Origin of the sequence: Polynucleobacter sp. MWH-Jannik1A5 (assembly GCF_018881795.1) — a bacterium.
GTDB lineage: Bacteria > Pseudomonadota > Gammaproteobacteria > Burkholderiales > Burkholderiaceae > Polynucleobacter.
The window spans coordinates 1,407,305-1,519,242 of the sequence record NZ_JACVPQ010000001.1; the positions used below are offsets into that span (position 1 = coordinate 1,407,305).

Annotated in this window: 122 protein-coding genes, 1 other RNA gene and 1 pseudogene (1 of these 124 cut by a window edge); 77 read left to right on the forward strand and 47 right to left on the reverse strand. The window is 45.7% G+C overall.

What is annotated here, in order from left to right:
* The 7 genes from ICN23_RS07165 to ICN23_RS07195 all read left to right on the forward strand — a co-directional run.
* Positions 1-1,084: radical SAM protein (locus tag ICN23_RS07165; protein ID WP_216231506.1), on the forward strand; the 1,084-nt coding region annotated here is incomplete at its 5' end.
* Positions 1,085-1,093: 9 nt separating this feature from the next.
* The gene (locus tag ICN23_RS07170; protein WP_216231507.1) at positions 1,094-1,801 is read left to right on the forward strand and encodes a hypothetical protein; all 708 of its coding nucleotides are present in this window, start codon (positions 1,094-1,096) and stop codon (positions 1,799-1,801) included.
* Positions 1,802-1,829: 28 nt separating this feature from the next.
* Positions 1,830-2,483 carry a 7-carboxy-7-deazaguanine synthase gene (queE, locus tag ICN23_RS07175; RefSeq protein WP_216231508.1) on the forward strand — a complete coding sequence of 218 codons (654 nt, stop codon included), beginning with the start codon at positions 1,830-1,832 and terminating at the stop codon, positions 2,481-2,483.
* Between the two features lie 35 nt (positions 2,484-2,518).
* Positions 2,519-2,983, forward strand: coding sequence for a 6-carboxytetrahydropterin synthase QueD (gene queD / locus ICN23_RS07180; RefSeq protein ID WP_216231509.1), 465 nt, complete (start codon positions 2,519-2,521; stop codon positions 2,981-2,983).
* Positions 2,984-3,442, forward strand: coding sequence for a tRNA adenosine(34) deaminase TadA (gene tadA / locus ICN23_RS07185; RefSeq protein WP_216231510.1), 459 nt, complete (start codon positions 2,984-2,986; stop codon positions 3,440-3,442). It abuts the gene before it with no gap.
* A complete protein-coding gene (locus ICN23_RS07190) occupies positions 3,439-4,383 on the forward strand; it encodes an LD-carboxypeptidase (RefSeq protein ID WP_216231511.1) in 945 nt (314 codons plus the stop codon). The genes tadA and ICN23_RS07190 overlap by 4 nt, the downstream gene beginning before the upstream one ends.
* A gap of 77 nt (positions 4,384-4,460) precedes the next feature.
* Positions 4,461-5,027 (forward strand): heme-binding protein, encoded by a 567-nt coding sequence (locus ICN23_RS07195; RefSeq protein WP_216231512.1) that lies wholly within the window; start codon positions 4,461-4,463, stop codon positions 5,025-5,027.
* Here the strand turns inward: ICN23_RS07195 and ICN23_RS07200 are convergent.
* The 5 genes from ICN23_RS07200 to ICN23_RS07220 are packed head-to-tail and all read right to left on the reverse strand — an operon-like array spanning position 5,024 to position 10,582.
* Positions 5,024-5,911, reverse strand: coding sequence for a 23S rRNA (adenine(2030)-N(6))-methyltransferase RlmJ (locus tag ICN23_RS07200; protein WP_216231513.1), 888 nt, complete (start codon positions 5,909-5,911; stop codon positions 5,024-5,026). The genes ICN23_RS07195 and ICN23_RS07200 overlap by 4 nt on opposite strands.
* Before the next feature lie 12 nt (positions 5,912-5,923).
* Positions 5,924-6,709 (reverse strand): phosphatase PAP2 family protein, encoded by a 786-nt coding sequence (locus tag ICN23_RS07205; protein ID WP_216231514.1) that lies wholly within the window; start codon positions 6,707-6,709, stop codon positions 5,924-5,926.
* Between the two features lie 5 nt (positions 6,710-6,714).
* Complete coding sequence (locus ICN23_RS07210; protein WP_216231515.1) at positions 6,715-7,974, reverse strand: glycosyltransferase family 9 protein; 1,260 nt, start codon at positions 7,972-7,974, stop codon at positions 6,715-6,717.
* 18 nt (positions 7,975-7,992) lie between these two features.
* Positions 7,993-9,036: a lysylphosphatidylglycerol synthase transmembrane domain-containing protein gene (locus tag ICN23_RS07215; protein WP_216231516.1), complete on the reverse strand. Its 1,044-nt coding sequence runs from the start codon at positions 9,034-9,036 to the stop codon at positions 7,993-7,995.
* A gap of 49 nt (positions 9,037-9,085) precedes the next feature.
* Positions 9,086-10,582: a glycosyltransferase family 39 protein gene (locus tag ICN23_RS07220; protein ID WP_216231517.1), complete on the reverse strand. Its 1,497-nt coding sequence runs from the start codon at positions 10,580-10,582 to the stop codon at positions 9,086-9,088.
* A gap of 47 nt (positions 10,583-10,629) precedes the next feature.
* Between ICN23_RS07220 and ICN23_RS07225 the strand changes: the two genes are divergently transcribed.
* Positions 10,630-11,427 (forward strand): DUF3047 domain-containing protein, encoded by a 798-nt coding sequence (locus tag ICN23_RS07225; RefSeq protein WP_216231518.1) that lies wholly within the window; start codon positions 10,630-10,632, stop codon positions 11,425-11,427.
* 29 nt (positions 11,428-11,456) lie between these two features.
* On the opposite strand, the gene ICN23_RS07230 is transcribed toward ICN23_RS07225, so the two are convergent.
* Entirely contained in the window at positions 11,457-13,727 is a 2,271-nt protein-coding gene (locus ICN23_RS07230; RefSeq protein ID WP_216231519.1) for a cation-translocating P-type ATPase, read from the reverse strand.
* 51 nt (positions 13,728-13,778) lie between these two features.
* On the opposite strand from ICN23_RS07230, the gene ICN23_RS07235 reads away from it, so the two are divergent.
* The 14 genes from ICN23_RS07235 (at position 13,779) to ICN23_RS07300 (ending at position 26,486) form a co-directional block, all read left to right on the forward strand.
* The gene (locus tag ICN23_RS07235) at positions 13,779-13,973 is read left to right on the forward strand and encodes a heavy-metal-associated domain-containing protein (protein ID WP_216231520.1); all 195 of its coding nucleotides are present in this window, start codon (positions 13,779-13,781) and stop codon (positions 13,971-13,973) included.
* 66 nt (positions 13,974-14,039) lie between these two features.
* Positions 14,040-14,687 carry a DUF47 domain-containing protein gene (locus ICN23_RS07240; protein WP_216231521.1) on the forward strand — a complete coding sequence of 216 codons (648 nt, stop codon included), beginning with the start codon at positions 14,040-14,042 and terminating at the stop codon, positions 14,685-14,687.
* Positions 14,688-14,767: 80 nt separating this feature from the next.
* Complete coding sequence (locus ICN23_RS07245; RefSeq protein WP_370624779.1) at positions 14,768-15,709, forward strand: anion permease; 942 nt, start codon at positions 14,768-14,770, stop codon at positions 15,707-15,709.
* 129 nt (positions 15,710-15,838) lie between these two features.
* The gene (apbC, locus tag ICN23_RS07250; protein ID WP_216231523.1) at positions 15,839-16,927 is read left to right on the forward strand and encodes an iron-sulfur cluster carrier protein ApbC; all 1,089 of its coding nucleotides are present in this window, start codon (positions 15,839-15,841) and stop codon (positions 16,925-16,927) included.
* 14 nt (positions 16,928-16,941) lie between these two features.
* Positions 16,942-17,475, forward strand: coding sequence for a DUF3305 domain-containing protein (locus tag ICN23_RS07255; RefSeq protein WP_216231524.1), 534 nt, complete (start codon positions 16,942-16,944; stop codon positions 17,473-17,475).
* Positions 17,475-18,053 (forward strand): DUF3306 domain-containing protein, encoded by a 579-nt coding sequence (locus ICN23_RS07260; RefSeq protein WP_216231525.1) that lies wholly within the window; start codon positions 17,475-17,477, stop codon positions 18,051-18,053. Before ICN23_RS07255 ends, ICN23_RS07260 begins: the two co-directional genes overlap by 1 nt.
* A gap of 11 nt (positions 18,054-18,064) precedes the next feature.
* Positions 18,065-20,158 (forward strand): 4Fe-4S binding protein, encoded by a 2,094-nt coding sequence (locus tag ICN23_RS07265; RefSeq protein ID WP_216231526.1) that lies wholly within the window; start codon positions 18,065-18,067, stop codon positions 20,156-20,158.
* Complete coding sequence (locus tag ICN23_RS07270; protein WP_216231527.1) at positions 20,151-20,801, forward strand: molecular chaperone; 651 nt, start codon at positions 20,151-20,153, stop codon at positions 20,799-20,801. The genes ICN23_RS07265 and ICN23_RS07270 overlap by 8 nt, the downstream gene beginning before the upstream one ends.
* Before the next feature lie 115 nt (positions 20,802-20,916).
* On the forward strand, positions 20,917-21,138 hold the full coding sequence (locus ICN23_RS07275; RefSeq protein WP_216231528.1) for a hypothetical protein: 222 nt from the start codon (positions 20,917-20,919) through the stop codon (positions 21,136-21,138).
* Positions 21,139-21,193: 55 nt separating this feature from the next.
* On the forward strand, positions 21,194-24,172 hold the full coding sequence (locus ICN23_RS07280) for a formate dehydrogenase subunit alpha (protein WP_216231529.1): 2,979 nt from the start codon (positions 21,194-21,196) through the stop codon (positions 24,170-24,172).
* A 27-nt stretch (positions 24,173-24,199) separates the two neighbouring features.
* Entirely contained in the window at positions 24,200-24,856 is a 657-nt protein-coding gene (fdh3B, locus tag ICN23_RS07285) for a formate dehydrogenase FDH3 subunit beta (RefSeq protein WP_216231530.1), read from the forward strand.
* Positions 24,856-25,092, forward strand: coding sequence for a hypothetical protein (locus ICN23_RS07290; RefSeq protein WP_216231531.1), 237 nt, complete (start codon positions 24,856-24,858; stop codon positions 25,090-25,092). Before fdh3B ends, ICN23_RS07290 begins: the two co-directional genes overlap by 1 nt.
* 47 nt (positions 25,093-25,139) lie before the next feature.
* Entirely contained in the window at positions 25,140-26,201 is a 1,062-nt protein-coding gene (locus ICN23_RS07295; RefSeq protein ID WP_216231532.1) for a formate dehydrogenase subunit gamma, read from the forward strand.
* A 3-nt stretch (positions 26,202-26,204) separates the two neighbouring features.
* Positions 26,205-26,486: a hypothetical protein gene (locus ICN23_RS07300; protein ID WP_216231533.1), complete on the forward strand. Its 282-nt coding sequence runs from the start codon at positions 26,205-26,207 to the stop codon at positions 26,484-26,486.
* On the opposite strand, the gene ICN23_RS07305 is transcribed toward ICN23_RS07300, so the two are convergent.
* Entirely contained in the window at positions 26,487-27,194 is a 708-nt protein-coding gene (locus ICN23_RS07305; RefSeq protein ID WP_216231534.1) for an ATP-binding cassette domain-containing protein, read from the reverse strand. It lies immediately after the preceding gene.
* Positions 27,187-27,882, reverse strand: a complete 696-nt coding sequence (locus tag ICN23_RS07310) for an ABC transporter permease (RefSeq protein ID WP_216231535.1) — start codon at positions 27,880-27,882, stop codon at positions 27,187-27,189. Before ICN23_RS07310 ends, ICN23_RS07305 begins: the two co-directional genes overlap by 8 nt.
* Before the next feature lie 66 nt (positions 27,883-27,948).
* On the opposite strand from ICN23_RS07310, the gene ICN23_RS07315 reads away from it, so the two are divergent.
* From ICN23_RS07315 to cls, 3 genes are read left to right on the forward strand one after another with little or no spacing between them, the layout of a single operon-like run.
* Entirely contained in the window at positions 27,949-28,149 is a 201-nt protein-coding gene (locus ICN23_RS07315) for a hypothetical protein (RefSeq protein ID WP_216231536.1), read from the forward strand.
* Positions 28,149-28,901: an endonuclease/exonuclease/phosphatase family protein gene (locus tag ICN23_RS07320; protein WP_216231537.1), complete on the forward strand. Its 753-nt coding sequence runs from the start codon at positions 28,149-28,151 to the stop codon at positions 28,899-28,901. Before ICN23_RS07315 ends, ICN23_RS07320 begins: the two co-directional genes overlap by 1 nt.
* Complete coding sequence (cls, locus tag ICN23_RS07325; protein WP_216231538.1) at positions 28,898-30,373, forward strand: cardiolipin synthase; 1,476 nt, start codon at positions 28,898-28,900, stop codon at positions 30,371-30,373. Before ICN23_RS07320 ends, cls begins: the two co-directional genes overlap by 4 nt.
* On the opposite strand, the gene ICN23_RS07330 is transcribed toward cls, so the two are convergent.
* A complete protein-coding gene (locus ICN23_RS07330) occupies positions 30,370-31,554 on the reverse strand; it encodes a CaiB/BaiF CoA-transferase family protein (protein WP_216231539.1) in 1,185 nt (394 codons plus the stop codon). The genes cls and ICN23_RS07330 overlap by 4 nt on opposite strands.
* Positions 31,555-31,566: 12 nt before the next feature.
* The gene (locus ICN23_RS07335) at positions 31,567-32,736 is read right to left on the reverse strand and encodes an acyl-CoA dehydrogenase family protein (protein ID WP_216231540.1); all 1,170 of its coding nucleotides are present in this window, start codon (positions 32,734-32,736) and stop codon (positions 31,567-31,569) included.
* 202 nt (positions 32,737-32,938) lie between these two features.
* On the opposite strand from ICN23_RS07335, the gene ICN23_RS07340 reads away from it, so the two are divergent.
* From ICN23_RS07340 to ICN23_RS07355, 4 genes are all read left to right on the forward strand, one after another.
* A complete protein-coding gene (locus tag ICN23_RS07340; protein WP_216231961.1) occupies positions 32,939-33,442 on the forward strand; it encodes a YqaA family protein in 504 nt (167 codons plus the stop codon).
* 68 nt (positions 33,443-33,510) lie between these two features.
* Positions 33,511-34,287 carry a 3-hydroxybutyrate dehydrogenase gene (locus tag ICN23_RS07345; protein WP_216231541.1) on the forward strand — a complete coding sequence of 259 codons (777 nt, stop codon included), beginning with the start codon at positions 33,511-33,513 and terminating at the stop codon, positions 34,285-34,287.
* A gap of 182 nt (positions 34,288-34,469) precedes the next feature.
* Positions 34,470-35,051, forward strand: a complete 582-nt coding sequence (gene sodB / locus ICN23_RS07350) for a superoxide dismutase (protein ID WP_216231542.1) — start codon at positions 34,470-34,472, stop codon at positions 35,049-35,051.
* 26 nt (positions 35,052-35,077) lie between these two features.
* Positions 35,078-35,671: a urate hydroxylase PuuD gene (locus tag ICN23_RS07355; RefSeq protein ID WP_216231543.1), complete on the forward strand. Its 594-nt coding sequence runs from the start codon at positions 35,078-35,080 to the stop codon at positions 35,669-35,671.
* A 65-nt stretch (positions 35,672-35,736) separates the two neighbouring features.
* Here the strand turns inward: ICN23_RS07355 and ICN23_RS07360 are convergent, their stop codons facing one another.
* The 3 genes from ICN23_RS07360 to ICN23_RS07370 all read right to left on the reverse strand — a co-directional run bounded on the left by ICN23_RS07360 (position 35,737) and on the right by ICN23_RS07370 (position 37,678).
* Positions 35,737-36,906 (reverse strand): NAD(P)/FAD-dependent oxidoreductase, encoded by a 1,170-nt coding sequence (locus ICN23_RS07360; protein WP_216231544.1) that lies wholly within the window; start codon positions 36,904-36,906, stop codon positions 35,737-35,739.
* Between the two features lie 57 nt (positions 36,907-36,963).
* Positions 36,964-37,131: a rubredoxin gene (locus tag ICN23_RS07365; RefSeq protein WP_216231545.1), complete on the reverse strand. Its 168-nt coding sequence runs from the start codon at positions 37,129-37,131 to the stop codon at positions 36,964-36,966.
* 61 nt (positions 37,132-37,192) lie between these two features.
* Entirely contained in the window at positions 37,193-37,678 is a 486-nt protein-coding gene (locus tag ICN23_RS07370) for a rubrerythrin family protein (protein ID WP_216231546.1), read from the reverse strand.
* Between the two features lie 145 nt (positions 37,679-37,823).
* On the opposite strand from ICN23_RS07370, the gene ICN23_RS07375 reads away from it, so the two are divergent.
* Entirely contained in the window at positions 37,824-38,729 is a 906-nt protein-coding gene (locus tag ICN23_RS07375; protein ID WP_216231547.1) for a hydrogen peroxide-inducible genes activator, read from the forward strand.
* A 95-nt stretch (positions 38,730-38,824) separates the two neighbouring features.
* Positions 38,825-39,910 carry an alkene reductase gene (locus ICN23_RS07380; protein ID WP_255532731.1) on the forward strand — a complete coding sequence of 362 codons (1,086 nt, stop codon included), beginning with the start codon at positions 38,825-38,827 and terminating at the stop codon, positions 39,908-39,910.
* Between the two features lie 49 nt (positions 39,911-39,959).
* Here the strand turns inward: ICN23_RS07380 and ICN23_RS07385 are convergent, their stop codons facing one another.
* The 5 genes from ICN23_RS07385 to ICN23_RS07405 form a co-directional block, all read right to left on the reverse strand.
* Positions 39,960-40,136 carry a hypothetical protein gene (locus ICN23_RS07385; RefSeq protein WP_161484699.1) on the reverse strand — a complete coding sequence of 59 codons (177 nt, stop codon included), beginning with the start codon at positions 40,134-40,136 and terminating at the stop codon, positions 39,960-39,962.
* 23 nt (positions 40,137-40,159) lie between these two features.
* The gene (locus ICN23_RS07390) at positions 40,160-40,696 is read right to left on the reverse strand and encodes a cytochrome b (RefSeq protein ID WP_216231549.1); all 537 of its coding nucleotides are present in this window, start codon (positions 40,694-40,696) and stop codon (positions 40,160-40,162) included.
* Positions 40,697-40,792: 96 nt separating this feature from the next.
* Positions 40,793-40,984 carry a hypothetical protein gene (locus ICN23_RS07395; protein ID WP_216231550.1) on the reverse strand — a complete coding sequence of 64 codons (192 nt, stop codon included), beginning with the start codon at positions 40,982-40,984 and terminating at the stop codon, positions 40,793-40,795.
* A gap of 23 nt (positions 40,985-41,007) precedes the next feature.
* Positions 41,008-41,721 (reverse strand): hypothetical protein, encoded by a 714-nt coding sequence (locus ICN23_RS07400; RefSeq protein WP_216860547.1) that lies wholly within the window; start codon positions 41,719-41,721, stop codon positions 41,008-41,010.
* Positions 41,722-41,808: 87 nt separating this feature from the next.
* The gene (locus tag ICN23_RS07405; RefSeq protein WP_216231551.1) at positions 41,809-42,954 is read right to left on the reverse strand and encodes an alpha-hydroxy acid oxidase; all 1,146 of its coding nucleotides are present in this window, start codon (positions 42,952-42,954) and stop codon (positions 41,809-41,811) included.
* A 147-nt stretch (positions 42,955-43,101) separates the two neighbouring features.
* On the opposite strand from ICN23_RS07405, the gene ICN23_RS07410 reads away from it, so the two are divergent.
* Both ICN23_RS07410 and ICN23_RS07415 read left to right on the forward strand, forming a co-directional pair.
* Complete coding sequence (locus ICN23_RS07410; RefSeq protein ID WP_216231552.1) at positions 43,102-44,004, forward strand: DMT family transporter; 903 nt, start codon at positions 43,102-43,104, stop codon at positions 44,002-44,004.
* 115 nt (positions 44,005-44,119) lie between these two features.
* Positions 44,120-45,268 (forward strand): aminotransferase class V-fold PLP-dependent enzyme, encoded by a 1,149-nt coding sequence (locus ICN23_RS07415; protein WP_216231553.1) that lies wholly within the window; start codon positions 44,120-44,122, stop codon positions 45,266-45,268.
* Between the two features lie 91 nt (positions 45,269-45,359).
* Here ICN23_RS07415 and ICN23_RS07420 read toward each other — a convergent pair whose 3' ends face one another.
* Complete coding sequence (locus tag ICN23_RS07420) at positions 45,360-45,989, reverse strand: FABP family protein (RefSeq protein ID WP_216231554.1); 630 nt, start codon at positions 45,987-45,989, stop codon at positions 45,360-45,362.
* Positions 45,990-46,070: 81 nt separating this feature from the next.
* Here ICN23_RS07420 and ICN23_RS07425 point away from each other — a divergent pair, with 81 nt between their 5' ends.
* On the forward strand, positions 46,071-46,349 hold the full coding sequence (locus ICN23_RS07425; protein WP_216231555.1) for a protein tyrosine phosphatase: 279 nt from the start codon (positions 46,071-46,073) through the stop codon (positions 46,347-46,349).
* Positions 46,350-46,360: 11 nt separating this feature from the next.
* Here the strand turns inward: ICN23_RS07425 and ICN23_RS07430 are convergent, their stop codons facing one another.
* Together ICN23_RS07430 and ICN23_RS07435 are read right to left on the reverse strand one after the other, a co-directional pair.
* Positions 46,361-47,338, reverse strand: coding sequence for a DMT family transporter (locus ICN23_RS07430; protein WP_216231556.1), 978 nt, complete (start codon positions 47,336-47,338; stop codon positions 46,361-46,363).
* A 6-nt stretch (positions 47,339-47,344) separates the two neighbouring features.
* Positions 47,345-48,229, reverse strand: a complete 885-nt coding sequence (locus tag ICN23_RS07435) for an NAD(P)H-hydrate dehydratase (protein ID WP_216231557.1) — start codon at positions 48,227-48,229, stop codon at positions 47,345-47,347.
* Between the two features lie 64 nt (positions 48,230-48,293).
* Here ICN23_RS07435 and ICN23_RS07440 point away from each other — a divergent pair, with 64 nt between their 5' ends.
* Positions 48,294-49,709, forward strand: coding sequence for an MBL fold metallo-hydrolase RNA specificity domain-containing protein (locus tag ICN23_RS07440; protein WP_216231558.1), 1,416 nt, complete (start codon positions 48,294-48,296; stop codon positions 49,707-49,709).
* A gap of 12 nt (positions 49,710-49,721) precedes the next feature.
* On the opposite strand, the gene ICN23_RS07445 is transcribed toward ICN23_RS07440, so the two are convergent.
* Positions 49,722-50,459, reverse strand: coding sequence for an ABC transporter substrate-binding protein (locus ICN23_RS07445; protein ID WP_216231559.1), 738 nt, complete (start codon positions 50,457-50,459; stop codon positions 49,722-49,724).
* A 62-nt stretch (positions 50,460-50,521) separates the two neighbouring features.
* Positions 50,522-50,722 (reverse strand): hypothetical protein, encoded by a 201-nt coding sequence (locus ICN23_RS07450; RefSeq protein WP_068320974.1) that lies wholly within the window; start codon positions 50,720-50,722, stop codon positions 50,522-50,524.
* A gap of 163 nt (positions 50,723-50,885) precedes the next feature.
* Between ICN23_RS07450 and ICN23_RS07455 the strand changes: the two genes are divergently transcribed.
* From ICN23_RS07455 to ICN23_RS07465, 3 genes are read left to right on the forward strand one after another with little or no spacing between them, the layout of a single operon-like run.
* The gene (locus ICN23_RS07455) at positions 50,886-51,743 is read left to right on the forward strand and encodes an LOG family protein (protein WP_216231560.1); all 858 of its coding nucleotides are present in this window, start codon (positions 50,886-50,888) and stop codon (positions 51,741-51,743) included.
* Positions 51,744-51,767: 24 nt separating this feature from the next.
* Positions 51,768-52,280 (forward strand): hypothetical protein, encoded by a 513-nt coding sequence (locus tag ICN23_RS07460; RefSeq protein ID WP_216231561.1) that lies wholly within the window; start codon positions 51,768-51,770, stop codon positions 52,278-52,280.
* Positions 52,281-52,283: 3 nt separating this feature from the next.
* On the forward strand, positions 52,284-53,501 hold the full coding sequence (locus ICN23_RS07465; RefSeq protein WP_216231562.1) for an NAD(P)/FAD-dependent oxidoreductase: 1,218 nt from the start codon (positions 52,284-52,286) through the stop codon (positions 53,499-53,501).
* 15 nt (positions 53,502-53,516) lie between these two features.
* Here the strand turns inward: ICN23_RS07465 and ICN23_RS07470 are convergent, their stop codons facing one another.
* On the reverse strand, positions 53,517-53,906 hold the full coding sequence (locus tag ICN23_RS07470; protein WP_216231563.1) for a group II truncated hemoglobin: 390 nt from the start codon (positions 53,904-53,906) through the stop codon (positions 53,517-53,519).
* Positions 53,907-54,010: 104 nt separating this feature from the next.
* On the opposite strand from ICN23_RS07470, the gene ICN23_RS07475 reads away from it, so the two are divergent.
* Positions 54,011-54,526: a hypothetical protein gene (locus ICN23_RS07475; protein WP_216231564.1), complete on the forward strand. Its 516-nt coding sequence runs from the start codon at positions 54,011-54,013 to the stop codon at positions 54,524-54,526.
* Positions 54,527-54,588: 62 nt separating this feature from the next.
* On the opposite strand, the gene ICN23_RS07480 is transcribed toward ICN23_RS07475, so the two are convergent.
* From ICN23_RS07480 to ICN23_RS07495, 4 genes are all read right to left on the reverse strand, one after another.
* Positions 54,589-54,810: a TIGR02450 family Trp-rich protein gene (locus tag ICN23_RS07480; RefSeq protein WP_216231565.1), complete on the reverse strand. Its 222-nt coding sequence runs from the start codon at positions 54,808-54,810 to the stop codon at positions 54,589-54,591.
* A gap of 23 nt (positions 54,811-54,833) precedes the next feature.
* Positions 54,834-55,019: a hypothetical protein gene (locus ICN23_RS07485; protein WP_216231566.1), complete on the reverse strand. Its 186-nt coding sequence runs from the start codon at positions 55,017-55,019 to the stop codon at positions 54,834-54,836.
* 138 nt (positions 55,020-55,157) lie between these two features.
* Complete coding sequence (locus tag ICN23_RS07490) at positions 55,158-56,747, reverse strand: rhodanese homology domain-containing protein (protein ID WP_216231567.1); 1,590 nt, start codon at positions 56,745-56,747, stop codon at positions 55,158-55,160.
* A 30-nt stretch (positions 56,748-56,777) separates the two neighbouring features.
* A complete protein-coding gene (locus ICN23_RS07495) occupies positions 56,778-57,752 on the reverse strand; it encodes a tripartite tricarboxylate transporter substrate binding protein (protein ID WP_216231568.1) in 975 nt (324 codons plus the stop codon).
* A gap of 161 nt (positions 57,753-57,913) precedes the next feature.
* Here ICN23_RS07495 and ICN23_RS07500 point away from each other — a divergent pair, with 161 nt between their 5' ends.
* Positions 57,914-58,102 (forward strand): hypothetical protein, encoded by a 189-nt coding sequence (locus tag ICN23_RS07500; protein ID WP_028819023.1) that lies wholly within the window; start codon positions 57,914-57,916, stop codon positions 58,100-58,102.
* Between the two features lie 88 nt (positions 58,103-58,190).
* Here the strand turns inward: ICN23_RS07500 and ICN23_RS07505 are convergent, their stop codons facing one another.
* Complete coding sequence (locus ICN23_RS07505; RefSeq protein WP_255532732.1) at positions 58,191-58,484, reverse strand: DUF1330 domain-containing protein; 294 nt, start codon at positions 58,482-58,484, stop codon at positions 58,191-58,193.
* 57 nt (positions 58,485-58,541) lie between these two features.
* Between ICN23_RS07505 and ICN23_RS07510 the strand changes: the two genes are divergently transcribed.
* Both ICN23_RS07510 and mmsB read left to right on the forward strand, forming a co-directional pair.
* Positions 58,542-58,811, forward strand: a complete 270-nt coding sequence (locus tag ICN23_RS07510) for a cupin (protein WP_216231569.1) — start codon at positions 58,542-58,544, stop codon at positions 58,809-58,811.
* A gap of 10 nt (positions 58,812-58,821) precedes the next feature.
* Positions 58,822-59,703 carry a 3-hydroxyisobutyrate dehydrogenase gene (gene mmsB, locus ICN23_RS07515; protein ID WP_216231964.1) on the forward strand — a complete coding sequence of 294 codons (882 nt, stop codon included), beginning with the start codon at positions 58,822-58,824 and terminating at the stop codon, positions 59,701-59,703.
* Here the strand turns inward: mmsB and selD are convergent.
* From selD to ICN23_RS07540, 5 genes are all read right to left on the reverse strand, one after another.
* A complete protein-coding gene (gene selD, locus ICN23_RS07520; RefSeq protein ID WP_216231570.1) occupies positions 59,693-60,760 on the reverse strand; it encodes a selenide, water dikinase SelD in 1,068 nt (355 codons plus the stop codon). The genes mmsB and selD overlap by 11 nt on opposite strands.
* 26 nt (positions 60,761-60,786) lie before the next feature.
* Positions 60,787-62,067 carry a DEAD/DEAH box helicase gene (locus ICN23_RS07525; protein WP_216231571.1) on the reverse strand — a complete coding sequence of 427 codons (1,281 nt, stop codon included), beginning with the start codon at positions 62,065-62,067 and terminating at the stop codon, positions 60,787-60,789.
* Between the two features lie 143 nt (positions 62,068-62,210).
* Positions 62,211-62,789: a hypothetical protein gene (locus ICN23_RS07530; protein WP_216231572.1), complete on the reverse strand. Its 579-nt coding sequence runs from the start codon at positions 62,787-62,789 to the stop codon at positions 62,211-62,213.
* A 20-nt stretch (positions 62,790-62,809) separates the two neighbouring features.
* Entirely contained in the window at positions 62,810-63,244 is a 435-nt protein-coding gene (locus ICN23_RS07535) for a YbgC/FadM family acyl-CoA thioesterase (protein WP_216231573.1), read from the reverse strand.
* Between the two features lie 3 nt (positions 63,245-63,247).
* Positions 63,248-63,688, reverse strand: coding sequence for a GNAT family N-acetyltransferase (locus ICN23_RS07540; RefSeq protein WP_216860549.1), 441 nt, complete (start codon positions 63,686-63,688; stop codon positions 63,248-63,250).
* A gap of 162 nt (positions 63,689-63,850) precedes the next feature.
* Between ICN23_RS07540 and ICN23_RS07545 the strand changes: the two genes are divergently transcribed.
* A complete protein-coding gene (locus ICN23_RS07545; protein WP_255532733.1) occupies positions 63,851-64,432 on the forward strand; it encodes a hypothetical protein in 582 nt (193 codons plus the stop codon).
* Between the two features lie 91 nt (positions 64,433-64,523).
* Here ICN23_RS07545 and ICN23_RS07550 read toward each other — a convergent pair whose 3' ends face one another.
* Positions 64,524-64,748 (reverse strand): molybdopterin-binding protein, encoded by a 225-nt coding sequence (locus ICN23_RS07550; protein WP_215348965.1) that lies wholly within the window; start codon positions 64,746-64,748, stop codon positions 64,524-64,526.
* A gap of 29 nt (positions 64,749-64,777) precedes the next feature.
* Positions 64,778-65,599, reverse strand: a complete 822-nt coding sequence (locus tag ICN23_RS07555) for an extracellular solute-binding protein (RefSeq protein ID WP_216231574.1) — start codon at positions 65,597-65,599, stop codon at positions 64,778-64,780.
* Between the two features lie 76 nt (positions 65,600-65,675).
* On the opposite strand from ICN23_RS07555, the gene ICN23_RS07560 reads away from it, so the two are divergent.
* From ICN23_RS07560 to ICN23_RS07590, 7 genes are all read left to right on the forward strand, one after another.
* A complete protein-coding gene (locus tag ICN23_RS07560) occupies positions 65,676-66,698 on the forward strand; it encodes a substrate-binding domain-containing protein (protein WP_216231575.1) in 1,023 nt (340 codons plus the stop codon).
* Positions 66,699-66,737: 39 nt separating this feature from the next.
* On the forward strand, positions 66,738-67,493 hold the full coding sequence (modA, locus tag ICN23_RS07565; RefSeq protein WP_216231576.1) for a molybdate ABC transporter substrate-binding protein: 756 nt from the start codon (positions 66,738-66,740) through the stop codon (positions 67,491-67,493).
* Between the two features lie 158 nt (positions 67,494-67,651).
* The gene (locus ICN23_RS07570; RefSeq protein WP_216231577.1) at positions 67,652-67,897 is read left to right on the forward strand and encodes a FeoA family protein; all 246 of its coding nucleotides are present in this window, start codon (positions 67,652-67,654) and stop codon (positions 67,895-67,897) included.
* A complete protein-coding gene (locus ICN23_RS07575) occupies positions 67,890-69,803 on the forward strand; it encodes a ferrous iron transporter B (RefSeq protein ID WP_216231578.1) in 1,914 nt (637 codons plus the stop codon). The genes ICN23_RS07570 and ICN23_RS07575 overlap by 8 nt, the downstream gene beginning before the upstream one ends.
* A gap of 70 nt (positions 69,804-69,873) precedes the next feature.
* Positions 69,874-70,269 carry a cytochrome c5 family protein gene (locus tag ICN23_RS07580; RefSeq protein WP_216231579.1) on the forward strand — a complete coding sequence of 132 codons (396 nt, stop codon included), beginning with the start codon at positions 69,874-69,876 and terminating at the stop codon, positions 70,267-70,269.
* Positions 70,270-70,330: 61 nt separating this feature from the next.
* Positions 70,331-70,612, forward strand: coding sequence for a SemiSWEET transporter (locus ICN23_RS07585; protein ID WP_216231580.1), 282 nt, complete (start codon positions 70,331-70,333; stop codon positions 70,610-70,612).
* Between the two features lie 35 nt (positions 70,613-70,647).
* Positions 70,648-71,340, forward strand: coding sequence for a fumarylacetoacetate hydrolase family protein (locus ICN23_RS07590; protein ID WP_216231581.1), 693 nt, complete (start codon positions 70,648-70,650; stop codon positions 71,338-71,340).
* A 16-nt stretch (positions 71,341-71,356) separates the two neighbouring features.
* Here the strand turns inward: ICN23_RS07590 and ICN23_RS07595 are convergent, their stop codons facing one another.
* A complete protein-coding gene (locus ICN23_RS07595) occupies positions 71,357-72,136 on the reverse strand; it encodes an enoyl-CoA hydratase/isomerase family protein (RefSeq protein ID WP_216231582.1) in 780 nt (259 codons plus the stop codon).
* 110 nt (positions 72,137-72,246) lie between these two features.
* Between ICN23_RS07595 and ICN23_RS07600 the strand changes: the two genes are divergently transcribed.
* The 7 genes from ICN23_RS07600 (at position 72,247) to ICN23_RS07630 (ending at position 78,030) form a co-directional block, all read left to right on the forward strand.
* On the forward strand, positions 72,247-72,405 hold the full coding sequence (locus ICN23_RS07600; protein WP_216231583.1) for a DUF5993 family protein: 159 nt from the start codon (positions 72,247-72,249) through the stop codon (positions 72,403-72,405).
* A gap of 6 nt (positions 72,406-72,411) precedes the next feature.
* Entirely contained in the window at positions 72,412-72,975 is a 564-nt protein-coding gene (locus ICN23_RS07605) for a disulfide bond formation protein B (RefSeq protein WP_216231584.1), read from the forward strand.
* 36 nt (positions 72,976-73,011) lie between these two features.
* On the forward strand, positions 73,012-74,010 hold the full coding sequence (locus ICN23_RS07610) for a tripartite tricarboxylate transporter substrate binding protein (RefSeq protein WP_216231585.1): 999 nt from the start codon (positions 73,012-73,014) through the stop codon (positions 74,008-74,010).
* A 109-nt stretch (positions 74,011-74,119) separates the two neighbouring features.
* Entirely contained in the window at positions 74,120-75,952 is a 1,833-nt protein-coding gene (locus tag ICN23_RS07615) for a hypothetical protein (RefSeq protein WP_255532734.1), read from the forward strand.
* Between the two features lie 11 nt (positions 75,953-75,963).
* Positions 75,964-76,320, forward strand: coding sequence for a YcfL family protein (locus tag ICN23_RS07620; RefSeq protein ID WP_216231586.1), 357 nt, complete (start codon positions 75,964-75,966; stop codon positions 76,318-76,320).
* Between the two features lie 35 nt (positions 76,321-76,355).
* Complete coding sequence (gene lpoB, locus ICN23_RS07625; protein WP_216231587.1) at positions 76,356-76,946, forward strand: penicillin-binding protein activator LpoB; 591 nt, start codon at positions 76,356-76,358, stop codon at positions 76,944-76,946.
* A 28-nt stretch (positions 76,947-76,974) separates the two neighbouring features.
* Positions 76,975-78,030 carry a hypothetical protein gene (locus ICN23_RS07630; protein ID WP_216231588.1) on the forward strand — a complete coding sequence of 352 codons (1,056 nt, stop codon included), beginning with the start codon at positions 76,975-76,977 and terminating at the stop codon, positions 78,028-78,030.
* A gap of 32 nt (positions 78,031-78,062) precedes the next feature.
* Here ICN23_RS07630 and ICN23_RS07635 read toward each other — a convergent pair whose 3' ends face one another.
* From ICN23_RS07635 to trxA, 5 genes are all read right to left on the reverse strand, one after another.
* On the reverse strand, positions 78,063-79,454 hold the full coding sequence (locus tag ICN23_RS07635; protein ID WP_216231589.1) for an MATE family efflux transporter: 1,392 nt from the start codon (positions 79,452-79,454) through the stop codon (positions 78,063-78,065).
* A gap of 3 nt (positions 79,455-79,457) precedes the next feature.
* A complete protein-coding gene (locus ICN23_RS07640; RefSeq protein WP_216231590.1) occupies positions 79,458-81,176 on the reverse strand; it encodes a glycosyltransferase family 39 protein in 1,719 nt (572 codons plus the stop codon).
* Positions 81,177-81,265: 89 nt separating this feature from the next.
* Positions 81,266-81,613, reverse strand: a complete 348-nt coding sequence (locus tag ICN23_RS07645; protein ID WP_068321059.1) for a type B 50S ribosomal protein L31 — start codon at positions 81,611-81,613, stop codon at positions 81,266-81,268.
* Between the two features lie 156 nt (positions 81,614-81,769).
* Positions 81,770-83,032 carry a transcription termination factor Rho gene (gene rho / locus ICN23_RS07650; protein ID WP_215385062.1) on the reverse strand — a complete coding sequence of 421 codons (1,263 nt, stop codon included), beginning with the start codon at positions 83,030-83,032 and terminating at the stop codon, positions 81,770-81,772.
* Between the two features lie 258 nt (positions 83,033-83,290).
* Entirely contained in the window at positions 83,291-83,617 is a 327-nt protein-coding gene (trxA, locus tag ICN23_RS07655; RefSeq protein WP_068321063.1) for a thioredoxin TrxA, read from the reverse strand.
* 109 nt (positions 83,618-83,726) lie between these two features.
* Between trxA and ICN23_RS07660 the strand changes: the two genes are divergently transcribed.
* Both ICN23_RS07660 and ICN23_RS07665 read left to right on the forward strand, forming a co-directional pair.
* Complete coding sequence (locus tag ICN23_RS07660; protein WP_216231591.1) at positions 83,727-86,702, forward strand: PD-(D/E)XK nuclease family protein; 2,976 nt, start codon at positions 83,727-83,729, stop codon at positions 86,700-86,702.
* Positions 86,699-90,235: a UvrD-helicase domain-containing protein gene (locus ICN23_RS07665; RefSeq protein ID WP_370624766.1), complete on the forward strand. Its 3,537-nt coding sequence runs from the start codon at positions 86,699-86,701 to the stop codon at positions 90,233-90,235. Before ICN23_RS07660 ends, ICN23_RS07665 begins: the two co-directional genes overlap by 4 nt.
* A 4-nt stretch (positions 90,236-90,239) precedes the next feature.
* Here the strand turns inward: ICN23_RS07665 and ICN23_RS07670 are convergent, their stop codons facing one another.
* Together ICN23_RS07670 and ICN23_RS07675 are read right to left on the reverse strand one after the other, a co-directional pair.
* Positions 90,240-90,587 (reverse strand): BrnA antitoxin family protein, encoded by a 348-nt coding sequence (locus ICN23_RS07670; protein ID WP_215361431.1) that lies wholly within the window; start codon positions 90,585-90,587, stop codon positions 90,240-90,242.
* Positions 90,568-90,840, reverse strand: a complete 273-nt coding sequence (locus tag ICN23_RS07675; RefSeq protein ID WP_215362134.1) for a BrnT family toxin — start codon at positions 90,838-90,840, stop codon at positions 90,568-90,570. Before ICN23_RS07675 ends, ICN23_RS07670 begins: the two co-directional genes overlap by 20 nt.
* Before the next feature lie 376 nt (positions 90,841-91,216).
* Between ICN23_RS07675 and ICN23_RS07680 the strand changes: the two genes are divergently transcribed.
* The 5 genes from ICN23_RS07680 (at position 91,217) to ICN23_RS07700 (ending at position 94,334) form a co-directional block, all read left to right on the forward strand.
* Positions 91,217-91,717: a LexA family transcriptional regulator gene (locus ICN23_RS07680; protein ID WP_216231592.1), complete on the forward strand. Its 501-nt coding sequence runs from the start codon at positions 91,217-91,219 to the stop codon at positions 91,715-91,717.
* 1 nt (position 91,718) lies between these two features.
* Positions 91,719-93,044, forward strand: coding sequence for a Y-family DNA polymerase (locus ICN23_RS07685; protein WP_216231593.1), 1,326 nt, complete (start codon positions 91,719-91,721; stop codon positions 93,042-93,044).
* 62 nt (positions 93,045-93,106) lie between these two features.
* Positions 93,107-93,250 carry a hypothetical protein gene (locus ICN23_RS07690; protein WP_167345988.1) on the forward strand — a complete coding sequence of 48 codons (144 nt, stop codon included), beginning with the start codon at positions 93,107-93,109 and terminating at the stop codon, positions 93,248-93,250.
* 161 nt (positions 93,251-93,411) lie between these two features.
* Positions 93,412-93,954 (forward strand): TIGR00645 family protein, encoded by a 543-nt coding sequence (locus ICN23_RS07695; protein WP_068321073.1) that lies wholly within the window; start codon positions 93,412-93,414, stop codon positions 93,952-93,954.
* A gap of 29 nt (positions 93,955-93,983) precedes the next feature.
* The gene (locus tag ICN23_RS07700) at positions 93,984-94,334 is read left to right on the forward strand and encodes a YkgJ family cysteine cluster protein (RefSeq protein ID WP_216231594.1); all 351 of its coding nucleotides are present in this window, start codon (positions 93,984-93,986) and stop codon (positions 94,332-94,334) included.
* On the opposite strand, the gene ICN23_RS07705 is transcribed toward ICN23_RS07700, so the two are convergent.
* Entirely contained in the window at positions 94,327-94,986 is a 660-nt protein-coding gene (locus tag ICN23_RS07705) for a putative quorum-sensing-regulated virulence factor (RefSeq protein WP_216231595.1), read from the reverse strand. The genes ICN23_RS07700 and ICN23_RS07705 overlap by 8 nt on opposite strands.
* 336 nt (positions 94,987-95,322) lie before the next feature.
* Between ICN23_RS07705 and ICN23_RS07710 the strand changes: the two genes are divergently transcribed.
* A complete protein-coding gene (locus tag ICN23_RS07710; RefSeq protein WP_216231596.1) occupies positions 95,323-96,432 on the forward strand; it encodes a linear amide C-N hydrolase in 1,110 nt (369 codons plus the stop codon).
* 6 nt (positions 96,433-96,438) lie between these two features.
* Here the strand turns inward: ICN23_RS07710 and ffs are convergent.
* An RNA gene (gene ffs / locus ICN23_RS07715) (signal recognition particle sRNA small type) lies at positions 96,439-96,537 on the reverse strand.
* Positions 96,538-96,569: 32 nt separating this feature from the next.
* On the opposite strand from ffs, the gene dnaX reads away from it, so the two are divergent.
* The 12 genes and pseudogenes from dnaX to rlmD all read left to right on the forward strand — a co-directional run bounded on the left by dnaX (position 96,570) and on the right by rlmD (position 111,525).
* The gene (dnaX, locus tag ICN23_RS07720) at positions 96,570-98,210 is read left to right on the forward strand and encodes a DNA polymerase III subunit gamma/tau (protein ID WP_216231597.1); all 1,641 of its coding nucleotides are present in this window, start codon (positions 96,570-96,572) and stop codon (positions 98,208-98,210) included.
* Between the two features lie 39 nt (positions 98,211-98,249).
* A complete protein-coding gene (locus tag ICN23_RS07725; RefSeq protein WP_216231598.1) occupies positions 98,250-98,573 on the forward strand; it encodes a YbaB/EbfC family nucleoid-associated protein in 324 nt (107 codons plus the stop codon).
* A gap of 24 nt (positions 98,574-98,597) precedes the next feature.
* Entirely contained in the window at positions 98,598-99,212 is a 615-nt protein-coding gene (gene recR, locus ICN23_RS07730) for a recombination mediator RecR (RefSeq protein ID WP_216231599.1), read from the forward strand.
* Positions 99,213-99,455: 243 nt separating this feature from the next.
* The gene (locus ICN23_RS07735) at positions 99,456-100,871 is read left to right on the forward strand and encodes a carbohydrate porin (RefSeq protein WP_216231600.1); all 1,416 of its coding nucleotides are present in this window, start codon (positions 99,456-99,458) and stop codon (positions 100,869-100,871) included.
* Positions 100,872-101,067: 196 nt separating this feature from the next.
* Positions 101,068-102,618 carry a TolC family protein gene (locus ICN23_RS07740; protein ID WP_255532735.1) on the forward strand — a complete coding sequence of 517 codons (1,551 nt, stop codon included), beginning with the start codon at positions 101,068-101,070 and terminating at the stop codon, positions 102,616-102,618.
* 9 nt (positions 102,619-102,627) lie between these two features.
* The gene (locus ICN23_RS07745; RefSeq protein ID WP_216231601.1) at positions 102,628-103,899 is read left to right on the forward strand and encodes an efflux RND transporter periplasmic adaptor subunit; all 1,272 of its coding nucleotides are present in this window, start codon (positions 102,628-102,630) and stop codon (positions 103,897-103,899) included.
* Complete coding sequence (locus ICN23_RS07750) at positions 103,900-106,977, forward strand: CusA/CzcA family heavy metal efflux RND transporter (RefSeq protein ID WP_216231602.1); 3,078 nt, start codon at positions 103,900-103,902, stop codon at positions 106,975-106,977. It abuts the gene before it with no gap.
* Positions 106,978-107,016: 39 nt separating this feature from the next.
* The gene (surE, locus tag ICN23_RS07755; RefSeq protein ID WP_216214433.1) at positions 107,017-107,811 is read left to right on the forward strand and encodes a 5'/3'-nucleotidase SurE; all 795 of its coding nucleotides are present in this window, start codon (positions 107,017-107,019) and stop codon (positions 107,809-107,811) included.
* A 29-nt stretch (positions 107,812-107,840) separates the two neighbouring features.
* A pseudogene (locus tag ICN23_RS07760) lies at positions 107,841-108,464 on the forward strand (protein-L-isoaspartate(D-aspartate) O-methyltransferase); the annotation flags it as partial.
* A gap of 37 nt (positions 108,465-108,501) precedes the next feature.
* The gene (locus ICN23_RS07765) at positions 108,502-109,266 is read left to right on the forward strand and encodes a peptidoglycan DD-metalloendopeptidase family protein (RefSeq protein ID WP_216231604.1); all 765 of its coding nucleotides are present in this window, start codon (positions 108,502-108,504) and stop codon (positions 109,264-109,266) included.
* Between the two features lie 17 nt (positions 109,267-109,283).
* The gene (locus tag ICN23_RS07770; RefSeq protein WP_216214439.1) at positions 109,284-110,105 is read left to right on the forward strand and encodes a 3'-5' exonuclease; all 822 of its coding nucleotides are present in this window, start codon (positions 109,284-109,286) and stop codon (positions 110,103-110,105) included.
* Positions 110,098-111,525 (forward strand): 23S rRNA (uracil(1939)-C(5))-methyltransferase RlmD, encoded by a 1,428-nt coding sequence (gene rlmD / locus ICN23_RS07775; RefSeq protein WP_216231969.1) that lies wholly within the window; start codon positions 110,098-110,100, stop codon positions 111,523-111,525. The genes ICN23_RS07770 and rlmD overlap by 8 nt, the downstream gene beginning before the upstream one ends.
* A 362-nt stretch (positions 111,526-111,887) precedes the next feature.
* Here rlmD and ICN23_RS07780 read toward each other — a convergent pair whose 3' ends face one another.
* Positions 111,888-111,938, reverse strand: the 3' end of a protein-coding gene (locus tag ICN23_RS07780) for a Bax inhibitor-1 family protein (protein WP_216231605.1). The gene runs 651 nt beyond the window's last position; the window shows 51 of its 702 coding nt (coding positions 652-702); its start codon lies off the right edge, out of view; the stop codon is at positions 111,888-111,890.

Below are 111,938 nucleotides of genomic sequence, written 5' to 3' on the forward strand. Positions count from 1 at the left end.
TACGCTCGATTCTGGGGAAAGGCCCTTGCTTGCTTTGCTAGAACATTTGCAGGGTAAGCGCTCCACAGAGAGATTGGTACGCACTTTTATTCGCAATGCAGAGAATCAAGTCCAATATCTTAATTGGCAGGAGCCTGACATTCCATTTGAAGAGGTTGGCACAGCTACTTGGGATGGGTTACCTCTAGATTCGTATTTATCACTTTTGGACATGCTTAATCCAATGCATCGCTTATGGAGTGATGGTCGTTGGAATAAGCTTACTGTTGCTCACGGCTGCTATTGGAAAAAATGTAGCTTTTGCGATGTTTCGCTCGATTACATTTCTCGTTATGAAACTGCTTCAGCCAGCTTATTGGTGGATCGTATTGAGCAGATCGTTGCTGAGACCGGTCAAACGGGATTTCATTTTGTGGATGAGGCAGCTCCACCTAAGGCATTAAAAGCCCTAGCTGAGGAGTTGATTCGTCGTAAGGTGGTCATTTCTTGGTGGGGCAATATTCGCTTTGAAAAAACTTTTACTCCGCAATTAGCTGAACTTCTAGCCCAAAGTGGTTGTATAGCGATGTCAGGCGGCTTAGAGGTTGCCTCTGACAGATTGTTAAACCTGATGAAAAAGGGTGTATCCGTTGAGCAAGTGGCCCAGGTTACCAAAGGTTTTTCAGATGCGGGCATCTTGGTGCATGCTTATCTAATGTATGGCTTTCCAACTCAAACCGTACAAGAAACGGTAGATGCTTTGGAATATGTAAGGCAGTTATTTGAGAGTGGCTGTATTCAAAGTGGATTTTTTCACCGCTTTATCTGCACCGTTCATTCTCCTGTGGGTTTAAATCCACAAGAGTATGGAATTGAATTAGTGCCGTTGCCAGAAATTACTTTTGCCAAGAATGATGTTGCCTTTATTGATCCAACTGGCGTTGACCATGATGCCTTGGGTCAAGGATTGAAAAAGGCTATTTATAACTATATGCATGGAGTGGGTTTTGAGCTTAAAGCACACTCTTGGTTTGATGGTTTAGGAATGGCCATCCCAAAGACGACGGTTGCCCATAATTTTATAGAGAATGCTTTATATCGATAAGCTGACGACATGATGACTGCCCGCCATATTGTTTACTTAATCATGTCCGTCCTATTGACGGGATGTATCTCCTCTCAGCCATTTCCAAATGGAGTCGTTGAGGCTCAGCCCACTCCCACTCCTTCCATTCGCGCTCCAAAAGTAGGGCAAGAATGGGTATATCGAGTGCGTAATGTTTTTAACCAGGAGATAGTGGATACGGTTACTGAAAAAGTAGTTTCAGTTGGAGAGCAAATTCGAATTTCTAGAGTCGGCATCAAAGCAGGCCCCTTACCAGATGAAATCCAATCTCCTTGGGGATTTGTGATTCAGGATCCACACTGGAGTCCGCCACAAAAATTTACTTCTGCAATTCCTATATGGCCCGAACAATTAAAAGCCAATTGGAATGGCTTTTACAGAACCCGGTATCAGGTCCTGGGTCATCCAGACGGCAGCTTCTATTGGGGGGTAAATGTCAATTCCTATCAATGGGAACGTATTTCAGTTACGGCGGGTGAATTTTTGACCCTGAAATATCAAAATGAGATGCCTTACTTTGAAAGTCAGGATGTTTTTAGAGTAGCAAATTACCGTGAGGATTTGCTTTGGCTCTCGCCAGAAGTTGGTCGCTGGGTGATACGTAGGAGCTATGGGCGTTACATTACGCCAGGCGTTTATTGGGCGAATGCTTACTGGGAAGATTACTTGGAGTGGGAGTTAATCTCCTGGAAATAAGCAAAGCGCTTAAAATAGTCTAATTGCTATGTATACCGTAAAAGAACTATTTCCCACCCTTCAGGGTGAAGGCGCCCACGCTGGTAGGGCGGCAGTATTTTGCCGATTTGCTGGGTGCAATCTTTGGAGTGGGCGTGAAGAAGATCGTGCCACAGCTATTTGCCAGTTTTGCGATACCGATTTTGTGGGTAGTGATGGTATTGGTGGCGGTAAGTTTGAAACGGCCAATGCACTTGCAGATGCTATTGAGTCTTCATGGCGCAGTACCTCTGCTGGACCTCAGCAGCGTTATGTTGTTTTTACTGGCGGTGAGCCTCTGCTGCAATTGGATGATGAGCTAATCGCAGCCCTTCATCGCAAAGGTTTTGAAGTTGCAATAGAAACAAATGGGACTATTAAAATTCCTAAAGGGGTTGATTGGGTTTGCGTCAGTCCTAAGGCTGGATCCGAATTAATTGTTTTGCAAGCAGATGAGTTAAAGCTGGTAATTCCTCAGCAAGATAATCTAGAGTTAGAAAAACTCATGGCTCGCTTTGAGAAGATGGATTATCGAAATCGTTTCTTACAGCCTATGGATGGCCAAAACCTTAAAAGCAATACAGAATTAGCAGTAAGCTTGTGTCAAAAGCGTCCCTTATGGCGATTGAGTCTGCAGTCTCATAAGCTGATCGGGATTCGGTAATTTGGCCAAGCTCAAACAGGATAATTAAGTACCTAATGACAAATAAACAGCCTCCCATCTCCATTACCCGTCGCCTCGAGTTTGACTCAGGACATCGCATTCCAAACCATGATGGTCAATGCCGCCATCTGCATGGTCATCGTTATGCGATTGAAGTCACTCTGGCGGGTGAAGTGGCAGATCATCCAGGTAAAGCTGATGATGGGATGGTGCTTGATTTTGGTGATATCAAGCGCTTAACTAATCAGTATGTTGTTGATCTTTGGGACCATGCTTTTCTGGTCGCCAAGGAGGATGAAGGTTTGGTGGCGTTTTTGGCTACTTTGCCCAATCACAAGACAGTCATCATGGATCACGTTCCGACTGTAGAAAATTTGGCAAATGCTGCTTTCGCAATACTGCAACCAGTCTTTAATAAAGCCTTTGGTGGTCGCCTGGAACTCTCTTCTGTTCGACTTTATGAGACGCCTAATTGCTGGGCTGATGTCCACTCTGTGTAAATGATGCAAGCTGAGCTTGACCAGCAATATATGCGTATGGCAATTGAGCAAGCTCAGTTGGCTGCGCAATCAGGCGAGGTTCCTGTCGGGGCTGTCTTGGTTAAAGATGGCCAAGTCATTTCCAAAGCCTTTAATAAACCTATTGCAAATCATGATCCCAGTGCACATGCAGAAATGTTGGCCTTGAGAGAGGCTGCGCTTTCTGAAGGGAATTATCGTATTCCTGGCAGCACTTTATATGTCACTCTAGAACCATGTGCGATGTGCTCTGGAGCGATGCTTCATGCTAGGATTGATCGTGTAGTATTTGGCGCCCCAGACCCTAAGACAGGTGCCGCAGGCAGCGTCTTGGATTTATTTGCTTCTAAGCAGATTAATCACCAGACTAGCGTCGAAGGTGGCATCATGGGTGAAGAGTGTGGTCAGTTGTTACGTGATTTTTTTAAGGGACGACGTTGAAATCCATTCACCTGATTGCTCCATCTGGAGCAAGTTTAGATAGCAAAAGTCCTTTGGCTGGCATTGACTGGTTAGAGGGGCAAAGTATTGATGTCCAAAATGCAGATTGCGTACATCGAGTCTACGAGCGCTTTGCTGGCAGCGATGAAGCGCGTCTTGCTGAGATTAATCAGATTGCTCAATTAGATTCAAAAACCCTAGTGATGGCTATGCGCGGGGGATACGGTTTGCACCGCTTGCTTCCAGATATAGAGTGGAGTGCTATTGCTAAGGCAATTCAAAATGGTTTACAAGTTTGTGGCCATAGTGATTTCACGGTATTTCAGTTGGCTTTGCTGGCAAAAACAGGTGCCATTACTTTGGCTGGCCCAATGCTCAACTATGATTTTGGACGTCTTGGCGATGATGGCGCTCCAGTGGTGCCAGATGCATTTATGTGGGAGCATTTTCAGAGCGCTATTCAAAATCGCAAACTCGACTGCCAGGTTTTAATCCCGCAATCCTTTTTGGGTAAAGCCAATACTGGCTCCCTCACAGGATTATTGTGGGGAGGTAATTTGACTGTGATCGCTGGTTTGGTCGGCACTTCATATCTCCCTGATGCCAAGCAAACGCAGGGCGGTATCTTGTTTCTAGAGGATGTGAATGAGCATCCTTATCGGCTTGAGAGAATGATGATGCAACTTCTAGATGCAGGTGTTCTTTCAAATCAAAGCGCCATCTTATTGGGCGGTTTTTCCGCTTATCGTCTATACGATAACGACAGGGGTTATTCACTTGAGCGCGCTATCGAAGTAGTTCGCAAACGCTTGCCAAAAGAGATTCCTATATTGACCGGGCTGCCATTTGGGCACCAAGCAAATAAATTGACTCTGCCTATTGGCGCTACAGCTAGCTTAAATTTCAATTCAAATGGATTTGAGCTTAAGGCGCAGTGGTAACGATTAGTCACCTCTTGAAGCGCCCCTGTATCAGAGGCATCTTCCTTCTCATTGCATTTACCTTTACAGGAGCAGTTATGGCAACTGAAGAGCCAAAATATACTGTTCTCGAGAAAGAATCCCCTTTTGAAATTCGATCTTATGCGCCAATGATTGTGGCCGAGGTTCAGGTTGAGGGTGATTTGGATGGCGCATCTAGTCAAGGCTTTCGCTTGATTGCGGCCTATATATTTGGCCAAAATCAAGTGAGTGAAAAGATCGCTATGACTGCGCCGGTAACAGTGCAAGATCAATCGGCAAAGAATGCAAAGATTGCTATGACTGCCCCAGTGGGGATTGAGTCAAATGCTGGCAAGTGGGTAGTGTCTTTTGTGATGCCGGCTGAATACACTATGGAAACTATACCTAAGCCAATCAATCCGCTGGTGCAATTACGTCAAGTTCCTGCAATTAAAAAAGCAGTCATCAGCTTTACTGGGTTCTATAACGATCAAAAAGTCGCTGAGAAAACTCTGGAATTGGAGCAGTGGATGAAGTCTAAAAATTTACAGGGTACTGGCACGCCAAATTTTGCTCGTTACAACCCACCTTGGACTTTGCCATTTATGCGCCGCAACGAGGTCATGATTAGTCTACGTGACTAGTTCTTTGCCTCAAAACTCTTAAGTACAAACTGACCGCCACCATTAATGCCTAAAGCTTTTGTTAAGGTGGGCAAGGCAGCTGCTAAGTGTTTTTCAAGGGTCCACGGCGGATTAATAATAAACATACCGCTCGACTGAAGACGTCGCTCACCGGGAGCATTTTCAACGCGTAATTCAGTATGGAGCCAAGAGCGCTTATGGCTTGCAGCAATTTTTTTCAGGCGATCAGGCAGAGCAATGGATTCTCTTCTGGAGATAACGGGATACCAGATTGCATAGCAGCCTGTGGCAAAGCGTTGCAATGCTTCTTCCATGGCGGTCTCAAGATATCGATAATCTTGTTTATCTTCATAGGATGGATCGATTAATACTAGACCTCGTCTACTTGGTGGCGGTAGCAAACCCTTGAGTCTGGCAAAGCTATCCTCGGCATAAATATCAATCTGCTTTGATTGCTTTAGCTCACCTATGTTGTGACGCAGAATATCAATCTCTTTTGGGTGCAATTCAAATAGCTTAAGACGGTCTTGTGGGCGTAACAAGCCAGCTAATATAAAAGGGGATCCTGGGTAGGACCTTAATTGACCGTCAGTATTTTCAGCCTCGATATGCTTTAAATACTCGAGGATGCTTTCGGGTATCGGGCTATTCGCATGTTTACATGTTTCGACATATTGAGCGAGGCGAAAGATTCCGCCATCCGCTTCTTTGCTTACCGTTGAGAAGCCATCCTGCAGGCTGTAAATACCTGCGCCGGCGTGCGTATCGACAATTGTGAGTGCACCCGGCTTTTCTTGCAAATAATCAACTAAATGAATTAGCGTCAGATGCTTAAGAATGTCTGCATGACTTCCAGCATGGAATGCATGTCTATAGCTAAACATATCTGGATAGACTCACAGTGGGCGCGCTTGAGTAAATTGTGCTTTGCCATACATCACAAGCGTAATCACGATGATAGCGACAGAAGCATATTGCAGCGGTTGGTTTAATTCGTGATCCATTATTTGAGTGAGGTGAGAATAGATTGCGATAACACCACCAAGCGCAATCAGATGAGCCCATATCTTTTTGGGACCCAGTTGACTCTCCGGGAATTGATTGGCTAGTAAGGCTCCAATCATGCCGCACCAAATACCAAATCCCGCTCCACCCAAAACGTCGGTGAGCCAGTGGGCACCAACTGCATTGCGCGATAGCCCAACCAATGCAGCAAGAGCAAATAAAAGTAGAAGCGGTGTTCTCTTCTCTTTACTTGCTGAAAAATAGAAAGCGCTTGCAATCGCAAATGCGGTTAGCGTATGACCAGAAGGGAAGGCTCTATGAAGTAGTGCTTCACCGATACGATAAAAACTTCCCTCGTTCAGAATGCTTGCAGGCCTTGGTAGATTAAATAGGCCTTTTAATGCAGCGCTTGATAGCGCCGCTATGGTACCAGCAAAAATACCTGCAGTTAAGATTCTTGGTGCCAAAAGTAAGAGTGGAAATGCGATTGCAAATACGCCCCAACCATTACCTAAAAAAGTAAGCCAAGTCCAAAGTGTGTCTGGCAACTGCTGGGTAAATTGATTGATGAATAAAAAACTACTGCTTTGTAGATCGCCAAAGTAGAGAATGAATGCAAGCGCGAGCGGAGCTAGCGGGATAAACCAAGCAAATCCAGGTATAGCCTTTTTACTCATCCAGCTTAACGGGCCTTCGCTTGATCGGCATCCTGCAATTGCTTGATGACTTTGTCTAAAACTTGTGGGACTGTAATGGCTTGCATGCAGACATTGTCGTGACAAGGTGTTTTACGGTGATTGGCAGCGCTCACACAAGGAGAGCATGCAAGGTTTGCAGTGATAGCAATAGAATTGCCAACCGATCCGTAGAGTGCTGGAGTTTCAGGTCCAAAGAGAACAACCGTTCTTAATGGCGTTACTGCTGAGAAATGACCAGGACCAGAATCGTTAGTCACCATTACATCGGACAGGGTATAAAGGGGTGGTAATTCTGCGAAGCTGACTTGCCCAGCAAAGTTCAGCGCATTCTTAATATTTGCAACAACACGAACTTTCTCTACATAGGCAAACTCAGCGGGTGAGCCTGTGATCAGAATCAGATCATTTGGATATTCTTGGTGGATCGCTTGAATTAACTCAGAAAAACGTTGCTGAGCCCAGCGGCGTTGCGGCAAAAGATCGCTTGCATTAGGGTTGATCAAAATCAGACGATTTTTTCCGGGGGTGTAGCTGATATTTTCTTCTTTAGCTAATTTCTCAATTCGCTCACGCACTTTTTCTAGAGCGCTTGGGTTGATGATGGCTTGCTCTAAGCGAACTTCAGAATCTGGAATTTCAATCTTGCTAAAAGGAACTTCAATCTTCTGGGCAAAAGCAGCATGAATCAAAGAAAGAAAATTCTTAGTAATGTGAATGTGCGGGTTGTAATGCACTTTGCGGGTGAGCATGAAGCCACGCCATAACCCCTCGCCGTGAAAGATGTGATAACCCACACGACGCCGTGCACCACACATGCCAGTTAAAAGGGCTGTAAAGCGCGAAAACAGCTCTAGGTCAATGACGGTATCGATGCGGTGTTTGCGAGCAAGCATCAGAAAGAGTAGGGTGTCTTTAATTAAGCCACCCAAGCTGGATGAGTCAATAGTAAAGATATTTTCTGGCTTTACGGTATTAAGTAATGTGAGGCTGGCGCGATTACTTTTGAAAATCAAGAAAAAGATTTCTGCTCCACGCGCCTGCGCATTACGCATTGCTGGGTCGACCAAAATCGCACTACCCATTTCTGATAACTCAATAAAGAGTAATTTTTTTGGAGTCTCTGGTCCGCGATTAAATATATTTTTTACGCCATCAAGCAAAGCAATAACTGGACTCACAATTGCACATAGGGGTACGCCGACCCAATGATCAATGGCGCGCATAGTGTTGACGCTAATAGTCATAGTTTTGCTCTAAAAAAATTATTTTCGTTTTAGTAAAAAATAGGCGCCAGGCAGAACTGACAAAACAGTAATTGCCCCATAACTTATGGAAGCTAGAACTGTTAAGGAGGGGTTGACACCCCAGAGGGCCAAGACTGAGGAGAGGGTGGCTTCACGCAATCCCCATCCAGAAATGCTGATCGGCAACATGAGTAGCAAGCTAAGTGCAGGCAAGCCAATCATGAGCCCTTCAATAGGAGCGTTAACGCCGTAAGCCTTGAGGCAAAAGAGCAGCGTTAAGATTGTAAGAAAGTGAATGCCAATAGCTAAACCTGCTTGGGCAATATTGTTAGGCCAAGCAAAGGCTAACTGAATTCCAGGCATTGCATTATTCATATTGAAGCGATCTAAGAATTTTTGTAATAGCTGCTTGCTTGGTCCCCAAGCCAAGATAAGTGCAATAGCTACGCCTGCCAACAGCATCACCGCCATAACTGCATAGCCTAAGTCCTGACCCCAAGCCGCCAATGTGGCACCGCCTAGAATTAACCCAATGGCACCGAGTAAGTTATTACCTGCCAAACCCAAAAGACGATCAACCAAAACCATTGCAAAACTTAAGCGCAACTTTGGTGTCGCATGCTCAAGATCTACTGAATGATGAAGCTCCTCATCCAACTCTTTGGTTTCAGATAGGTTGCCAGTATTGGTTAAGTGAGTTGCAGTAATAGCGCGATAGCTATCGCCGCCTAATGTGCTTGGTAATCCTTGGTTAATGAGGCCACCGGCAAAGTAGAGGCCGATATAGGAGCGGATGCGGCGTGGAAATCCAACGGCCTGCATAAATAATCCCCAACGATAGCCGCCGCAGATGAAGGCACTCATCATGCTCACTAGTGCTGCTATAAACCAAAGGGGCTGCATCTGAATCTGGGTATCAAATAGTGAGTGCCAGTCAATTCCGCTGGTTGCCTTCCAAAGTAGTGCAATAGATAGAAGGACCCGAATAGTGGGCCAAGCGCGCTTGAGGATGGTTTTCCAGCCCGATTGGGTTTTAGGAGTGGGCTGGGTCTGTGAACTCATAAGCGTAAGGATAATGCCTTGGAGGCCTAAGGTCTTGAATTTGGGGGAATTACTCTGAGCGACCGGGTCCCTGCCAATTCCTACAAAGGCTAAAGTCGAATTTGGATAAAACTCGTCCAAAACGCTCAATTTCTAGGCTATCCAATGGTTCGCATGTCTCAAAAGCCGACTTATTGCCGACTGGTATGGAGTGGGGCATACCTGACCAGTTAATGAGCAGGGCGCTCCCTCCTGGCGGGATTTCTCCAAACCAGAGATCAAATTGATCCCGTCTCTGATCTAAAACAAATACCGGGGTCGGAGATGCATACCAAGCAGCGCGACTACCTAGAGTCCAATTTTGAACGGCAATACCCTCCGCTTTAGTCGCTTTGGCTAGTTCGGCTGCTTTTTGCCCGGCTACTTTCCAACCATATAAATCTGCAATGGGATTGGATTTAATCGATGCATTGCTAATGCCCCCGGATAAGACATAGGCAAAGCCGATGCAACATAGTGCGATCTGTATCAAAAATAAAATACGAATCCAGTTGCGATGTTGCATTGCCCATGCTTTTGCTAAACCAATGCCAGCGAATGGCGCAAGACAAAACCATGCGGGCGAAGTCCAGTGAGGTAGACCGCCACCCCCGGATAGGCTAGTAAAGATTGCAAAAGGAATAAAAAAGAATCCTATAAGTGCAAACAGAGAAATCTTTGCCCCATGGATGCAGTCTTTTAAGAAAATAATGAAACCCAGAATCAATAGAGGGCCAAAGACCAGAATTTGAACGCCAAAATAGGCTGCTAGCCTGCGCAACAGCCACTCACCACCACCACCATGCGCTAGTTGATATTTGAATGAAATCCAATCGTTAACCCAATTCCAATATAGGACTGGAGTAATGAGTAGCAAAGCGGTTAATGCAGCTAGCCAGAAGCCCGGTTTTGTTAGCCAAGATTTTTTGGGTGAGCTAAGAAATACAAAGAGTAATGCGAACGCAGTAAAAGCGGCGGTATATTTACTTAGCCCTGCTAAGCCCAATAGGATTCCAGTCAGAATCCAATCACCTGTACTAAATTGATCTTTTCTTAACCAACGAAGAGCCATCAACATTAAGCCGAGACTTAAAGGGGTAAGAAGAGTGTCTGGCAATAAGCCAATCGCCAGAATATGCAACATGGGTGCAGCGACAATAGTTAATACGGCCATCAGTCCGCATAAATTTGCCGATGGCAGTGCGTTCGTCAGATAACCAGCGTTACGTCCTTGAATCAGGTGATGCAGTTCAATGGTGACTCGATACACCAAGAAACAAGAGATAGCCCACAGTAATTCTGGAATTAATCGAATAATCCCTTCTGAAGATGTCACGGCCACCAAAGGCCATTGGATCCAACCTACCAATGGTGGATGATCGAAATAGCTCCAAGCCAAGTGTTGGGCATACAAAGCGTAGTGAGCTTCATCTACTGAGAACTCAATAGAAAAACCCAGGGCTAAATGCACCAACGCGGCAATAAAGACGCAGATGAAGGCCCAGCTTGAGGGTGATTGATGACGCATCAGATGATTTTAGACTCACAAGTCTCATTCTTTGGGACAATTGAAGTATGTCAAAGTCAGCCCCTTTATTTTTGATCCTCTGTACGATCCTTTTTTTGGGCGGTTGTGCTGGTTTGAGCGGCGATTCGGTGCAAAACGAAGCCGGCCAACCATTTAATGCAGATTTGCTGCCGGCTCAAGAGGAGTTGCCTAAATTTTCTGCCGAGACAGCTCGCGATGGCATGCCAAGCGGGTGGAATTTTTATCGTATAGCGCCATTTAAAAAGAACACGGTATATCGCCTTGAAAACTATCAAGGTAAAACAGTGCTAAGCGCGAATTCAAAAACCTCTGCATCTGGATTGGCGGTGAAGTTACGCCCCCGTCAGGCAGGTAATTTACTTTTGCAGTGGGAGTGGAAGGCGCTAAAGCCTATCGTCAATGCAGATAATGTCGATGGTCATACCGACGATGCGCCGTTACGTATTTTGGTTGCATTTGATGGCAATAAATCCAAATTACCCTTAAAAGAAAAAATGACTTTTGAAATGGCCAACCTCATTAGTGGTCAAGAGATGCCTTATGCCACACTGATGTACATCTGGTCTGGCAAGTCACCCGTTGATACCATCATTACGAATGCCCATACATCTCGTATCAAAATGATTGTGGTGGATTCTGGCTGGGATAACTTAGGTCAGTGGCATAAACACCAACGTGATTTGGCGGCAGACTATAAGCGGGCTTACGGCGAAGCGCCTGGTGAAGTCATTGGCATCGCTTTGCTAACGGATACAGATAATACCAAGTCAGAGACGCGAGCGTTTTATGGTGATATCGAATTAATTCGCAAGAGTCCAAAATAAACCAAGTAAAGCAGTAAAAATGCTTTTACTTAGCAATGGGTAGGGCGCCAGCGTTTTAGTAAAAGTGCGTTGCTCAGAACGCAAAAGCTAGACAGTGCCATAGCACTGCCAGCCAGCATCGGCGAGAGATAGCCCAGAGCAGCCAAGGGGATGCCAGTGACATTAAAGATAAAAGCCCAGAATAAATTTTGCTGAATTTTTTTCCAAGTTCGCTTGGATATATCGATCGCATTGGCTACCAATATAGGATCCCCTCGCATTAAGGTAATGCCAGCCGCTTGCATTGCTACATCAGTGCCAGTAGACATTGCCATACCTACATCAGCGCTAGCTAAGGCAGGTGCATCATTTACGCCATCTCCTACCATGGCAACAAATTGTCGCTGACCATTCTTGGTTTGAAGTTGACGAATAATGTTTGCTTTATCACTAGGCATAATTTGTGCAAACACTTCTGCAATGCCAATATTTTTTGCAGCACGATTGGCCGCAGCAATATTGTCACCAGAAAGCATCACAGTAAGTATATCCAGCTTGCTTAGTGATTTAATTGCCTCCCGAGAATTTTCCTTGAGCTCATCCCCAAAGGAGAAGATTGCAATTGGCAATGAGTTCGCCTCATTATTCATTAAGACTGAAACGGTTTGACCGGCCTCAAAACAAGACTGGGCCTTTTCTAGTATTTCGGCATGATGGGGGTTGCTCTCTAGGGACGCAATGCTTTGTAGGGCGAGGCTTTGCCCAGCAAGAGCGCCAGCACTAGGTTTGCCGCTAATACCAATACCCGGCAATGCTTTGCTATCGGTCGGCGTTATCAGTGTCAAACCATTTTGTTTGGCGGCGTCTAGGAGGGCTTTTGCAAGAGGGTGCTCACTACCAAGTTGAAGGCCTGCAGCTGTTGCCAGAATGTCATTCTCAGAAAATGATCTGCTAAAAGAAATGACTTTCAGTAGTCTAGGCTTACCAACGGTGAGTGTCCCGGTTTTATCAAACGCCACAACATTCAAGCGATGTGCCAATTCCAAAACTTGAGGATCTTTAATTAAAATTCCAAAACGCGCTGCTACCCCAGTCCCTGCCATGATGGCCGCTGGCGTTGCAAGTCCGAGTGCGCATGGACAGGCAATCACGAGTACAGAGACTGCTCTCAATATAGCAATAGATGCTGAGTCTAAATAAAGCCAGTTTGCCAAACCCGTGATGATTGCAATCACGATCACGCTAGGAACAAAAATAGCGCTCACTTGATCCATTAATTTTTGTATTGGCGCCTTTTGGGTTTGCGCATCTTCGACCAGGGAGATAATTTTCGAAAGCACGCTCTCAACGCCCACCGCTTGAGCCTCAATGACTAAGACACCTTCGCCATTGAGTGAGCCGCCAATAACATTTTCTCCTATGCGTTTTTTGACTGAATCACTTTCTCCAGTGAGCAGCGATTCATCAATGTGACTATTGCCCAGTAGGATGATGCCGTCCACTGGTATGCGCTCGCCGGGCAGAACCAAGATACGGTCCTTCGGAAATACCTGATCTAAGGGTAGATCATGAAATTGGTCTAAGGCGGAGTTCTCGGTGATGACAATATCTCGTTCAATGACTTTGGCGTGCTCTGGCCACAACTTTTGTAATGCACGAATTGCTTCACTAGTTTGTTGCTTAGCTCTGGCCTCTAACCATTTGCCTAGTAAGACCATGCAGATGATGACTGCCGATCCTTCAAAGTAAAGCTCGTGACTCGCATGAGGTGAAGCGATCATTTGATAAATACTGAGGCCGTATGCTGCGCTTGTGCCGAGCGCTACCAACAAATCCATATTGCCAACACCTGACATGAGGGATTTGAAACCTGCTTTATAAAAACGCCATCCTAGAAAAAATTGCACAGGGGTGGCAAGCAGAAGTTGCCACTTTGGTGAGGGTGCCCAATGAATGCCAAAAGGCATCAGGAACATTGGGAGAAAAAGTGGGGCGGAGAGGGCGAAACCCAGCAATACGCGCCCTAAACCATTCGCTCCCCAAAACAGCTTAGAGGGTGCCGTTTCTGAAATTTGATGAGGACTACTGATTTTTGCTTCATAGCCTGTTTTTTGGACTGTGGCGATAAGGTCGTCCGCATTAAGCCCAGAATCTGCTTTTAAGCGTACCTTGGCCTGTTCCGTTGCCAAATTCACACTGGCAGCCTCTACGCCGGGTATTTTGTCCAAAGCTTTCTCAACTCTGCCTACACAGGAGGCGCAGGTCATCCCGCCGATATCCAGAGTAAATAGCTCTGATTTAGTGTCTATTTGGAGGCTCATATAGAAGATAATCTACTGCATGCAAGCCACATTTACATCAAAAGGGCCTATATGTTGACTTTAAAAGTATCCGGGATGACTTGTGGGGGATGTATTAACGCAGTAACGAGAGCCGTCCTGGCTCGGGACCCTCAAGCCAAAGTTCAGGCCGACTTGGCAAGTCAGACGGTCAACCTAGAAACGACATTATCTGAAGCGCAGGCCAGTCAGCTTATAACAGACGCCGGCTTTCCAGTGGCCAAATAGCAATTGTTTAGAATGTCAGTAAACCTAACAAAACCCGTAGTTTTTGTTCCTAAAGGATCGTGATTTATGTTCTTCAGTAAGTTAATGCCTCACGATGGTAATTTCTTCGAGCTTTTCAACGAGCACGCTAGCAATATCGTTTCCGCCTCCGAATCTTTCTTAAAATTCGTCGAGCATTACGGCGATGAAGCATTGCGCGCGAAATATACACAAGACGTTGATAAAGCCGAGCATGCTTGCGACGACGTTGTTAAAGAAGTACATCGTCGATTGCACAAAACGTTTATCACTCCAATCGATCGCGATCAAATTTTCTCACTCATCAATACGATGGATGACGTTGCGGACTTGTTGCAAAACGGTACAGAAGCAATGCATTTGTATAACGTAAAGCAAATGACGCCAGAAATGATTCAAATGGCGGAGCTTTGCAATCAGTGCTGCATCAGCATGAAGAATGCTGTTGCTACATTAAAAGATATCTCTGATCCAGAGGTGGCGAAAGCTGCTTTGAAGACCTGCGATGAAATTGATCATCTAGAGTCTGGGGCTGATCGCCTTTTATCTACTGCGATTACCAGATTATTCCGTGAAGACATCGAAGTGCGCGAGCTTATTAAGTGCCAGCGCATTTATGAGCTGCTTGAGGAAGTTACCGACAAATGTGAAGACGTTGCCAACTTGGTTGAAGGCATCGTTCTTGAAAACTCTTAAGGCGAATTAAGTTGCCAGCGATAGAAGTAGCCTTTTGGGTTGTAGCGCTTTTAGTGGCGTTAGCACTTGCATTTGATTTCATGAATGGTTTTCATGATGCTGCTAACTCCATTGCGACGGTGGTCTCGACGGGCGTTTTAAAGCCACAGCAAGCAGTAGTCTTTGCAGCCTTCTTTAATTTTCTGGCGATCTTCATTTTTCATTTGAGCGTTGCTGCCACAGTGGGAAAGGGAATTGTTCATCCTGCGGCAGTTGACTTACATGTCATCTTTGGCGCGTTAGTGGGTGCAATTGTCTGGAACGTGATTACTTGGTATTACGGCATTCCATCAAGTTCCTCTCATGCCTTAATCGGTGGCTTAGTTGGTGCTGCATTGCCAAAAGCAGGTACGGATGGCTTGGTTTGGTCGGGAATCATTAAAACTGTTTCTTTCATCTTCATTTCACCATTTGTTGGCTTCTTGCTCGGCTCTCTAATGATGTTGATAGTTGCGTGGGTTTGCCGAAATGCAAATCTAGCCAAAACAGATCGTTGGTTCCGTCGCCTGCAATTGGTTTCTGCAAGTGCTTATAGTTTGGGTCATGGCGGTAATGACGCCCAAAAAACCATTGGTATTATTTGGCTTTTGCTCATCATCACTGGTTACGCTGAAGCTAGTGCAAAGATGCCACCGACATGGACAATTATTTCTTGTTACATCGCTATTGCTGCGGGCACGATGTTTGGTGGCTGGAGAATTGTCAAAACCATGGGACAGAAGCTCACCAAGCTTAAGCCGGTTGGCGGTTTCTGTGCTGAAACTGGTGGCGCAATTACTTTATTTGCAGCAACGGCTATCGGTATCCCAGTTTCCACTACCCATACGATTACTGGGGCTATTGTGGGTGTTGGCTCAACCCAAAGGGCTAGTGCAGTTCGCTGGGGAGTTGCCGGAAACATCGTCTGGGCGTGGATCTTCACCATTCCAGCAACTGCGCTCATGTCCATGGCGGTCTATTATCTGAGTCTGCTCATTTTCTAGAGTACTTGCTTAATGATGGCTGACGCCCATTTAAGCAAATATTTGCAGCTACGAGTAAGCTAGCGCTAAATAAGAAAAATACCAAAACCTAGAATCCCATTCTAGGTTTATTTATATTAGGAGAAGGTTGTGTCGGTTACACCAGAGTTAGTACAAGCAGCACTCAAAAGCTTAGTTGATCCCAATACTAAGGTTGATTTCGTTACCGCTAAAAACGTTAAAAATCTCCGCGTAGAAGATGGTGATATTTCTTTGGATATCGTACTAGGCTATCCTGCGAAGAGTCAGCTTGATTCGATTCGTAAATCAGTTATTAATGCCCTGCGCGAATTGTCTGGCGTTAAAAATGTCAGCGTTAATATTTCTAGTCAAATTGTTGCGCATGCAGTGCAACGTGGCGTCAAGCTATTGCCTGGTGTAAAAAATATTATTGCGGTTGCCAGTGGTAAGGGTGGTGTTGGTAAATCGACAACAGCGGTGAACTTGGCTTTGGCGCTAGCTGCCGAGGGTGCGCAGGTTGGCATTTTGGATGCAGATATTTACGGCCCAAGTCAGCCAATGATGTTGGGTATTACTGGTAGACCAGACTCTCTTGAAGAGAATACGATTGAGCCAATGGAGGCTTATGGCTTGCAGGCAAGTTCAATTGGCTTTTTGATTGATGATGATGCCCCAATGGTCTGGCGTGGCCCAATGGTGACTTCTGCTCTCGAGCAACTGCTTCGTCAAACCCGCTGGCGTGATTTGGACTATTTAATTGTGGATATGCCACCGGGTACTGGTGATATTCAATTGACTCTGGCGCAAAAAGTGCCTGTTACTGGCTCAGTGATTGTTACTACACCCCAAGACATTGCGTTGTTAGATGCCCGCAAAGGTCTGAAGATGTTTGAAAAGGTAGGCGTGCCTATCATCGGCATCATCGAAAACATGAGTACTTATGTTTGTACAAAATGCGGACACGAAGAGCATGTATTCGGTACTGGCGGTGGCCAAAAGATGTGCAAAGAGTATGGAGTGGACTTCTTGGGTGATTTACCTTTGAATCTATCCATACGAGAGCAGGCAGATGCAGGGCGTCCTACAGTGGTTGCGGATCCTGACGGCGCAATTAGTGCGATTTATAAAGGCATTGCTAGACAGGTTGCCATTCGTGTTGCTACTCTATCCAAAGATATGAGTAGTAAATTTCCGAACATTGTTGTTCAAAATACCTAAGGCACTGAACATTTATGCGCTTTGCTGTATTGATGCGTAAACAAAATATGGATAACCCATGGGTTTCTTACCGTTGGGTACCTCAAGAGGTGGTGCCTGATTTGGGGCAATTTAATAGCAATCAAAGTAATGCCATTTCAGGACAGTTTCTCGGGCGCGATGCCGAGGGAGAGTCTTGGTTATTTACGGGCTACGAACTTGACCTTTTCCCTGATGAGTCAGAGGGTTACTATCTCAATGTTTCTGCCACAACCCCAAGTTGGTTTGTGATGTGGCGTCTTGAGGAAGATATTGAGCGATATGTTGACGAGCAATCTCTCGAGTTAGCAAAGGCGGAATCATCATTCGCTGTGCCACATCGAATTTGCGTTAGCTATAACGAAGCCGCTCGCTTGCTTGACGGTGGAGAATCAGTTGATACCGTTCCCATGAGTGAGCAGCATGCGTCTTGGTTACAAGAGTATGTAAATGATAAGTATCATCCAGAGCCTAAAAAGCGTCATAAGCCTGCATCATTTAAGGGTGCACAACGCCCAGCGGAGGAATAATGGCTGACGGGTTTCTCGGTCGTTGGTCTAAGCGTAAGGCGGGTTTAGAGGCGGATCCTGCAGAGAAGAAAGTCGAAGCGCCTAAGGAGTCATCTCCAGTTCCGTCAACTGAGAAGATTGAAGATGAGGCACCACCGTTGCCCACATTGGATGATGTTGCGAAGATTGATCGGTTTGATCCCGATTTTTCTGCCTTCATGAAGCCAGATGTTGACCCCTCTGTTCAGCAGGCTGCCTTAAAGAAAATGTTCACAGACCCCCATTTCAACATCATGGATGGGTTAGATATCTACATTGATGATTACAGCAAACCAGATCCACTACCGCCAGGAATGCTTGAAAGAATGGTGCAGAGCGATATGTTGAATCTTTTCAGCAAGTCTCCCGAAGATCCTGCTAAAGAGGTAACCGCAGATTCTCGACAAACCGAGATTCAAGCCTCTAATCCTGAGTTGGAGGCTAGCGCCTTGGATGCACAAAAGCAAAGTGATTTAACATCCAAACAACCAAATCTCTCCACCCAGTTGGACGAGGTCCCTAAAGATGCCTCGACTGAGCCTGAACAGAAAAAAACTTAAGAAGATAGCGCATGAGTCAAAAATTAGTCTGTAACTGTAATAGCACCATGCCCTTGGATGCAAAAGCACTTGGTGTGCCGATGCACACTGCTTTATGTAGACAAGAGGTCGGATCATTTTTGAAAGCCCTAGAGGGCTCAGATTCTGTAGTGGTGGCATGCACACAAGAGGCTGCACTTTTTGGTGAGTTGGCTGATCAAGCTGAGAAGCCTCTAGTTGCCCCACTGCGTTTTGTAAATATCCGTGAAGTTGCCGGGTGGACGCAAGAAGCAAAAGCATCGGGACCCAAGATTGCTGCACTACTGGCTTTAGCTGATATGCCTGAAGCTGATCCAGTTCCGGTGGTGAATTATGAGAGCCAGGGCAGGTTGTTGATTGTTGGCGCAGGATCTCAAGCAATTCCATGGGCAGAAAAATTAAGCTCCGCTTTAGATGTTTCCGTTCTGTGTACTGAGCCTGGTGATTTGCCGCTCAACAGAAGTTATCCAATCTACACCGGTGCTGTTACGAAGTTAGACGGATACCTCGGCAACTTTTCAGTGGACTGGGATTTGCAAAATCCAATTGATCCCGAGATGTGTACTCGCTGCGGTGCTTGTGTCGAAGTTTGCCCTGAAGGCGCTATTGATCTCTCCTTCCAGATTGATTTGAATAAATGTAAGTCTCACCGTGCTTGCGTTACTGCCTGCGCTGGTATTGGCGCTATCTCATTTGATCGAAAAGAGCGAAAGCGTAATTCTGAATTTGATTTGATTTTGGATTTACGTACTGATCCAAAAATGCGCATGAGTCAAACCCCGCAAGGCTACTTTGCCCCTGGCAATGATCCTCTCGATCAAGCGCTCGCAGTTAATCAATTAACTGAGATGGTGGGCGAGTTTGAGAAGCCAAAATACTTTACTTACAACGAAAAGATTTGCGCGCATGGTCGCAATGGCAAAGTAGGTTGTAGTGCTTGTATTGATGTTTGCTCAACCGGCGCTATTGGTTCCATCTTCAAAAATGGCCAGGGCTCGGTCGAGGTTAATCCAAATCTGTGTATGGGCTGCGGAGCCTGTGCCACCTCTTGCCCATCGGGCGCAATGAGTTACAACTACCCTAGTGTTTCTCATCAGGGGAAAGAGTTAAAAACAATAGCGAATGTATTTACAGCTGAAGCCAAAAAGATCAACCAAGCTATGGCACCTAGTTTGCTGTTGCACACTTTAAAAGCTGGCACTCAAATGATTGATGGCTTGGGCAGATCCTCGCACATCATGCCCAAACAGTACGAAGGTCTGCCAGCATTTGTTATTCCTTATGGCATTGAACATATTGCCTCAACTGGTTTGGACTTGTGGCTTGGCGCCTTGTCCTATGGTTTTGCTGAAGTCATTTTGTTGCTAAGTGGGGATGAAGATCCTGCATACCGTGCCGCTCTTGAAGGGCAGGCAGAATTGGCGAATAGTATTCTGAAAGCGTATGGGTTTGATGAGCGCATTCAGTTGGTATTGGCAAGTTCTACTGATGATTTATCGACCGTATCGAAAGCAATGGGAGCATTACGTCAACGCGGCTCTCTAAATCCAATTTGTACTCCCGCCACCATGGGCTTGTCGAATCAGAAGCGAGAAACACTTGAGGCGGTTTTAGAGCATCTGCAAAAGCAAGCTAAGACACCTTTACCTGAAGCAGGCGTGGCGCTTCCTAAGTCCTCATTATTAGGTGGACTAACAATTAACAAGGATGCTTGCACCTTGTGTATGTCTTGTGTAAGCAGCTGCCCTGAAGGTGCGCTTTTAGATAATCCTGATGAGCCCATACTTTCCTTTATTGAGAAGCAGTGCGTTCAATGCGGAATTTGTGCGCAAACCTGTCCAGAGCATGCATTAACTCTTGCTCCTCGTTTGCAGACTGTAGAGCAACGTAAACAAAGAGTAACGCTCAATGAAACCCAGCCTTTTCATTGCATTAGTTGTGGCAAAGTTTTCGGAACACTCAAGATGGTTGACTTGATGCTCACCAAGTTGGGCGCGCATGGCGCTTTTGCTGGAGCAGCAATGGATCGATTGAAGATGTGTAGTGATTGTCGAGTGGTAGATATGGTGAAAAAAGAACATGAGTGAAACAGCTAAAGAAGTTGCAAAAGAAAATTTGACGGCTGAAGTGGGGGACGTTGGCCTGCCTGAGGATTTGGCAAGAGCGGATTTATATGGCCTGATTGCTCGCTTGTTTCAGTTGCCGCCAGATCAAGAGTTGCTAGATCAAATTGCAGCCACAGCAGAGCAGCATGACGCTGCTGATGAGGCGCCTTTGGCAAAAGTCTGGATGGATGTTGTTGAGGTTGCTAAAAATAATCCTGCCAAGGCCTGGCACGACGAGTTTGACTTGAATTTCATTAGCGTTGGCAAGCCTAATGTGGTGTTGAACGGCTCTTTTTATATGGCTGGCCACTTAAATGAGAAGCCTTTGGTCAATATCCGCAGAGCTCTGCAGGAGTTTGGGCTTGAGGCTGCGGAAGAGATCACTGAAACAGAAGACCACATTTCAGCGCTTTGCGAAGTGATGCGATACCTCATAGCTGGGGATGATGTTGAAATCTCCAACCTTACAAACCAAAGGGTTTTTTTTAATGAGCATATTCGCCCTTGGTATGACGAATTGTGCGATGCAATAGAAGGCATTCCAGAGATGCATTTGTATCACCCGGTTGCCGCGCTAACCAGGGAATTCCTAGCTATTGAGGGACAAGGCTTTGACATGATTTAATGTTGCAGCGCAATAGAGGGTAAGCCTTATATGTAATTCGATATGACAATATGCGAAAAATGCAATTACCAATTACACTTGATCGAAATCAATAAAAACCAATTAGGAGCAAGCCATGAGCACTAAATCAAATGTTGCTTTAAGCGAAGAAAACAAACCATCACGCCGTAAGTTTTTTATTGGCGCAGGTGCCACTGTTGGCGCTGTTGCAGTGGCTTCTCAAACTTCAGTTGGTAAAGCGGTGATGCAAGAAATTGGCAGCACAGTAAAGCCCAATCATGATGGTCAGCAAATCACTGCACACATGCGCAAGTATTACGAAACTACAAAGCTTTAAGTATTAGATCTAGTTGGTTATTCAATAAATAAAAAAACTTTCTCAGGGACACCATATGAGTCTGACTCGTAAATCAAATACCCCACAAAGCAGCCGCTCTTCATCTCATTTGATAGGTAGCCTATCTCGTGGTTTGAAGGCAGCAGTTCCAACAATGGACCGTCGAACTTTCTTAAAGCGTTCAGGCGTTGGAGTTGGAGCCGGTATCGCTGCTAGCCAATTGACCATGGTGCAAAAAGCAGTTGCTGAACCTAGCAAAGCAATGCTGGATGGCAAGGGCAAGATTGAAGTTAAGCGCACCATCTGTACTCACTGTTCAGTAGGTTGCGCTACAGACGCTACTGTTGAGAATGGTGTGTGGGTTCGTCAGGACTCCGTATTTGATTCACCAATCAATATGGGTGCGTATTGTGCAAAAGGCGCCTCATTGCGTGAGCACGGTCACGGTGACTATCGTTTGCGTTACCCAATGAAGTTGGTTGACGGAAAGTATCAACGTATCTCTTGGGATCAAGCGCTTACAGAAATTACTGCGCAGATGAAGAGCATCCGTGAGAAATATTCTCCTGATGCAATGTTCTTTATCGGATCATCCAAGCACAACAACGAACAGGCCTACTTACTCCGTAAGTGGGTCTCTTTCTTTGGCACTAACAATACAGACCATCAGGCTCGTATCTGTCACTCCACAACAGTTGCCGGTGTTGCAAACACTTGGGGCTATGGTGCGATGACCAATAGCTATAACGACATGATGAACTCGAAGGCTGCTTTGTACATTGGTTCAAATGCAGCAGAAGCTCACCCTGTTTCCATGTTGAGCTTGTTGCACGCTAAAGAGAATGGTTGCAAAGTGATCGTGGTTGACCCACGTTACACACGTACAGCAGCGAAGTCAGATCAATACATTCGCATTCGCTCTGGCACAGACATTCCTTTCTTGTTCGGACTTCTGTATCACATCTTTAAAAATGGTTGGGAAGACAAGAAGTACATCAATGACCGCGTTTACGGCATGGAAGAGATTCGTAAAGAGGTTATGGAGAAGTGGACTCCTGCTGCAGTTGAAGAGGCTTGTGGCGTACCAGAAGCTCAAATGTACAAAGCTGCAGAAACTATGGCTAAGAACCGTCCAAGCACTGTTGTTTGGTGTATGGGCCAAACACAGCACACCATTGGTAACTCCATGGTTCGTGCATCATGCATCTTGCAATTGGCATTAGGTAACGTTGGTAAATCAGGCGGCGGTACAAATATTTTCCGCGGTCACGATAACGTTCAGGGTGCAACTGACGTAGGTCCTAACCCAGATTCATTGCCTGGCTACTATGGCTTGGCTGCTGGTTCATGGAAGCACTACGCAACAGTTTGGGGTGTTGATTACGAGTGGATCAAGGGTCGCTACGCACCTGACATGATGGAGAAATCCGGTACTACCGTTTCTCGTTGGGTTGATGCCGTTCTTGAAAACAACGACATGATCGATCAGCAGACTAACGTTAAAGGGTTGTTCTTCTGGGGTCACGCGCCTAACTCACAAACACGCGGCTTAGATATGAAGCGTGCGATGAATAAGTTAGATTTATTGGTTGTAGTTGATCCTTACCCAAGTGCTACTGCAGCAATGGCAGCAATGCCGGCTGCTGAAGGTGATGCTGTTAATAAAAACCGTAATGTGTATTTATTGCCAGCTACAACTCAGTTTGAAACTTGTGGAAGTGCGACGGCATCTAATCGTTCCTTACAGTGGCGCGAGAAGGTTATCGACCCATTGTTTGAGTCAGTTCCTGACCACGTGATCATGCAAGCATTTGCTGATCGCCTTGGCTTTGGTCAAGAGTTGTCCAAGAACTACAAAATGCTCAACTCCAAATTTGCTGGTAAGCAATGGAAAGAGCCGCAAATTGAAGACATCTTGCGTGAGATCAATCGCTCCGTTTGGACGATTGGTTACACAGGCCAAACTCCTGAGCGTCTTAAAGCGCACATGAGAATGGTTGCAACGTTTGATCCGAAGACTCTGAAGTCTCGTGGTGGTGTAGACCCGGTTACTGGTTACGACACTACAGGCGATTACTACGGCTTGCCTTGGCCTTGCTACGGCACTGCCGCAATCAAACACCCAGGTTCACCTAATCTCTATGACACCAGTAAGAGTGTGATGGAAGGCGGCGGTAACTTCCGCGCCAACTTTGGTGTTGAGCGTGAAGGCGTGAGCTTACTGGCTGGAGATGGTTCTTGCTCTAAGGGCTCTGCAATCACTACTGGTTACCCAGAGTTCGACCACGTATTTGTGAAGAAGCTTGGTTGGTGGGATCAGTTAACTGAAGATGAGAAGAAGCTTGCTGAAGGCAAGAACTGGAAGACTGACTTGTCTGGCGGCATCCAGCGCGTGGTAATGAAAAACGGTTGCCATCCATTTGGTAACGCAAAAGCACGCGCAGTAGTTTGGAACTTCCCAGATGCAGTTCCAATTCACCGTGAAGCCCTCTACAGTACTAACGAGAAGATGATGCGTAAGTATCCAACTTCTGCGGATAAGAAGAACTTCTGGCGCTTGCCAACTCTCTATAAGACTGTTCAAGATCAAAACTTGAATCAGAAGCTATATGAGAAGTTCCCAATCATTCTGACTTCTGGTCGTTTGGTTGAGTACGAGGGTGGTGGTGATGAGACTCGTTCAAACCCATGGTTAGCTGAACTTCAACAAGAAAACTTTGTGGAGATCAATCCAAAGGCTGCAGCAGATCGCGGTATTAAGAACTGGGATTACGTTTGGGTTAAGTCTCCAACAGGTGCCAAGATTAAGGTTCGTGCATTGGTGACTGAGCGTGTAGATCAAGGAACTGCGTTTGTGCCATTCCACTTTGCTGGTTGGTGGCAAGGCAATGACTTGCGCAAGTACTACCCAGAAGGCGCAGCTCCAGTGGTTCTTGGTGAGGCGGTCAATACTGCAACAACCTACGGTTACGACCAGGTGACGATGATGCAAGAGACCAAAACCACTATGTGCCAAATCGAAAAATTTGCCTAAGTTAAAAAATAAAGTCAGGAGAACACAATGGCAAGAATGAAATTTATCTGCGACACAGAGCGATGCATCGAATGCAACGGTTGTGTCACGGCCTGTAAAAACGATAACGAAGTTCCTTGGGGCGTTAACCGTCGTCGCGTAGTAACAGTGAACGATGGCATCATTGGTCAAGAAAAATCAGTCTCAGTTGCATGTATGCACTGTAGTGATGCTCCTTGTATGGCGGTATGTCCAGTGGACTGCTTCTACCGCACTGACGAGGGTGTTGTGTTGCACGATAAAGATATCTGCATCGGTTGCGGCTACTGTTCCTTTGCTTGCCCATTTGGCGCACCACAATTCTTAAGCAAGGGTGCCTTTGGTACTCGCAGCAAGATGGATAAGTGCACATTCTGTAGCGGTGGTCCAGAAGAGAACGGTAGTGTTGCTGAGTTCGAGAAGTATGGACGTAATCGTTTGGCGGAAGGTAAGTTGCCACTATGCGCTGAGATGTGCTCTACCAAGGCATTGATTGGTGGCGATAGCGACATTATTTCTAGCATCTACAACAATCGCGTTGCTATTCGTGAGAAAAATGGTAAGTATCCAGGGTCTAAAGCATTTGGCTGGACTACTGCCTACGGCGGCCCAGATACACCTGCGCCAACACCAACACCTGCTGCAAAAATTCCAGGAGCTAAATAATGAAAGTTAATTTCAAAACTCTCGGTTTATGTTTTGCAGCAGCCACGTTGTTGGCTGCTTGCTCTGAGCCTCCAGAAATTGCTGCTAAGGCTGCTAAACGTCCAGACGTGGCCCCTTACATGGGCGCTAATAATGGTTTTATGACTAAGAATTGGACGCCAGGTAATCAGGCTAGTTGGACTGAGTCTGTTGATAAGCGCACCCAGGGTCAAAACGAATACAGCCGCATGAAGTGATCCACTAAATAACTATAAATAAAACGAAAACGTTTAAGGACATCTGTATGAAACGATCATTTTCAAAAGTTCTACGTGCTTTAGTGGTGACCGCAGGTTTGTCGCTGACTTTGGCAAGCGGAATAAGTCTAGCTGAGCGCGCACCGATGGCGCCATTGCCTTCTCCTAGCGGAGTGGACATCCCGCCATTGTCTGTGCCGGCCAATCCAAATGCTTTAGCTAACGGCACGCAAGCACAGGCTCAGCCAGCAAATCCATCCATATTTACTTCGGCTAATAGCGACCCTTACAACTATGTCAGCATTCCAGACAAAGAGGCTAGCGTATTGATTCAGCGTTCCGGGCAACAGTGGCGCGTAATTCGCAACGGTGTCATTACTGTATACGGTGGGTGGTTGCTTGCACTTGCATTCTTTGGTGTAGTTGCAATGTACACAATCAAAGGCTCAATCAAACTGCATGAGCCAATGTCAGGCGTAAAAATCAAACGCTTCAGCGCTTTTGATCGCTTGGTTCACTGGTTGATGGCTTTTAGTTTCTTGGCTTTAGCGTTTACTGGCCTATTGATTCTGTACGGCAAATATTTTGCGATGCCTTTGATGGGTGGAGTAGCTTACGGATCATTCTTGGATGTTTGCAAGAATATTCATAACTTCACTGGTCCATTGTTTACGATCTGTATCGTGATCTTCTTCTTGCTCTTCGTAAGTAAGAATATCCCAGGCAAGGGTGATATGAATTGGATCATGAACTTCGGTGGAATTTTGAATGGCAAACACATCCCGGCTGGTTTCTTCAACTTCGGTGAGAAATTCTGGTTCTGGTTTGGTATGACCTTCTTGGGTCTCCTCATTTCAGCCTCTGGGTTTGTGCTCGATATGATCGTGCCGTTCATGACTATTGAATACACACGTGGCACGATGCAGATTGCTAACATCATTCACAGTAGTGCTGCGATCTTAATGAGCGCGCTAGCGATGGGGCATATCTATATCGGTACTATCGGTATGCAAGGTTCAATCGACGGTATGAAGACTGGTTACGTTGATGCGACTTGGGCTAAAGAGCACCATGAGCTTTGGTACGACGATCTTAATAAAAAGGGTTAAGCCATGAAAAAAATCATTGCTTTCACATTCTGCGCTTTTGCCGGTACTGTAGCGTTTGCTGCACTACCTCCATTAACCCCTGAGCAAGCGGAAGCAGCAGCCTTAACTAAAGCTAAGGCTGCTTACGGAGATAGAGTAGGTGCTTACAAATTATGTCTGTCACAAAACAAGGTGGCGGATCAATTTAGAGCGCCAGGTACACCGGCTCCTGGAGCTTGTACTGCACCTCCACCATTTACTCCCCCGGTAGCTGCAGCAGCGCCAGCAGCACCTGCTGCGAAGTAATTAATCGGATAACAACTCTTGATGTAAGTAGCGTTTAGCTGCTTTTGTCTGGGGATTTTCAAAGAAGGGGCCTACGGGTCCCTTTTCTTTTATCTCACCTTGGTCAATGAAGATGATATGTTGAGCGAGTCTTTGCACTTGCGCTAGTTGATGAGATGAAAAAATCACATCCACGCCATGCTGATCAAATTTTCGAATGAGGTCTTCAACCTGTTCAGTGGTGTTGGGATCAAGATTGGCAGTAGGCTCATCTAATAAAACTAAATTGGGCTTCAGAAGAATGGCCCTTGCAAGGCAAAGTTTTTGTCTTTCGCCAGCAGATAATTTATGTGCTGGACTATTGGCTAAGTTGCTTAGACCAACTTCCTCCATGATCTGTTGGATATCCATTTTGGTGATGCTTGAATCGACATCTTGAACGATCCCAATGTTAGCGGCTGCAGAAGCTTTAATCATCGGGGTGTGATGCAGAACTAATGAAGTCTTAGTTTGGAAGGAGTAGGTGACGGAGCCGCTATCCGGTTTGATAAGGCCATCAAGCACCTTGAGAAAAGTAGTTTTCCCAGCACCATTCGGTCCAATGCAGGCGGTAATTCTGTCTGCGGGAATAATGGCATGTGGAATATTAAGAATGGTTCTGGCATTACTCTTGACAATGATGTCTTTGAGTTCAATGAACCTCTCAAAATTTTCGATAGTATTAACCATAGCGATGCTCCGCAATTTGGCGTACTGCAAAGGTAAATAAATTAGCTAGCAGGACAATCAATAGCAGGACTATGCCCAGTGCGAGGGCCAATGGAAGATCGCCCTTGCTTGTTTCAAGAGCAATAGCAGTAGTCATAGTTCTAGTGGAGCGATCAATATTGCCGCCCACAATCATGACGGCGCCAACCTCAGAAATGGCTCTAGCTAGGCCCGCAAGGACAGCAATCGTCAGGGAAAAGCGACAATCCCACAAAAGCCACTTAAAGCGTGATAGCGGAGGTAATTTCAGGCTTAGAAAAGAGTCCCTATGAACTCTCCAGGAATCTTCAAGGATTTGTCGGCTCAGAGCGGCGATTAAGGGGGTAGTAAGTAGTGTTTGGGCTACAACCATACCTTTGATGGTAAATAACCATCCCCATGCCCCTAAGGGTCCTGTGCGCGATAGCATGAGGTATACCAAGACCCCAACGATCACTGTCGGCACTCCCATGAGGGTATTCAGGGTCACAATAATCGTCTTTTTGCCGGTAAATTGTTCCGTCGCCAGAAGGGCGCCAATAGGTAGGCCTAACAGCGTGCCAATCAATAGGGCGCTGAGGCTGACCTGCAGGGAAACCATAACAATGCCCAAAACACCACCGTCTAGCTGGGCGAGTAAAGAAAGGGCGTCTTGGAAAGCTTTCAACATGCGCTTGATTCTATCAAGGCAATGGCAAAATGGCTGTAATGAGATTGATTTCCCTATTTTCGACTTATGGCTGAAGTGGTTTGCCTCTGCAACGAGGTCCTCGACGTGGATTTGCGTGAGTATTTGGATACCCATCCAATCGACTCTATTGATGAGTTGCGCGAGCAGGCCTCTATTTGCAATAAATGTATGCAGTGCCAGGATTTAATTGAGGGCGAAATCTATTTAGCGCGCGTACGGCGTCAACGTGCCGCGGGACAGTTTTAATGAGCCAAAGTAATTCTTCCCGTTTTACTGTTTTGAGTATGAATGTTCACAAGGGTGTATCACCCTTGCATCGACATGCAACGATTTATCAGTTGCGCCAAAAAATGCGCACTCAATATCCAGACCTCCTTTTTTTGCAAGAATTGCAACAAGAGCATCGAGGAAGATTAAGGCGTTTTGGGCAATGGCCGCTGACAGAGTTAACTCACTTCCTCTCCGAGGATTTTTGGCAGCACTGGCATTATGGAAAAAATGTGGAGTATCGCAATGGGCATCATGGCAATGCCATTCTCTCGAGGCATCCTCAGCAAAAAGGAAATAACTACGATATCTCAGCCTATCGTTTTGAGAGTCGGGGACTACTTCATAGTATTACCAGTCTGGATGGCGTTGATACGCCCATTCATTGTTTTTGCGTGCATCTGGCGCTCTTTGAGCGTGGCAGAGAGCGGCAGCTCGAGGCTATCATTAGGCACATTCGAGATTTGACGCAAGATGGGCCTACGATTGTTGCAGGAGACTTTAATGATTGGCGTAATCGTGTGAGTGCGCCAATGAAGGCTGCTGGATTTAATGAGGTCTTTGAGACACTCACTGGATCACCAGCCAAAACATTTCCGAGTGTGAGGCCGTTACTTCCAATGGATAGGATTTATGTACGCGGACTCAAAATTCATTCTGCGGAAATTTTGCATGAGTGGCTTAATTTGTCTGATCATCTAGGTATTACTGCTGAATTGGAACTTGTATGAATATTATGGCGTTTATTTTTGGATCCCTTTTCGGGTTCTCTCTCATATGGGTTCCGATAGTGCATGTCATTATTGTGCTTCTATTTGGCCTTCATTTAATTTCGGTTAGAAGGCCGGTTGGCGTAGCATTTGCATGGTTTCTGATCGTCATATTGATACCCCTTTTGGGAATTTCATTATATGTTCTGATAGGCGAGAGACCTGTAGGTCGAAAGCTGACGCGCAAGATTGTGCGCATGAATCATGAGTATGAAAAACTCACTGAGACGATACGTCAGGAGTTTGCGGCTGATAGACAGCAGTTGCCAGCTGAGGGTAGGGCCCTCAGTCTTTTGGCTGAGTCTAAAAATGGTTCACCAGTAGTAGCAGGCAACAAAATTGAACTGCATACAAACTCACTCAAAATCTTGCAAAATTTTATTGATGAGATTAATAACGCTAAGAAGAGCTTGCATCTGGAGTTTTATATTTGGGCTCTCGGCGGAGATGCGGATAGAGTTTGTGAGGCTTTAATTGCAGCATCTCAGCGCGGTGTAGCTTGCCGAGTATTGCTGGATTCTCTGGGCAGTAAATCTTGGTTTAAATCTCAATGGCCGGCACGTTTTCGTAAAGCGGGGATTGAGGTAACCGAGGCATTGCCGATTCAGGTTGGTCGCTTCCAGTTCCGTCGTGCTGATTTGCGTCTACATCGCAAGATATTCGTTATTGATGGTGCTGTAGTGTGGACAGGCAGCATGAATCTAGTTGACCCGCGGACGTTTAAGCAAGACTCAGGTGTAGGTGAATGGGTTGATGCCATGGTTCGCATTGAAGGCCCAGTTGCATCACAGTTTGAATTGACCTTTGCATTCGATTGGAGTGTTGACAACCCTAATATCACTAACTTTAGGGATCGTGAGCCACCTTCCTCTCCTCATGCTGGTGGCGCTTTGGCTCAGGAGTTCTCTTCAGGGCCGGTTTATCGTGATGATATCTTGTATCAAGTTCTACTCTCGGCCATTATGGATGCCCGTGAAGAGTTGACCATTACTACACCTTATTTTGGTCCAGATGATGGTTTAATCCAAGCGCTGATGGCTGCGGCAGCCAGAGGAGTTAAGGTCACCTTGATTGTTCCTAAGTTGAATGATTCCACGCTAGTTGCTTGGAGCAGTAAAAGCTTCTATGAGGATTTGATGAACTCTGGAGTAATTATTGCGGAGTTCCATGGCGGCTTACTGCACACTAAGAGCTTATTAATTGATAAGCGCATTGCCGTCTTTGGCTCTGTTAATTTTGATCAACGAAGCCTACGTCTGAATTTTGAAATCAGTCTGATTGTTTACAACGTTGATTTTTGCGCTAAGTTAGAAAAATTAATTGCGTCTTATTTGGCACAAGCTGATTATGTGGATCCAAAAGCTTGGGCAAAACGACCAACTTGGCGTCGTTATCTAGAGAATGCGGCGCATCTTACTTCGCCACTGCTTTAAATCGCGCCACTAGCTCGCATAGACGCTATCTCAGACTCGGACAGTCCGAGCTCTTTGAGAATGGAGTCAGTGTGCTCTCCTACCGCAGGAATGGGATCCATGCGGTATTCATAGCTGTCATTGAGGCCTGGAGGCAGAAGGGCGGCAATAGCGCCGTTTGGGGTGCCAACCTCAGTCCAGCGATTGCGTGCTTTGAGTTGCTGATGCTTCCAAAGGCCTGCCATATCATTGAGATGCGCATTTGCAATTTGCGCCTTGTCTAATCTGGCAATCAGCTGTTCTGAAGTGAGCTTACTAAAGCAAGCATCAATAATTTCTAAGAGCTCAGCACGTTTTTCATTGCGCTTAAAGTTGCGATCAAATCGCTCATCCAATGCAAGTGCTGGATTTTCTAATACCGTTTCGCAAAACTGTACCCATTCACGCTCATTTTGAAGACCCAACATAACCGTTTTGCCATCACCCGCTTTAAATGGCCCATATGGATAAATAGTTGCATGTGATGCGCCATTTCTAGGTGGTGGTTCTGCACCTTTGTAGGCGTAATACATTGGGAAACTCATCCACTCGCTTAATGCCTCCAGCATGGAGATATCAATTACCGTGCCTTTCCCAGTTTTCCCTCTTTGCAGTAATGCTGCCAAGATATTCGTATAGGCATACATCCCTGCGGCAATATCAGCAATCGAGTTACCAGCTTTACTAGGTGTTTCCGGCGTTCCGGTAATTGAAAGAAAGCCTGCTTCGCTTTGGATTAGGAGGTCGTAAGCCTTTTTGTCTCGATAAGGCCCATCATTCCCGTAGCCTGAGATGGCGCAGGTAATTAAGCCAGGATTTTCTTTTTGCAAAACCTCTGGGCTCAGACCCATACGAGAGGCCGCACCTGGCGCAAGATTCTGAATAAAGACATCAGCTGTTTTTAATAAATTCTTCAGTATTGCTATTGCAGAGTCTTGCTTGAGGTCAAGGGTCAAGCTCTCCTTAGACCGATTGACCCAAACAAAGTGAGAGGAGAGGCCCTCAACTTGGGTGTCATAGCCTCTCGCAAAATCTCCGCCGCCAGGACGCTCAATTTTAATAATGCGCGCGCCTAAATCAGCCAGTTGCCGAGTACAGAATGGCGCTGCAATAACGTGCTCGAGTGCAACAACCGTAATTCCATCTAAAGGACGAACGTTCATAAGAATCGCTTTTTAGAAAGATCTTGGTAAGCCAAGAACATGTTCGGCAATGTAGGAGTAAATCAAATTAGTTGAAATTGGCGCCACTTGATACAGGCGAGTCTCCCTAAACTTGCGCTCTACATCGTATTCATTAGCAAAGCCAAAACCGCCATGCGTCTGAAGGCAGACATTAGCAGCTTCCCAGGATGCTTTAGCAGCCAGGTATTTGGCCATATTGGCTTCTGGCCCACAGGGTTGGTGGTTATCAAATAATTCACATGCTTTAAAGCGCATGAGATTAGCTGCTTCAGTTTCAATATAGCTATCTGCAATCGGGAATTGGATGCCTTGGTTTTTGCCAATTGGGCGATCAAATACAACGCGGTCATTGGCATAGCGACGTGCGCGATCAATAAACCAATAGGCATCGCCAATACATTCTGCGGCGATTAAGACGCGTTCTGCATTTAGGCCATCAAGGATGTATTTAAAACCTTGGCCTTCTGTGCCAATCAAGTTTTCCGCTGGAATTTCTAGATTATCAAAGAACACTTCATTGGTTTCATGGTTGACCATATTAGCAATCGGTCGAACTTCCATGCCTTTGCCGATTGCATCGGCAAGGTTCACGATAAAGATCGACATACCTTCGGATTTGCGTTGCACTTCACTGATTGGCGTAGTGCGCGCAAGCAAGATCATGAGATCTGAGTGTTGAATACGAGAGATCCACACCTTTTGACCATTCACTACATATTTATCACCCTTTTTAACTGCAGTGGTTTTTAATTTGGTCGTATCGGTTCCAGTAGTGGGTTCTGTAACAGCCATACTTTGAAGGCGCAGCTCACCTGATGCAATTTTGGGTAAGTACATTTTTTTCTGAGCTTCAGAGCCGTGACGTAACAGGGTGCCCATGTTGTACATCTGTCCATGACATGAACCTGAATTGCCGCCAGAAAAATTAATTTCTTCCATGATGACGGAGGCTTCAGCAAGGCCCAAGCCAGAGCCGCCATATTCTTCTGGAATTAATGCGGCCAACCATCCAGCCTTAGTCATGGCATCTACAAAAGCTTCAGGATAACCTCTCTCATGATCAATCTTTTGCCAATAAGTGGAATCAAAGGAGCCGCAGAGGTCACGCAAGGCTTCGCGCATTTCTTGGTATTGGTCAGGTTTAGGGATAGGGTGATTCATGAATGTCTCGATTTATAGGTTTTATGGTTTATTTGCCAATTAAGGCATTAGTTTAAGCAAGATTTGAAATTCTTGGATATTGGCCAAAACAAGGCAAAATAGACTAAATGAGACCTAGAGAGAAGATGGAAATAAATACAGACGGATGCCATCCGGCGCCATCTATTCGCCTAATCAAACATATGCAAGCGACGGTTGCTTAATGGAGCATATGTTTGAGCATTTTTTTTCGTGGTTTGGAATGCCCTCTGTCGGGTTGCCGGCAGTATTTATTAGCGCATTTATTTCTGCCACATTAATTCCGGCTGGATCTGAACCTATTTTATTTGGGTACATCACTCTGAATCCGCACTTATTTTGGGTTGCCATTATGGTTGCCACAGTCGGCAATACTATGGGTGGAATGGTGGATTGGTGGCTTGGGGTTATCGCCCGCAATAGTTTTAAATCCATGGATGAACCTAGTAATAGTCGCCTGAAGCGGTGGCTAGAAAATTGGGGCCCTAAATTACTATTGCTTTCCTGGCTTCCGGGTCTTGGTGACCCCCTGTGTTTAGCGGCCGGCTGGTTAAAACTCCCTTGGCAGCCATGTCTTGTTTATATGTTCATAGGCAAGCTATTGCGCTTCATTATGTTCACCTGGCTCCTCACCCTGGTTCCAGACAGCTTTTGGCACCAGTTAGGCCGCTGGCTGCATCTGATCTAAGTCCCGGATCCTGTAACATCAAGTTTTGGGCAAAAAAGCCCTTTGGTCAACTTGATACGGTAAATGAAATGTCCACATTAAAAGGTAAAACTGCGCTAGTCACAGGCTCAACTAGTGGTATTGGCTTAGGTATGGCAATTGCGTTAGCAAAGCAAGGCGCCAATATTATGGTTAACGGTTTTGGTGAAAAAGATGAAGCCATTGCCAAAATTAAAGCTTGTGGAGTGGAGGTTGAATATCACGGTGCCGATATGAGCAAGCCTGCTGAAATTGAAGATCTCATCAAGCAAACTGAAAAGCGCTTCGGCTCATTAGATATTTTGGTTAATAACGCTGGCATTCAATACACTGCAAATATTGAAGAGTTTCCAACGGACAAATGGGATGCGATCATCGCCATTAATTTGAGCTCTGCTTTTCATACTACGCATCATGCTTTGCCTGGTATGAAGAAGCGTAATTGGGGTCGCATTATTAATATTGCTTCTGTTCATGGCTTAGTGGCCTCTACTCAGAAAGCAGCTTATGTTGCTGCCAAACATGGCATTGTTGGTCTCACTAAAGTGACTGCTCTAGAGAACGCGCGCACTGGCATTACTTGTAATGCGATTTGCCCGGGCTGGGTTTTAACCCCTTTGGTTCAAAAACAGGTGGATGCTCGCGCTGAGCGTGAAGGCATTTCTAATGAGGCTGCGAAGACTGCCTTGGTCTCTGAAAAACAGCCGTCTGGTGAGTTTGTGAGTCCCGAGCAATTAGCAGCCCTGGCAGTGTTTCTATGCGGACCAGATGCTTCTGAGGTGCGGGGAGTGGCCTGGAATATGGATGGTGGCTGGACGGCTCAATAAGCTGCAGAACCCTTGGTCTTATCGGATGCCGGCGAGCCTATTGCCGGCATTTCTTTTTATAGTTGGGTCTTGAGATATGGGGTTACAGCATTTACTTGCCCCTCAAACAAAAAAGTCAGAATAGTCTATAGTTATCCCAAAATAACCTATATTTTTGCTTAATGAAATTTAAAGGAATACAAATGGAACATACCTTACCTCAGTTACCTTACGCGCTAGATGCTTTGACCCCTTATATTTCTAAGGAAACCCTGGAGTATCACTATGGCAAGCATCACCAGACATACGTCACTAATTTGAATAATTTAATTAAGGGCACTGAGTTTGAGAATTCCTCCCTTGAAGAGATTGTTAAAAAATCTTCCGGCGGTATTTTTAATAATGCAGCCCAAGTTTGGAATCACACTTTTTATTGGTTTGGCATGAAGCCAAATGGCGGTGGAGCTCCTACTGGTGCATTGGCCGATGCCATTAATGCTAAGTGGGGATCATTTGATAAATTCAAAGAAGAATTCACCAAATGCGCAGTTGGAACTTTCGGATCAGGTTGGGCATGGTTGGTTAAGAAGGCAGATGGCAGTCTTGATCTAGTTTCTACCAGCAATGCAGCAACTCCTCTTACTACCGATGCTAAAGCTCTTTTGACATGCGACGTTTGGGAGCATGCCTACTATATCGATACTCGCAATGCGCGACCAAAGTATCTGGAAAACTTTTGGAATCTGGTGAATTGGGATTTTGCTAGTCAGAATTTTGCTAAGTAATTATTTTTAATAATCTGGAAAATCTTATGGCTTCTATCTTGACCTCGCTGGGCCGCACAGTTTTAGCTGGCTTTGTACTTCTCGTTTTAATCATCTTTGCATTGGGCGGAAACTTTAGTTCTGCTGAACTCCCATTTATTTTCCGTTGGTTACACGTGATGTTTGGTGTGATGTGGATCGGTTTGCTCTGGTACTTTAACTTTGTGCAAATCCCTTCTATGCCAAAGATTCCTGATGAGCAAAAACCAGCGATTGGTAAAGTGATTGCCCCAACTGCATTATTTTGGTTCCGTTACGCAGCTTTGTTTACTGTTGTTACTGGTTTGATCGTTGCGGGTTTAAGTGGTTACTTGCATCAAGCATTCACATTGCAAGCTCCATTCCGTGCAATTGGTTTGGGCATGTGGATCGCGTTGATCATGGCCTTTAACGTTTGGTTCATTATTTGGCCAAATCAAAAGCGTGCACTTGGCATTGTTGCTGTTGAAGCAGACGTAAAAGCAAAATCAGCTCGCGTTGCAATGTTGACATCCCGTTTAAACACAATCCTATCTATCCCGATGTTGTTTTTGATGGTTGCTCAATCACACAACACAACTTGGTTCGTGATTGTTTCTTAATCACCGCTAGCTGCATAAAGAAAAGGCCCGCAATGCGGGCCTTTTTGTTTCTGTATCGATGTTGCTTAGGTCAGTATGGCTGGCAGTTCTTTGGTGAGGGCGCCACGTTGTGCAGTAGCCGTTCCCATTAATGCAAAGCCCAACAGCTTGCCGTCGGCAGATTCAAAGCGGGCTTCAAGGCCGCCTTCTACTGGGGTGGTAGTCCACCTACCTTCAGCACCCTTTGCTGGTGGGGAAACTATGGTGGGTAAAGCAGGGGTCTTCACCATCACCGGCATTGCAGGATAGGTGAGTGCTGTGGCTTGACCCAATAAGGTTGGCGCCAATGCTCTTGCTGCTTGCATGATCGGCATCACGTAAGGCAACACTAAACCTTCAATTTCTGCACAATCTCCAATAGCAAAGATGTTTTTAAGATTAGTTTCTAGTTGGCGATTCACCTGAATGCCAGTACCAACGTTGATACCGGTTACTTTAGCTAATTCAATTCTCGGTTTTAAGCCTACTGCGGATAAAAATACATCGCAAGTAATCGTCTTGCCATTGGCTAGTGTCACTTGTAGTGATTCTGCTTGGTGGTCAATTGCCTGAACGGTGGTCGATAGATGCCAGCGTACGCCAGCGTCACTTAATTTTTGCTGCAGCTCAAGCGCTGCCGCTTCTGGTAATAGGCGACCTAAGGCCTGAGGGGCTAAGTCAATGACATCCACTTCATAGTCGCCGAGCACAAGATCATTGGCAAATTCGCAGCCAATTAAACCGGCGCCCAAAATGGCAACCTTCTTTTTGCCAACAATTGCTTTACGAAAGAGTGCGTAGTCCTCTAAATCATTAACAGTCATCACCGTATTGGCGGCATTACCTTGAAGTGGTAAACGAATTTGATCGGACCCTAGGGCCATCACCAGTTTTCCGTAGGTCACTTCGCCTTTGTTAGTTTGAATGGTTTGCTTATCAGGGTTAATGGAGATCACATCACATTCACTCATGATGGTCATCTCTTGTTGGGTTGCCATGCCATCGGCAGGGGTAGAGATGAGTTGCGCAGCTTCTTTATTGCTAGCTAGAGCGGTAGAGAGCATCGGCTTTGAATAAAAGTAACCAGGCTCTCGAGTCACTAAAGTGATTGGCACTGTTTTATCTAGTTTACGGATTTCACGTACGACGGTATAGCCAGCTAATCCGCTGCCAATGATGACAATCGCGGATGGGGATTGAGGGGTGGTTTGATCCAAAGCTGAGCTCTCCAAAGTGACAAAATAATAAACAGGACTAGGGGTGAAGTGTAGGTATTAGCTTATCTGAACCATCTCAAAGTCAGCTTTTGCTACGCCGCAGTCAGGGCATTCCCAGTCTTCTGGCACATCAGCCCAAAGGGTTCCAGCAGGAATGCCATCCTCCGGAATTCCTTTTGCTTCATCGTAGATATAGCCGCACACGATACATTGGTAAGATTTCATACTGGTTCCTTAAATAATTCATTCATTTTAAATTTAATTGCAATTTATTTCTGAGCCGCTCTTATTGAGCAGTAAAAACCTTTGCTTTCTCTAAAGCCTGCTTGTAATGGTTGGCATGGCGCTCTTCCACGTTAGCTAGTGCAGCGAAGCGTTTTGCCGCTTTAGCTAATAGCGCCTGAAATTGCTCAGCATGTTCTTTTGATTCTGCGATTTGCTCATCAATTTCTTGAATTGCAGCAGCGTTACCTTCTTCGACTGCAGTTTTACGAAAGGATGGATACATTTCAGTGTATTCATAAGTTTCACCTTCAATGGCGATCTCTAAGGCACGCGCTGGTGTCATTGTATTGGCGGGGTAGAGTAAGTCTAAGTGACCAAACGCATGCATTACTTCTTGCTCAGCAGTTGCTTCAAATATTTTGGCGGTCTCTTCATCGCCAGCTGCGCGAGCCAACTTTGCAAAGTAACGATATTTGATGTGTGCCATAGATTCACCTGCAAAGGCGGACTCTAAGTTGTGGATGGTTTTGATTTCTGGACGGGCCATTTTGATTCCTTTTCATTAACTTCGGTTTGTTGAGTCATATTTGTTACTTTCTCAACCATGGATTCAGTGTGCGCTTAATTTATTTATCAGTCCAGTAAATCATTATGATAGTATTTATCAAATAAATCGATAACAGGGGGTATTTATGGCGTATTTACCATCTCTAAGGCAGTTAGGTTATTTCGTTGCGTTGGCTAAAGAGCTGAATTTCACAAGAGCAGCTCAAGCCTGCTTTGTGGGGCAGTCAACATTGAGTGCAGGATTAAAAGAGCTGGAAGATGCGCTAGGCATTCATTTGGTAGAGCGTGATCGTCAGAATGTTTCGATCACCCCAATTGGGCTAGAGGTGCTTGAGCGTGCAAAACTAATTTTGGCTGCTTCTGAAGATTTGGTGGAGTATGCGGGCGCAACAGGCAAGCCAATGACCGCCACAATTCGTTTGGGGGTGATTCCAACGATCGCACCATTTTTATTGCCAACGGTTTTGCCAGAAGTTCGCACGCGATTTCCGGATCTCAAAATTACCCTCAGAGAGGATCTAACGGCAAATTTACTTTCAAGATTGGCTGAGCATAAATTAGATTTTGCTTTGATTGCCTTGCCATATGATGTCAGCGGCCTTTTGGTACAAGAATTATTTGATGATCACTTTTGGTTGGTTGCTAAGGAAGGTGATCCAGCGCTAAAAGGTAAAGAGGTAACCTTACCGGCCAAAATGGCTGAAAGGCTCTTATTGTTGGAGGAGGGGCATTGCTTGCGTGAACATAGCTTGCAAGCCTGTAGGCGGACGGATATTCGCAAAGCAGAAGGCCTAGAAGCAACCAGCTTGTTAACGCTATTGCAAATGGTGGAGTCTGGTCTTGGGATTGCTTTGCTACCTGGTATGGCGGTCAAAAGTAGCTTATTGAATAACTCTCAGCTAGTGGCGAAAGAGTTGGCCGCACCAACCCCTAAGAGAGTGATTGCTTTAGTTGCGCGATCATCTACAGCGCATACTCAAGAGTTTAATGCGCTCGCCAATTGCATTCGCGAGCAATTTGGCGCGACCTAAAAGCGCTGACTTATTGTTCAGCAAACATTATCAATCCTTGTTACAGTCCACCATCTTATTACTTATATAAAAGGCAGCAAATGTTAGGCAAAGAAATGATGTTCACCCCAGTAAGTCTTGGATCGATTCAGTTAAAAAATCGTTTAGTCATGGCGCCACTCACTAGAATGCGCGCGGGTACTGGGGATGTACCAAGCCCATTGGCAAAAACATATTACGCACAACGCGCTAGCGCTGGACTCATCATCACTGAGGCTACGCAAATTTCTCCTTTGGGCAAAGGCTATCCCGCCACACCTGGAATTTATTCAACAGAACAGACTGCTGCCTGGAAAGAAATCGTGGCAGCAGTGCACGCTAAGGGTGGTTCTATTGTTGCTCAGCTCTGGCACGTCGGTCGAATTTCACATTCCTCTTTGCATCTGGAGCAGGGAGCACCTGAAGCGCCTTCAGCAATTCCTGCATCCGGCCAAACTTATGGCGCAGATTGGAAGCTGCACAACTATGAGACTCCTAAGGCAATGACTAAGGAAGATATCGCTCGCTTGCTCAAAGAGTTCGAGGTAGCAGCGCAAAATGCAAAAGCCGCAGGCTTTGATGGTATTGAAATTCATTCTGCCAATGGCTACTTATTGGATCAGTTTTTGCAAGACAAAACGAATCAACGTACTGATGAATATGGCGGCTCTATCGAGAATCGCCTTCGCTTATTGGGTCAAGTCATAGAGACAGTTAGCAAAGTATTCCTAAGTGATAAGGTAGGCGTACGTCTTTCACCTTATGGTACTTTTAATGATATGGGTGATAGCGATCCAGTAGCCTTATTCACAGCAGCAATGACAAAGCTCAATACTTATAAGCTGTCTTATGTGCACATGATCGAGCCTCGTGCAACTAGCGCAGGTGGTGGCGACCAGACGAATGAAGAGGCGCCAATAACATCCGAAATGTTCCGCGCTGCCTATGAGGGAAAATTTATTACTGCTGGCGGCTATGACCAGGCAATGGGTGAGAAGGTGCTTGAAGCCGGTTTGGCTGACGCGGTTGCTTATGGTCGCTTATATATCGCCAATCCAGATTTAGCGGAAAGATTCCAACAGGGCGCTGTTTTAAATCCTTATAACCGCGCCACTTTTTATGGCGGCAATGAAGTTGGTTATACCGACTACCCAATGCTTTAATGCCCCTCGGGCTTGAGATGTACAGAAATAATCCCACCAAAAGGTGGGATTATTTTTTATCTTCAGGATCTTTTAATAGGTCGTAGTGATTGGCTACGAGGAGCAGGGCAATGGATGCGCAGCCCATTGCGAAGAATTGCCACTGATGCAACATAGCAGTGCCAATAACGGTCATTAGGATTGTCCAACCGACAGCCATCTTGGCTTTTTTAGAGAGTGGCTTCATTTAATCATTACTCCTGCTTTGGTTTAAGCATTCACTTTATTCAACATACGACGAAGTGTATCGTCCTTGATAACGTAATGTTGCCATAAACCAGCAATTGCATGGATGCCAATCAAAATATAGAGTGTGTTTCCTAAAAACTCATGAATTCCTTCAACCACTTTTTTCATTTCGGGATTAGGGGTTACTAGTTGAGGCCATACTAAGCCAAAGAAATTGATTTCCTTGCCGCCATACTGAAAATACAAGATGCCAAAAATAGGGGAAATTAAGAGTAGGGCATACAGCAGCCAATGCATTGCCTTCGCCAATGTAACAATTGCAGGTTTTGGGTTTGTAGGCTGCGGCACGCCATAAATAAATCGGATCATCAGCCGAGCGGCCATGGCTAAAAAAATGAGCTGTCCGATAACGCCATGGACTGATTTACATAGATCGCGATACTCACTCCCCTTCGGGAACTGACCTTTGAGTTCAATCACGATAAAAGCAGCTATAACCAGTAGGAAAACAAACCAATGAAAAAAGATGGAAGCTGGGTGGTATTTGGATCGGGTCATGATGCGTCATTATTAAGTTGATTCATCATAAATGATAATGAATCTCATTAACATTTGCAACAATAGGGCTAATTAGGCCCAAAAAACCACAAAATCCTAGTTATTCAGGCGTACTTTGGCGCTAAGTTCATTGGCTGCGCCGCGTTTATCTAGTTGGGAGAGTCTGAGGGCCTCCACTTCAAAGTCCAGCTGCCCTGGATGAAATTCTTCATCGTTTTGCAGGTGAATAACATAGGTCCAGACTAGCTCGCGGCCACGGTTTTTAAAAACATCCACTACACGTTTCATTTGAGCTGCCTTTATGGTGAAGCTTAGTTGTTACCGCTAGATGGCTTGGCTTTTTCCATCTGTTGAATGAGATTATTTTTCAGTGCAACTAAATTTCTGGCTTCAATGCGAATGACACCGCCTCTTGGGCTATCAATATCAGCTATCAAAAAGAGTGAGACTGAAACAACGAAAGGGAAGATCATGAATAGCCCCATGTTCTTCTCGAAATTACGCGCACCAAATCCTACCAATAGGTTGGCGCAAACTGCAATCGCTGCCATCAGCGCCCAAGCAGTAAGAGGGATGCGATTCCACCAAGCGGCTTGAACATAGCCCTGAGAATTGATGACATCGTTCATTCCAGAGGCGACCAGTGCAATGGTAGGTGTATCTTGTTTGCGAACAACGGGAAGAATCTCATTCCATAAGTCCGCTTGGAGCTGCTCAGTCTTGTTGCGAATCTCTTGAATTTTCTCTGGACTTTGCTTGGAGTAAAACAGGATACGTTGGTCTACGTATTGAAGTAGTAGGTCTTTAGTGGCTGCGGAGACCTTTGGGGGCAAGAGATCTGCGCGTAAGAACTCAGTTCCAATGGCGTTTGCCTCGCCTTCTTCAAAAATTTCTCGCTGATCATGACGGTCAATTGCCATGGAGAAGGTAAACCCGATAATGAGGGCAAGCAAAGTCAATGTGGCCGTCTGAATGATTCCTAGATCTTCAGAGGTCTCAGTATCTTTAGTTCGATAGCGACTCAATGCAGTATGACCAAACCATACAGCGAAAGCGAATGCTATAAACGATAAGCCAAAGACTGCGAGGGGGTAGTTTAGAAGGTGAAAAATTTAAAAGGTTCCTGGATACAAAATATCTTTAGTCACATTTTGAATATCACGATGGCCCGTAAATGCCATGGTGATGTCAAGCTCATTGTGAATTAGCTCTAAACACTTGGTAACACCTGCTTCACCCATTGCTCCCAGGCCATACAGAAACGGGCGACCAATCATCGTGCCACGCGCACCTAAGGCCCATGCTTTTAGAACGTCTTGACCAGAGCGGATACCGCCATCCATCCAAACTTCAATATCTTTGCCGACTGCGTCCACAATTCCAGGCAAGGCTTTGATACTAGAAATTGCACCATCTAATTGACGGCCGCCATGATTGGAAACAATTAACGCATCAGCGCCAGAGTTTGCAGCTAAGCGCGCATCATCTTCATCAAGGATGCCCTTGATGATCAGTTTGCCGCCCCATAGTTTTTTGATCCACTCCACGTCGCCCCAATTCAGTCCTGGATCAAATTGTTCTGCGGTCCAAGAGGATAGTGATGACATGTTGCCAACACCGGTAGCATGCCCGACAATGTTGCGGAATGTTCTGCGTGGCGTCATTGCCATCCCAAGGCACCAGCGTGGCTTAGTTGCCATGTTGATCATATTGGCGATCGTGAGCTTAGGGGGTGCCGAGAGGCCGTTCTTTAAATCTTTATGGCGCTGACCAAGAATTTGTAAGTCCAAAGTCAGAACGAGTGCTGAGCATTTTGCGGCCTTAGCACGCTCAATCAGGCGCTCAATAAAGCCACGATCTTTCATGACATAAAGCTGAAACCAGAATGGCTTTGTAGTGCGCTCGGCCACATCCTCAATAGAGCAAATGCTCATGGTCGATAAGCAAAAAGGCACGCCAAACTTTTCAGCTGCCTTAGCTGCCAAAATTTCACCATCAGCATGTTGCATGCCGGTTAGACCAGTTGGTGCAAGCGCAACCGGCATGGCAACCTCTTGACCAATCATAGTTGTCTTGGTTGTGCGGTTAGTCATATTGACTGCTACTCGCTGGCGTAATTTAATTTTCTGAAAATCAGATTCATTGGCGCGATACGTAGACTCGGTCCAGGATCCTGAGTCCGCGTAGTCGTAGAACATCTTGGGGGTGCGTTTTTGGTGGAGGACCCGCAAGTCTTCTATATTGGTGATGATTGCCACAGTAAATCCTTCTATTTGATGCTCTTTTGTTAAAGCAAATGCTTAATTTAAGCTCTATCTTAGCAATACCGGGAGATTTGTTTCTACAATGCTAGGGTATCCCTTGTTTCGGGACGCTAAATAACCGTTCCCCCTCTTAAATCTCCCATGCCCCAGCTTAATTTCGCAACGATTACCTACTTATTATTGGCTACCGCTTTATGGGCGGGTAATGCCATTGCGGGCCGTGTGTTGGTAGGAAGCATTTCTCCAATCACCCTGAGTGCAGTTCGCTGGGGGTTAGCTGCTTTGCTTCTGTTGCCTTTGGGTTGGCGAGTGTTTATGCCTGGAAGTGCTTTGTGGCAAAACAAAAAGCGCTTTTTGCTCTTAGGCTTATTTGGAGTGGGGAGTTATAACGTTCTTTTGTATCTTGCTCTGCAAACTTCTACAGCCATTAATGTCACCTTGATCGGTGCGAGTATGCCAATCTGGATGCTATTTATTGGCGCAGTGTTTTATCAAGTGAAGCCAAGCGCACTGCAAATGATTGGTGCAATCGTCAGTTTGCTTGGTGTTGGTATTGTGTTGACGCGCGGTGATTTGGTTGCACTGCTATCCATGCAAATGGTGATCGGCGATATCCTCATCATGCTGGCAACGATCTTGTGGGCTTTTTATAGCTGGATGCTAAGTCGCCCTGGATCTAGCTCTGAGCGACAGTGGCCATGGGCTGAATTTTTAATGGCTCAGGTTACGGTCGGTCTTTTATGGACAGGATTTTTTGATGGCTTTGAGATTGCTGCTGGCCATGCTTTTATCGACTTAAATTGGTGGACATCATCATTGATTTTGTTTGTTGCAATTGGCCCATCTCTCATTGCTTATCGTTGCTGGGGTTTGGGAGTCAATGGGGCAGGGCCGACGGTCGCCGCTTTTTTTGCTAATTTCATACCGCTCTTTACTGCGCTATTGTCGGCCGCCATGTTGGGTGAACCCCCGCAGTTTTTTCATGGCCTGGCTTTTGCCTTAATCGTTGCTGGCATTGCTATTTCTTCAAAAAGAGGGAAGTAGTCCGCTGAAAATGGGTAAAAAAGCCCTTTTAAATGGGGTTTTGCTGCCATCTGCCCAAAAAACACTTAAATCAGTATCATTTAGGGCTAATCACTGAAATCCCTAGGAAATTACTATGCCAGGCTTGCTTCCCAATGTTGATCCAGACGGTTTATTAGAGTTCTCGGTTGTTTATACCGACCGCTCTTTAAATCATATGTCTGAAGAATTTAAGCGTGTGATGGTGGATATTTCAAGTGTCCTGAAGGATGCTTACAACGCTAGTTCGGCAGTGATCGTTCCTGGTAGCGGTACGTTTGGTATGGAGGCGGTTGCTCGCCAGTTTGCCAATAATGAAAAATGTTTAGTTTTGCGTAACGGTTGGTTTAGCTACCGCTGGACGCAAATCTTTGATTTGGCGAATATCACCAAGGATGTCACCGTGATTAAAGGTCGCCAGTTAGAAGATTCAACACAAGGTGTTTTTGCTCCTGCTCCTATTGAGGAAGTGGTGGCCTATATCAAGAAAGAAAAACCAGCGGTAGTTTTTGCGCCGCATGTAGAAACTTCTGCCGGCATCATTCTTCCTGACGATTACCTCAAAGCGGTGGGTGAGGCAGTTCGCTCTGTAAATGGCTTATTTGTATTGGATTGCATTGCCTCTGGTGCAATGTGGGTTGATATGAAGGCTTGTAATGTGGATGTCCTTATTACTGCGCCTCAAAAAGGTTGGAGTAGCTCCCCATGTTGCGCATTGATTGCCTTGGGCGATCGTGCACGTGATCGTATTGACGCTACACAAAGCAGCAGCTTCTCAATGGATTTGAAGAAGTGGCTTCAGATCATGGAAGCCTATGAAAAAGGTGGCCACGTTTATCACACCACCATGGCTACGGATGCCTTAAAGGTGTTACGTAACGTGATGAAAGAAACTCAAGCGCTTGGCTTTGCGGCTCTGAAAGAAAAGCAAATCGAGTTGGGTACAAAGGTGCGTAACTTGCTAGTTTCTAAAGGCTATGACTCTGTAGCTGCTAAAGGCTTTCAAGCCCCTGGCGTAGTGGTTAGTTACACCAAAGACCCAGATATTCAGTCCGGCAAGAAATTTATTGCACTCGGTTTACAGACTGCAGCAGGCGTTCCTTTGCAGTGTGATGAGCGTCCAGACTTCCGTACATTCCGCATCGGTTTATTTGGCTTGGAAAAACTGGCACATGTTGATCGCACTGTTGGTCATCTTGAAGCAGCGCTAGAAAAAATTACCGAGACTGAAGCGCAACCTGCGTAAATACTTTAGTAGTTAAGCAACATCAATAAGGGTCATCACATGATGGCCCTTATTACATCTACCAAAATTAAATTCAGATTCATCTATCGAATCATCTGGCTAAGGGGTTAGGGGTTGCCTCTCCAATTTTATGCAGGGTGTTGTTGTCCACGTGGTGGAATAACTCTGCCTGATCTTTGATTTTCATGATCGTGTCTTGCTCATAAGACCAAGTGCCATCATCATGAACCGAAACCTGAATTCGAAACTCGACCGTTCTAAATGCGTAATCCAGAAAAGGGTTAGAGGAGATGCCTGCACATCGATCATCTTCTTTGGCGAGCAACTCAAATTGCTTGGCATCGGCTGTGGCTTTGCCGGTTGCCATTGTGATCATGCCTCGCGGTATCGAGAGGGTATGAATAATGTTGCCAGTAGCTGGCTCCCATAGCCAATAACCCACCTGATCATGATAGGTTTTTACTTGGTCGGGTTTGGTGATGTGCGTGTGATATCTCAAGCCGTAGAACAATTGTGGCCCATTAGTTTGGGGGTCAATAGGTTGGAGTTCGATGTGCTCTACATATGCCTGCTTCTTAGGGCCCTCAGCCTTAGGCTTAACATCCAAACCTCGAATACCTTCCCAGATGCCGGCCATACCAGTCAAGGGCCCTAGTTGTTCTAGGGTGTTTACTGAATAACCTTGGGGTTCGGTAAAGATGTCGCTCGGAAAATCACTCATGACTAGCCTTCTAAAAATGAAGCATTAATCTCAATTTTTTGAGTATTATTAAATTATCCACAAACTTACTCGGAGAACTACATGATTTCTCGTTTCGCACGCTTGAGCTTGGCTACCCTTATCTCTGCTGCTATTGGCATTACGCCACTCTCCGTAATGGCTGCTGATCCAGCACCAGCTTCTGCGCCAGCCGCTACTCCTGCTGCCGCTCCAACACCTACATCGGCTGCTGCCCCTAGCGAGAAATCTGCTGAGAAGAAGGCTAAGAAAAAAGCCAAGAAAGAAAAGAAAGCTGAGAAAAAGACTAAAAAGAAATCTCAGAAGAAATCCAAAGCTGCTGCCGACGCACCAGCTCAGTAATTGAATACCCCTTAATTAAGGGGCTCCGTATTATCAAAGTCATCAGATTTTTTTGGATCTGGTGACTTTTTTGTTGGGGCATCGTTGCGCACCAGTAACCACATCGCCGCAATAACTAAAGTCATGCCGCTAATTTGCGTCCAGGTAATAGGCTCTGCCAAAATGAGATATCCCATAAAGATGGTGGATACGGGGCCTAGTATTCCTGCTTGCGCTACCAATGGTGAGCCAATGCGATTGATAGCAATCATGATGAGAAGCATTGGAATCACAGTGCATAGGCTCGCATTGAGCAGGCTATACCAATAAATTTGTGGAACTTGCTCGAATATGGCTGATGGATTGTGAATGGTTGATTGCAATATGCTTAAGACCGCTGAGGCTGAGCTAGCGTAGACAACTAGTCGGACACTGCCAATGCGCTTAACCATTTCTCCCGCGCCAATCATGTAGGCTGCGTAGGAACAGGCACTACCGAAGACTAAAAACATTCCAAGCCAGGCGCCAAGACCAGAAGAGCTAGCGTCTTGTATGAATACGACAAAAACTCCAATGTAACCAACGATTAATGAATACCATTGAAGTTTAGAGATTGGTTTTTTTAAAACAAAATAAGAGATGAGTAGAACAATGGTTGGTGTGAGATAGAGGACGATACGCTCTAAACCAACAGAGATATATTGCAGGCCCAAGAAATCAATATAGCTAGATAAGAAGTAGCCCAAAAACCCTAAGAAAAATAATTTGCCACGATCAAGCCAAGTGATTGGACTCATCGTCATGCGGCGTGATTCCCACCAGAAGATGCCCCAAAACAAGGGGAGGGCCATGAGCATGCGTAGGGCCAAAAGTGTTTCGGCGTTTGCGCCATAACCAAAGGCGAGTTTTACCAAAATTGCCTTGCCCGAGAAAAGCATCGAGCCAACTCCGGCCATCAGGATGCCATAGAGGTAACGTCGGTGATGATGTGCTGCGCTTACTGAATGCATATAGATTTATAACAGCTTATTCAGCATGGCCCGCATTTCTAAGACGGTCTCGGAGGGCGTTAAGCCAATAGGACCAACCCCTTGGCTTACTAAGTTATCTGCTGCACTTGCATGGAGCTCAACTGCGATTCCAGTCGCTTGCCATAAATCGAGTTGATGACGAACGCCTTGACCAGCAATGGCGGCAATACTCCCCGTGAGAACATCACCCATTCCTCCGGTGCCCATGCCGGGATTGCCCGCAAGACATTGCACCGGAGAGTTCTGTGGAGATGCTATCAAGGTATGTTGTCCCTTCAGCACTACGATGGATTGCGTTAAGTCAACAAGCTGCCTAATGGCAGTAACACGATCAGACTGTACTTTTTCTGTTGTCGAATTTAAAAGTTTAGCTGCCTCACCGGGATGGGGGGTGACAACGGTAGAATTCGGAAATTGTTTATTGCGAGTCTGAAGTTGCTCAAGTAACTCAGAAGACTCACTGATTAAATTAAGCGCATCAGCATCAATCACCAATCGAATGTTTGGATGTGCCAGTGCTGAGCGCAAACAGCAAGATGCCAACTCCGATTTCCCGAGACCTGGACCAATTGCAATCACATCGGGCCGTGTTGTGACAAGCGCCTCTTGAATATTCAATGTCGCTAGACGAATCATGAGTTCGGGCTGGCTAACGTCGGCACGCGCTGATGCTGGGTCCAGTATTTCTAGGATGGTCCAGCCAGCTCCCAAATGTAAGCAGGCATTTCCTGCCAAAATCAGCGCTCCAGCCATACCAGGTGCACCACCAATTAAAACAACCTTACCAGCATTGCCTTTATGTTCGGCGGGCCCCCGCTTGAGAAGCGGTATGAGCTTCAGAGTATCGAGGGCAACAGGTTGAGAGTTCATTTGGATAGTATCGCTCTGATTATGGGGTGCTTGAGCTAATTATAGGAAAGAGTATGCTGGTTGCATGAAGATTCAATTTCTTGGCGCAGCAGGTGAGGTGACTGGCTCACAACATTCCGTTGAAGCGATGCTGTCTGGAAGATTGCGGCATTTCATGGTTGACTATGGCATGTTCCAGGGTGGTCGCGAGGCAACCAATAAGAACCTCGAGCCTTTACCATTTGCACCCAAAGACCTCGACTTTGTAGTACTGACACATGCGCATATTGATCATAGTGGTTTGTTACCCCGTTTATGTGCGCAAGGTTTTTCCGGACCGATCTACTGCACTAACGCTACCTTTGAGTTATTAAAAATTATTTTGCTTGATAGCGCCCATTTACAACGTGCCGATGTCGAGCGAGCGGAGAGAAGGAAGAAGGCGGGCAAGTGGCGTGGGGAAATGCCAGTTGCACTGTATTCAAGGGAAGAGGTTGAAATGACTCTCGCCCAGTTTGAGCCTTTGGATTACAGGCAGTCTGTGGAGCTTGTGCCAGGCGTTCAGTTAGAGTTTCGTAATGCTGGACATATTTTGGGGTCAGCTATCGCTGTCATTGATATTGCCGAGGATGGGTTAGAGAAAAAGCGGTGTGTTTTTTCAGGTGATATTGGCATGAAAGGAAAAGTCTTAATGCCTGATCCTGATCTGATTCAGGAAGCTGATGTTGTTGTAGTTGAATCCACCTATGGTGATCGACTTCATCGAACTCTACAAGATACTGAAGACGAGTTAGTTGAGGTAATTACTTCAACTATGACTGCGCATGGAAATGTGGTGATGCCAGCTTTTGCGGTCGGACGGACTCAAGAAATACTATTTTTATTAATTGACTTGGTGAAGAGGGGGCGCTTACCCCACCTAAGTATCTGGGTGGACTCACCGATGGCTACGGCAGCAACTCACCTCACTCAGCATTTTTTCTCGCAATTAGATGGCGAGTCTCAAGCTACCTTTAAGTGGTATCAAAATAATCCAAATACAGTAGACCTGCGCTTCATTGCTGACGTAGAAGAATCAAAAGCGCTAAATAAAGTAAAAGGTGGGGCGATCATTATTTCGGCTAGCGGTATGTGTGACGCTGGCCGTATTGTTCACCACTTAGTAAGCAATTTGCCGCGCTCACAAAATGCCATTGTGATTACAGGCTTTCAGGCTTATGGCAGTCTTGGCAGACGCCTAGTAGATAAGGTACAGAAAGTGCGCTTATTTGGTGAGGAGGTTCCTGTTAAAGCCTCAATCCATACTATTGGCGGTTTGTCTGCTCACGCCGATCAGGCGGGATTGCTAGACTGGCTGCGAGGATTTAAAAAATCACCAAGTACTGTTTTTGTAGTGCATGGCGAGCCAGAGTCCTCGTCAGTATTAGCTGAATGCATCAGGGATGAGCTGAATTGGACTAATGTCATCATTCCTGAGCGTTCACATATTTATGAGTGCTAGATAACAATCAATTTAGTCAGCTACTTTGGCGCCTTGAATATTGTGGCGCTTCATGGCGTCTGCAATAAATCCAGATTGTTTTAGTTCGGCAATCACATCACTTAAAAAGGCGGTTGTATTTTCATAGTCAGTACGTGCTTTAGGAATACCGATCGCTTGATTAATCACCATAAACCTTCCTGGCAGCATACGTAAACCCTTGTAGCGTTTCGCATCACTCTCTAGCTGCTGTTTTACACCCGCTGCCACATTCCCTTGCCCAGACATAAAGTCGTCCACAACGGCTTGTGAGCTAGCGGCACGAAGCAAGGTGGCATTCTTAATCTCGCGGGACAGGTAGAGGTCATAGGCACTACCTTTGCCAACTACGATTTCATTCCCGGTAACATCCACTTCCTCATTGTTCTGAATAGTTGACTCAGCTTTAACCATGTAAGCACCCTCTATTTGAATATAGGCTGGTGTGTAGCTAATATCTGCGCCACGCACTGGATCAATCGCTACAAATACCAAATCGATTTCTCCGGTCTTGACTGCATCTACTGTGGCGCCTGCTGTTTTAAAGGGCGTGAGTTGCACTGGTAAAGAGATTCTCTTGCCAATCTCATTTGCAATATCAATTGTTACGCCATAAAGACGTTTTGTATTAGGCTCCTCATTTGCAAGAATGGGGTTACCCAAATTGATGCCAACACGCAAAGTTGCGGTTGGAGCAAAGGAAGAAAGGGTGGAAGAGTCGATGGTTTTCATGGTTATAAAAGTAGATATAAAAAAACCGCGGCGGACCGCGGTTTTATGTGCAGAATAAGAAATTACTTCTTGGCGTCAGCAGCAGGAGCTGCAGGAGCCGCTGCTGGAGCAGCAGGAGCATCTTTCTTAGCATCTTCCATGTGCGCAGCTTCAGCACCATGCTTTTCACCACCCATATCAATATCGCCGTCGCCTTTGATTAGTAAATAGGCGGTGGCACCAATTAAGACTAGTACCATAATGATAATTGCACGGTTGCTCATTGCTTTTCCTTCAGTTGGATTGAAATTAGATCAATTTTAACTCGGGATAGGCTCTGGGTAAATCCCAATAATCCCTAGAAGCCCGTATCCATGCTTGAACTAGGTATTAACACTTATTTGGGCGCGAGTTAAGATGGTCCTAATTACCCCAAAAGGTTGCAACATGAGCCCAAAGCTGCCCACACATAACTCTCAAACAATCACCGAGTTTTTAAATCTACATCAGAGTCAGATCTCAGAAGAAGACTCCGAGGACTCCTATAAGTTTGCCTTTGATGATGAGGCCTTTCTGGCCCGTAGAGAAACCATGGGCATCCGTTTTGAATTAGAGTTGCTCAAGCCCGAAGTGCTGCTCAAAGAACATGGCATCGAGCATACGATTACGGTTTTTGGATCAACCCGTTTCATTAGCCATCAAGCAGCAGCAGAGCTCAAAGAAAAAGCAAAGACTCTAGATGAGATCGCTGCTGCTAATAAAGCCTTATTACACAGTGAATATTATGAGTCTGCCCGTGAGTTTGGTGCTCTCGTTGCTTCCTACAATGCAACACAAAAAAAGGACTCCAATAAGCTTCATATTTGTACGGGCGGTGGCCCTGGAATTATGGAGGCTGCAAATCGGGGCGCTTTTGAGTCCGGTGATAAGACTATTGGTTTTAATATCAGCCTTCCTAGAGAGCAGCATCCAAATCAGTACATCAGTCCTGGTTTAAGTTTTCGCTTTCATTACTTTGCGTTACGTAAGATGCACTTCATGCTCAGAGCAAGAGCAATCGTGGCCTATCCTGGAGGCTTTGGCTCTTTTGATGAATTATTTGAAGTATTAACTCTCATACAGACTAAAAAAGTCGTCCGCATACCGGTGATATTGGTGGGTAAAAGCTATTGGAATGAAATGCTGAACTTTAAGAGCATGGTTGAGTTTGGTGTAATTGACCAAGAAGATATGCAGAGTATCCATTTCTCCGAGACTGCCGAGGAGGCTTGGCAGGTGATTCGGGATTGGTATCAGTTGGGCTAACGAGGCACCTGTAAAATCATCACCATGAATCCTTCACAAGCCAATCTCGCTATATCTCTTGATCTTCCAGGCTATCTCTTGGGTGGAGCTATGCTTTTGTTGGTCATGGTATTTCATGGCGTACTGCTACTCCAAATTGCCAAGCGCTATGAGGTGAAAACATTTTTGTATTTGGCAGAGAAAAAATACTCTGCTGTAGCACTCTGTTTTTATATTAGCGTATTCCTTTTATTTTTAACGCATATTGCTGAAATACTCATCTGGGGCATTGCGTTGTATGTATTCAAATTGCTACCTGCATTAGGGCAGAGTATTTTATTTAGTGGCAGCACCTATACAGCGATGGGATTCATGGAGGATATTCTTCCAGACGGCTGGAAGATGCTCGCAGTCATCATCGCTTTTTCTGGAATGTTCTCGTTTGCATGGACAGCATCAGTCATGATTTCGATGACTAAAAACTTTCGTCAAGCCTATACCAAGCTTCACATGAGAAAACTCAATATCTCATCTGACATCATCGATCGTTTTGAGTAAGACATGAGTAAAGCTTGGGATGCCATTGTTATTGGTGGCGGTGCTGCGGGCTTATTTTGCGCGGGCGTTGCTGGTCAGCTGGGCAAGGGAGTGTTGGTGCTGGATCATGCAGAAGTATTGGGCGAGAAAATACGTATTAGTGGAGGCGGCCGTTGCAACTTCACTAATTTACATAGCAGCCCAGCAAATTTCCTATCTTTGAATCAACATTTTGTTAAAAGTGCGCTAGCTAGATATCCTTCATCAGAATTCATCAAGCTAATAACGGCTTATAAGATTGGATATCACGAGAAACATCAGGGCCAACTGTTCTGCGATGATTCTGCTAAGCAAATTATTGAGATGCTGTTTTCTGAGTGCGCTAAAGGTAAGGTAACCATTCGTCATCCTGTGACGGTTGAGTCTATTGCACAAGATGGCGATCAGTGGACTGTTCATACTAATATGGGTATAGAAAAGTCAAAGTCAGTAGTGATGGCTACCGGAGGCTTACCCGTTCCTGCTATTGGAGCTACTGCCTATTCATTGGATATTGCAAAGCAGTTTGGGTTAAAAGTAGTCGACCCAAGGCCTGCTTTAGTACCGCTTTCATTCACTGCGGATAATTTTGGGAATCTCAATGAATTGGCTGGTCTGAGTGTTCCCGTCAGAATTGCTTCAGGCTCCAAAGGACATCGTTATGGCGCCTGTAGATTCAATGAAGACCTGCTCCTTACACACAAAGGTTTATCAGGCCCCGCAGTCCTTCAGGCAAGTAGCTATTGGGAAGAGGGCGAGCCGATTCATATTGATTGGTTAGGTGCAATTGAGCGTCCAGGCGGATTTAATTGTGATGAGCTCTTTAATAATGAAGAGAATCGCTTAAAGCTGACCGAAACTATTCTGGCCTCTGTTTTGCCTCAACGTCTAGCGAAAGCATTTGCTGATCAAAAAGGTTTAACAGGTCGTAAGTGGGCTGAAGTTTCTAAAAAAGATCGTCAAGCCCTTAAAGAGCTGATCACCAACTGGTCAGTGAAGCCTGCAGGTACGTTGGGATGGAAAAAGGCTGAGGTCATGTTAGGCGGTGTAGATACTAAAGAGCTCGATGGACAGAGCATGATGTCACGCAAACATCCGGGATTATTCTTTATTGGTGAATGCGTTGATGTCACTGGCCATTTAGGCGGACATAACTTCCAGTGGGCTTGGGCAAGCGGATTTGCTTGTGCTCAAGCACTGTAAATTACTGATTAAGCGCTAGTTAGGCTGATTTCTCATCCAGTCAGCAGTATTGAAAAATGATTCCTCTAGTTGTTTCGCAATATTGCCTTCGATGTCGCATTCTTCCATGGCTTTATACATGCATGCTAGCCACTGGTTACGCTCTTTTAAACCAATCTTAAATGGCAAATGACGAGCTCTAAGCATGGGATGCCCATACTTTGGAGAATAGATATCAGGACCACCCATCCAGCCGGTTAGGAAAAACTTTAGCTTCTCTCGTGAGGTCGAAAGATCTTGAGGGTGCATTGCCCGCAAATCACTAAAAACTGGCTCTAAGGCCATTAAATCGTAAAAACGATCTACTAATTCATCGATTTTGTCGATTCCACCAATGCTGTCATATACGGATTTTCTTTCGGTCATTCCCCCATTTTAATGCTTGGAATCAGGGGAATTGGCAGCTCACCTAATTCGGTATAGAGTTAAGTATCAAAGTCTTATTAACCCTTATTCATAGGAGCGACAAAATGGATGCAAAAGATCTACAAAAGTGGCAACAAGAAAAAGCTAAGGAATTGTTTGACTACTCACACAAGTTACTGGATGCCGCCAAACAATTAAGCGAGCATCACATTGCTGAAATGGAGTGGGGTATGAAAAATGCCCTCGATAGCGCTAAGTCAGCTGCGAAAAATGATTTGGCTAAGTTAAAAGACCTGCAAGAAGAAGCCACAAAAGAGGCTGCTAAGCGAGCTACGGTTTATCAAAAGAAAGTGAAATCAGTTCTCAAGGATATTGGTGAAAGTGCTGCTGATGAAACTGAGAAGCATCTTGAGAAAGTTCGTAACTCATTGGTCAATTGGTTGGAAGATGCTGAAAATAAAATACCAAGTCATGCTGACAAGCTATCTAAGGTTGTCAATGAAATGTCTACAACAGGGCAGAAGATGTTTAAAGAGGGTCGTCGTATTGTGAATCAAGTGGCTGATGCTGCTGAAAAGAATATCGATGACTTGGTTAAAAAATCCGGAGGCAAAAAGTAGTCTGATTAACAATCATCCCTACTAGCGCATTATAAAAACCGCCTCATTCCCGAGGCGGTTTTTTATTGCCAGCCCTGCAGCCATAACTCACTATTGGTGAGGTCTCGCCAAGCAATCAGCGTCGTTTTCTTGGAATAGACCGCCTCAATTTCGACAAACTCAATCTTGTCACTTGGCGGCTCAGGAAGAATGACTTTGCTCACTAAAAAATGCTTTTGTTTGGCAATCGGCTTTACGGCCGTCCATTTAGTGAGGAGTAATTTCTTGGGGCTGAGGCGATTCATGAATTAACTGTGGATGATTACCGTTACAACGCCGCACATTGCAGTTCCTGATCTTTTTTTACAAGCAATCCAGAAGAGGGGGTAAATGTAATGCTGGATAGATTGATCTGGGCAGGACATTTCTGATCAAAGTAGCTTTGATTTCCCAGGCTGCCGCAATAGTCGAATTTATCCCCCTGCAATTCCATTTGCGCTTTTCGAAGCACCATAGGAATTTTGGCCTCAGTTGCAGAGTTGCAGCTCCAACTAGTATAGGTATCTCGTTCGCACGCGCACAACCCTAAAAAAATAGAGACGTAGGCTAGTAGTCGAAAAAGCGAAAACGATTGAGGGATGGCTATCAAGACTTATAGAACCCAGAAGTGGTGAGTTCCATCTTTGCCTAGCTGCTCTACCAACCCAAACTCCCAGTCCAGATAAGCTTGCATTGCGGATGGGTCTACGTTCGTACCTTCATAGGGGCGTTTGTAGCGATCCAGTGGTGGTGAGGCCAAATGACTTGGGCCTTTCTCAAGCTCCAATCCTGCCTTCGTCCAAGCTGCATTACCACCCTCTAAAACAAGCACCTCTGCATCGGTGAGGGCTTGCAATTCTTGGGCTGCAAAAAGACTTAGCTCACTTGGTGAACTAGTGATGACATAGCGATCTGCTTGAGGAATTTTTTTCATCGCCTCTGCAAGTTCAGAGCGCAGGGCATACCAACTTCCAGGAATATGTCCTTTAACGTAATTAGCATGAGTGCTGAAATCAATGGCAATCGTATTGCTGTCATTCTTAAGCCAATTAGAAACGGTGACTGCGTCTACGCTTTCTATTTTTGGCAGACCTGGTAACGGTGTCTTCCATGAACCTTTTTCTGTGAGGCTGGAGGTATGGACTTCATCGAGCACATAGACATCCCAGGCCATTTGCGCCAACCAAGAGGCCGGCATATTGGCACGCACTCCACCGCCACTAGGGTCTACTAGGACTACACGGGCACCACGAACTGGAGCAACCATTTCAGTCTCCTGTACAAGCTGTCCGCCTGGTACAGAGCGAAATCCTGGAAGGTGGCCTGCCTCATATTCCTCTGGAGTGCGGGTATCGAAGAAATAAGTAGTGCGGTCGGTTTGTGATCTCCAGGACTGGATATCACTGAGTGTTGCGCGTTTGACGCCAGCTCTATCAGCCACGCTTCGCGCGCGTATGGCAGCTTCATTCTTGGTATCGTCGCTCACCTCATGAAATTTTCTACTTTGACCTTTATCCAGCTCTTGGCCAGCTAGTGTCCAGCCAATCGTGCCATTGCGCAGGGCATTTACTTCATTGGGGATGCCAGCATTAATGAGTGATTGTGTACCAATGATGCTGCGAGTTCTGCCTGCGCAGTTGACGATCACTTTAGTTTTAGGGTTAGGGGCTAATTCTGGAAGACGGAGAACCAGTTCTGCACCAGGAACGCTAATGCCAGTTGGAATACTCATGGTGTTGTATTCATCAAAACGACGAACGTCCACAACTACAACATCTGCATTGCTATCAATCAATTGCTTTACCTCTTGCGCAGACAAAGAGGGTGTGTGACGTTTTGCTTCTACAAACTCACCAAAAGACTTGCTAGGAACATTGACATCCTTAAATACTTCGCCACCCGCTGCCTTCCAGCCCTTGACGCCTCCTTCAAATACGGAAACATCTGTAAATCCTAAATTTACTAAGCGCTGTGCTGCAAGCCGGGCAAAACCTTCGCCGTCATCTAAGGTGACGACGGGAACATTTTTATTTGGCAGCTTGGCGTATGCATCAATCTCAATTCTGGAAAGCGGTAAGTTTGCAGAAAAAAGAGGATGCTCTTGTGCGTGAGGATCTTCTTCACGCACATCTAAGAATGCAATCTCTTCTTTATTGAGAAGCTTGTTGCGAACAAAGGAATAGTTTTTGGTCTGAATGGTCATGCTGTCTCTTGATAAATTTGTATTATTTTTTTAGTCTAATTTAGCACCGGACTTTTTAACTACTTCTCCCCAGCGAGTAATTTCTTGATTGATATAGGCGGCAAGCTCAGGGCGTGTCATCTTGGGAACGGTAGCTCCCATACTTGCCCAGCGTTCTTTAATTTCAGGTGAAGCAAGTGCTACCTGTACTTCAGCACTCATCTTTTCAACGATTTCCTTAGGCGTACCTTTGATAGCCCACATGGCGTACCAACTAGACACGATGAAATTGGAGATCCCCAATTCTTGAGCGGTTGGTACGTTTGGAAACGCATCTACCCGTTTGGAGGTTGCCACTGCAACTGCAATGAGTTGTCCATTCTTGATGAAAGGTGCAGCGCCAGCTAGCGTGTCAAACATCATATCGACTTGTCCTGCTACGAGGTCTTGAAGGGCTGGCCCTGTACCGCGGTAAGGAATATGCGTAATGAACAATTTGTTCTGCATCTTAAAGAGCTCACCTGTTAAATGCTGCGATGTGCCATTGCCTGTTGATGCGTAGTTGTATTTTCCCGGATATTTACGAATTTCTTCCATGATGGATTTCAGATCGTTCTTCGGAAACTTAGTAGGGTTCACAACGATGACGTGAGGAACGCTACCAATGATCGCGATTGGCTCAAAATCCTTAGTGATGTCATAAGAGAGGTTGGTATACATACTTGGCGCAATGGAATGATGCACCGCACCAAGAAGCCAGGTATAACCATCTGGTGCCATTTTTGCTGCAGCTGCAGCACCAACCGTACCGCCTGCACCACCCCGGTTATCGACCACGATGGAATCATTTAATTGAGTGGACAGCTGCTTGGCAAGCGGGCGCCCAAAGGCGTCTACAGCCCCGCCTGGCGGGAAGGGGTTAATAAAGGTGATTGGCTTGCTGGGATTGGGCCAGGAGGTGGTTTGTGCATTGGCTGAGAGCCCAATGAGGGCGCCAAAAACCAATAGAAAGATATTTCTGATCATGATGTCTGTCTCCGAGTTATTTTTTTAATAATCAACCTATTTTGGCTGAAGCCATCAATATAAGAGTTATCCCTGATTTGGGGGGTGATTTTCCGTGGTTTTTATGGGGATATACTGATTTCGCTGTCAGTAAGAATATTCATTTGTTAATAGGAGACGAGATGTCACAACACGATACATTGTTGGCTGCTTTTGAAACATATAAAGCTGAAAACGAAAAATTCATTGAAAAAGGTATTAAGGCGTCTGCTGCACGTGCCCGTAAGGCATTGCAAGAAATCGCCGGTGCTTGCAAAGAGCGTCGTAAAGAAATCACTGCTGCTAAAGAGGCAATGGAAGCGAAGAAGTAATTCACATCCCACACTGATTGACGAGCCTAGCTTGCGAGCTAGGCTTTTTTATTTCTAGCGCCTAAATTTCAGAGGCAATTTAGCAGGCTTAGATTGCAATACTAAATAAAGTCAGCTTCATTGCCTTGCTACGAATAGGCACAAGCGATTGGTACTCAGGGCTATTGGCCCACGTCTTAGCATCCTGCTCGCTGGGAAATTCTAGTTCCACGAATGTGCTGAATGGGGCACAACCAAGTTCATTCCAAAATACATCGGCAATGGAGCCCCGATTTTTGATCGAACCTTTATATAGCTCTACGGTCTGACCTACTTGGGAGCGGTATTGCTCAAAAGCTCCCTCATCCCTTAATTCAATCAATCCAATCACTTTTACCATCATGACTCCCCATGAAAATTGCTCGACGCCAGGTGAGTATATCCACGCTATAGTTGAGGCATGAATTCAGAGGAATTTTTACAGCTTCTACTTCGGGAGGGTTTTCCTGAGCCAGTTGAGGTTCAGCAAGTGTCTAATGGTCAGCTTGGCATTCATGAGCATCCATTTGAGGTGAAGGCTTTTGTTGTCGAAGGCGATATCACCATCGTGATTGATGATCTAAGTAAGAATTACAAGGCTGGAGAAATTTTTCATCTGGAATTTAAGCAGCTTCATGCAGAATCATATGGACCTGAGGGTGTGAAATACTTAGCCTCAAGAAAACAATAAAACTAGGAGCATTATGAAAATCGGATTTATTGGACTTGGCAATATGGGCTTACCAATGGCCCTTAACTTATTAAAAGCAGGTCATCAGGTAACTGGCTTTGATTTGGTTAAGAGCCAGCTGGATGCCTTCGCTACTGCGGGAGGCATCGTTGCGGCTAATGCTAACGACACGGCAAAAGATGCTGATGTATTGATTAGCATGCTGCCTGCTTCACGTCATGTTGAAGGTTTATATCTTGGCGATACAGGCTTATTAGCAAACGCCAATCCTAAAACATTACTGATTGATTGCTCAACCATTTCACCTAAGGTAGCGCAAGCTGTTGCTGCTGCGGCTCAGGCAAAAGGTTTTGTCATGATTGATGCGCCTGTCTCTGGCGGTACCGCTGGTGCGCAAGCTGGCACCTTAACGTTTATGGTTGGCGGTGATGCTGGGGCTGTAGAGTGCGCACGTCCAGTGCTGGAAAAGATGGGCAAGAATATTTTTCATGCTGGGGCGAATGGTGCAGGACAGACTGTAAAGGTTTGCAACAACATGCTTTTGGGCATTCAGATGCTGGGTACGAGCGAAGCACTGCGCCTGGGAATTGCGAATGGCCTTGATCCCAAGGTGCTGTCTGACATCATGACAAAAAGCTCGGGACGCAATTGGGCGTTGGAGCTTTATAACCCTTGTCCAGGAGTTATGGAAAACGTGCCGTCTTCAAAAGACTATGCCGGTGGTTTTGGGGTAGATCTAATGCTCAAAGATTTGGGCTTGGCAGTTGAAAACGCAGAGAATCTCGATGCGAGTGTGCCGCTTGGAAAGTTAGCGCAGCAACTTTACGAAACTCATAGTAAAGCAGGCAACGGTCAACTTGATTTCTCAAGCGTATTTAATCTCAAGAAATAACTAACGGCTTGTCTTGGCGCTTGCTCATTTGACCGATGACGCGGGCACCCAAGAAATGATGTTGATTAAAAATATCCAACACTTCTTTAACGCTCTCGGGGCTGCAAGAAACTAACAACCCACCGCTTGTTTGTGGATCCGTTAATAAAGCGCGTTGTGCTGGAGTAAAGTCTGCTGGGATGCCGACTTCATTGCCATAGCTAAGCCAGTTTCTATCGGAGGCGCCAGTAATCACGCCATCATCAGCTAGTGTCTGTACATTGGAGAGTAGCGGTACCTGACTCCAGTCGATATGTGCCGTGCAGTTAGAGCCACGTGCTAACTCTAAGGTGTGGCCAGCTAAACCAAATCCAGTGACATCAGTTAATGCATTAACGCCGACTAACTTAGCTAAATCAGGCCCTGCAGAATTGAGTTTAGTGGTGTTGGAGATCATCTCTCGATAGCCATCTGGACCTAATAGATCTTTTTTGAGAGCGGCAGACAGTATTCCAACGCCAAGAGGTTTTCCTAGAATAAGTACATCACCTGGCTTAGCGCTGGCATTGCTCTTAACGCGCTTTGGATCAACGATACCAATAGCCACTAAACCATAAATAGGTTCAACAGAGTCGATCGTATGTCCACCGGCAATAGGAATGCCGGCGCTACGACACGCTTCAGCTCCACCTTCTAAGATGCGTGCAATGGTTTTATTGGACAAGACCTTAATCGGCATGCCAACTAAGGCAAGCGCAAACAAGGGGGTGCCACCCATTGCGTAGATATCGCTAATTGCATTGGTAGCAGCAATTTTTCCGAAATCAAATGGATCATCTACGATCGGCATGAAAAAATCGGTAGTCGCAACGATGGCTTGCGACTCATTGATTTGATAAACCGCGGCATCGTCAGATGTTTCAATGCCGATAAGCAACTCTTTTGGAAAGGGTAGCTGCGGAACATTCTTCAGAATCTCAGAAAGAACTCCAGGGGCAATCTTGCAACCACAACCCCCGCCGTGCGAGAGGGAGGTGAGACGTGGTTCGTTCGGTAAAGTTTCTGCGTTTTGGCTCATGCTAAATATTCTAAACGTAGGTGAAATTAACGGTTAAAGCTTCTTTTAGGTGGGCTGCCGCGCTTGGCCGGAGTCTTTTTAGCTGGGGCGCCACCGGCACCAGCAGGTCTTGGTTTTCTGGATTGTTGGTGTTGTTGGCTACGCAGCTGAATGGGTTGCGCCACTGCATTCGGATCTGGCTCAAAACCAGCAATCACTTCTTGCGGTAGTTTTTGCTTAATCAGTTTTTCAATATCCCTCAGCATCTGATGTTCATCGATGCATACTAAAGATACAGCCACGCCGTTTGATCCTGCGCGTCCTGTCCGTCCAATGCGGTGTACATAATCTTCAGATACGTTCGGTAAGTCGTAGTTCACTACGTGAGGAAGTTGGTCAATATCAATTCCACGTGCTGCAATATCGGTAGCAACTAAGGCGGTTAACTTACCCGCCTTGAAGTCAGCCAATGCTTTAGTTCGGGCAGATTGACTCTTGTTGCCATGAATCGCCATGCTAGTGATGCCATCTTTCTCCAGCTGGGTCACCAATTTATTAGCGCCATGCTTGGTGCGAGTAAAGACCAGCACTTGCTGCCAGTCGTTGCTCTTAATGAGATGGGCTAATAATGGATGCTTCTTGGTTCTATCTACTGGATGTATCAGTTGGGCGATTGCCTCGTTGGTGCTATTGCTGCGAGCTACCTCAATTAACTCCGGTGCATTTAGCAATCCATCAGCCAGTGCTTTAATTTCGGTAGAGAAGGTTGCGGAGAAGAGAAGATTTTGGCGTTGCTTTGGAAGTGCAGCCAATATTTTCTTGATGTCGCGCAAGAAGCCCATATCGAGCATGCGATCCGCTTCATCGAGAACCAGAATCTCAATATCTTTAAGAGAAACGCAATTTTGTGACATTAAATCTAACAGGCGTCCAGGAGTGGCAACCAAAATATCAAGACCACCAGCAATCGCTTTAATTTGTGGGTTGGCGCCAACGCCGCCAAAAATGACTGTGGACTTTAAGCCAGTGTATTTGCCATACGTTACGACAGATTCTTGGACTTGCGCTGCTAATTCGCGGGTAGGCGTCAGAATTAAAACACGCAATAAGCGCTTGCCAGCAGTCGCTTTGGCCGAAGTTAAGCGCTGCAGAATTGGTAGAGTAAAGCCAGCAGTTTTACCTGTACCAGTTTGTGCAGCCGCTAAGAGATCGCCGCCTTTTAAAACGGCAGGGATTGATTTAGCTTGAATGGGGGTGGGGCTGGTATAGCCTTCTTCAGCGATAGCGCGAAGAATGGGTTCTGATAAACCGAGATCTGTAAATAACATAGGGACCAATAAAGTATTGACCCGTATTCAACGTATTTAAAAAATCGACTATCCCGGTCAATGGGGTGAGCTGCCACGCAAGTGCGTTTGCAGTAAGAGTAGCTATTTTAAGTCATCAGCCCTAAAGCTAGACAATTGTTCGATTAAGCAGGGTTCCAGAGGTTTGGCACGGTGGTATTAGCGTAGCCGGAGACAAAAGATTTTTCTGCCCCCGTGACTGGGTCAAATACAGAACGATGAATCCGTCCAATGTTGCCACCATAGACATGAATGCTAATTGAAGTCTGATCACTCATATTGTTTTCCACAACATGAATATCGTGCGTATTGGGTGAGACGGTATCCACATGTCCTGGCGGGCTGATGCAAGCATCGCCTGGTTGGAATCCACCATCTGCCTGGAGATAGTAGGGAGTGCCCTTTTCTTCACCACGCAGTTGGCCAACCATTCCCCAGACAGTGTGATTGTGTACAGGAGTTTTTTGTCCTGGACCCCATACAAAGCTCACCACTGAAAAGCGATCTAATGGGTCTGCATACAAAAGATATTGCTGGTAATACTGTGGATGTGGCTTAGTAAATTCTTCAGGAAGCCAATCATCTTTGGCAATGAGATTCTCGAGTAATTTTTTCCCTTTAGTAAAGATGGCGTCCTCGCTTGGCTTTTGCTCAAGTAGAAGGCTCAGTTCTTTTACAAAGGTCAGTAGTTTTCCATCAGACATCTTTTGCTCCATTGAATATATTACTCATCCTGGAATACGCACTCAGGCCATGCCTTAGGCTTTAGTGTATTGGTATCAACACAGACGATATGTAGTACAGCGCTCGCAATCACTTGAAACTCCTCGCTGTCAGGAAGTTTTCTTTGCGCAGTCTGTTTAACGGTAACTTGTGTACGGCCACGATGTTCGATCACTTGGTTTATGTAAAGCAAGTCATCTAGACGCCCTGGCTTGTAGAAGTTCATGGTGAGCTCACGTAGTGGCATCACCATAGAGAATTCATTGGCAAGTTTGGTAGGGGTCAAGCCACGCTGGGAGAGCCACTCTGCGCGACTGCGCTCAAAAATCTCAAGGTAGCGTCCGTGATATACAAAACCAGCCGCATCTGTATCGGAATAGCAAACTCGATGGACGTAGATAAAGTTTGGCGGAGTTGGAGTGGTTTTCGTAGTCATCGCTTATTGAGTTGAATTTGCTAATGTAAGAATCATATTACGATGAGGAATGCCAGCCTCATCGTAGCTAGCCCCCTCTGCTGTAAAGCCCAGTTTTTCATAAAAAGGGATTGCATCTACTTGTGAGTGCAGGATGATTTCCCGTATCCCCTGTGAAACAGCTAAATTCACCAGCCTTTCGAGTATTTGCTTGCCGATATCTTCGCCTCTGAATTCGATGAGGACAGCCATGCGTCCTATTTGGGCTTTGCCATTGCCTAAATCCACCAGCCTTCCAGTGCCAATGCACTGTGTATTTTGATAGGCTAGGGCATGAACCGCGGTTGGGTCAAATTCGTCTAATTCGAGCTCGGCTGGAACCCCTTGCTCCCGGATAAAAACTTCCTGGCGCACCAAAAAGGCGTCTTCTTCAGCCTCTTTCCACGATTTGAGCAATATTTCCAAGATTCCTGATGCCTTTATGTTGATTTCCTCATCAATTTACCAAAGAAGCAATGTTGAAAGGATAGTTCGCGCCCGCACTAAAAACGCCCCAATCCATGGTTACAATGAATTGTGGCTCTGTATTGAGTCCCTCTAAAACCTTTTACTCATTTAGGAGTTATCTTGAAGAAATCTTTATTGACTGGTTTGTTTGCTGCAGTTGGTATTACTTGTGCTGCTTCAGTTTTCGCACAAACACCTGCAAAAATGTTGCCATTAGCAGCTGAAGTTGTCGTTTTGAGCGCAACAGTTGATTCTGTAGATGTTAAGAAACGTATCGTTGTATTGAAAGATGCAAACGGTAATTTGGCGCAAATGAACGTTTCTAAATCGATAAATGATTTAGACAAGGTTAAAAAGGGCGACGTGTTCTTGGTTGAGCATGCTCAAGCGGTGGCTGTTGGATTAACAGCTGCTGGGAAAGATCAAAAGCCAGGCGTCTCTGGTGTTCGCTCTGTAGTGGTAGCTGGCAAAGGTTCTGCTAAGCCATTTGAAGAAACTACAGACACTATCTATGCAACTGTCAAGATTTCAACAATCGATCAAAAGACACGTATTGTTACTTTCACAATGCCTAACGGCGAGAAGCAAAAAGTAAAAGTAGATCCAGCAGTTTTAGGTCTTGAGAAATTCAAAGCTGGTGACGATGTGATGGTTGAGTTCGTTGACGACACAGCGATTGGTTTTGTTACTCCAAAGAAATAAATACGTAACAGTATTGAATTAGTCGGGTAGTTCACCGGCAAGAAAAAGCCCGCTAATGCGGGCTTTTTTGTTACCTAAAACAGGTCTTGATTTACGCGCTTTTGGCAATCATCACATCAGAGGCTTTAATCACTGCCCAGGCTTGATCTCCAACCTTGAGGTTAAGTTCGTCAACTGCTTCATTAGTAATGGAAGCCGTCACAATATGTCCGCCACCAATGTCCAGCTTTACGTGAGAAGTGGTTTGACCCATTTTGAGCTCAACTACTTTCCCGTTGAGGGTGTTGCGAGCGCTAAGTTTGACTTTCAGTTCCATGATTTCTCCTAAGTTGTACTGTTGTAAATTTACTTAGCATTAGGGAAGAACAACTGCTCGCCATCAATCTTGTAGCTAGCAATCACGTCTTGCCCATTCTTGGAAATGAGCCAATCAATAAATTCCTGGCCTTGTACCTTTTTCACATTAGGGTATTTAGCTGGGTTTACTAACATCACGCCATATTGATTGAATAGCTTTGGATCACCTTGAACCAGAATGGTGAGATCACCACGATTCTTAAAGCTGAGCCAAGTTCCGCGGTCAGCCAAGATGTAGCCATTCATTGCGGAGGCAGTGTTCAGGGCAGGGCCCATGCCTGATCCAGTTTCTTTGTACCAAGATGGACCAGGAGAGACTGAAACGCCAGCACCTTTCCAGTAACGCAATTCAGCCGCATGAGTGCCACTCTTATCAGCGCGAGATACAAATGGTGCTTGTGCAGCAGCAATTTTTTGTAGTGCTACTTGAATATCTTTACCGCCAGCAATTTTCGCTGGGTCTGACTTAGGTCCAATGAGAACGAAGTCGTTGTACATCACTTCATTTCGTTTGGTTGAGAAACCTTCTTCAACAAACTTTTCTTCAGCTACTTTATCGTGAACAAACACGACATCTGCATCGCCACGTCGACCAATGTCTAGTGCCTGGCCAGTTCCTACAGCCACTACCTTAACTTCAATACCAGTTTTCATCTTAAAGATGGGCAGCATGTAATTGAAAAGACCTGATTGCTCAGTTGAAGTAGTGGAGGAAACCACAATGCTTTTCTCCTGGGCATAAACCTGTGACGCAGGAATAGCTAAAGCTACGAGGGTGGAAAGGAATAGTCTCCGAAATATTTTTTTCATATTTGCACTCGAAAGGGTTGATTAAAGGGATATCATCGCATACATTAATACTTAATGAATATGCAAAAAATTACATATGCAAATTGAAGTCCGCCCCACGTTAATTGTGAATACCAAGGTTGATGGAAGGGCTTCTGTCGATCTGATTTGGCTCGCTCAGCTGCTGAAAGACATCGGGCAGGGAAGCTCCTTGGTAGTTGCTAGTAAAAAATCAGGCACTTCCTATAGGGGAGCATGGGGCAAGCTCAATCAAGTTGAAGCTGAATTAGGTATGCCACTGATTATTCGGACCAAAGGCCATGGTTCCGAGTTGACTGAATTTGGAACTTTTTTAATTCAGTTTATTGAAGATATGCAGGCTGAGCACTTAAAGCATGATGCCCAGTATCACGATAGATTATTAAAAGAAATTAAGAAAATACAAAAGTCAGAAAGCGTACGCTGGAAATTTTTCTCCAGTAGTGATTCAGTCATTCAAAAAGCTGCAGGAGAAATTCAAGGGGTTGAACTCAAAATTGCAGGCTCAGGAGAATCTTTGGAGAGACTTCTGAATAAAGAGGCGCATATTGCTGGCTATCACGTTTCCGATCCCACTAGCTCAAAGGCTATTTATCAGCGTCTATCAAAAAGCAATATTGAAATCTATCCCGTCATGAAGCGTACCCAAGGGTTGATAGTAAAAAAAGGAAACCCGCTTCGTATTCGTGCAATTGAAGATCTCATGGGCAAAAAAGTGCGCTTTATCAATCGCCAGATCGGCTCCGGTACCCGATTGTTGCTTGATAACCTCTTAATGGAAGAGGGAATTAATCCCATGGATATTAATGGCTACCTGCATGAGGAATTTACTCACTCCGCTATAGCTAATGCCATTCTTGCCGGCAAGGCCGATGTGGGTTTGGGGGTGAAGAATATTGCCTTAGAAAATGGTCTTAGTTTCGTACCCATCAAGGATGAAATTTTCTTCATAGCAATGCATCAGGAGATGGCTAAGCAATCCGCATCTTCTAAGCTGATTCGTAAAATTCGGAGCGCTTCCGGAGAAACGCCGGGTTACAAGGCTGTCAGTCTCAATCGACAAATTCAGGATTGGCTATAGTTTTCTAAAGGCCAATGAATCCACTAGAATGGATTCGACATGATCAAGCGGATCTTTATCTTCCTCGCAGTATTTTTCGCCTTTGCCGGTAGCGTATTCGCACAGGTTGCCACTATTGCAGTAGCAGCCAATATGAAGGATGCCTTTACTGAGATCGCCGCTGCATTTAGATCTGCAGGTAAGCCTGAGATGAGGGTGGTTTACGGTTCATCTGGCAACTTCGCTGCGCAAATTCTGAATGGAGCACCTTTCAATTTATTCATTGCAGCTGATGAGCAGTTTCCGCTTGAGTTATATAAAAATGGTAAAGCCACAGATGAAGGTTTGGTTTATGCGATTGGTAAATTGGCCATCATTAGCAAAACATCATCCGGCACTCAATCGCTAACTAGCAGGGTGGAAATTGCAAAGGCGATTAGCAAAGCCAATAAGGTTGCTATTGCAAAGCCTGAGCTGGCACCTTATGGCAGGGCAGCAGTTCAGTATTTAAAAGCTGAGAACCTATGGGATCTCGCAAAAGATAAGCTTGTTTATGCTGACAATATTGGTGCGGCTACTACGTATGTCGCTAGCGGTGCTGCTGACATTGGTTTTTCTGCGCTTTCATTGGCTAAGTCACCGGAGCTCTTAAAGCAAACGCGTTATTTTCTGGTGGATGCAAGGTTGTATGACCCCATTAAGCAACGTATGGTGTTGATGAAGGGCGCACCCCAAGAGGCGGTTGATTTATACCGCTTTATGCAGGGTCCTCAAGCTCAAGCCATATTGCAAAGATACGGCTACAGCACGCCTTAGTTGCTCAAGAGCGTATTAAGGCCCTCCCATTTGCTTTGGATCAAGCCTTAAGAGCCTTAAAAGAGACATTATTGCTAAAGGATTGGCCCTTTAAACGAATGATATTCATTCTCATTTGTCGCTATAATGGGCCTCATACAAGCTAAAAAGCATATTTAATGAATTTAGACCAAGTCGACTTAGGCAGTCTTTATCGCGTCACTCAAGTGGATGTGCCAAAAGGAGCCCCTCAAATTAAGGGGCAGTTGGAAGATATTGGCTTTTTACCGGGTGAACAAGTCACAGTATTGCGTAAGGGTTTGCTAGGCAAGGGCCCGTATATGGTTCGTGTAGGCGCTTCCACTTTTGCTTTACGCCAATCAGAGGCGCGCATGATTTTGGTTGAATCTTTGCAGCATGCCTGAATCCAAAGTCCATTTTTTTCCAAGCGAGCCACTCGTAGCGCTATTGGGCAATCCCAATTGCGGCAAAACAGCGCTATTCAATTTATTGACTGGCAGCCGTCAAAAAGTCGCCAATTATTCTGGTGTCACTGTTGAACGCAAAGAAGGACGTCTAACACTAGACTCCGAAAAAAATATTCGTATATTGGATTTACCTGGCGCATATAGCTTATATCCAAGATCTCTTGATGAGCGAGTCACTTGTAATGTATTGCTTGGTAGGGCAGAAGGTGAGAAGCGCCCTGATTTGGTGATCTGTGTTTTGAGTGCCATTAATCTGCGTCGCAATTTGCGTTTGGTACTGGCCGCAAAGCGCCTGGGTCTGCCATGTGTAGTGGTACTCAATATGCTGGATATTGCCAAACGTCAGGGCTTGCAAATTGATACAGCCGCTCTTTCGAATGAATTGGGTTTGCCTGTGCTCACCAGCATCGGTATTCAATCTAATGGTGCTGATGAGATTAAACGGTTTCTGTCTGATTTAGATTGGCGAAACTTAAATAGTCTTCGCAGCGGAACAAGTGATGCCACATTAGAAAATGTAGCCTCCCACATTGCTCATACAGAATCAGATAATGTCCAAGTGCAAAAGATTTTGCAAAACCTAAAGCTAGATCGCATCATCCCGGATCAGCTAAGTGATCGCCTAGATGCTGTATTGCTTCATCCAGTTCTGGGCCCCATTATTTTAGTGGTCTTGCTGTTTTGTATTTTTCAAGCGGTTTTTAGTTGGGCAACAGTGCCCATGGAGCTTATTAAGGATTCGGTTGAGTATCTTGGTGGTCAGATTGCGGAATGGTTGCCTAATGGATGGATACGTAGCCTATTAATCAACGGAATCTTGGCAGGTCTTGGTGGTGTTGTGATCTTCTTGCCGCAAATTCTGATTTTGTTCTTCTTCATTCTGTTGCTTGAAGAGTCGGGATACCTTCCGAGAGCAGCGTATCTCTTGGATAGGGTGATGGGATCGGTTGGCCTCTCTGGCAGATCTTTTATCCCATTGCTATCCAGTTTTGCTTGTGCAATCCCTGGAATCATGGCGACTAGGAGTATCTCTAATTCGCGTGATCGTATGGTGACCATCCTGATTGCGCCGATGATGACGTGCTCAGCACGTCTTCCAGTGTATGCCTTGCTCATCTCTGCTTTTATTCCAGAACAAAAACTCTGGGCAGGTATTGATCTTCAAGGCTTAGTTTTATTCTTGCTCTATCTTGCTGGGATCTTGGGGGCGATGGCTGTAGCTTGGATTCTGAAGCGCTTTACAAGTGAGCAATTCAAGATGAATGCGCTAATGATGGAGTTGCCAAGCTATCACATGCCACGTTTAAGCAATTTGGCGATTAGCTTATGGCAACGCGCAGAAATATTCTTGCGCCGAGTTGGCGGAATTATTTTATTAATGACAATTGGTCTTTGGGTCTTGTCTAGTTTTCCATTTCCACCAGAGGGTGCAACAGGTTCGCCTATTCAATATAGTTTTGCCGGAATGTTAGGCCAAGCCTTGGCTCATGTTTTCTCACCAATTGGCTTTAACTGGCAAATTAGCATTGCATTAGTGCCGGGCATGGCAGCTCGCGAGGTTGTCGTGAGCTCTCTCGCGACGGTGTATGCCTTGTCTAGCTCCAGCGCAGATGCAGCGGATGCGCTAATTCCTCTAATTTCTAGTGGCTGGTCTTTAGCTACAGCACTTTCTTTGTTGGCTTGGTTTGTCTTTGCACCTCAGTGTTTATCAACCATTGCGGCAGTAAAGCGCGAGACTGGCGGCTGGAAGATCCCGGTCATTATGCTGAGCTACCTGTTTGGGTTGGCCTATATTGCCGCCTTTATTACCTATCAAATAGCTAGCGCTCTTGGCCTAGCTTGATTGGGATCAAAGCAAGGTTTCTGAAATTCAGATAACCTCTTAAGCATTCATCACTTAAGAGAGTGCTCAAATGCGATCCAAACCAGTTTTCTTTTTATTGTCCTGTCTACTGGGTCTTTCCGCCTCTAATTTGGCTTTGGCTCAATCTGGCGAAAATACCTATAAACAAGTTTGTGCCAGCTGTCATGGATCGGGAGTGCTTAATGCACCTAAGTTTGGCGATAAGGCTAAGTGGGCTCCTTTGATTGCGGAAGGTCAGGCAACCCTGACTGCTCACGCTTATTTTGGTGTGAGAGCTATGCCTCCAAAAGGTGGCAATCCCAATCTTAGTATTGAAGGCTTCTCCGATGCCTTGGTCTATATGGTCAACAATTCTGGCGGCAACTGGAAAACACCAGATGCCAAAATGCTTGCGGCTATCAATAAAGAATTAGAAGCTCGTAAAGCAAACCCAAAAAAGCCTTGATTCATTTCTTGCGGTCCTGTTTGAAGGCTTAATTGCTCTTTTTTGTAAAGACAATCATCTAATGAATCTAGAGCCCCATCAAATAGAGATTATTGGTTATTGCGCTGCATTCTTAACCACCGTCGCCTTCTTACCCCAAGCAATACGCTCTTGGCGCACTAAGGATCTATCAGGTATTTCACTGGGGATGTATTCCTTATTTACTGCTGGGGTGGGCCTGTGGCTGATCTACGGCCTGATTATTGAGAAGTGGCCTCTCATCATGGCAAATGCATTGACCTTTGCGCTGGCTCTTAGTATCTTGTTATTAAAATTACGCCATACTTCTCCGCATCAGAAATAAAACACACGCTTATCAAAATTCTTAGAAAGGTTTTTATGTGCTCAGCATTTGTGATTGACCCCCCAGCAGTAGTGTCTTTGCCGGTAACTGGAGACACCCGTCGCTTTGCAGTCAATCGCATTTATTGCGTCGGCCGTAACTATGCTGATCACGCACGTGAGATGGGGCATGATCCCGATCGTGAGCCACCATTCTTTTTTATGAAGCCGGCCAACTCGATTGTGACTGATAGCGAGAATATGGCTTATCCCAATCTTTCAAATGATGTCCATCACGAAATTGAAATGGTTGTAGCCATTGGTAAGGGTGGCGCGAATATTGCTGCAGATAAAGCTCTAGAGCACGTCTATGGTTATGGGGTTGGTCTAGATATGACCAGACGTGATCTACAAGGTGAAGCTAAGAAGATGGGGCGTCCATGGGATACAGGCAAAGCATTTGATCAATCTGCGCCATGCGGAGAAATCACGCCGGCTAGTCAGTGCGGTCATCCGTCTAAGGGGTTGGTCAAGCTGTTGGTGAATGGTGAGGTTCGCCAAGAAGGTGATCTGAATCAACTCATTTGGAATGTGCCCGACACTATTGCCTATCTTTCCACTTTGTTTACCTTAGAGCCAGGAGATTTGATTTTCTCTGGAACACCAGCAGGTGTTGGTCCGGTCAAAAAAGGTGACGTGCTTGAGGGTAGTGTTGCAGGCTTACCGAATTTAAAGACAAAGATTATTTAATTACAAAAGATAGGCCTTATTTGCCTATCCATTTTGGTGGACGCCCTTCTAGGAAGGCGTTCACTCCTTCCCTAAAGTCTTTGCTGTTATAGGTCTCACGCATGAGATCTGTGCAATCGGGCAAATTGCTCTGTAGAAGGCGTGCCAAGGTGAGCTTGCTAGCCTTTTGTGTAATGGGCGCCAGAGTGGATAAATTTTCTGCGAGTGTATTTGCTGCTGCATCAATTTCGCTTGCTTCAGCTAATTGATAGAGATAGCCAGCCTCTAATAACTCTGGCGCTTTAATTAATTCTGCTGTCAGGAGCATCTTTTTTACTGTAGGCACTCCAAGATGGGCTGCAATCCAAGAGAGATTGCTCGGCGATAAACAATTTCCCAAAGTCTTAGCTACCGGTATCCCAAAACGTGCTTCGGGTGTGGAGATGCGAAAGTCGCAAGCGGTAGCCATCAATAGGCCGCTACCCACTGCTAAACCTTCAATGATTGCAATGGTGGGCATGGGCAGTTGCTGCAAAGAGGCAAAGATATGATCAACAGCAACTTCATACGCCTCATTTTCTTTGAGATCAACAAACTGTTGAATATCACTTCCAGAAACAAATGCTTTATCTCCTGCGCCTCTGAATATCACTACTCGAATATCGGAATTCTTTGCCAACGAATCACAAATCTGCTTAAGCTCTTCATACATTGGCCAAGTTAGAGCGTTACGAGCGGAAGGATTGTTAAAAGTAACGCGTGCAATCTTGTCGTGGATATCTAAATCTAAGCAGGGCGGGGTAGGGCGCAGAGTCATGAAGGCATTCTAAACAAAAGCTTGCACCTCATTGCCATAAATGACCATTTCATGAGCCCTGTAATCGTGTTTTTACCCTTATCTTTAGTCTCCTGCGCTAGAATTCCCTTATGTATATGTTCCTTCCTTTTCTGACAGCTTTTATCGGGCTCATCTTGGTCTGGTTTGAGAAGCGACTTGCTGCTGTAGTAGTTTTAGCAATTACTGTTGGAATACTGATGGTTTGGTTCCGCTTTCATGCCACTAGCCATCTCAACATTAGTCTGTAATTTATTGTGAGCAGACATTCTTTCCCTTCTTTAGCGGCTCTAGGAAATCAACTTGCATTGCTCGCTGTTGTTGGCATGCTGGGCTATGCATTTGTAGATCAACTCTATTTTGGTGAGTTGCCTTGCCCGTTATGTTTAATGCAACGTATTGGATTTGTGATCATTGGTTTTGCATTGGTCTTAAATATTCGTTGCGGCGCACATTCTGCGCATTACGGTTGGGGCATTATTGGCGGCCTAGTGGGCATGATGGTTTCATTGCGTCAAGTGTTTTTGCATATTCTTCCAGGCGATAAAGGTTTTGGTAAAACCTTTTTAGAATTACATTTTTATACCTGGGCCTATGTGGGCTACACAGGTTTATTGCTAGGCTTGGCGGTATTGTTAATGTTGCCTAATCGTGATGTGCGCTCGCGCTCTTGGTTCGCCAATACATTAGTGATTCTGTTTATGCTGCTGGTGTTCGGTAATCTTGTTTCAACCTTACTTGAGTGCGGTATTGGCCCTTGCGCTGATGACCCCGTGAAATATGAGGGCTGGCTGTGGCTGCGCTCTCGCTTTGGTTTCTAATTCAGGCCATCTGGTCTGGTTTCGAATTGATTGAGCATGCCATTCTCTAAGATTTTCAAGAGCCTCGTATTGATTTGTATGGCATCACTGCTGGCGCTGACAGCTCATGCGCAAACAAAATCAACCGGCAAAGCTGCATGGCCAAAGCAGCCTATTCGGATTATTGTTACCTTTACTCCTGGCGGTGCACCGGATATCTTGGCACGTGTATTAGCTGAAAATTGGCAGCAAAGCTTAGGAATACCAGTTGTTGTCGAGAACAAACCAGGCTATGGCGGAAACATTGGAGCTGACCTAGTTGCTAAGAGTGAGCCGGATGGTTATACCTTGTTAATAGGAACCGTTGGAATTCATGCAATCAATGGCGCACTATACGAGAAACTCTCTTTTGATCCCGTGAAGGATTTCACGCCCATTAGCTTTTTAGCGAGTACACCGAATGTGCTGATTGTGAATAAGAAGCTAGGCGTCAGCAATCTTCATGAATTAATTGAGTTAGCCAAAGCAAAGCCAGATCAACTGACTTTTGGTTCTTCGGGCGTGGGCACTTCACTGCATATGTCTGGAGAATTATTTAAGGAGATGGCTGGCGTACAAATTCGTCACATTCCTTACAAAGGCCGTGCCCAATCTCTGCCGGACTTGTTAAGTGGTCGCATCTCCATGTTGTTTGACAACCTTTCTTCTTCATTGACCTTGATTAAGGCTGGAGAAGTGCAGGCTTTAGGGGTAACCACCCTTAAGCGATCTCATGCCGCACCAGAAATCCCAACCCTGGCTGAACAGGGTTTGACGGGCTTTGAGGCGGTCTCCTGGTTTTCATTGATGGCACCAGCCAATTTGCCAGTCCCCATCCAAAAGCAACTCAATCAAATGGTGCGCCAAACGCTGAGTAATGCCGAGGTCAAATCGCGCCTCTTGGCCGGTGGTCTGGATCCTGCGCCTGGCAGCCCAAAAGACCTTTCTCGGTTAATTACGGCTGAGGTAGCTAAATGGGGCAGGGTAGTGCAGCAATCGGGCGCAAAATTGGATTAATAAGCTCTTTTTGTGTCAGCTCCAGCCTGCTATCAGGCGTTAAAGGTATGAAGACTTTGTTGTCTTAAACTACAGATTGATTTCATCTACCACTCATAAGCCCCTAAATTTGTTCAAATTTTCAGCATTAGACTTTTCTAAATTCGGTATCGTGCTGGCAGTTGCTTTACTGGTAGGTTGCGCTACTCAAACTCAGCAATTGAAGATGAACGAATCCAAGGAGCCGTTCAAGAACGGGGACTTGCAAAACACTGCTGCCGTTATCCAAAGCGCTTTCAAAGATAAAAATACTTTGTACTACATGGAGATGGGTGAAGTACAGCGCTTGCAAGGTCCTTCACAGATTCCGAGTAGCACAGAAAACTTATTAGCTGCTGATCAATTGGTCAGTCGTTGGGAAGTCACTACCAGCGATAAACTCAGACGCTCTTTTTCAGGGGCAAGCTCTTATGTATTGTCTGAAGGCTTTAGTAGTGAGTACGATCCAAAGCCTTATGAGGTGAGTTTTTTGAGCCAGACTTTAGCCTTGAATCATATTTCTCAAGGTCGCTGGAATGACGCCATGGTAGAAGCCAAAAAAATGGCGCAGCGTGAGAAGGTCATTGAGGAGCTGATTCAAAGTCAGGTTGCCGCTGTCTCTAAGGTAGAGCGTGATCAACAAGCCAACCCCAATACCCAGGCGGCAACGAGTCGCATAGAAAATATCAGTGGCTACCCCATTAATTTATTAGATGATGAAGAGACCCGCAGTCTTAAGAATTCTTATCAGAACCCAGCAGCTTATTACTTATCAGGCTTTATTCATGAGTCACAAGGAGAAGCCAGCCTAGCTGCGCCAGGATATCGCCTGGCAATAGAACTTCGTCCGCAAGTGAATTTCTTTAAAACCAGTATTGCTAAGCTGGATTCTAATATTGCCAATCTTAGTAAAAAAGCTTTTGCTGATACCTTAATCGTGATTGATACAGGCTACATGCCTAAAATTATTCCTTATCAAATTAGCCAGACTTTTACTGTGGGTGGTAATTCAAGGTTGGTGACATTAACGTTCCCAGTAATTGAGAGGTCTACCGAGCGTTTTAGGCCATCACTCATTCAGTTGGGCGATAGGGTTGCCAATCCAGAATTAGTAGCAAATATTGATGCAATGGCACGCAAGAACTTGCGTGATGAAATGCCTGCCTATGTTTTAAGGGCCTCTTCAAGAGCACTCGTTTCTCTAGCAGCCCAATTTGCAGCCGATCGTGCTGCGCAGCAAGCAGCAAATCAGCGTAATCAAAATAACCAAAATAGCGGTACCGCAGCTCTGATTGGTGCTATCGCTGGACTCATTACAGGCTATGCCCTGCAGTCTGTCAATGTGACCGATGTGCGCCATTGGTCAACCTTACCTGCGCAAACTTATATGGCGAGAATGGGTTTGCCAATTGGTCCAACCGTTCTTAAATACACTCTGCCATCTGGCATGATCGTTTCTCAGACTGTTAATTTAGTAGGTGGCTATAACGTCGTCTATATCCGCATGTTTAGGAACAAGGCTACGGTGCTAACCTCTAATGATCCTGCCACGCTTCCTTCGAAGTTGCCAGCCGCTATGCCCGTCGCTAGTGGTGTCACTACAACCCCAGCCGCAACCCCAGCCGCAACCTCAGCTACCACCTTACCCACGATAGCCGCACCTCAATCATCGGGTAGTGCCCTAGACGGCCTCAAGAAACTATGGGGTAGTTTTCAAGATCCAAAGCCTGAGGAGGCCAATCCGGTAGTGTCATCACCTGTTCCCGTGGAAGCGGTTACTCCTACCCCCAATGCCCAGCCCGCAACACCAAGCCCGGCACCAGCATCAACCCCCAATTCAGCACCCGCAGGCAGTAATATGGATGGTGTAAAGCCATATGAGCCACCCAATCTGCTAAATAGCTTTCAGCAGCTTTTTAATTAAGAAAGACCCAGATGAAGAAATACTTTTCGATCCTTTTAACTGCGCTTGCATTAGCAGCGTGTAGTTCAACGCCATCCATGAAAGATATGACTGTGCGCATGGGGGATACGGATAGTATTCAAATTACGGATATGAGAAGCTTGATGCGTAATGGTGTATTGACAGCGCAAGTGACTATTCTGAATGAGAGTAAATCTAACCTCGTTTCTTATCGATTCAAGTGGATTGGTAAAAACGGTATGACTGTGACTGACGAAGAGCCGTGGAAGCCTGTAACCGTCGGCAAAGGTCAGTCGACCACCATTATGGGGATAGCTCCAACCCCAGATGCTACTGACTTTCGTTTTGAGTTAAACCAATACAAATAAAACACGCCATCAGAAGATATTAGGACTTATTGAAAATGACTATGAAAACCAAAACTATCCATTTATCTGCCATCGTTTTGGCAGCAGCAGCTCTAGTAGCGTGCTCAGGCCCCCAGGTGCGCTATGGCGATGCCAAGGCAGTTGAAACAGTCAATGCCAATTACGGATCGACCGATCTGCAGATCATTGCTGAGGCAATGACAAGATCTTTGCTGCAATCTAAAGCCATCTCCGGAAGTAAAGACGCGCCAATTGTGACCTTGGCAGATGTGAAGAACAAGACTTCTGAATACATTGATACGCGCGTCATCACCGATAAGATTCGCACACAATTAATGAAGAGTGGTCAAGTACGCTTTGCTGTGAGCGTTTCTGAAATGCAAAATCAAACCGATGAACTCAAGCGTCAAAATCAATCAGGACTTTACAAGAACAGCACAATCGCTAAAACAGGCAATATGCAAGGCGCTCAATATCGCATTGAAGGATCCATTGCTTCTATTGTCAAAAACACCAAAGATGTTAAGGATGTTTACTACGTCTTTAACTTAAATCTCATCAATAATGAGTCTGGTTTGCTGGAGTGGGCTGATGAAAAAGAGATTCGTAAGACTGCAACGCGCTAATACGCAATACATGAAGGTAGGTAATTGAATGTCACTAAGTAAAACAAACTGGTTAGCGTGTGCGGGTATCGGCCTAGTCTTTTTGGCTGGATGCGCCACTAAACCACCCGCTCCAAAAGCAGAATCTGCGATTGTTGGTCAAGTGCCTGCTGATCCGCCCAAGAATCCTGTGATTAGTGCCGAGGCGCTGAAGGCGGATTCGAAGTCTATTGCTGTCACGGATATCTATTTCAGAAAAGAAGGTAAGAATTTAACCTTTATTGAAGAGACTCGGACAACTACAGGCAATACCATCTCCTCAACTATTGCACCAAAGACAATTGAAGTAGATGCTGATAAAGCCAATGCTTCTGCTCTGACTGGCGGCGCAAATTCATCTGCGTTTCCAGTGAAGTTCACTGATTTGTCTGATCCTAAGGCAACTAGCCCTGGTACAGCAGTGCCACCTACACCGGTAGTTGATGCTGCACCATCAAGTAGTAATTCTTCAAATGCCAGTACCCAAAGCATGAAGAAGTCAGGCTATCAAAGCAATAATGAATATGGCGAATTGCGTTACCTGGCAAATCCTATACGTGGTTTACTAATCAAGTCTGGATATAAGGTAGTGCAAGCAAAGCCTACTGTGGCTGTACCTAACCAGGGCGATGAGTTTTTCGATATTGTGAAGCGTATTAAGGCGGGTGATTTTGGTGATGCTGACTACGTACTGTATGGCGTCTTAGCAGAAGTATCAACCACAGATAACGTTGCAGATATCCCGGGCACAAAGTCGACTTCTCAGCAGCTCACATTGGAAGTAACAGTAGACTTCAATATCGTTGACACCAAGACAAGCCAAATCGTTGCCTCATTCGTGGCTTCGGGCGAGGGTAAGGATGTTCAAATTGATGGCAGAGATACCAGCTACAAACCAAGCGCGGCGAAGTTAATGAAGTTGGCTTCATTAGATTTGGCTGAGGATGTTCGTAAACATCTGGCCGATCAGAACTTCATTACCAATCATCCTGGATCTGCAGGACAACAGCGTAACCTGAAGCGACGTTTAGATGATGATGCTTCTACTCTGAAGGTCTACAAGTAAGAGAGCAGAGGAGCACAAGGCATTCCTTTGATTTAGACCTCTAGCGGCGGTTGCGACTTCTCATAGCGCTCCGCCGTTCTTCTAAAGAGGTAGAGCAAAAAGCATGCAGCCAAAGCAAGGCTAAGACTATTGCCAGCCCAGAACCCATTGGCACCCTGTAAGAAGGCAGGTGTATTGCCTAAGACGTTAAAGCCCATTAGATAGCCACCACCTAGACCTACTCCCCAGAGTGAGCCGGCGTAGATGACCATCGGCCAAAAGGCAATTCGGTAAGCCCGCAGAATAAATGCCGCAGTAATTTGCAATGCGTCAAAGACTTGATAAAACGCAATGAATAGAAAGAGGGGAATAGCAAAAACTTTCACTTCTTCTGGTGGATCGTATAGATTAAGTAGTTGAACCCTCAATATCCACACTGCTATACCGATGCTGATGCAAAGTGCGGTGGTAAAAAATACTGAAGACCAGCCAATCTCCTCAGCGCGCTCTGGTTTATTGGCGCCAATAGATTGGGATACTAATGTCATCGTTGCAATTGAGAGGGATAACGGCACCATATAGATCACAGTTCCCATATTGGCCACAATTTGATGTCCCGCTAATGCAGTCGTTCCTAGCCGCGCAATAAACAGAGATATAAAGGTGAAAGAGGTCACCTCGATTAAATAGCTAAATCCAATGGGCGCCCCAAGCTTGAGTAAAACCCAAATACGATGCCAGTTGGGCGCGCTAAAGCGTGCAAAGATCTTAAAAGGCTTATAAAAGCGATCAAATAAAACAAAGCCCAAAGTCATGAGTAACCATGACCAATTAATAATCACAGTGGCCACTGCGCAGCCTGGGCCGCCCATGCCCTCAATGCCTAAGCCTCCATAGATAAAGAGAAGGTTGAGTGGTAATTTAAGGGTTAGACCAATGATTTGCACCACCGTAATCACAGTGGGGCGCGATACAGCATTATGAAGAGCCATTAATACGCGCATAGCCATGCTTGCTGGTAAACCAATGGCTAGAATATTGAGGTAGAGCTTTGCTTTATCTTCAATAGCCGCATCGACTTGTGAGATCGCTAGCAGATGATCGGAATTCAGCAAAATAAAACAGCCAAAAATAGTGAGTCCTACAGCAAGCCAAGTGGCTTGACGAACTTCTTCGCCGATTTCTGAAAAACGTTTAGCGCCAAATAACTGACCAGCAATAGGCGCAAGAGCTGAAATGACTCCAGTTAAGCCAACATAGATGCTAATAAATATGGCCGAAGCCATGGCGAGCGCAGCTAAGTCATCGGCAGAGTAGCGCGCTGTCATAGCTGTGTCTAAGACACCAAATGCAATCACTGCAAGCTGACCAATCAGTAGTGGCCCAGCCAGTTTTAGCAAGGAGGGGATATCCTCGCGCAGGCGCGATAACTTAAAGTGCAGCACGATCTATTCTGGGATTACTTCGTAAAGACGCAGACGTTCGTCGCGGTCAGCTGCACGGCGATCCTCCCATAGGAGGCTGAGTTTTTTATTGTTCAGCTGGGCGTAGGCCTTTGCCTCGGATTGGCTATGGGTGAGCATCCAGGGGCAATTGGGATCATCGCGCAAATTGAGTTTAGAAAAGTATTTAAAAGATGCAAGTTGAGCATCGCCAAGATTGCTGGTATCAATGCAGCCACCACCAGAAGGAATGACTTGGGTTAATCGTGCAGATACTTGACGATAGGTTTTGGCGTAATTAATAGTTGGCAGCCAGAGGGTCATTAATAAAACCCACATGAGTGTTGTGCCTGAAGCTGAGATGATGAGACAACGCCAAATTTCTTTTGGTGCGCGTGATGTTCTCCAGCGCACGATCGCAAGCCATACGCCAGTAATCGCCAGAGCAACGAAAAATGCCAATACATTAAATTGACTCTCAAATCCCGGCAATAAACGTGCAATATTGGCTGCGGTAGTTTCTGGGTAGCCTGTCACCTTAGCTAACCAGATAATCCAAATAGCGAGGGCGATTACTGTAAAGCTAAACATGGCAAACCAGTCAATAAAACTAATGACACTTCGCTTAAGTACTGGCAGGCTAAATGCGGCAATGATAGAAAGGCTCGGAATCAAAATCAATAAATCATGTTCATTTGCCTCAAGGCGGAACAAGACATAAATTAAGCTACCAATAAATAGACTCAGTGGAATGCAAAGATGTGGGGCGCGCCATGTGCCCGCTTCTTTAACACGCCCCCAGTGTGCGAGCGAAATCATTGCCAATGGCCATACAGGCCATGCATAAGCCCAAAAATTCACACTCAAGAATCCGAGAGATTCGATCGAAGGAGTGGCACGCATTTCTGGTACGTTGCGCCATCCCTCTTCAGCGATGTGACGCCAATGCGTAGGTAAGTCTGTTAAATACCAAACTATCGGCCAAATCGCAAAACCAATTAATCCCAAAACAGTACTGGTAAGAGTCCAACGAAAGCGCAGCTTTGCATTGCTAGCGATGACCGCAATAATGGTTGAGGTAACGATGATGAGGCTTAGTGTGAGATTGCTCGATAGCGCAACAATGGCGATACCAAGGCCAGTCCATAGTCCGCCTTGCCATGGTTTATCTAAGCCGCGCACAGTACCGTAGAGCACAATACTGATGCCCATCAATTGCGCCATCATCGGCGTGGTCTCGTGGGCGCGCTGAGCAAGACCTACGCAAGCCAAGAAGATGAGTAGGGCGCCATCAGCCAAGGTCATGCCATAACTCTTTAAATCTGGTTGACCACCAACAGCAAGCGCCATTGGTTGCACTTCGCGACGGCGACCTAGTAGATAGGTTGCATACCAAATTGCAAGTGCAGCAGCAAAGAAACAAATCGCTGAATACAAACGAGCAGCATTAGCAGCGCCAATGAAGGGACCAAACCATTTGATGAGAGTGGCACCGATCCAATAGGGTAGTGGCGTACCAAGTGAGATGTCGCGACCAGCTAGATGGGGAACAATCCAATCAATGGAGTTGCCGCGAAAGAGGGTCCACATACCGCCAAAGCCAATAGCGTCTTCGTTCTTCCAGGGATCCCGAAAGAAGAGGCCAGCAAAACCATAAACCAAAGTCAGCGCAAAAATAATAATGCGCGGAATGGATTTAGTGGCAGCGGCGGTAAGTTTGACCATGTGTGCAGTTCAAAATAAAAAAGGCAGCAAACGCTGCCTTGATTATCTCGCAGAGATGGTATTTCACATACCCTGCGAATAGAGTTGTATTAAGCCTTCTTCTTAGCTGGCTTTTCAGCAGCTTTAGCTTCTGCAGCAGCAGCTTTTTTCTCGGCTGTTTTAGCAGCGCCATCACCGGAAGCCTTAGCAACAGCCTTGGTACCGAATTTCTGACGGAATTTCTCAACACGACCAGCGGTATCCATAATTTTCTGGGTACCAGTGTAGAAAGGGTGTGATTCAGATGAAGTCTCGATCTTGGCTAATGGATATTCATTGCCGTCTTCCCACTTAATGGTCTCTTTAGTAGCCATTGTGGAGCGAGTCTTGAAGCTGAAGTTATTAGAAACGTCTACAAAGACGATTTCACGATATTCGGGGTGGATGCCAGGTTTCATTATGAGTCCTATGAGCGGGTAGCCGTTTGAGCCAAATTGGCTTAAATACTTTCCCAGGTTTTAAAAGCAGTAAAGGCGAAATTATGCCATGAAATCAACAACAAAGCGCTCTTTTGGGGTCCAAAAAGGGCTAAAACAGCCCCCTGGACCTCTAAATTAGCCTCCGCGACGCATTAGGTCGAAGAATTCACCATTATTTTTGGTGGATTTGAGCTTATCAACGATAAAGTTCATAGCCTCGATGTCGTCCATATCGGCCAGTAATTTACGTAATACCCAGATCTTCTGGAGGTTCTCCGCTTTAACCAACAATTCCTCGCGGCGGGTGCCAGACTTATTGAGATTAATAGATGGGTAAACACGACGCTCAGCCAAGCGACGCTCAAGGTGCACTTCCATATTGCCGGTACCTTTGAATTCCTCATAAATGAGGTCATCCATACGGCTACCAGTTTCAATCAATGCTGTAGCGATGATGGTGAGTGATCCACCTTCTTCAATATTACGAGCTGCTCCGAAGAAACGTTTTGGGCGTTGTAATGCGTTAGCGTCCACACCGCCAGAGAGTACTTTGCCTGATGAAGGAACTACCGTGTTGTATGCGCGAGCAAGACGGGTAATCGAGTCAAGCAAGATGATCACATCTTTACCCATCTCTACTAAACGTTTTGCTTTTTCAATCACCATTTCAGCAACTTGAACGTGACGAACTGCTGGCTCATCAAAGGTAGAGGCAACAACTTCACCGCGAACGGAGCGTTGCATTTCAGTAACTTCTTCAGGACGCTCATCAACGAGCAGTACGATCAAAATCGCTTCAGGATTATTGGCTGCAATCGCATGTGCAATGTGCTGCATCATGACAGTCTTACCAGACTTTGGTGAAGCAACGATCAAGCCACGTTGGCCGTAACCAATAGGGGAGATCATGTCGATAATGCGGCCTGTTAGATTCTCTTCCGCCTTGATATCACGCTCTAAGCTGATCACGCGGTTCGGATGCAAAGGCGTTAAGTTCTCGAACATGATGCGGTTCTTGAGGGCCTCTGGAGCCAAGCCGTTGATCTTGTCTACCTTTACCAGTGCAAAGTAACGCTCACCATCTTTAGGTGTTCGTACTTCACCTTCAACGCTGTCACCAGTATGTAGGTTAAAGCGGCGAATCTGCGCAGGAGAGATATAAATATCATCCGGAGAAGCCATGTAAGAGGCTTCAGGGGAGCGCAAGAAACCAAAGCCGTCAGGCAGTACTTCTAAAGTGCCGTCGCCGAAAACGGTTTCACCAGCCTTCGCACGTTTTTTGAGAATGGCAAACATTAATTCTTGTTTGCGCATCCGTTGAGTGTTTTCAATCTCCAAGCTAGCTGCCATTTCGAGCAGAGCGGATACGTGGAGGCCTTTGAGTTCAGTTAATTGCATGTGGTTCTCGGGTGTAAATAAAAGGAAAAATCAGAATGGTATGAATTTGTTTTGAGGTATCGCTGCGCTGATTGAGATCACGCAGATGTGGAAAAACAGAATTTTGGATGTTTGCTAAAAGAAGGGGGGGTAAATTGCTGAAAATCGGAGCACTGATTAGTGCGTTTGAGTAATACTACACTAAAAAAGGGGTATGACAACTACGGTAAATCGGTAAAAACCACAGGCTCAGCGGGTGAACCTGTGGTCTGAGACTATTTACAGATGACTATCAATAAATGCAGTCAACTGAGATTTGGCCAAAGCGCCTACTTTTTGAGCAGCCACGGTGCCATTTTTGAAGAGGATTAAGGTAGGAATGCCACGAATATTGAACTGGGCAGGTACGCCTTGGTTCTCATCCACGTTCATTTTTGCGATCTGTAGCTTGTCGCCATATTCACCAGCGAGCTCTTCGAGGATCGGACCAATCATTTTGCAAGGACCGCACCACTCAGCCCAGAAGTCGAGCAGAACAGGTTTATCGGACTTGAGGACGTCTTGTTCGAAAGAGGCGTCAGTTACATATTTAATGCCGGCACTCATGAAAATTCCTTATTTAGACTTATTTAGCGAGTTATTTAATTATGGCGTTACAACGCTTATATTAGCAATAAGCGGAACGTTCTGCTCAAAATAGATAAATACACACTTAATGTCTCAGCCTTTTCCTGCCCTTTCTGACCAAAAGCAGCCGCATGCTTGGGCAATTACGCCTAATAGCCAAGCGCTCACCCAATTGGCAAAAGGCATCTGGGATTGTGCAGTGCAAACTAATCAGCGCCCTTTAGTGGTACTCAGTACTGCTGGTCCCCTCATCGGGGTTAGGGCAGCGCTAGAACAAAACAGGCCTAAAGATCTGCCAAGCCATCTTGCCTTCTTGCCACAAGTGATCAGTTTTACGGATTGGCTAGAAGCAGCACCAGGCGCATGGAAATTTCCAAAGAAGCAAACAGATTTGGAAAGATGGCTCGCTGTTTATGCCACTTTGCGTAAACATAAAAATTTACAAACGTGGTTTAAGGCAGAGACTGAATCTGGCGCCTGGGGTTTGGCCCAAGCGATTGTGAAGGCGTGTGACACCTTATCAACAGCGGTGAGTCCGCAACTACAAAAACAGATTCATGAATTCATACAGAAAAATCAAGCTGAAAAAAGCAATCTTGGCGAGATTTGTCTTAGTGAGGCGCAAGCGTTATTAGACAGTACCGTAGCCAAAGTCTATTCGGGAATGGCGCGTAAAGTAGTGGATCAAGAGACTAAGGTCTTACTCGAGTTTTGGCGTTACACCGCAAGCGTAAGTGACCCTGCATTTCGCAATCAGTTTGCAATTGCCGCTCATCTCGAAGCAAGTAAGAATGCAAATTCAGCAAGACCATTGATATGGGTGGAGACTGCTGATCCAACACCTATAGACCAAGAGATCATTGGTTTATTGCTTGATGAGTATGCTCAGTACGCAGAAGTAATAAAGGTAAAGATGGATTGGCATGACGTGGGCTTGTGGCCTGAGTCTATTGGCGCTGAAGGTGGTGAACAAGCAAGGATTCAAGCGTTAGAAAATGCAAAACGCTCCCAAAGTAAGGGCTGGCGACTAATAGCTGCGAAACGTTTTGAAGAATTAGCATGGGCTGCTGCCAAAACAATTGAGCAACATCTCATTCATGGAAAAACTAATTTAGCATTGGTTGCGCAAGATCGTTTAGTAGCGAGAAGGGCGCGCGCATTACTTTCACGCCTTGGTCCAGCGCTTAATATTCGTGATGAAACTGGTTGGAAGCTATCGACTACACGTGCGGCTGCAGCGCTTAATAGTTGGTTAGAACTCATTAGAGCCCCTAAAGATGGGCCGAGCGCAAAAACCTTGCTTGAGTTTTTACAGAACCCATTCTTAGATCTTGGCAAGATTCTGAATCGAGATGCAGAAGCCTGTATTGGACTGATTGCGGAGCTTGAAGATATTTTAGTTGGCAGCAAAGCAGAGTCCGGCTGGAAAACCTTCCACCTGGCCATTGAGGGCGCGCAAGCGAATGCGTCAAAAACTGCTAGCGCAATGCCAAGCGCAGCATTGTTTGAGTTATTACAGTTTGCTCGAGAGCGTCATCATGAGTGGCTGACGCTTAAGGTTGATTGCAATAAGGCCTATCAGTTGTTGCAGGCTAATCTTCAGGCGGCTGGCATGGACAAAAGTCTTGAAAAAGACTCAGCCGGCAAGCAATTGCTGGAGGTGCTCAAGACATTTGACTTGAGTAAGACGCAATACCAACAAACCTCTATTCGTTTGAGTGAGTGGCTTAGCTTGCTTAAAACAGTTATTGAAGGAGCGAGCTATCAAGAGGCTGGTAAAGAAGCTAAAGCTACGCTGAGTATTTTACCTTTGAGCTCTACACGTATGCGCGACTTTGAGGCAGTAGTTGTTGTGGGTTGCGATGAACAGCAGTTGCCGGCTTATTCAGAGCCGCCATTATTTTTCTCGGATGCGCTTAATCAGCTATTAAAGACCTCAACGATAGCGATGCAGTTTGTGCAGCAAGCTAGAGATCTTTCGCAATTACTAGTGTCATGCCCCAGTGTGGATTTACTCTGGCAAAGCAAAAGCAATAATGGAGAACCGCTCAGACCATCGGCTTGGATACAGCGTTTGCAAAATCAAATTAAGTGGGAAGCCATTCCAGCTCAATTGAAAAAACGCGCTTTTGAGGCAACGCCGATGGAAATGGCAGTTGCGCATTTTGAAGAAGATCTGCCGATGCCGCTATCAATGAGTCCCAGTGCCTATAAGGCTTTGCGGGATTGCCCATATCGTTATTACGTACGTAGCTTGTTGGGTTTGCGCAAGAATAAAGAATTTGATGAAGGCTTTGATGCTTCACTGGCAGGGCAAACTTTGCATAAGTTGCTCAAGCGTTTTTACCATGCGCTCAAAACCCATGAGCATACTAATCCATCACTTAAGGCTGACCCCGATCAAAGGCGTGCCTGGATGGAAAAAAGCTTAAATGACTATTCAGAACAAGAGTTCGCCGTATTGATTGAGGGTGATGCTAGGGTAATGGGTGCCTTAAGGGATTGGCAAAAACAAATTCCAAGTTTTGTGGATTGGCAGATTCAACGTGAGTTAGCGGGTTGGGAATATTTTGATGGTGAAGTCAAGGTTGGTTTTGATTTGCCATTTCAGGATGCAGACGGCAATATCAAAATGATTCGCATTGAAGGTTATGCTGATCGCTATGACGTCAATATAGATAACAGCAGGATTGCTTCAGTGATTGATTACAAAAATCAACGCTTTGACAGAGTCAAAGTTCGGGCTGAGCATGTCTTAGATGATCCTCAGCTATTAATCTATGCTCGGGCTGCAAATGAGGGTCAAGAAAGTCATAAGTTAATGGGGCATCAGGTTCAGCAGGCAGAGTGGGTGGCCTTGAAGGCTGATTTTTCTAAGGGCGAGCAAAAAGCACTGCGCAGCCAAGAAGTGGTAGATATGGCAGAAATGATGCAGCAGTTTTCTAAGCAGATTACAGAAGATGTAGAGCAGCTATGGGCCAAAAAGCCAATGCAAGCATTTGCGCCTGAAGGAGTTTGCCAATACTGCGAAGCAAGAGGCGTTTGCAGGAAGGGAATTTGGTGAGCGATCTAATTAATATGCTTCCAGCCAAGCAAACCTATTCAGAAAAGCTCGCTTGCGATCCCCATCGCTCGGTAATTGTTTCTGCTTGCGCAGGCAGCGGCAAGACTTGGTTATTGGTGGCGCGCATGGTTCGCCTATTGCTCGATGATGTGAAGCCGCAAGAAATTCTCGCACTTACATTTACACGTAAGGCTGCGCAAGAAATGCGTGACCGCCTATATGGGTTGCTGGAGCAATTTTCTAAAAGTGATGATGCCTCATTGATGAAAGAACTTACCGCTAGAGGTATGGAAGAGGTGCAAGCTGAAAAATACCTTCCTAAAGCCAGAGCGCTTTATGAGCAGGTCCTGGCAAACCCACAGCCGATTGTGATCGATACCTTTCATGGCTGGTTTGGCAGGTTACTAGGAGCAGCCCCAGTATCGCTTGGCATTCAGCCGGGGTTCATGTTACGTGAGGATGCTAAGCGACTCCAAGAAGAGTGTCTTGATGATTGGTGGGGCGATCTCACGCCAGAGCTCAAAGCGCATTATGACGTCTTGCTCAAATATTTAGGCTCTTATGAGACGCAAAAACTCTTAATGGGTAAAAGCAGCCTCTTTAAGCAAAGAGGTGCATGGACCTTCTTTGCGAAGCAATGTGATCAAACCGGCATCACGCCTTTAGAGCACCTAAAAAAATCCCTGCATAAGTTGAATCTACCTAATCCATTGCTAGCTCCGTGGAATGCGCCTAATGCATTGGTTGATTTAGAGTTTTTAGAGTATTGCTTTAAAAATAGCAGCACTAATGATCAGAAGCTTTTGCCAAATCTGTTGCCAGCGTTAGCTTGCAAAAAGAATGGCGGCGATGTGATGGATATTGCCAAGAGTTTGCAAGATGTCTTTTTGACGATAAGCCCTGTGAAGTACCGTACCGGTAACGATACTGTTTTAGGCGTACTAGAAACCTTCTTAAAGAATGAAGGTAAGGCTGATCGCATGGGGGACTTCATCTCCATTAAGCAAAACTGGGGTCATACTTTTGAGGAATACCTCCAATGGCAAGCCGAGCAGGATGTATTTGCTGTCAATGAGGCTTGGTTTGCCCTGAATCAATCCATGATGGCGCACGCTAATGCCCAAAAAGAAAATATGCGTGTGCGTGATTTTGATGATTTAGAGGTTGGCGTTAGTTTATTGATGGGGGGGCCTGAGCATGCAGCCTATCTGCAATCGCGCCTAGATGCAAAGTACAAACAAATTTTGGTAGATGAGTTCCAAGATACCAACCCATTGCAATGGCAAATTCTGCGAGCCTGGTTAGCAGGCTATAGCGTAGGCGATGAGAAGCCAAAAGTATTTATTGTGGGCGATCCTAAGCAGTCGATTTATCGGTTTCGTCGTGCTGATCCTAGGCTATTTGTGAGCGCAGCGCAGTTTTTACATCAACATCATGGTGCTGCTTATATTGAGCAGGATAAAACGCGTCGCAATGCTCATGAAATCAATAGGGTCGTGAATACGATCTTTCAGGGCGAGCAAGTGCCACCCGATTACCCATATACAGAGCAGCAAACCCTATGGACTACTCCGAATGAGGATAGGCCTACCGATGCTTATGCTGGGCGAGGTGAGATTTATTTATTACCTTTGATTCCTTATGCAGAGCAGACGCAGGAACCAAGAGAGGGTAGTGCTTTTGATGGTGCTATTGCCGATTCAAGTGAAACGGTTGGGGTGATTCAGCGTCAACGTGAGGGTGAATTGATTGCGCGCCTCATTAAAGAAATTATTGCTACGCGTAAGGTGGCAGATAAAGAAGGTGGCAAGGAAATTTGGCGCGAGGCCAGGGCGAGTGATTTCCTGTTACTGGTAAAGCGTCGTAAATATTTACCTCAATACGAAAGAGCGCTGCGTGATGTAAAGCTTGCCTATGAGAGTCCACGTTTAGGCGGATTGCTTAATACTCTAGAGATCGATGACCTCATTGCTTTACTGACTGTTTTGGTAACGCCTCGTCATGACTTACCGCTAGCTCAAGTTCTGAGAAGTCCGATTTTTGGTTTTGCTGAAAAACAAATGCAGCAATTGGCGGTAGCGATGACATCTGGTCATTACCGCTCCTGGTGGGATGCGTTGCAAGACAGCAAAGATTCAAAGCTTCAAGGTGCAGCACGCTATCTTAAGCATTGGCATCTTTTGGGCGAGCGCTTACCGGTTCATGACCTGCTTGACCGTATTTATCAAGAGGGTGATGTGCGCCTCAAATATGCTGCAGTCTGTCAGGATCTCGATCGACCACAGGTCTTGGCAAACTTGGATGCCTTCTTAGAAGTGGCGCTTAATCAAGATGGGGGTCAATACCCAAGCTTGAGTCGTTTTATTCAGGAGATGAATACCAAGCGCCGTGGCGATGATGATGAAACCCCTGACGAGGGGGATGTCGATGCAGCAAGCGATGACAACCTAGTCGAAGTTGATGAAGAGAGTGAGATGTCAGAAGAAGATCGCCATAAGCGTGTGCGACTCATGACAATTCACGGTGCTAAAGGCTTGGAGTCGCCTTTTGTCATCATCCTAGACGCGAACAATACCGATACCAATGTTGACTACAGTGGCGTCTTAATTGATTGGGCGCCACAAGAAGAGAGCCCGTCTCATTTATCTCTGTTTACCTCTAAAACATTGACTAGCCCTCGCGCTGAGATCAATGAGGCTGAGAAGCTAATTGGTGAAAAAGAAAATTGGAATCTTTTGTACGTTGCCATGACTCGTGCTCGCCAAGGCCTATGGATTAGTGGTGATGCCCAAAAGCCCACTACCAATAATCCTAGTGGCTTAGATAAGACTTCTTGGTATGGCAAGGCAAGCAAGGTTGAGTTGTCTGTGTATCAGGTAGGCGAGCAAGTGGTAGCTACGGATGAGTTTGAGGTCATCAAACCTGCGCAAGAAAACGCGGTTGAGGATTTTGTCTTGGACTGGGACTCTGCGCAAGAAAGCCATACGCAAATGCTGTCTGACATCGAGAGTGGTGTGACGGTTGAAGTATTTGCGGGCGTGGATGAGCAGGCAGGTAATCCTGATCCAGAAATCTTGGAAGAGGGTACAAACTTCCATAAGTTGCTAGAGTTCCTCACTCCCGATTCCAGTAATGAAACAAAACCACCTATGCCAAGCGAGCAGGAACTCATGAACTGGCTTAGTGTTGATCAGGACAGCGCAATCAAACTTATTACATACGTACAAAAAGTGCTTACAACCCCAGAGTTGAAACACTATCTGACATCAGGCGAGTGGGTGCAGGCTTGGAATGAGCTAGATATTACTAGTAAAGATGGCAAGAGCTATCGCATGGATCGCTTGGTGGAATTTGATGATCACTTAGCCATCATCGATTACAAGCTCACCATTCCAGAAGTGGGTAGTGATAAGTATGAAAAGTACCGCAAGCAATTGCAGGGCTACCAGGCCGAGCTCAAACGCATCAGAAAAGACAAGTCAAACAAGGCTTACTTGATTTCATCTAAGGGTGCGATAGTTGAAGTGAAGTAAATCTTTAAGCAGCAGCCTTGAATTTGTTGGTCATTAAGGTGCCTTTGCTCAACTTCTTTTCAACAGTCGATATTGATTTGGATTCTCTTTTCACCTCACCAAGTACTTGATTGATGAAAGTTTGCCAACCTTCACCTTTGGATTTATAAAAATCTAAAGTTTCTTTATCAATTCTTAGGGTAACCTGCTCTTTAGCTCCACTGCCCAGGGGTCTGCCGCGACCACGAACTAGCGTAGGCTTAACTTTCTCCCATTCTTCATCCGTGAATGGCATATTGTCAGGATCTGCCATGGCCGCTTTTGTAATAGCGGCATCTTCTTCGGCGCTGGGTCTAATTATTTTCTTTTTCATATCTCTCTACCTCGCGGGTATTTGCTTTTCTTAGACTAATAATTCTTTTGCCTATTTTTAGTTCAACATAAACTACGCAGTACAGACGTTGCTTTATGAGTGCTAGCGCTACACACCTCTCCTCACCATAATTCTTTCTGCCGTCAATATAGCTAATGGCGGAATCCCAATCCAGCAGCTTTGCATCTGAGAGAGGTAGACCATGTTTTGCAATATTTGAATCATTTTTTGCCGAATCATAAGTGAATTTCATCGGAAATATTGTAGTTACGTTAAATCATAACATCAATGAATTAATATAACTACAAAAAATAAGGGAATTCCAATAAAAGAGGGCTTTGGAGGAGTGCTAAGCACTATCATTTAGGCATGGAACGCTTTCCCATCATCATCGAACTAGTAGAAACTGCGCAGCCGTGGTTTTATCGAGCTAGCATTTATCTATCCAATGCCTTTGCGGAGGACCCAGCAATACTGGCATTTGTTTTTTGCTAAGAGCAAAATAGCTTTGAACAGCCACCTACGGGTGGTTTTTTATTGCCTAAATTTTGAGCAAATAGCCCTAAAACAACAAAAAGAGCTTCATTTTTACGGTTTTTACATATACTGTATAAACATACAGTATATTAATGACTATGACGCAAGTAATGAACCCCGCAAAAGTAACCTTAAGCCAGGCACCACAAGCCTTGGCAGGGCATTTTGCTGCTTATGAGCTTAAGCTCCTGAGTCACCGGATTTCAGCTGGATTCCCCAGTCCAGCAGCAGATTACGCTGAGGATGGTTTGGATTTGAACCATTACCTGGTTCAGAACAAGCCAGCCACCTTCATGTTCACCGTGAAGGGGGATTCCATGCTGGGCGCAGGCATTTGTGATGGCGACAAAGTTGTCGTTGATAAGGCGCTCAAACCAAAACACAAAGACATTGTTGTGGCTGTCGTCGATGGCGAATACACCATTAAACGCCTCTATCAATTGCGTGGTCGTATTGAGCTCCAACCAGAAAACCCCCATTACCAACCCATCACCTTTAACGAGGGTAGTGAGTTGCAAATTTGGGGTGTGGTTGTTGGAGTGGTGCGCAAGTACAGCAATGCCAGTACTAGATACAACAAAGAGGGCAAGTGAGATGAATCCCCATTCACAAACCACATCAAGCTCATCAAATTCACTCTTCGCCCTCGTAGATGTCAATAACTTCTACGTTTCTTGCGAGCGTGTATTTCAGCCTAGGCTAGAAGACGTGCCAATGGTGGTGCTCTCGAATAACGATGGCTGTGCTGTAGCACGTAGTGCTGAAGTCAAGGCGCTTGGCGTGAAGATGGGTGCGCCTTGGTTTCAGATGAAGGATCTTGCTAAGAAGCATGGCATCCTAGCTCAATCATCTAACTACACTCTGTATGGCGATATGAGTAGCCGGGTAGTTCAAGTACTCAGAACATTTACACCAAATTTAGAGGTCTACAGTATCGATGAGAGCTTCTTGCAAATCGAAACTGTCCTCAAGCAATACCAAGACACCATTGAATTGGGTCAAAAGATCAAAGAGCAAGTTAAAGACACTACTGGCTTACCTGTTTGTGTAGGCATTGGTGCCAGCAAGACTTTAGCCAAGCTAGCCAATCACTTGGCTAAAAAGCACAAGCAGTTTGCTGGTGTATGCGATGTCAATGCGATGGCCAAAGAAGAGCTCTATCAGTGGATGAGTGAGACTGAAGTGGGTGAGGTTTGGGGTGTTGGTAAGCAAATCGCCAAGAAACTCAAAGCCCAAAATATTCAAAGTGTATTTGATCTCTTGCAAGCTTCACCACAAGCCATGCGTCAGCAGTTTGGCGTAGTGATGGAGCGTCTTTGCTATGAACTACGTGGCACATCTTGTCTGCAGTTGGAAGAAGTGGCGCCAGCCAAACAACAAATCATTGCCTCACGTAGCTTTGGTAAACCTGTGACCAGCCAAGCTGAGCTTGCGCAGTCGGTTGCCACTCATGTGGCCCGTGCAGCTGAAAAGCTTAGAGCACAAAACAGCACTACGGGCGCGCTCACGGTGTTTATTCAGACTAATCCGTTTAAACAAAACGAGCCACAGCATCATCAAAGCGTCACGATTCCGCTGGCAGACCCAACGGATAACACGCTGACATTAACGAATGCAGCGCTAGCAGGTCTGAAGCAAATCCATCAAACAAGCTTTCGCTATAAGAAAGCAGGCGTCATTCTGAATCTGATTAGCGATAAGCCCACAGCCCAGCAATCTTTGTTTGACGATATCGAAACCAAAGGCAAATCCGCTCATCTCATGAAGGCAGTGGATGAGATCAATACGCGCTTTGGTAATGCAGTCATTAGGTCTGCAGCTTCAGGAACCAATAACACTAAACAAGAGTGGCAAATGAGATCAAACAATAGATCACCGAACTACACCACCCGCTGGGATGAGTTACCGGTGGCTAGATAAAGAAATTCAGCAGCAAGTATTCACTAATAAGTAACACGCAACAACATATTAAGGAGAAACAAATGAACACAATCAGCAACCTGATGAATAACTTTAACGGCATCTCATTGGCAGTGATCATGATCCTGTCCTATTGCGCAGTGTTGAAAAACACAAAGCGTCATGATGTTGAAACAAAGCAGATCTTTAATCGTAAGTATCAGTAAAGAACATGGCAGTAGCAGTAAGTGGAGAATCAGCAGTAGGCAGAGGGGGAATAAGGAAATCACGGATTCCTTATTCCCTGTTGCATATCAGGGGGCGAGTAGATAATTCCCCTAGGGTTGTTAAGTCTTTAATACCCCTAAAAAGTGGTTAAGATTCGGATATGAATCCAGATAAAGAAACCTTCTTAGATAAAAAATTACGCCCCTTGCCGCGTTGGATATTTATGTCCCGCTGGTTGCAAGCACCACTCTATTTGGGATTGATTGTTGCCCAGGGTGTATATGTTTGGCAGTTCTGGATAGAGCTAGTCCACCTCATCACGATGATGGCAGATAAGTCAATGACTGAAACTGCCTTAATGTTAGTAGTTCTAGGTTTGATCGACGTAGTCATGATCTCCAATTTATTGGTGATGGTGATTGTGGGCGGCTGGGAGACTTTTGTTTCTCGTTTGGAATTGGAAAACCATCCCGATCAGCCTGAATGGCTCTCGCATGTAAACGCAGGGGTCCTCAAGGTAAAGCTGGCAACTGCGATTATTGGTATTTCATCAATCCATTTGCTTAAGACATTCATCAATGCGGCATCCTATGATGAAAAAACCTTGATGTGGCAAACCTTGATTCACATTACCTTTGTGCTTTCAGCAGTAGCGATTGCCTATACCGAAAAAATAGTGACAGCAGCCCATAAGCCACACTAACAGCCGAGCCAGTTTTGCTTATTTAGTTAATGGAGTTCGCTAATCCCTGTTTTGACTGCGGTATGTGTTGTCAGTATTTCCGGGTCAGTTTTTACCATGGAGAAATTGCTGGCAATAGCGCTGGCACGGTTCCTGAGGAGCTAACTACTAGAGTCTCTACACATATGGCTTGTATGAAAGGCACTGAGAAGGGCCATGCACCATGTATCGCACTCCGCCATACGCAGGAAGATGGTTATCGCTGTTCAATCTATGAGCAGCGTTCGAGCACCTGTAGATCATTTGACGTTTTCAACGAAGATGGAACCATCAACGAGGAGTGCCAAAAACTACAGCAGATTGCAAAGCAGAAAAAGCAGCAAGGATTGCCGCCTATTTAGCTTCTAAGGCTTTGCGCAGATATTCCGAGACATTGTCTTGACGCAACATCCATTGCTTATAGTCGGTAGGCATTTGGCTAATCAACTCACCTTTGTGTTTGCCATAGGGCATCACCTTCGGAATGCGGGCTTTTTCAGACATTTCCCATAAAGCGTCTAAAGAGACTGGGTGAAGCTTGTCAATGATTTGCCCAACAATCTTAGAGCAGATCCATACATCAGCTAATGCACTATGGGCATTGCGTAATTGATCTCTAGCCGTGCCCCGTTCAAAGTGATAGAGCAGGGCGCTTTGAGTATGGCTATCGAGTTCAGGCCAAAGGCTACGCGCGAGTGCCAAGGTGCAAATGCGTTTTACTTCAGGCTTGCCAATGGCAACCCAATCAAAATCAATATTGTGGCCAATTAAATATTTGGTGCCAGCAGGCAATCGGAAAGAGCTACTTGCAGGGCAATTGACCAACTCTTCATCCATGATGTGGTGTGTAGCAAGAGCGCCCAAGCTAATTGGCTTACCAGGGTTGTAACGCTGCACCCAAGGATTACCTACTTCAAATGGATTTAAAGAGGTGACGTCTAATGAAGCGGCTTCAATAATGACGGCATCGTTCTTATCAGTTGCTTCTACGTCAAAAATAATGGCTTGTGGCATAAGGTCTTTAGTAATGTTGTGTAGATGTATTGTGCCCTGTCTTCCGAACGGCTTACATCTAAATCATCCCAAATCCCTAGTCGCTTAGACTTGAAACCGCTACGCTGAACTCTTCTATATAAAGGAGGGCTTGCTTTGCGAGTATCTATTGAGTGTTCTCACAAGCAATTACAGCTATTTAGGGTCTCACTAGATGCAAGAACAGTTCTAGTTTTGCTAATCATTTGGGTGATTTGGGGAATTTTCAGGATTCTGAAGATCTTCTAAGTAGTCCATTCTTTTTTTGGCCATTCAGTTAGAATTTCCTGAGATATCAGTCTACATAAAGGGAATCGCATGAAACATTCATGGACCAAGAAAATACTTGCTGCTTCAGTGTCTGCCACTTTGGCATTTACACCACTAATTAGTAATGCATGCACTAGCTTCATGCTCAAGGGCAGTGATGGAGGTTCTGTTTATGGTCGGACCATGGAGTTCGGCATGCCACTCAAGTCTGAGCTCATTACTATTCCCAAGAACTATGCATTAAAAGGAATTGGTACTGATGGTCAATATGGTTCTGGTCGTAGCTGGACCACTAAATATGCTGTCGCTGGAATGAATCCATTAGGTCTGCCGGAGTTGGTTGATGGCATGAATGAAAAAGGGCTGATGGGTGGCGTGCTCAATCTTCCGAATAGCGCTCAATATCAAGCGGTTTCTGCTGCTGATTCAGCGAACAGCATTAACTCAGTTCAGGTTCTTACTTATGCGCTGTCTAATTTTGCAACTGTGGATGAGATTAAGACAGGCTTACAGCAGATTAAAGTCAACGGTGCCAGGCTTGCTATCTATGGCAATGCCACGCCATTAGTGCATTACACCTTCCATGATGCCAATGGAAAAAGCATCGTAGTGGAGTACGTTAAGGGTCAATTGACGATTTTTGATAACCCAATAACCGTTATGACCAATGACCCACCGTTTGAGTATCACTTGCGTGATGTCGGTAACTATGTGAATCTTTCTAATGTCGAGAAACCACCATTGAAAATTCGTGGTGCGACTTTCGATGCGCCTAGCTCAGGCACTGGCTTGCATGGAATGCCTGGCGATTTCTTGAGCACCAGTCGTTTTATTCGTGCACTGTTTTTATCTAATTCAGTACCAACCAGTTTTACCACTGCGCAAATGAGTGATGCTGCTTGGCATATCCTAGGAAGCTTTGATATTCCGCCGGGCTCAGTAACATTGCCTGCAAGCAATCCTTACGGCGGCGGTGTGGGTGGCTACGAAGTAACAGAGTGGACTGTGGTTGCTAACAACAAAAACATGACCTATAGCGTCAAGATGTATGAGAACACCAACATCTACGTATTTGACTTTAAGAAATTAGATGTGAACGCCAAAGAGATGAAGTCAGTAAAGCTAAATCAACCGAAATTAACCTTTCCGGTTAACTGAAATAGGGTGGATGAGCCAAACCCCCGGCACTGGCAGAAATTGGGTTTGGCTGCTTCGTTCCCGACCTGACCAGGTTATCCAACCCACCATGCGGGGAGGCCCATCCAATTCCATTTTAGCTTGTTAGAATGTAAGACATGACAGCATTGGCATTGGCCCGTTCGTGGCGCCCCAAAACCTTCTCTGAATTAGTTGGCCAAGACCATGTGGTTAAGGCCTTAACCCATGCTTTGGATCAGGGTCGCCTGCACCATGCTTGGCTATTTACGGGTACCCGTGGAGTAGGCAAGACCACCATTGCCCGAATTATGGCCAAGGCACTCAATTGCACGGGATCTGATGGTTCCGGCAAGATGACTTCAGAGCCTTGCGGAAAATGCCCAGCCTGCATGGAAATCGACGCAGGTCGCTTTGTTGACTATATCGAGATGGATGCCGCAAGTAATCGTGGTGTTGACGATATTGCTGCTCTCCTAGAAAAGGCTGCTTACGCACCAAGTAATGGTCGTTATAAGGTTTACATGATTGACGAGGTGCACATGCTCACCAATCATGCCTTTAATGCCATGCTCAAAACTTTGGAAGAACCTCCAGAGCACGTCAAATTTATTCTAGCTACTACCGATCCGCAAAAGATCCCAGTAACTATTTTGTCTCGTTGCTTACAGTTCAATCTCAAACAAATGCCAGTACCGCTCATCGTTAAGCATTTGGAAAAAGTACTTGCCTCAGAAAAAGTGGAATACGAAGTCAATGCATTACGTGTCTTGGCTAAAGCAGCGCAAGGCTCTATGCGTGATGCCTTGTCACTCACAGACCAGGCTATCGCTTACGCCGCTGGGAAAGTAACTGAAGAGTCTGTGCGCGGCATGCTGGGTACATTAGATGACGCTTATCTCATTCGCATTCTCGATTGCTTGATTGCTAAAGATGGCGCAAGCCTTCTCTCCGTTGCAAATGAAATGGGCGAACGCAGCATGTCCTTCTCATTAGCATTGCAAGATCTCTCTAGTTTGTTGCAAAAGATTGCAGCAGCTCAAGTTGTTCCAGAGTCTGTATTGGATGATTGGCCAGAAGCAGGTGAGATTCGTCGTTTGGCTACTCAATTAACAAAAGAAGAAGCGCAACTCTTCTATCAAATTACGATTACTAGTCGTCCAGATTTATCACTTGCACCAGATGAGCAAACCGGCTTTGCTATGACGCTCTTGCGCATGTTGGCGTTTCGTCCGGGCAGTGGTGGAGGCGGTAGTTCATCTCCAGCACCATCGGCCCCACCAGTAAATACCGCTCGTCCAGCACCTGCTGCACCAGCGCCTGCTGCTAAAGCAGTTATGCCTGCAGCGGCGCCAGCATCCGCTCCTAGTGCACCAGCTGCCGTAGCTAGCTCAGCAGAACGTCCCGATTGGCATGCATTGATGCGTCAGCTGCCAGTTAAAGGCTTAGTGCAGCAGTTGGCGTTTCAGACGGAGCTGCAAGATTGGAATGATTCAGCGGCTGGAGTGCGTGCAACGATTGTGACGCCAATGCCGCAGCTGGCTTCCGAAGCTTCCGTTGGTCGTTTATGCGATGCACTTACTGCGCACTTTGGTAAGCCGGTGAAGATCGTGATTGAAAAAGGTGAAGTAGAAGGCAAAACCGTTGCAAAGGTTGATGCACAGATTCATCAAGAGAAAAGAATGAACGCGGAACAAATGATTGCTGCCGATCCATTTATTCAGCAATTGGAAAAAGAGTTTGGTGCCAAGGTGGTTGGTGGCTCAGTTAAACCTCTTTAATTAAATATCAATATTCAAAAGCACTAAGGAAATAAAGCGATGATGAAAGGTGGACTTGCTGGCCTCATGAAACAGGCTCAGCAGATGCAAGAGAAGATGAAAACTGCGCAAGCCGAATTGGCTGCGTTGGAAGTGACTGGCCAAGCGGCTGGTGGCTTAGTTAAAGTAACGATCTCTGGCAAATACGAACTTAAGCGTGTACAAATTGATCCAGGTGCAATGGATGATCGCGAGATGTTGGAAGACCTCATCGTGACTGCATACACAGAAGCATTTAAGCAAGTAGAAGCTGCTAGCGCGCAGATTATGTCTGGCGCTACTGCCGGTATGCCAATGCCTCCTGGCTTCAAGTTGCCGTTCTAACTTAATTATTTAGTTGAATTCTTAATGGCACGCATAGAGGCACCTCAAGATGCACTCGGTCGATTGATCGAGGCATTGCGCGTGCTTCCTGGAGTAGGACCTAAGTCTGCTCAGCGCATGGCCTTCTATCTATTGCAGCATGATCGCAATGGTGCAGCTGTACTTGCTCAGTCATTGGGTGAGGCAGTGGAAACGGTAGGACACTGCGCTCGTTGCAATACATTTTCAGAAACACAGATTTGCAGCACATGCTCTGATGAGCGTCGTGATCCATCACTTCTGTGTATTGTGGAAACACCAGCTGACCAAGTCATGGTGGAGCAGACCCTCAGTTTCAAAGGCAATTACTTTGTATTGATGGGACGCCTCTCACCGCTAGATGGCATGGGTCCTAATGAAATTGGCTTCGATCGCCTACTCAATCGTATTGAGACTCCTGATACCGGTGTATCCATTCGTGAAGTAGTCTTGGCCACCAACTTCACCAGTGAGGGCGAAGCAACTGCCCATTACATTGGTGAGGTTCTCAAATCTAAAGGCATTAAGGTGACTCGCATTGCGCGCGGCATTCCGGTGGGTGGTGAACTCGAGTATGTTGACGCTGGCACACTAGCTCGTGCCTTAATGGACCGCCGTTAATTCTGATTCAATCTGGGTGGTAAGTTGTTTTGAGGGCACACTAAAGCCCAATTCAAGCCCAAGCCATCAACAATCCTTTATCAATCCGTCATAACTACGTCATAAAGACTAGGTAAATTGCCTCTTTTTGGGGATAATTTGGTCTGCGCCACCCTTGGGCTTCAATCCCAAGCTGTGTTTGCCTCGTTTTCCTATCGGCATGTTGCTAATGCATAGCACTGGCATCCCAACTAGAAATTGTGAATGACCCGCAAGATTTATCTACTCCTCCTGTTGAGCATGATTTGCACGTTTTTCGGAGCAACTGCATTTGCGCAGAAGGCGGGATCAGGCTCGGATCAAATTGCGAGCTTTGCATCACCTATTGATAATTTACCAACCGAAGGAACGCTTTTTGGTTTACCTGTAAATATTCACGGTCAAACAACTTACATCAATCAGCGCTACAACAATTTCACATCTAGCTACTCTGGAGAAAATAGCCTTTCTTCATTGAAGTCAATGAGCTATACCTGGTCAGGCACTCTATTTTTTGGTGCACGTCTAGCCCCAAATACAGATGTGTATTTCAACCCAGAGGTGGTATCTGGTGTCCCATTTTCAGATCTCTCTGGTTTAGGTGGATTTACAAACGGTGAGGCTACTAAAGCAAATGGTGCGCAGGCCAAGTTTTATTCTGCGCGCGCATTTCTGCGTCAGACCATTAACCAAGAGGGCGATAAAGTTGTTCTCGAAAATGAGGCCAACCAAATCACACAAACTGTTAGCAGTAATCGTGTTGTAGTTACCGCTGGACAGTTTTCTACTTTAGATATTTTTGACGATAGTCGCTACGCTAAAGATCCTCGTATTCAGTTCATGAACTGGGGCAATATGACCTATCTAGCTTATGACTACGCTGCCGACGCACGCGGCTACAGTACTGGCTTAGCGGGCGAATGGTACCTCAGTAATTGGGTTATGAGAGCTTCTCGTATGCTGGCTCCAAAGTCCCCCAATGGCCGCGATTTAAATTGGCAAATATTTAATGCCTATGGCGATCAAATTGAAGTGGAGCGTCAACACAATATTGCAGATTTACCAGGTAAGGTAAGTGTGCTTGCTTATCGCAATCGAATGATTCTGGCGCGTTTTCAGGATGCAACAAATTATGTTGTTTCTAATAACGCCCAAGGCACGCAAGCAATTAATAATGTGCGAACCAACTATCAATACAAAACTGGTATTGGCGTTAATGGCGAACAAGCTTTAACAAAAGATCTCGGAATCTATGGTCGCGCCTTCACTTCTGATGGTCATACTGAAACGATGTCGTTTACTGAAGCAGATAACTCCATATCGGTAGGCATGGGATTGAATGGCACAAGTTGGAGCCGACCTAAAGATACGATTGGCATCTCGATGATGCAAAACGGGCTATCGAGCTATCGTAAAAACTATTTGCAATCTGGTGGGGTGTCTTACTTTATTGGCGACTATGCTGGCCCTGGTCAAACAATTTCTTATCGTCCAGAGCGAATCGGGGAGGTGTATTACAACGCCACCGTGATCAAGAATGTCTTGGCTGGTTTGAACTTTCAGCACATTAATAATCCTGCCTACAACTCCGCTCGCGGGCCTGTGAACATTCTGTCTTTTAGGGTTCATGCCGAGTTTTAAGGGCTTTGCTGACGGCAGGCATTAGGGGGCATAATTATTATCTTTATAATCAATAACTTAGAGAGATCTAATTATTCGGCTTTTGACTTTTGTCCCCTATAATCTTTTAAACCCCCTGAAATGGGTATAGATTGGATCTAAATCTGCATCTGGGGCTATAAAAAACAGTATTTGATTGATTTAGAGGCAGCCGCATTTGTTGATTCTCGGCAAACATACAACTGGGGTAGTTGAATCGCTTAAAAGCAAGACTTCACTTGCGGTACTTGCTTGTGTTCTTTATACCTCCGCCTCACCGTTATCCATTTTTGCTCAGCCATCCCAGGATGTTGCTCCAGCAAGTGTCACTGTTCAGTCAGGTGATGCCTCTTTGGCCGCACCCCCATCCATTGGTGCACAGCTAAGTGCGCAAGATCCACCAGTAGTATCAAACTCTAAAGCGGCTGAATTGTTTGCTCCCGTAACAAAAGCAAACATGCCAACGATTTACGCCAAGCCAGCGTCATCAGGCTCAACAGAGATGGATTTGCGTCAGCTGTGGAGTGAGCTCAAGATGAACAATCCGCAACTGTCATCGTTGCGTGAATCCTATTTATCTGCCAAGGCAACTGTTCCACAAATCAACGCGCCAGCCAATCCACAAGTAGGCTTGGTGTGGTCAGGTATGCCAGCGAATTCTCCATTTGCTTTGGGTGGAGCAAATGCGCCATCGCCACAATATCCTAGCGGTATCAGCAGTAATAACTCGATATCAGTAGCACAACCCCTTCAATTTCCGGGCAAGAAAAGTCTTGCTGCCGATATTGCTGATACCAATGCTGAAGCCTTATTGGCAAGCTCAGAGTCTACTTATTTGCAATTGGGCGCTCAGCTCTCAACTCTGTACTACAGCGCTTTGTCTTCTCAGAAGCAGCTGGCGGTCCTGAAAGAATCTGTTATCCGTTTAGAGATGATTAAGAATGTTGCTAAGGCGCGTTATGCTAATAATGCTGCAGCATATGTTGAATATTTGAATGCTCAAGTAGCGCAAAGTGCGGCTCAAGCAGATCAATTTAATGTAGAGCGTCAACTACATGTTGCTTTGCATAGCATTAATACTTTAGTTGGTCGGCATTCTCGCGAAAAATTAGTATTGCGTGGCGATGTTCGTCGTGCCATGAGTAAGGTTCCAACCTTAGTGGAACTAGAAGACTATGCAGAGAATAGTCATCCATCTTTGAAAAGCTCAGCGTTGCAATTAGATGCGGCACGCAAAGGCGTGGACTTGGCAAAGAAAGCCTACTTGCCAGATTTTCAGGTAATTGGCTCATCCTATACGCCGCGTGGACCATTCTCCGCAAATAATGGCGCGATGTTTTATCAGTTCGAATTAGATCTCATTATTCCTTTGTACTTCTTCACTAAGGAAAAGTATGGGGTAGAGCAAGCACAGCGCAATCAAGCAGCTGCAGAAGCGGGCAATATTTCGAATCGTCAGCAAATCGTTTTGGCTGTAAACACAGCCTATGCTGTTTACGAGCAAGCCAGGAATCAAACTCAATTTTTGAGGGAGCGCCAAGTGCCCCAGGCTGATGCTGCTTACAAGGTGGGTCTGACGCAGTACTCAAATAATGGTCAAGGCTTCAATGATTTGTTGACTGCGCAAACACAATTGCGTAACTTGGAGATTGCGTTGGCTCAGGCTGAGAGCAATCTACTGCAAGCGCAAGCGGTATTAATGGTTTCAGCGGGTAAAGAGCCCTTTTAAGGAGTAGTTTTGAAAGACAAAATTCTTTCGTTTCTAAAACATGTGTCAGAAAAGGCCAAGCCAATTCTGCATAAAGGCGCATCTCATGGTACTCACCATGCAAAAGTAGCCGCTGCTGGCTTGGCTGGCTTGTATTGGAATCTATCTCCGCAGAATCGTTATCGTGTTCGTCTCGCCGCTTTTGCTTTTGCCATTCTTTCATTGGGCATCGTAGTGGGGCGTGTGACTAACGTCAATCGTACTGTCAAGATTGAGGCTTCCGATAAGGCACTCAAAGTAGAAAAAACGGGTGTGCTTGAGTTGAAGTTGCCTGGCGTTCAGCTCAACCCGGAGATTTATGTATTTCAAACAGCTGAAAAAGTGCAAGTGCCGGTCAATATCAAAGTGCCAGGACGATTAGCGTTTAATGCTGAAAAATCTAAAGTACTTTCAGCGCGTGCGCCAGGCCGAGTGGAGCGTATTTATGCTTTCGATGGCGCTCAAGTCGAAATTGGTTCACCAATCGTTGAGTTATACAGCCCAGAATTTTTATCAGCACAGCAGGAGTATTTGCTTTCATCAAAAACCGCTAAGGTTCTCGAAGCAAGTAAAACAATGAGTGACTTATTGGGTGATGCGCGAATTACCCAACAGGCAGCCGCTAACCGTATGAGAAATCTTGGTGCCGGCGATGGTGATATTAAAAGTATCGAATCCACTGGCAAGACTAGTAACAACTTAATCATGCGCTCCCCTTTAAAAGGGGTTGTAGTCAAGCGTAACGTCGAGCCAGGTTCTGCTGTGAACTCTGGTGATGTTATTGCCACTTTGGCTGACCCTAAGCAACTCTGGTTCTTGGGTAATGTGTTTGAGCAAGATTTTCGTTTGATCAAGCAGGGTCAAAAAATGGTTTTGCACCTAGAGGCTTATCCAGAAAAAGAATTTGTTGCCTACGCGAATTACATTTCACCAACAGTTGATCCGCAAACACGTGCTTTATTAATTCGTGCGGATGTTGAAAATACTGATGATCTTTTACGCCCAGACATGTTTGCATCAGGTTCATTAACTACGGGTACAGCGGATGCGGTAGTGGTTCCGCAATCCGCTATTGTGCGAGTGCGTGAAAATCGGTACGCCATTGTTAGAGTTGGCCCAGAAACTTTCCGCCGTGTTCCTGTTAAGGGATATGACCTCAATAGCAAGAGCTTTGCTATTACTGAGGGTGTAGAGCAGGGTTGGCAAGTGCTATCTGAAGGCGCAGTTTTGTTAAACGATCGTTTTGCAAAGCAGGAGGACTAAGTGAGCGTTTTCACCTCTTTTATTCGAGGGGTAGTTGAGAAGCGCGCGCTCGTCATTTTTGCGTCGATCGTATTGCTTGGCTTAGGAATGCTCAGTTTGAGTAAGTTGCCAATCCAGCCATATCCAGGCGTTGCACCATTAACGATTCAAGCTATTTCACAGTGGCCCGGAAGAAGTACCACTGAAGTTGAGCAGCAGGTCACTATTCCGGTTGAGAATGCTCTGGCAGGTATTCCAGGCTTGCAAGCGTTCCGCTCAGTATCACTTTTCGGTTTATCTGTCGTCACTCTCAAATTTAATGACACTGCCGATCCATTTAAGGCGCGCCAAACCTTTTTAGCTAACCTAGCTAATGTTGCTTTTCCACCTGGTGTCACATCCAGCATTAGCCCGGACTCGGATGCGACGGGTGAGATCATGCGTTACGAGGTGCGCTCTGAGTATGCATCTTCAACTTTATTGAAGACCTTACAAAACTATGAGATCTATAAAGAGCTTAAGCAAACCCCGGGTGTAGCTGATGTCTCGTCTTTTGGCGGCAAGGTTCGCCAATATCAAGTCATTGTTAGCCCTGAGAGCCTGCAAGCTAAAGGGGTGTCTGTTAATCAGTTAATCACTGCTCTAACAAATGCCAATAGCAATACTGGTGGCGGTCTACTGCCAAGTGGTGAGCAACAGTTTGTAGTGCGTGGCGTAGGTCTTTTGAAGAATATTGATGACATTAAGCAGGTGGTTGTCGCTATTAATAATGGCGTCCCCATTCGGATTGGCGATGTTGCACGGGTAGAGATTGGCAATGCGCCACGTTTGGGTATGTTCCAGTTCAATGACAATCCTGATTCAGTTGAAGGCATTGTTTACTTACGTCGAGGTGAGAATGCTACTGAAGTATTGGCACGCGTTCGCAATACTGTTGAAAACATTAATAAACATATTCTTCCGCCAGGAATTGAAGTAAAACCTTTCTACGATCGTCAAGTGCTGCTCGATATCACGATTGGCACCGTTAAACATACTTTGTTCTTCGGTATCTCGCTGGTATTGGCAGTTCTCTTTTTCTTTCTTGGAAATATTCGTGCAGCGGCTGTTGTAGCTGCAGTGATTCCCTTGGCGCTGTGCGTGTCATTTATTCAAATGCATTTGTGGAGCGTGCCAGCCAATTTGATTTCATTGGGTGCGATTGACTTTGGTGTCATCGTTGACTCTGCAGTGATTCTGACTGAAAACGTGATGCGTCACCTAGAGGAGGGCGGTAAGCGCCTGAACCAAAGCATTATTCTGGCTACTAGTGAAGTACAGCGTGCCATGATTTATTCCACTGGCATCATCATCGTGGCCTATTCGCCATTGTTCTTTATGGGTGGTGTAGAGGGAATTATCTTTAAGCCAATGGCTTTCACCATGGGCTTTGCCTTGATTGCAGCGATGATTCTGAGTCTGACATTCTTGCCGGCAATGATTTCATTAGTGTTTGGCGAGAATCTACATCACAAACCACCATCTTTTATTACCAAGATTTTGGATAGCTACAAGCCATTACTCAGAAGGTGGATGGATCGTCCATTAACCATTTTCTCAGTAGCCGTATTTGTATTGGGTATTACTTTATTAAGTATGACTCGCTTAGGCACTGCCTTCTTACCAACCTTGGAAGAAAACAATATTTGGTTGCGGGTAACCCTGCCTAATACGGTTGATCTTGATTACTCAGTCAAAGTTGCCAACCAATTACGCGAAACCTTTATGAAGCAGCCGGAGATTGAAAAGGTTGCCGCGCAGATTGGCCGTCCAGATGATGGTACTGACTCCACCGGTGTATTTAACCAAGAATATGGGCTTTACTTAAAGAGTCCGGACAAGATGCCAAGCGGATCCTCAAAGAAGGATTTGATTGCGCATTTAGAAATTGAGCTCAATAAGATTCCAGGTATTACCTACAGCTTCTCTCAGTACATCCAAGACAATGTTAACGAAGCTTTATCCGGCGTTAAGGGAGAGAACTCCGTCAAGATTTACGGTACCGATCTTGAGGTTCTAGATCAAAAAGCACATGAGGTCATTGATCAGCTCAAAAAGGTTCGTGGTGTAGCGGATGAAGGCATTCTGAAAGAGTTAGGTCAGCCGACGCTCAACATTCAGATTGATCGTGATCGTGCAGCACGTTATGGCATTAATGTGAATGATATCCAGACGGTGGTAGCAAACGCGATTGGTGGCGCTGCTGTAACTAACTTGCTTGAAGATGAAAAAACTTTTGGTATTGCCGTACGCCTCAATGAAGGTAGCCGTAACGACGTTGCTGATATTGGCCACTTACTAGTTGAGGCACCTGACGGCACCCAGATTCCTTTATCGATGGTGGCTAGTGTTCGTTTAACGGACGGTCCATTCTTTATCTATCGTGAGGCAGGTAAGCGTTATATCGCGATTAAATTCAGTGTTCGTAATCGTGACTTGGGCAGTGCGGTAGAGGATGCCCAGTTCTTGGTGGAAAAGAACATTACCTTGCCGCCTAACTATTCGATTAGCTGGGATGGCCAGTTCAATCAAATGAAGCAAGCGCAGAAGAAGCTGATGTTGATTGTGCCGTTGGCATTGCTAGGCATCTTCTTATTGCTCGTGAGCGCATTTGGTAATTTCCGCGATGCTTTCATCGTCATGATCAACGTGCCATTTGCTGCCATCGGTGGCGTCATTGCTTTGCATCTCGCAGGTGAGACTCTCAGTATCTCGGCATTCTTTGGGTTCCTCTCACTATTTGGTATTGCAATCCAGGATGGCGTGATACTAATTTCCTTTATCAATAAGACGGCTGCCACCGAACATGATCAGATGAAAGACATCATGGTGGAGGGTGCATCATTGCGGGTTCGTCCAGTATTGATGACTGCGGCGCTTTCAGGGCTAGGGCTCTTGCCTGCAGCCTTATCTCATTCGATTGGCTCTGAGGCGCAACGCCCCTTGGCTTTAGTGATTGTGGGTGGTATGGTAACCACCACGATCTTGACGCTTTTAGTATTGCCAGTCATTTATGGCTGGTTTAGAGGTCGCGCTTTAACACCAGCAACTAATAGTTAATCACCTGATTTAATAGCCAATAGAAAGAACTTAATAGTCATGAGCAATCGTCAACCGCACATCTTGGTCTCCAATGATGATGGCTATTTAGCTCCCGGATTATTGGCTCTAGTAAACGCAGTGCGTCCCTTGGGTCGTATTACGGTGATCGCTCCCGAGCAAAACCATAGTGGCGCATCAAATTCATTAACACTCTCAAGACCGCTCTCGATTCATCGAGTGGCTGGTGGCGAACGCGATGGATTTTTCTTTATCAATGGCACGCCGACCGATTGTGTGCACGTTGCCATGACTGGTTTCTTAGATGAAAAGCCTGACTTGGTGATCTCTGGCATTAATCAAGGCGAGAACATGGGTGAAGATACGCTTTACTCTGGGACAGTAGCTGCTGCCGTTGAAGGTGTGATGTTTGGAGTGCCCGGCATTGCTTTCTCACAAATTGATCGTGGCTGGAATCGCATTGAAGACGCCGCTAAAGCAGCGCACGATGTAGTGGCGCAAATGCTGGTGTCTGCCTTAAGCAAGAATCATGCTGATGGCGTAGCAACACTGCTTAACGTCAATATTCCCAATCGTCCTTACGCCGATCTTTATCGCTGGCGCGTAACTCGCCTGGGCAATCGCCATCATTCACAGCCAGTAGTGGTGCAAGATAGCCCTCGTGGCGACAAGATTTACTGGATTGGTGCGGCAGGTGATGTCAAAGAGGGCTCCGAAGGCACAGACTTTCATGCGATTGCCGAAGGATGCATTTCCATCACGCCAATGCAATTGGATTTAACGCACCATGCTCGCTTAGCAGCAATGCGCGCAAATGGATGGGATCGCGGTTGAAGGCTCCAACAGAACGCTTTGCTGCGTATCGGCAAGCGCTAGCTGCAAAAGTGCATGCTGGTGGCGTAAAGCACGGCAAAACTTTAGAGGCGATTGCCACCGTTCCAAGGCATGCATTTATGGATGCAGGTCTACATGCGCAAGCTTATGAAGATACGGCCTTACCTATCGGTCATGAGCAAACTATCTCAAAGCCATCCGTAGTAGCGCGCATGATTGAACTACTTCATAAGCCTAAGCACAAACTAGGCAAAGTTCTAGAGATTGGAACTGGTTGTGGTTATCAAGCGGCAGTTCTCAGTTTGCTAGCGGATGAGGTTTACTCAATTGAGCGTATACGCCCATTGCATGACATGGCTAGAGCTAAGTTACGCCCATTTCGGATTAATAATTTGCGTCTGATTTATGGTGATGGCATCTTAGGTTTGCCCCAAGCCGCACCATTTGATGGGATCATCTTGGCGGCTGCAGGCTTAGGGATTCCGGATGCCTTATTGGACCAACTCTCGATTGGCGGTCGTCTGGTTGCCCCAGTTGCTAAAAATGACAAAGAACAGCAGTTGGTGATGGTGGAGAGGATGAGCTCCCAGCGCTACCAAAGAACTGTGCTGGACGAGGTCTTTTTTGTCCCCTTACAATCAGGGGTAGTATAAGTTTTATGATGAATTCAACAATTCAGAACCTAATTTAATGTCACGTACCTTATTGAAGTCTTCCCTTATTGCGCTCATGACCACATCATTGGTATTGGTTGTGGGTTGCAGTACTGTGCCACGCGCTAAACCTGCCAGCGTCACAGATCGTAGTGCTGGCACTACTGAGCCTACGCCGCCTGGTTACTACCGTGTGAAAAAAGGGGATACCTTAGCGCGTATTGCTTTGGATCATGGCCAAGCTCCGCGCGATGTCACTCAGTGGAATAAAGCAGTCAACCCTAACTTCAACCCTAATGTGATTGAAGTGGGTGATTTGATTTTGATTAAAGCGCCTGCAGGTTCTAAGCCGGCACGTGTTGCGGATAAGAAGCCGGTAGCAGATAAATCAGATTCACCTGCAGCTACTCCAGAGCCAGCAAAAGCTGAAGTGGTGGCTGAGCCAGGCATTCGTTTATCTTGGCCCGCAAAGGGCAAGGTCATCGCTGAATTTAGTGAGACCAATAAAGGGATTGATATTGCCGGGAAGGTTGGCGAACCTGTGCTTGCAGCATCTGACGGTAAGGTGGTCTACGCCGGAAATAGCTTGCGTGGTTATGGCAATTTAGTCATTGTTAAACATGACAACACTTATCTCACTGCTTATGCTCACAATAGCAAGCTCTTGGTAAAAGAAGGTGATTCTGTGCGTAAGGGTCAGAGGATTGCCGAGATGGGCGATACAGATGCCAATGCAATCAAGTTGCACTTTGAGTTACGCGTTAACGGAAAACCAGTTAATCCAACGCCGTATCTGCAGTAACGTTGCCTTAAGTAAGTATGGCGACCGTTCTCGTATTCGATATTGAAACCATTCCTGATGTAGCGGGATTGCGTCGTCTGGAAGATTTTCCAGAATCTATGAGCGATACCGAAGTAGCTAGCAAGGCCATGGCTGATCGTGCCGCTAAAACTGGCAGTGAATTTCTGCCTCTATTCCTACAAAAGATTGTGGCTATATCTTGCGTGATTCGCAGAACCACCAAAGAAGGTTTGCCACAAATTAAAGTTGGTACCTTAGGCACCCCACAAGATGATGAAAAGGTTTTGGTGCAAGCCTTCTTTGATCTGATTGAAAAATACACACCGCAATTGGTTTCATGGAATGGCAGTGGCTTTGACTTGCCTGTATTGCACTATCGCGCTCTGGCGAATCATATTCAAGCACCGCGTTATTGGGAGATGGGCGAGAGCCAAGAGTCAGATAGCCGTGAATTTAAGTGGAATAACTACATTAGTCGTTATCACATGCGTCATCTCGATATGATGGATCTCTTGGCTAAATTTAATGGTCGCGCCAATGCGCCTCTCGATGGCTTGGCTAAGCTCTGCGGCTTTCCGGGCAAGATGGGTATGGATGGCAGTCAAGTGTGGCCCGCTTACCAAGATGGCAAGATTAATGACATTCGTCGTTACTGTGAGACTGATGTGGTCAACACTTATCTCATGTACTGTCGGTTTCAGTTGCTACGTGGTGGCTTTTCTCTTGAGGAGTACCAAGAAGAGATTGAGTTTGTAAAAGCCTACCTAGAAAAAGAAGCTAAAGAGCCCAATGGTGCTCAGTGGCAAGAATATCTCCAGGGTTTTTCTGCGGATGCGTAGAGGGGATAAGCCAGTCAATATTGAGGTGACTGAGCCAATTAAAGTCGAAGCCTTGGATCTAGACGCCCAAGGCATTGCACGCTTAGCACCTAATGAGGAAGAGGCTGCCCAAGGTCAAAGTGGCAAAGTCATCTTTATTAAAGGTGCATTGCCAACCGAGTTGGTGACTTACACGATTACTAGTGATAAATCCCGGTTTAGCAAAGCTAAAGTGCGCGATATTCTGAAGCCTGCAGTGTTTAGGGCTGAGCCCAAATGTCAGGCCTTCGGTGTCTGCGGTGGCTGCACCATGCAGCATTTAGACATTCGTGCACAAGTTGCCATGAAGCAGCGCGTGCTTGAAGATGATCTACAACACATTGCCAAGGTAAGGCCCGGAGAAATCTTGCGCCCGATGGGTGGGCCTACTTGGGAATACCGTCATCGTGCACGCCTCAGCGCCGTTAATCGCTCTATCAAAAAAGGCACTGTACTCATTGGCTTTCATGAAGGCAAGAGTGGCTATGTTGCTGACATGCTTGCGTGCGAGATTTTGCCAAAGCACGTATCTGACTTATTGCCAGAGATGCGCAAATTGGTGATGGGTTTGTCCATCGTCGACCGTATGCCACAAATTGAAATTGCCGTTGGCGAGCCTGAAGATGCGCAATCAGAAGATCCTAAAAAATCAAAACCAGTTACCGCATTGGTGTTTCGTAATCTCAAGCCCCTGACGGCTGATGATGAGCAATTGCTGAGAGTATTTGCCGATCAGCATCAGGTCTGGATATGGTTGCAGCCTAAAGGGATTGAGACGGTAGCGCCGTTTTATCCTGAGAGTGGCAAGCTTTGCTACCGCCTGCCTGAGTTTGAAATCGAGATGCCATTTAAGCCGGCAGATTTCACGCAGGTTAATCATATGATGAATCGCGCATTAGTCAGTAGGGCGATTCGCTTGCTTGAAGTAAAGCCAACGGATCGTGTGCTCGATTTATTTTGTGGGATTGGTAATTTCACATTACCGCTGGCCAGAAAGGCAAAACAAGTTTTAGGTATCGAAGGTTTGGCAAGCTTAACCACAAGAGCAAAAGCTAATGCGGAACATAACGGCTTGGCTGACAAGGCAAGTTTCATGCAAAGTGATTTATTTGAAGTGACGCCAGAAACGATTGCATCCTGGGGAAAAGCAGAGCGCTGGCTAATGGATCCACCGCGAGAAGGCGCGATGGAGATTTGCAAGGCGTTAGCTGAATTACACCTTCAGCAAAGTGACTTGCTCCCTCAGCGTATTGTGTACGTCTCCTGTAACCCCAAAACCTTGGCAAGAGATGTTGAGATCCTGTGCCATCAAGCGGGCTACTCCTTGAGTAGTGCAGGGATTATTAATATGTTCCCTCACACCTCACATGTGGAGTCCATGGCGGTTTTTGATCGGCTGTAGTGACCAAAATCGCTCATTGAGCAGTATTTTCCCAATAAGCCAGCTGGGATTGCCCCAATTTAGTGCGTAGAGCCTAAATCCAGTGCGCCTGGTAAATGCTTCAACCCAACCTAAGAGTAGATTGAGTCTGTGCAGTGATGCTTAGCTGCCAAACCCGTAAATTACTTTTGGGAGCCTGTCATGAAAGCCTCAGATAGTTTTGCCCTCTTATTGATTTTGATGGCGCTGTCTTACGCAGTGAGCATGTTTGTAGCTGTTTAGTTTCTAGTCGCAAGCAATTCACACGAAGCTTATTTTGTAGCAAATAAAAAGGCGCCCGCAGGCGCCTTCAGAGAACGTCACACTTCAGTTCCAAGTATTACTTAATCTCTATTACCGCCAACAATACCCAAGAGGGCAAGTAAGTTGGTAAA

Excerpts from the sequence above, each read along its gene's own strand:
- ICN23_RS07525 (WP_216231571.1), bottom strand. The coding sequence starts at position 62,067 with ATGTTATTTACAGATCTCGGTTTATCAGAACCCATTCTTCGCGCTATC.
- ICN23_RS07725 (WP_216231598.1), top strand. The coding sequence starts at position 98,250 with ATGATGAAAGGTGGACTTGCTGGCCTCATGAAACAGGCTCAGCAGATG.
- cls (WP_216231538.1), top strand. The coding sequence starts at position 28,898 with ATGAATATTATGGCGTTTATTTTTGGATCCCTTTTCGGGTTCTCTCTC.
- ICN23_RS07365 (WP_216231545.1), bottom strand. The coding sequence starts at position 37,131 with ATGAAATCTTACCAATGTATCGTGTGCGGCTATATCTACGATGAAGCA.
- ICN23_RS07530 (WP_216231572.1), bottom strand. The coding sequence starts at position 62,789 with ATGTCTGATGGAAAACTACTGACCTTTGTAAAAGAACTGAGCCTTCTA.
- ICN23_RS07260 (WP_216231525.1), top strand. The coding sequence starts at position 17,475 with ATGGCTGACGGGTTTCTCGGTCGTTGGTCTAAGCGTAAGGCGGGTTTA.
- selD (WP_216231570.1), bottom strand. The coding sequence starts at position 60,760 with ATGAGCCAAAACGCAGAAACTTTACCGAACGAACCACGTCTCACCTCC.
- ICN23_RS07200 (WP_216231513.1), bottom strand. The coding sequence starts at position 5,911 with ATGTTTAGCTATAGACATGCATTCCATGCTGGAAGTCATGCAGACATT.
- ICN23_RS07465 (WP_216231562.1), top strand. The coding sequence starts at position 52,284 with ATGAGTAAAGCTTGGGATGCCATTGTTATTGGTGGCGGTGCTGCGGGC.
- ICN23_RS07270 (WP_216231527.1), top strand. The coding sequence starts at position 20,151 with ATGAGTGAAACAGCTAAAGAAGTTGCAAAAGAAAATTTGACGGCTGAA.
- ICN23_RS07490 (WP_216231567.1), bottom strand. The coding sequence starts at position 56,747 with ATGACCATTCAGACCAAAAACTATTCCTTTGTTCGCAACAAGCTTCTC.
- ICN23_RS07220 (WP_216231517.1), bottom strand. The coding sequence starts at position 10,582 with ATGCGTCATCAATCACCCTCAAGCTGGGCCTTCATCTGCGTCTTTATT.
- ICN23_RS07210 (WP_216231515.1), bottom strand. The coding sequence starts at position 7,974 with ATGACTATTAGCGTCAACACTATGCGCGCCATTGATCATTGGGTCGGC.
- ICN23_RS07335 (WP_216231540.1), bottom strand. The coding sequence starts at position 32,736 with ATGAATCACCCTATCCCTAAACCTGACCAATACCAAGAAATGCGCGAA.
- ICN23_RS07660 (WP_216231591.1), top strand. The coding sequence starts at position 83,727 with ATGTCTCAGCCTTTTCCTGCCCTTTCTGACCAAAAGCAGCCGCATGCT.
- ICN23_RS07215 (WP_216231516.1), bottom strand. The coding sequence starts at position 9,036 with ATGAGTTCACAGACCCAGCCCACTCCTAAAACCCAATCGGGCTGGAAA.
- ICN23_RS07445 (WP_216231559.1), bottom strand. The coding sequence starts at position 50,459 with ATGAAAACCATCGACTCTTCCACCCTTTCTTCCTTTGCTCCAACCGCA.
- ICN23_RS07535 (WP_216231573.1), bottom strand. The coding sequence starts at position 63,244 with ATGACTACGAAAACCACTCCAACTCCGCCAAACTTTATCTACGTCCAT.
- ICN23_RS07275 (WP_216231528.1), top strand. The coding sequence starts at position 20,917 with ATGAGCACTAAATCAAATGTTGCTTTAAGCGAAGAAAACAAACCATCA.
- ICN23_RS07375 (WP_216231547.1), top strand. The coding sequence starts at position 37,824 with ATGGCGTATTTACCATCTCTAAGGCAGTTAGGTTATTTCGTTGCGTTG.
- ICN23_RS07420 (WP_216231554.1), bottom strand. The coding sequence starts at position 45,989 with ATGAGTGATTTTCCGAGCGACATCTTTACCGAACCCCAAGGTTATTCA.
- ICN23_RS07470 (WP_216231563.1), bottom strand. The coding sequence starts at position 53,906 with ATGACCGAAAGAAAATCCGTATATGACAGCATTGGTGGAATCGACAAA.
- recR (WP_216231599.1), top strand. The coding sequence starts at position 98,598 with ATGGCACGCATAGAGGCACCTCAAGATGCACTCGGTCGATTGATCGAG.
- ICN23_RS07485 (WP_216231566.1), bottom strand. The coding sequence starts at position 55,019 with ATGGTGCTTCGAAAAGCGCAAATGGAATTGCAGGGGGATAAATTCGAC.
- ICN23_RS07550 (WP_215348965.1), bottom strand. The coding sequence starts at position 64,748 with ATGGAACTGAAAGTCAAACTTAGCGCTCGCAACACCCTCAACGGGAAA.
- ICN23_RS07765 (WP_216231604.1), top strand. The coding sequence starts at position 108,502 with ATGTCACGTACCTTATTGAAGTCTTCCCTTATTGCGCTCATGACCACA.
- queE (WP_216231508.1), top strand. The coding sequence starts at position 1,830 with ATGTATACCGTAAAAGAACTATTTCCCACCCTTCAGGGTGAAGGCGCC.
- ICN23_RS07395 (WP_216231550.1), bottom strand. The coding sequence starts at position 40,984 with ATGAAACGTGTAGTGGATGTTTTTAAAAACCGTGGCCGCGAGCTAGTC.
- ICN23_RS07570 (WP_216231577.1), top strand. The coding sequence starts at position 67,652 with ATGAATTTAGACCAAGTCGACTTAGGCAGTCTTTATCGCGTCACTCAA.
- ICN23_RS07510 (WP_216231569.1), top strand. The coding sequence starts at position 58,542 with ATGAATTCAGAGGAATTTTTACAGCTTCTACTTCGGGAGGGTTTTCCT.
- ICN23_RS07425 (WP_216231555.1), top strand. The coding sequence starts at position 46,071 with ATGATTTCTCGTTTCGCACGCTTGAGCTTGGCTACCCTTATCTCTGCT.
- ICN23_RS07680 (WP_216231592.1), top strand. The coding sequence starts at position 91,217 with ATGACTATGACGCAAGTAATGAACCCCGCAAAAGTAACCTTAAGCCAG.
- ICN23_RS07480 (WP_216231565.1), bottom strand. The coding sequence starts at position 54,810 with ATGAATCGCCTCAGCCCCAAGAAATTACTCCTCACTAAATGGACGGCC.
- ICN23_RS07560 (WP_216231575.1), top strand. The coding sequence starts at position 65,676 with ATGCAAATTGAAGTCCGCCCCACGTTAATTGTGAATACCAAGGTTGAT.
- ICN23_RS07225 (WP_216231518.1), top strand. The coding sequence starts at position 10,630 with ATGTCAAAGTCAGCCCCTTTATTTTTGATCCTCTGTACGATCCTTTTT.
- ICN23_RS07455 (WP_216231560.1), top strand. The coding sequence starts at position 50,886 with ATGAGCCCAAAGCTGCCCACACATAACTCTCAAACAATCACCGAGTTT.
- ICN23_RS07600 (WP_216231583.1), top strand. The coding sequence starts at position 72,247 with ATGTATATGTTCCTTCCTTTTCTGACAGCTTTTATCGGGCTCATCTTG.
- modA (WP_216231576.1), top strand. The coding sequence starts at position 66,738 with ATGATCAAGCGGATCTTTATCTTCCTCGCAGTATTTTTCGCCTTTGCC.
- ICN23_RS07575 (WP_216231578.1), top strand. The coding sequence starts at position 67,890 with ATGCCTGAATCCAAAGTCCATTTTTTTCCAAGCGAGCCACTCGTAGCG.
- ICN23_RS07685 (WP_216231593.1), top strand. The coding sequence starts at position 91,719 with ATGAATCCCCATTCACAAACCACATCAAGCTCATCAAATTCACTCTTC.
- ICN23_RS07305 (WP_216231534.1), bottom strand. The coding sequence starts at position 27,194 with ATGGTTAATACTATCGAAAATTTTGAGAGGTTCATTGAACTCAAAGAC.
- ICN23_RS07300 (WP_216231533.1), top strand. The coding sequence starts at position 26,205 with ATGAAAAAAATCATTGCTTTCACATTCTGCGCTTTTGCCGGTACTGTA.
- ICN23_RS07630 (WP_216231588.1), top strand. The coding sequence starts at position 76,975 with ATGTCACTAAGTAAAACAAACTGGTTAGCGTGTGCGGGTATCGGCCTA.
- tadA (WP_216231510.1), top strand. The coding sequence starts at position 2,984 with ATGATGCAAGCTGAGCTTGACCAGCAATATATGCGTATGGCAATTGAG.
- ICN23_RS07195 (WP_216231512.1), top strand. The coding sequence starts at position 4,461 with ATGGCAACTGAAGAGCCAAAATATACTGTTCTCGAGAAAGAATCCCCT.
- ICN23_RS07385 (WP_161484699.1), bottom strand. The coding sequence starts at position 40,136 with ATGAAGCCACTCTCTAAAAAAGCCAAGATGGCTGTCGGTTGGACAATC.
- ICN23_RS07555 (WP_216231574.1), bottom strand. The coding sequence starts at position 65,599 with ATGAAAAAAATATTTCGGAGACTATTCCTTTCCACCCTCGTAGCTTTA.
- ICN23_RS07430 (WP_216231556.1), bottom strand. The coding sequence starts at position 47,338 with ATGCATTCAGTAAGCGCAGCACATCATCACCGACGTTACCTCTATGGC.
- ICN23_RS07255 (WP_216231524.1), top strand. The coding sequence starts at position 16,942 with ATGCGCTTTGCTGTATTGATGCGTAAACAAAATATGGATAACCCATGG.
- ICN23_RS07475 (WP_216231564.1), top strand. The coding sequence starts at position 54,011 with ATGGATGCAAAAGATCTACAAAAGTGGCAACAAGAAAAAGCTAAGGAA.
- ICN23_RS07330 (WP_216231539.1), bottom strand. The coding sequence starts at position 31,554 with ATGAACGTTCGTCCTTTAGATGGAATTACGGTTGTTGCACTCGAGCAC.
- rlmD (WP_216231969.1), top strand. The coding sequence starts at position 110,098 with ATGCGTAGAGGGGATAAGCCAGTCAATATTGAGGTGACTGAGCCAATT.
- ICN23_RS07410 (WP_216231552.1), top strand. The coding sequence starts at position 43,102 with ATGCCCCAGCTTAATTTCGCAACGATTACCTACTTATTATTGGCTACC.
- ICN23_RS07205 (WP_216231514.1), bottom strand. The coding sequence starts at position 6,709 with ATGAGTAAAAAGGCTATACCTGGATTTGCTTGGTTTATCCCGCTAGCT.
- ICN23_RS07440 (WP_216231558.1), top strand. The coding sequence starts at position 48,294 with ATGAAGATTCAATTTCTTGGCGCAGCAGGTGAGGTGACTGGCTCACAA.
- ICN23_RS07580 (WP_216231579.1), top strand. The coding sequence starts at position 69,874 with ATGCGATCCAAACCAGTTTTCTTTTTATTGTCCTGTCTACTGGGTCTT.
- ICN23_RS07610 (WP_216231585.1), top strand. The coding sequence starts at position 73,012 with ATGCCATTCTCTAAGATTTTCAAGAGCCTCGTATTGATTTGTATGGCA.
- ICN23_RS07670 (WP_215361431.1), bottom strand. The coding sequence starts at position 90,587 with ATGAAAAAGAAAATAATTAGACCCAGCGCCGAAGAAGATGCCGCTATT.
- ICN23_RS07640 (WP_216231590.1), bottom strand. The coding sequence starts at position 81,176 with ATGGTCAAACTTACCGCCGCTGCCACTAAATCCATTCCGCGCATTATT.
- ICN23_RS07620 (WP_216231586.1), top strand. The coding sequence starts at position 75,964 with ATGAAGAAATACTTTTCGATCCTTTTAACTGCGCTTGCATTAGCAGCG.
- ICN23_RS07280 (WP_216231529.1), top strand. The coding sequence starts at position 21,194 with ATGAGTCTGACTCGTAAATCAAATACCCCACAAAGCAGCCGCTCTTCA.
- trxA (WP_068321063.1), bottom strand. The coding sequence starts at position 83,617 with ATGAGTGCCGGCATTAAATATGTAACTGACGCCTCTTTCGAACAAGAC.
- ICN23_RS07355 (WP_216231543.1), top strand. The coding sequence starts at position 35,078 with ATGGCTTCTATCTTGACCTCGCTGGGCCGCACAGTTTTAGCTGGCTTT.
- ICN23_RS07505 (WP_255532732.1), bottom strand. The coding sequence starts at position 58,484 with ATGATGGTAAAAGTGATTGGATTGATTGAATTAAGGGATGAGGGAGCT.
- ICN23_RS07295 (WP_216231532.1), top strand. The coding sequence starts at position 25,140 with ATGAAACGATCATTTTCAAAAGTTCTACGTGCTTTAGTGGTGACCGCA.
- ICN23_RS07590 (WP_216231581.1), top strand. The coding sequence starts at position 70,648 with ATGTGCTCAGCATTTGTGATTGACCCCCCAGCAGTAGTGTCTTTGCCG.
- ICN23_RS07585 (WP_216231580.1), top strand. The coding sequence starts at position 70,331 with ATGAATCTAGAGCCCCATCAAATAGAGATTATTGGTTATTGCGCTGCA.
- ICN23_RS07595 (WP_216231582.1), bottom strand. The coding sequence starts at position 72,136 with ATGACTCTGCGCCCTACCCCGCCCTGCTTAGATTTAGATATCCACGAC.
- ICN23_RS07320 (WP_216231537.1), top strand. The coding sequence starts at position 28,149 with ATGAGCCAAAGTAATTCTTCCCGTTTTACTGTTTTGAGTATGAATGTT.
- ICN23_RS07290 (WP_216231531.1), top strand. The coding sequence starts at position 24,856 with ATGAAAGTTAATTTCAAAACTCTCGGTTTATGTTTTGCAGCAGCCACG.
- ICN23_RS07690 (WP_167345988.1), top strand. The coding sequence starts at position 93,107 with ATGAACACAATCAGCAACCTGATGAATAACTTTAACGGCATCTCATTG.
- ICN23_RS07340 (WP_216231961.1), top strand. The coding sequence starts at position 32,939 with ATGGAGCATATGTTTGAGCATTTTTTTTCGTGGTTTGGAATGCCCTCT.
- ICN23_RS07245 (WP_370624779.1), top strand. The coding sequence starts at position 14,768 with ATGAATGGTTTTCATGATGCTGCTAACTCCATTGCGACGGTGGTCTCG.
- ICN23_RS07390 (WP_216231549.1), bottom strand. The coding sequence starts at position 40,696 with ATGACCCGATCCAAATACCACCCAGCTTCCATCTTTTTTCATTGGTTT.
- ICN23_RS07235 (WP_216231520.1), top strand. The coding sequence starts at position 13,779 with ATGTTGACTTTAAAAGTATCCGGGATGACTTGTGGGGGATGTATTAAC.
- ICN23_RS07310 (WP_216231535.1), bottom strand. The coding sequence starts at position 27,882 with ATGTTGAAAGCTTTCCAAGACGCCCTTTCTTTACTCGCCCAGCTAGAC.
- dnaX (WP_216231597.1), top strand. The coding sequence starts at position 96,570 with ATGACAGCATTGGCATTGGCCCGTTCGTGGCGCCCCAAAACCTTCTCT.
- ICN23_RS07345 (WP_216231541.1), top strand. The coding sequence starts at position 33,511 with ATGTCCACATTAAAAGGTAAAACTGCGCTAGTCACAGGCTCAACTAGT.
- ICN23_RS07675 (WP_215362134.1), bottom strand. The coding sequence starts at position 90,840 with ATGAAATTCACTTATGATTCGGCAAAAAATGATTCAAATATTGCAAAA.
- ICN23_RS07770 (WP_216214439.1), top strand. The coding sequence starts at position 109,284 with ATGGCGACCGTTCTCGTATTCGATATTGAAACCATTCCTGATGTAGCG.
- fdh3B (WP_216231530.1), top strand. The coding sequence starts at position 24,200 with ATGGCAAGAATGAAATTTATCTGCGACACAGAGCGATGCATCGAATGC.
- ICN23_RS07460 (WP_216231561.1), top strand. The coding sequence starts at position 51,768 with ATGAATCCTTCACAAGCCAATCTCGCTATATCTCTTGATCTTCCAGGC.
- rho (WP_215385062.1), bottom strand. The coding sequence starts at position 83,032 with ATGCAATTAACTGAACTCAAAGGCCTCCACGTATCCGCTCTGCTCGAA.
- ICN23_RS07695 (WP_068321073.1), top strand. The coding sequence starts at position 93,412 with ATGAATCCAGATAAAGAAACCTTCTTAGATAAAAAATTACGCCCCTTG.
- ICN23_RS07230 (WP_216231519.1), bottom strand. The coding sequence starts at position 13,727 with ATGAGCCTCCAAATAGACACTAAATCAGAGCTATTTACTCTGGATATC.
- lpoB (WP_216231587.1), top strand. The coding sequence starts at position 76,356 with ATGACTATGAAAACCAAAACTATCCATTTATCTGCCATCGTTTTGGCA.
- ICN23_RS07450 (WP_068320974.1), bottom strand. The coding sequence starts at position 50,722 with ATGAGCAACCGTGCAATTATCATTATGGTACTAGTCTTAATTGGTGCC.
- ICN23_RS07370 (WP_216231546.1), bottom strand. The coding sequence starts at position 37,678 with ATGGCCCGTCCAGAAATCAAAACCATCCACAACTTAGAGTCCGCCTTT.
- ICN23_RS07495 (WP_216231568.1), bottom strand. The coding sequence starts at position 57,752 with ATGATCAGAAATATCTTTCTATTGGTTTTTGGCGCCCTCATTGGGCTC.
- ICN23_RS07645 (WP_068321059.1), bottom strand. The coding sequence starts at position 81,613 with ATGAAACCTGGCATCCACCCCGAATATCGTGAAATCGTCTTTGTAGAC.
- ICN23_RS07415 (WP_216231553.1), top strand. The coding sequence starts at position 44,120 with ATGCCAGGCTTGCTTCCCAATGTTGATCCAGACGGTTTATTAGAGTTC.
- ICN23_RS07735 (WP_216231600.1), top strand. The coding sequence starts at position 99,456 with ATGACCCGCAAGATTTATCTACTCCTCCTGTTGAGCATGATTTGCACG.
- ICN23_RS07240 (WP_216231521.1), top strand. The coding sequence starts at position 14,040 with ATGTTCTTCAGTAAGTTAATGCCTCACGATGGTAATTTCTTCGAGCTT.
- ICN23_RS07170 (WP_216231507.1), top strand. The coding sequence starts at position 1,094 with ATGATGACTGCCCGCCATATTGTTTACTTAATCATGTCCGTCCTATTG.
- ICN23_RS07710 (WP_216231596.1), top strand. The coding sequence starts at position 95,323 with ATGAAACATTCATGGACCAAGAAAATACTTGCTGCTTCAGTGTCTGCC.
- ICN23_RS07435 (WP_216231557.1), bottom strand. The coding sequence starts at position 48,229 with ATGAACTCTCAACCTGTTGCCCTCGATACTCTGAAGCTCATACCGCTT.
- surE (WP_216214433.1), top strand. The coding sequence starts at position 107,017 with ATGAGCAATCGTCAACCGCACATCTTGGTCTCCAATGATGATGGCTAT.
- ICN23_RS07705 (WP_216231595.1), bottom strand. The coding sequence starts at position 94,986 with ATGCCACAAGCCATTATTTTTGACGTAGAAGCAACTGATAAGAACGAT.
- sodB (WP_216231542.1), top strand. The coding sequence starts at position 34,470 with ATGGAACATACCTTACCTCAGTTACCTTACGCGCTAGATGCTTTGACC.
- ICN23_RS07265 (WP_216231526.1), top strand. The coding sequence starts at position 18,065 with ATGAGTCAAAAATTAGTCTGTAACTGTAATAGCACCATGCCCTTGGAT.
- ICN23_RS07380 (WP_255532731.1), top strand. The coding sequence starts at position 38,825 with ATGATGTTCACCCCAGTAAGTCTTGGATCGATTCAGTTAAAAAATCGT.
- ICN23_RS07700 (WP_216231594.1), top strand. The coding sequence starts at position 93,984 with ATGGAGTTCGCTAATCCCTGTTTTGACTGCGGTATGTGTTGTCAGTAT.
- ICN23_RS07500 (WP_028819023.1), top strand. The coding sequence starts at position 57,914 with ATGTCACAACACGATACATTGTTGGCTGCTTTTGAAACATATAAAGCT.
- ICN23_RS07315 (WP_216231536.1), top strand. The coding sequence starts at position 27,949 with ATGGCTGAAGTGGTTTGCCTCTGCAACGAGGTCCTCGACGTGGATTTG.
- queD (WP_216231509.1), top strand. The coding sequence starts at position 2,519 with ATGACAAATAAACAGCCTCCCATCTCCATTACCCGTCGCCTCGAGTTT.